The sequence below is a fragment of the Bacteroides sp. AM23-12 genome, from assembly GCF_003434395.1.
GTDB classification, from domain to species: domain Bacteria; phylum Bacteroidota; class Bacteroidia; order Bacteroidales; family Bacteroidaceae; genus Bacteroides; species Bacteroides thetaiotaomicron.
The window spans coordinates 1-115,343 of record NZ_QTLF01000016.1 but is presented as its reverse complement, the minus strand read 5'-3'; the positions used below and the strand labels follow the sequence as shown (position 1 = coordinate 115,343).

General features: G+C 43.9%; 67 protein-coding genes and 1 tRNA gene (1 of these 68 running past the window's edge). 41 read left to right on the top strand and 27 right to left on the bottom strand.

Translation table 11 applies throughout. From position 1 onward, the window contains the following. The 12 genes from DW640_RS14310 to DW640_RS14245 form a co-directional block, all read right to left on the bottom strand. A protein-coding gene (locus DW640_RS14310) for a glycosyl hydrolase 115 family protein (RefSeq protein ID WP_117578554.1) crosses the window boundary here: on the bottom strand, window positions 1–843 show its beginning. Its footprint begins 1,509 nt before the window's first position; 843 of the gene's 2,352 nt are visible here — the first part of the coding sequence; the start codon lies at window positions 841–843; the stop codon falls past the left edge of the window. A gap of 5 nt (window positions 844–848) precedes the next feature. Further along, the gene (locus DW640_RS14305) at window positions 849–2,231 is read right to left on the bottom strand and encodes a family 43 glycosylhydrolase (RefSeq protein ID WP_008767248.1); all 1,383 of its coding nucleotides are present in this window, start codon (window positions 2,229–2,231) and stop codon (window positions 849–851) included. A 764-nt stretch (window positions 2,232–2,995) separates the two neighbouring features. Beyond that, window positions 2,996–3,853, bottom strand: coding sequence for an SGNH/GDSL hydrolase family protein (locus DW640_RS14295; RefSeq protein ID WP_072067077.1), 858 nt, complete (start codon window positions 3,851–3,853; stop codon window positions 2,996–2,998). Between the two features lie 265 nt (window positions 3,854–4,118). Next, window positions 4,119–7,061 (bottom strand): glycoside hydrolase family 88 protein, encoded by a 2,943-nt coding sequence (locus DW640_RS14285; RefSeq protein ID WP_117578552.1) that lies wholly within the window; start codon window positions 7,059–7,061, stop codon window positions 4,119–4,121. Then, on the bottom strand, window positions 7,058–9,217 hold the full coding sequence (locus tag DW640_RS14280) for a polysaccharide lyase 8 family protein (protein WP_193759379.1): 2,160 nt from the start codon (window positions 9,215–9,217) through the stop codon (window positions 7,058–7,060). The genes DW640_RS14285 and DW640_RS14280 overlap by 4 nt, the downstream gene beginning before the upstream one ends. Window positions 9,218–9,356: 139 nt before the next feature. Further along, window positions 9,357–10,028: a DUF4998 domain-containing protein gene (locus DW640_RS14275; protein ID WP_008767252.1), complete on the bottom strand. Its 672-nt coding sequence runs from the start codon at window positions 10,026–10,028 to the stop codon at window positions 9,357–9,359. A 23-nt stretch (window positions 10,029–10,051) separates the two neighbouring features. Continuing rightward, window positions 10,052–11,299, bottom strand: coding sequence for a DUF5126 domain-containing protein (locus DW640_RS14270; protein ID WP_008767253.1), 1,248 nt, complete (start codon window positions 11,297–11,299; stop codon window positions 10,052–10,054). A 23-nt stretch (window positions 11,300–11,322) separates the two neighbouring features. Further along, window positions 11,323–13,269, bottom strand: a complete 1,947-nt coding sequence (locus DW640_RS14265; RefSeq protein WP_008767254.1) for a RagB/SusD family nutrient uptake outer membrane protein — start codon at window positions 13,267–13,269, stop codon at window positions 11,323–11,325. An 11-nt stretch (window positions 13,270–13,280) separates the two neighbouring features. Continuing rightward, the gene (locus tag DW640_RS14260) at window positions 13,281–16,439 is read right to left on the bottom strand and encodes a TonB-dependent receptor (protein WP_061472924.1); all 3,159 of its coding nucleotides are present in this window, start codon (window positions 16,437–16,439) and stop codon (window positions 13,281–13,283) included. Window positions 16,440–16,565: 126 nt separating this feature from the next. Next, window positions 16,566–18,674 (bottom strand): glycoside hydrolase family 2 protein, encoded by a 2,109-nt coding sequence (locus DW640_RS14255; RefSeq protein ID WP_008767256.1) that lies wholly within the window; start codon window positions 18,672–18,674, stop codon window positions 16,566–16,568. Window positions 18,675–18,693: 19 nt separating this feature from the next. After that, window positions 18,694–20,124 (bottom strand): alpha-L-fucosidase, encoded by a 1,431-nt coding sequence (locus DW640_RS14250; RefSeq protein ID WP_032841307.1) that lies wholly within the window; start codon window positions 20,122–20,124, stop codon window positions 18,694–18,696. Between the two features lie 370 nt (window positions 20,125–20,494). Further along, window positions 20,495–24,493, bottom strand: a complete 3,999-nt coding sequence (locus DW640_RS14245; protein ID WP_199610383.1) for an ATP-binding protein — start codon at window positions 24,491–24,493, stop codon at window positions 20,495–20,497. Window positions 24,494–24,962: 469 nt separating this feature from the next. Here DW640_RS14245 and DW640_RS14240 point away from each other — a divergent pair, with 469 nt between their 5' ends. From DW640_RS14240 to DW640_RS14230, 3 genes are all read left to right on the top strand, one after another. Then, window positions 24,963–25,736 (top strand): class I SAM-dependent methyltransferase, encoded by a 774-nt coding sequence (locus tag DW640_RS14240; RefSeq protein WP_016269040.1) that lies wholly within the window; start codon window positions 24,963–24,965, stop codon window positions 25,734–25,736. 72 nt (window positions 25,737–25,808) lie between these two features. Next, window positions 25,809–26,159, top strand: coding sequence for a helix-turn-helix domain-containing protein (locus DW640_RS14235; RefSeq protein ID WP_008761814.1), 351 nt, complete (start codon window positions 25,809–25,811; stop codon window positions 26,157–26,159). A 14-nt stretch (window positions 26,160–26,173) separates the two neighbouring features. Continuing rightward, a complete protein-coding gene (locus tag DW640_RS14230) occupies window positions 26,174–26,392 on the top strand; it encodes a hypothetical protein (RefSeq protein WP_008767260.1) in 219 nt (72 codons plus the stop codon). Here the strand turns inward: DW640_RS14230 and DW640_RS14225 are convergent. Next, window positions 26,376–27,080 (bottom strand): NAD-dependent deacylase, encoded by a 705-nt coding sequence (locus tag DW640_RS14225; protein ID WP_008761812.1) that lies wholly within the window; start codon window positions 27,078–27,080, stop codon window positions 26,376–26,378. The two genes, DW640_RS14230 and DW640_RS14225, sit on opposite strands and share 17 nt — an antisense overlap. Window positions 27,081–27,551: 471 nt before the next feature. Here DW640_RS14225 and DW640_RS14220 point away from each other — a divergent pair, with 471 nt between their 5' ends. The 10 genes from DW640_RS14220 to DW640_RS14175 all read left to right on the top strand — a co-directional run bounded on the left by DW640_RS14220 (window position 27,552) and on the right by DW640_RS14175 (window position 40,685). After that, window positions 27,552–28,136, top strand: coding sequence for an FKBP-type peptidyl-prolyl cis-trans isomerase (locus tag DW640_RS14220; RefSeq protein WP_008761811.1), 585 nt, complete (start codon window positions 27,552–27,554; stop codon window positions 28,134–28,136). Window positions 28,137–28,156: 20 nt separating this feature from the next. Then, window positions 28,157–29,032: an FKBP-type peptidyl-prolyl cis-trans isomerase gene (locus DW640_RS14215; protein WP_008761810.1), complete on the top strand. Its 876-nt coding sequence runs from the start codon at window positions 28,157–28,159 to the stop codon at window positions 29,030–29,032. A 160-nt stretch (window positions 29,033–29,192) separates the two neighbouring features. Beyond that, complete coding sequence (locus DW640_RS14210) at window positions 29,193–29,657, top strand: Lrp/AsnC family transcriptional regulator (protein WP_005928359.1); 465 nt, start codon at window positions 29,193–29,195, stop codon at window positions 29,655–29,657. Window positions 29,658–29,661: 4 nt separating this feature from the next. After that, a complete protein-coding gene (locus DW640_RS14205; protein WP_008761809.1) occupies window positions 29,662–29,973 on the top strand; it encodes a DUF4491 family protein in 312 nt (103 codons plus the stop codon). Between the two features lie 93 nt (window positions 29,974–30,066). Further along, window positions 30,067–30,140 (top strand) — tRNA-Ile (locus DW640_RS14200). Window positions 30,141–31,077: 937 nt separating this feature from the next. Then, window positions 31,078–32,433 carry an SWIM zinc finger family protein gene (locus tag DW640_RS14195; protein ID WP_072067070.1) on the top strand — a complete coding sequence of 452 codons (1,356 nt, stop codon included), beginning with the start codon at window positions 31,078–31,080 and terminating at the stop codon, window positions 32,431–32,433. Beyond that, window positions 32,421–35,267: a DUF6493 family protein gene (locus tag DW640_RS14190; RefSeq protein WP_117578547.1), complete on the top strand. Its 2,847-nt coding sequence runs from the start codon at window positions 32,421–32,423 to the stop codon at window positions 35,265–35,267. Before DW640_RS14195 ends, DW640_RS14190 begins: the two co-directional genes overlap by 13 nt. Window positions 35,268–35,414: 147 nt before the next feature. Further along, a complete protein-coding gene (locus tag DW640_RS14185) occupies window positions 35,415–38,318 on the top strand; it encodes a DUF6493 family protein (protein WP_117578545.1) in 2,904 nt (967 codons plus the stop codon). A 261-nt stretch (window positions 38,319–38,579) separates the two neighbouring features. Continuing rightward, window positions 38,580–39,458 (top strand): M15 family metallopeptidase, encoded by an 879-nt coding sequence (locus DW640_RS14180; protein WP_061473477.1) that lies wholly within the window; start codon window positions 38,580–38,582, stop codon window positions 39,456–39,458. Window positions 39,459–39,494: 36 nt separating this feature from the next. After that, window positions 39,495–40,685 (top strand): SAM-dependent methyltransferase, encoded by a 1,191-nt coding sequence (locus tag DW640_RS14175; RefSeq protein WP_182014920.1) that lies wholly within the window; start codon window positions 39,495–39,497, stop codon window positions 40,683–40,685. A 296-nt stretch (window positions 40,686–40,981) separates the two neighbouring features. Here the strand turns inward: DW640_RS14175 and xyl3A are convergent, their stop codons facing one another. After that, entirely contained in the window at window positions 40,982–43,573 is a 2,592-nt protein-coding gene (gene xyl3A, locus DW640_RS14170; RefSeq protein WP_117578543.1) for a xylan 1,4-beta-xylosidase, read from the bottom strand. 463 nt (window positions 43,574–44,036) lie between these two features. Continuing rightward, window positions 44,037–44,612 carry an RNA polymerase sigma-70 factor gene (locus DW640_RS14165; RefSeq protein ID WP_032814138.1) on the bottom strand — a complete coding sequence of 192 codons (576 nt, stop codon included), beginning with the start codon at window positions 44,610–44,612 and terminating at the stop codon, window positions 44,037–44,039. Between the two features lie 194 nt (window positions 44,613–44,806). Between DW640_RS14165 and DW640_RS14160 the strand changes: the two genes are divergently transcribed. The 7 genes from DW640_RS14160 to DW640_RS14130 all read left to right on the top strand — a co-directional run bounded on the left by DW640_RS14160 (window position 44,807) and on the right by DW640_RS14130 (window position 59,049). Continuing rightward, complete coding sequence (locus DW640_RS14160) at window positions 44,807–45,715, top strand: FecR family protein (protein WP_054960460.1); 909 nt, start codon at window positions 44,807–44,809, stop codon at window positions 45,713–45,715. A gap of 58 nt (window positions 45,716–45,773) precedes the next feature. Continuing rightward, window positions 45,774–49,151, top strand: coding sequence for a TonB-dependent receptor (locus DW640_RS14155; protein ID WP_117578541.1), 3,378 nt, complete (start codon window positions 45,774–45,776; stop codon window positions 49,149–49,151). A 12-nt stretch (window positions 49,152–49,163) separates the two neighbouring features. Continuing rightward, a complete protein-coding gene (locus DW640_RS14150) occupies window positions 49,164–51,098 on the top strand; it encodes a RagB/SusD family nutrient uptake outer membrane protein (RefSeq protein WP_117578539.1) in 1,935 nt (644 codons plus the stop codon). A 37-nt stretch (window positions 51,099–51,135) separates the two neighbouring features. Continuing rightward, complete coding sequence (locus DW640_RS14145) at window positions 51,136–52,032, top strand: DUF4959 domain-containing protein (RefSeq protein ID WP_008761774.1); 897 nt, start codon at window positions 51,136–51,138, stop codon at window positions 52,030–52,032. A gap of 7 nt (window positions 52,033–52,039) precedes the next feature. Continuing rightward, window positions 52,040–54,946, top strand: coding sequence for a M60 family metallopeptidase (locus DW640_RS14140; RefSeq protein ID WP_117578537.1), 2,907 nt, complete (start codon window positions 52,040–52,042; stop codon window positions 54,944–54,946). A gap of 186 nt (window positions 54,947–55,132) precedes the next feature. Next, on the top strand, window positions 55,133–57,949 hold the full coding sequence (locus DW640_RS14135; RefSeq protein ID WP_055229163.1) for a TonB-dependent receptor: 2,817 nt from the start codon (window positions 55,133–55,135) through the stop codon (window positions 57,947–57,949). A 167-nt stretch (window positions 57,950–58,116) separates the two neighbouring features. Continuing rightward, window positions 58,117–59,049 carry a metallophosphoesterase gene (locus DW640_RS14130; RefSeq protein WP_048694486.1) on the top strand — a complete coding sequence of 311 codons (933 nt, stop codon included), beginning with the start codon at window positions 58,117–58,119 and terminating at the stop codon, window positions 59,047–59,049. Window positions 59,050–59,527: 478 nt separating this feature from the next. On the opposite strand, the gene DW640_RS14125 is transcribed toward DW640_RS14130, so the two are convergent. Both DW640_RS14125 and DW640_RS14120 read right to left on the bottom strand, forming a co-directional pair. Further along, a complete protein-coding gene (locus DW640_RS14125; RefSeq protein WP_048694488.1) occupies window positions 59,528–60,694 on the bottom strand; it encodes a 6-bladed beta-propeller in 1,167 nt (388 codons plus the stop codon). 199 nt (window positions 60,695–60,893) lie between these two features. Then, window positions 60,894–62,744, bottom strand: a complete 1,851-nt coding sequence (locus DW640_RS14120; RefSeq protein ID WP_048694515.1) for a mechanosensitive ion channel family protein — start codon at window positions 62,742–62,744, stop codon at window positions 60,894–60,896. 125 nt (window positions 62,745–62,869) lie between these two features. On the opposite strand from DW640_RS14120, the gene DW640_RS14115 reads away from it, so the two are divergent. Next, window positions 62,870–63,856, top strand: a complete 987-nt coding sequence (locus DW640_RS14115) for a calcium/sodium antiporter (protein ID WP_048694491.1) — start codon at window positions 62,870–62,872, stop codon at window positions 63,854–63,856. A gap of 81 nt (window positions 63,857–63,937) precedes the next feature. Here DW640_RS14115 and DW640_RS14110 read toward each other — a convergent pair whose 3' ends face one another. After that, the gene (locus DW640_RS14110; RefSeq protein ID WP_008767298.1) at window positions 63,938–65,506 is read right to left on the bottom strand and encodes a DUF4832 domain-containing protein; all 1,569 of its coding nucleotides are present in this window, start codon (window positions 65,504–65,506) and stop codon (window positions 63,938–63,940) included. A 222-nt stretch (window positions 65,507–65,728) separates the two neighbouring features. Here DW640_RS14110 and DW640_RS14105 point away from each other — a divergent pair, with 222 nt between their 5' ends. The 16 genes from DW640_RS14105 to DW640_RS14025 all read left to right on the top strand — a co-directional run bounded on the left by DW640_RS14105 (window position 65,729) and on the right by DW640_RS14025 (window position 92,548). Next, window positions 65,729–66,976: a DUF2264 domain-containing protein gene (locus tag DW640_RS14105; RefSeq protein WP_008767299.1), complete on the top strand. Its 1,248-nt coding sequence runs from the start codon at window positions 65,729–65,731 to the stop codon at window positions 66,974–66,976. Between the two features lie 654 nt (window positions 66,977–67,630). Further along, window positions 67,631–68,548 carry an alkaline phosphatase gene (locus DW640_RS14095; protein ID WP_008767300.1) on the top strand — a complete coding sequence of 306 codons (918 nt, stop codon included), beginning with the start codon at window positions 67,631–67,633 and terminating at the stop codon, window positions 68,546–68,548. 519 nt (window positions 68,549–69,067) lie between these two features. Beyond that, window positions 69,068–72,133 (top strand): TonB-dependent receptor, encoded by a 3,066-nt coding sequence (locus tag DW640_RS14090; protein ID WP_117578535.1) that lies wholly within the window; start codon window positions 69,068–69,070, stop codon window positions 72,131–72,133. Between the two features lie 39 nt (window positions 72,134–72,172). Beyond that, window positions 72,173–73,798: a RagB/SusD family nutrient uptake outer membrane protein gene (locus DW640_RS14085; protein ID WP_008767302.1), complete on the top strand. Its 1,626-nt coding sequence runs from the start codon at window positions 72,173–72,175 to the stop codon at window positions 73,796–73,798. Between the two features lie 35 nt (window positions 73,799–73,833). Continuing rightward, entirely contained in the window at window positions 73,834–75,396 is a 1,563-nt protein-coding gene (locus DW640_RS14080) for a glycoside hydrolase (RefSeq protein WP_016269077.1), read from the top strand. A 25-nt stretch (window positions 75,397–75,421) separates the two neighbouring features. Then, a complete protein-coding gene (locus DW640_RS14075) occupies window positions 75,422–76,600 on the top strand; it encodes a hypothetical protein (RefSeq protein ID WP_016269078.1) in 1,179 nt (392 codons plus the stop codon). A gap of 189 nt (window positions 76,601–76,789) precedes the next feature. Further along, entirely contained in the window at window positions 76,790–77,980 is a 1,191-nt protein-coding gene (locus DW640_RS14070; RefSeq protein ID WP_016269079.1) for a glycoside hydrolase family 130 protein, read from the top strand. Window positions 77,981–78,230: 250 nt separating this feature from the next. Beyond that, window positions 78,231–80,108, top strand: coding sequence for a sodium:solute symporter family protein (locus DW640_RS14065; protein WP_008761755.1), 1,878 nt, complete (start codon window positions 78,231–78,233; stop codon window positions 80,106–80,108). A 129-nt stretch (window positions 80,109–80,237) separates the two neighbouring features. Beyond that, window positions 80,238–82,724, top strand: coding sequence for a PQQ-binding-like beta-propeller repeat protein (locus DW640_RS14060; protein ID WP_117578533.1), 2,487 nt, complete (start codon window positions 80,238–80,240; stop codon window positions 82,722–82,724). A 92-nt stretch (window positions 82,725–82,816) separates the two neighbouring features. Then, the gene (locus DW640_RS14055) at window positions 82,817–83,953 is read left to right on the top strand and encodes a GNAT family N-acetyltransferase (RefSeq protein WP_008761753.1); all 1,137 of its coding nucleotides are present in this window, start codon (window positions 82,817–82,819) and stop codon (window positions 83,951–83,953) included. A 5-nt stretch (window positions 83,954–83,958) separates the two neighbouring features. Then, window positions 83,959–85,836, top strand: coding sequence for a DNA topoisomerase IV subunit B (locus DW640_RS14050; protein WP_008761752.1), 1,878 nt, complete (start codon window positions 83,959–83,961; stop codon window positions 85,834–85,836). Beyond that, window positions 85,833–86,288 (top strand): pantetheine-phosphate adenylyltransferase, encoded by a 456-nt coding sequence (coaD, locus tag DW640_RS14045; protein WP_008761751.1) that lies wholly within the window; start codon window positions 85,833–85,835, stop codon window positions 86,286–86,288. The genes DW640_RS14050 and coaD overlap by 4 nt, the downstream gene beginning before the upstream one ends. Before the next feature lie 111 nt (window positions 86,289–86,399). Continuing rightward, window positions 86,400–87,983 carry a S41 family peptidase gene (locus DW640_RS14040; protein WP_178845312.1) on the top strand — a complete coding sequence of 528 codons (1,584 nt, stop codon included), beginning with the start codon at window positions 86,400–86,402 and terminating at the stop codon, window positions 87,981–87,983. An 80-nt stretch (window positions 87,984–88,063) separates the two neighbouring features. Then, window positions 88,064–90,646, top strand: a complete 2,583-nt coding sequence (locus tag DW640_RS14035) for an outer membrane beta-barrel family protein (protein ID WP_117578529.1) — start codon at window positions 88,064–88,066, stop codon at window positions 90,644–90,646. 242 nt (window positions 90,647–90,888) lie between these two features. Next, window positions 90,889–91,398, top strand: coding sequence for an RNA polymerase sigma-70 factor (locus DW640_RS14030; protein WP_008761748.1), 510 nt, complete (start codon window positions 90,889–90,891; stop codon window positions 91,396–91,398). A 16-nt stretch (window positions 91,399–91,414) separates the two neighbouring features. Beyond that, window positions 91,415–92,548 (top strand): FecR family protein, encoded by a 1,134-nt coding sequence (locus tag DW640_RS14025; RefSeq protein WP_117578528.1) that lies wholly within the window; start codon window positions 91,415–91,417, stop codon window positions 92,546–92,548. Window positions 92,549–92,645: 97 nt separating this feature from the next. Here the strand turns inward: DW640_RS14025 and DW640_RS14020 are convergent, their stop codons facing one another. Further along, window positions 92,646–93,101 carry a hypothetical protein gene (locus DW640_RS14020; RefSeq protein ID WP_008767310.1) on the bottom strand — a complete coding sequence of 152 codons (456 nt, stop codon included), beginning with the start codon at window positions 93,099–93,101 and terminating at the stop codon, window positions 92,646–92,648. 826 nt (window positions 93,102–93,927) lie between these two features. On the opposite strand from DW640_RS14020, the gene DW640_RS14015 reads away from it, so the two are divergent. Further along, window positions 93,928–94,935: a virulence RhuM family protein gene (locus DW640_RS14015; RefSeq protein WP_117578526.1), complete on the top strand. Its 1,008-nt coding sequence runs from the start codon at window positions 93,928–93,930 to the stop codon at window positions 94,933–94,935. 18 nt (window positions 94,936–94,953) lie between these two features. After that, the gene (locus DW640_RS14010; RefSeq protein WP_117578524.1) at window positions 94,954–95,592 is read left to right on the top strand and encodes an HU family DNA-binding protein; all 639 of its coding nucleotides are present in this window, start codon (window positions 94,954–94,956) and stop codon (window positions 95,590–95,592) included. Window positions 95,593–95,822: 230 nt separating this feature from the next. On the opposite strand, the gene rhuM is transcribed toward DW640_RS14010, so the two are convergent. The 7 genes from rhuM to DW640_RS13970 form a co-directional block, all read right to left on the bottom strand. Then, window positions 95,823–96,803: a RhuM family protein gene (rhuM, locus tag DW640_RS14000; protein ID WP_117578522.1), complete on the bottom strand. Its 981-nt coding sequence runs from the start codon at window positions 96,801–96,803 to the stop codon at window positions 95,823–95,825. Between the two features lie 143 nt (window positions 96,804–96,946). Beyond that, window positions 96,947–98,533 (bottom strand): glycoside hydrolase family 30 protein, encoded by a 1,587-nt coding sequence (locus DW640_RS13995; protein ID WP_117578520.1) that lies wholly within the window; start codon window positions 98,531–98,533, stop codon window positions 96,947–96,949. A gap of 251 nt (window positions 98,534–98,784) precedes the next feature. After that, window positions 98,785–99,672, bottom strand: coding sequence for a BT_3044 domain-containing protein (locus DW640_RS13990; RefSeq protein ID WP_008761742.1), 888 nt, complete (start codon window positions 99,670–99,672; stop codon window positions 98,785–98,787). A gap of 48 nt (window positions 99,673–99,720) precedes the next feature. Continuing rightward, window positions 99,721–101,703, bottom strand: a complete 1,983-nt coding sequence (locus DW640_RS13985) for a RagB/SusD family nutrient uptake outer membrane protein (RefSeq protein WP_090613067.1) — start codon at window positions 101,701–101,703, stop codon at window positions 99,721–99,723. A 39-nt stretch (window positions 101,704–101,742) separates the two neighbouring features. Then, window positions 101,743–104,838, bottom strand: a complete 3,096-nt coding sequence (locus DW640_RS13980) for a TonB-dependent receptor (RefSeq protein WP_117578518.1) — start codon at window positions 104,836–104,838, stop codon at window positions 101,743–101,745. A 22-nt stretch (window positions 104,839–104,860) separates the two neighbouring features. Next, the gene (locus DW640_RS13975) at window positions 104,861–106,162 is read right to left on the bottom strand and encodes an IPT/TIG domain-containing protein (RefSeq protein ID WP_008767319.1); all 1,302 of its coding nucleotides are present in this window, start codon (window positions 106,160–106,162) and stop codon (window positions 104,861–104,863) included. A gap of 354 nt (window positions 106,163–106,516) precedes the next feature. After that, window positions 106,517–109,204: a hypothetical protein gene (locus tag DW640_RS13970; protein WP_117578516.1), complete on the bottom strand. Its 2,688-nt coding sequence runs from the start codon at window positions 109,202–109,204 to the stop codon at window positions 106,517–106,519. Window positions 109,205–109,388: 184 nt separating this feature from the next. Here DW640_RS13970 and DW640_RS13965 point away from each other — a divergent pair, with 184 nt between their 5' ends. Beyond that, on the top strand, window positions 109,389–113,519 hold the full coding sequence (locus DW640_RS13965) for a hybrid sensor histidine kinase/response regulator transcription factor (protein WP_117578514.1): 4,131 nt from the start codon (window positions 109,389–109,391) through the stop codon (window positions 113,517–113,519). Here the strand turns inward: DW640_RS13965 and DW640_RS13960 are convergent. After that, window positions 113,488–114,453 (bottom strand): glycoside hydrolase family 18 protein, encoded by a 966-nt coding sequence (locus DW640_RS13960; RefSeq protein WP_008767322.1) that lies wholly within the window; start codon window positions 114,451–114,453, stop codon window positions 113,488–113,490. The two genes, DW640_RS13965 and DW640_RS13960, sit on opposite strands and share 32 nt — an antisense overlap. 324 nt (window positions 114,454–114,777) lie before the next feature. Here DW640_RS13960 and DW640_RS13955 point away from each other — a divergent pair. Continuing rightward, a partial coding sequence (locus DW640_RS13955; RefSeq protein WP_147326388.1) for a sulfatase-like hydrolase/transferase occupies window positions 114,778–115,343 on the top strand: 566 nt, incomplete at its 3' end.

Below are 115,343 nucleotides of genomic sequence, written 5' to 3'. Positions count from 1 at the left end.
AAACTGATAAACGGCCGGACTGTTATTCACGTAATCGTATGCTCCTTTTCCACGTATTTTCCATTCTCCGGCAGCATTGCACGCCATTGGTTCGCAGTGGGAAGCTCCCATAAAGATGCCATACTTTTTCGCTGCTTCCCGATTGCCCTTCGTCAGAAAGAAAGGCAAGGTACACTCATGCATAGCAGGCCAGTAGGTATTGGCCCGCAAACGAAGCAGCAACTCAAAAATACGTTCGTTGGTACGCGGCCCGATTTCTCCTTTCACATCCGACGGTTCGTAAGTCTTGTTACTCCAAGGCATCAGTCCCCAATCTTCATCATTAATAAAGATGCCCCGATACTCCACAGAAGGAGACTGCAACTCTCTAAACTTGCCCGAAAGACGAAATGTCTCTTTCTTCTCCGGAGTCACATCTGCCCACCATTCCCAAGGGGAAACGCCCAGCAGACGGGATATTTCAAGTATGCCGTAGGCTGTACCGTGACTGTCGCTGCCGGCTACTACTAGCTTTCCATCTTCTGAGACGGCGAGCATGAAAGCCTGCTTTTTGTTTTTTAATGCGGAAATATCGATGCCTGCCTGCTCAATCAGCTTGCTCTGTCCGATCGTTCCTACTATGATGTTTCCGGTGTTTGTGTCTATATGGGCAGTTGCCGACAATACAGTCTGAAGGTCACGGGACAACAAGTCCAGAGAAGTACGCACCACCGGTGCTTCCGAACCGCTGCAAGCTATCGCAACCGGCTGACCGGACTGCAAAACAAAATCTTTTTGTTTACCCTGAACGGACACGATCACTGCTACCCAAGCAAGGAAAGAAAATAAAATTCTATTTCTCATAAATATTACAGTTTTACAATATCAGTAATGGTCACAAAGCAATCGTCGCTGCCATAGATTCTCTTCGTTTTATCAGTCCATGTGGGGCTGATGCCCGTAACTTCAATCACCAGCGTATATTCCCCTTCAGCCAATTGGGGAGTCTTAAAACGCGTTGCATGATCATTCGCCTTACTATAGAAATCGACCAGTGAAGAATATATTTTCTCCCCTTTCTTATCAAGGATATTCATACGCGCATATCCGCTATGACAGTTCGTTTCGCCCATAACAGCCACACAAGAGCCAGTGAAAGGAATGCTCAGCGTACTTCCTTTTACATTGGAAGATATTCTTCCTTCCTCCACTTTCCAGTCAGCTTCTTTACTGAACGTTATCTTCTTTAAATCGACGGTTTTTCCTTTGCGCAGAGGATTTACGGGTTTCAACTTATCAACGTCCCAGGAAGGCCAGTATTCCGGAATAGAAAGCTTTGTTCCATCCACCTGCATAGGCATCCACACATAGGTGGCAGCCGAAGCCTGATGCGGATAAGACCAGCGATCGCCCATAAACATAGGAATCGTATCTTCGCCACACTTTAAAGGAAACACAAAAGTGGTCTGTGAATTATAGGTCAGGCTTCCTTCGGGAGCAAACAAACCTTGTCTGGTCCACGGGCCTTTGACGGAAGGGGCAGTAAAGTAGAAATTATCATTCTTCTCCCAACTGGTCAGATTGGAGAACAAGAAGAAATACGTGCCGTCCTTTTTAAACATTGCCGGAGACTCTCCGTGAGAACCACCTACTCCCGATACCACTTTTTCCTCTGCCGTACGGTAGTCCTTACTCAAACGATAGACAATTCCTCCGTGCAACAGCAGATATCCGGTACCGTCCGTGTCCTGATAAGTTCCCATATCCCAGCGGCGAATAGGCTTACCTTCATACAACAGAGGTCCGTGAAGTTTATATTCACCTGCTATAGTGCTACAGGTAGCATAACCGATATGGGGATCTTTATAGTTCATATCGTCTGCATGCATATACATCACATACTCGCCGGTAGAAGGGCATTTCATGACTTTCACACGCTCGCCTACACGATCAGGGCCAAGAATTCCGCTTGACTGCATCGGCAGTACAACACGTTCGAACTTCCAGTTCACCAAATCATCAGATGAATAACAACTGAAACCCGGAAAAGCATTGCTCTTGTCCGACTTATATTCCCCGAAAAGATAATATCTGCCATTCTCTTCCACAATGCAGGCACCGTGGGCATTGACTATCTCTCCCCTGTCGTCAAACCAGGGAATTCCGTTATTTACTACTTTTTCCGTTTTCCGGGCCATGCCCGTTCCGTAAGATACCCACAAAAGGGCAAACAATAACATCCAGTATTTCATGATATTCTTCTATAAATGCTTATAAAAAGTATAAGGCACAATTAAATTACAAATTTACGATTAACTATCTATATTCCTATGGAGAATAGTACAACAAGCATGGAATATTGTACTATTTTTCTTCAAAACAACATCCCGCAGAACAGCCACGCACTTTCCATCTCCGTCGTGCATATCATGCAGCATCTTTCATCATTGATAAAAATAAGAATATTTAATGCACAAAAATAGGGAGAAGAACGCAATGAGACGGGAGGTAAATCGGGCAGATATAGGGGGTAAATCGGGCAATAAAGTAAAAGATTGTCATGTTACGATAATTCGCAGTCTGCTAAGTCAAATAAAAGAGAACTCTCTACGGGTTCTTCTGACATATAGAAAACTTTTTACCATCAATACTAAAATCGCAGTTGAGTTTATAATAAATAGTTGCATCGTTTATTATAAACGGTCTCCCCATTTATTATAAACTCCAATACACCTTTTAAGCACGTATTTCTTGATTTTATGCAACAAAAAAGGCTGCAAACCGTATAAAAAGTTGCAGCCTCAAGCTTATCACCGGTTCACATAGATGCTGATTTGCATATGATCCCCTTTGTGTTTTGTTATAATGTTACACTATTTTTTTCGGTTCGGTTAAGATGATTGATAAGGTGCATTTCGTTTCATTTTTTAATGGGTTGTTACTTTATTGCCTGTATGACTCCTGCAAATATACAACAAAAAAATGCCTTTGTCAAGTCCTGCGGATATTTGAATAATTAAAAAGCGACAGGCAGTGCAAGTAACTGATACATCAAAGTGCGTGCCATACGCTCCTGCCCTTTGGTGTCGGGATGCAAACGGTCATAGCCGGCATCATAGAAATAAATAAGCTGTTCTTCAACCATCGGATTCATACCTGTCACTGCATTAAAGTCTATGACAGGTATTCCCCATATATTTCCTGCCTCCTTAATAGCCTGCACATAAGCATCTATATATTCTCCGCAACCATTCTGATAGCTTTCATCCGGCTGGACATTCTTATCGCCGAAGTTAGCCAACGAACGATGCAAAGGAGTCAGCAGAACGATCTGCTTATCCGGGAAAAGTTTCTTCAGTTGAGTGATTCCTATATTAATACGACCTCTATAAGTGTCTTGAGTCATGACAGGCGTACGCTTTTTCCGCGTCACCATCTTCTTCATCTCACCGTGAGCAGACAGCACTTGCTCTTCTTGTTCCGTAAACCACTCACCGATAGGCACACTACTATTATAATCGTTTGTCCCCATAAAAACCAGGATAGCATCGACTTCTCCGCCATGTTCTTTCTTCAGCTTTTCCGCCTGACGGGGTACATCATCCCACTGCCTTCCACTAATGCCGTAAACAAAAGGAGTGATCCCCAGCCATTCTTTCAGAAAGTCCCAGTACTTCTTTATATTATCACCGTAGCAATTCGGGTCTGTGATGGAATCTCCGATGTATCCTACTTTCTTGCCTTGCCAGGGATGCTGAATACAACCTTGTTTATTTTCAGAAAAGTCTTTTGTTACAGATGCTTGCTCTTGTCCATACGCCAAACAAGAGGAGAGAAACAAAACTGTGCATATGATCAGAAACCTGTTTTTCATTGTTTTATTCTATTAATAATGAGGTACTCGTATTCAAGTATGGAAATGCAGCCTCAAAAATAGACAGTTTAAGCGAAAGTAGCAAGAATAAAAACAAGAAGATAAAGATAGTATCTTCTTCCCCCGTTTGCAGGGCAACTATAATCTGATTGCAGGACATATATAGCCAATGTGCAGGGTAACTATCTCCTGCACGTTGGACATATATGTCCTGCACGCTGGGCATATATGCCCTATAAATACTTCATATATCTAATACACAGACTTATTTTGTGTACATCTTCAATCGGATATATCCTTCCTTCGACTGATTTTTCAATGCAATCCCGATACGTGTATATGCCGGAGAGTTCACTTCAATCGTTTCGGAAGTAAACGCCACTTTACCGGATGCCTCAATAGCTACAATCATCTGTTCGGAATCAGTAGCCAGCAGAAGATGTGTATCGTCCAGGATTTTCCAGTCGGCTCGTGTCGTTATGGCTGTTTCGAATCGGATCGGTGTTTTCGCTGTAAATTCATCGCCAACTGTAAAGTTGCCTTCACCCTGGCGGTCGTAAACGAAAGTACGAATGAGCTTATCCAAATTGGGGGTGGAATAGGCAGAGGTATAGTCAATACTGAATACATCTTTTTCGTTCGTAAATTCTTTCTGTAGCACAACGCCTTTCGCTTTGCCACCCGAGGACTGTGTTCGTCCGTCTACTACAGGAACCGGATGACCGAATGATCCTTTTATCTTATATTTCTGAGGAGCGTCTCCGTTAAAGTAATCACCGGGATAGGAGTTCGGACCACCCTGATCGCCAACCATCGTTTCACTTCCCAAAGCTACGGCATAAGAACCGACATCATTGTGGTTATGATTCTCCGCATTGGTTCCGCCCTTGGCTGATATGGCCAGACGACAGGAAGTTCCACCGGCAGGACGAGCAATCAAAATACCTGCCTGCTCATAATAAGCGCGCAAAGCATCCGACTCTTCCTGCAATACCTGACGGATTCCGTCTGTCATTCCAACCTTTGCAACCTGACTTGTGAAAAGTTCGAGAAGGTGAAGGGACAAGTTGTTTCCTTTGGGTAAAACAGGCTGTTCTTCTGCAGAAGTAATACCCAGCGCCCGGTCGCAGTAACTGAGAATAAACTTGTCCGGCGACAACCCGATGCGACAATCCGAATAGGCGGGGCACACTCCTTCATTCATCTGTATCTTCTTCCCATACCGGGCGATACGGACAAACTTGGGAGTCTGAAAGAAGTCGATCTTTCCCTGCGTTGCCCGGTATACTTCTTCACGCAACAGAATGTAGGCACAGAAACCATAATTATAATAACCTACACCTTCACTACAGTAGCCGTCGTCAGCGTACCCCTTCATTCCATACACGTTATACTTTTCGGCTGCCGCAACAAAGTAAGCACGTTCCTCCTTATCGGGCAACAAGGCAAGAGCCGCACCGGTAACACCCGCCAGACACACAGAGTTCCAGTTATTGGTAGCGGTGAACCACCAAAATGGTTTTGTCTCTTCCAGACAACGGTAGACCGGACGGAAAACCTTCTCACGGAAAGCACACTGCACCCGTGCCCTTACCTCCGGCGACAGACGATCGTCCAGCATGGTAACACACTGAGCAATACCGTTTCCGGCAGTAGCAACCACCAAGTCTACATAATAATCCGTTCCTTTATAATTCTTCAGACCGCGGTCGTGGGCAGGAATAGACCAAGGCTTCTGACTGCAAAGAGCCACCAGAGCTTTTTCGATGGCAGGGACATAACGCCTCTTATTTTCAAGGCATTCAGCCAAAGTCAGCCTGTACAGATATTGATAACGGGCATTCATCATATTCTCTCCGGGCAAACGAACATTCGTCTTATTCAGATGCAAGTACAATGAATCGACAAAAGGGGGCATCCCCTGCTTTAACAAAGCAGGAGCTTCCTTTTCCAGAAGTTGTTTAGCGTCGTCACTCTCTTTTATCTTATTCCAGAAAGTTCGGTCTTTATAAGACCTTCCTATCCCCTGCGGTCGATCGGGAAGCATAGCTGCAATTTCCTGAATACGGTTCTGCGGGATAGTAGCATTCTGTTTCGGAGCGTCTTCTGCCATACGATACATTTCCGTTCCGGCAAGCAGGAAAGCACCCGGTCCGTATACTTCTGTCATATTGCGGGTCACTTTCTTTGGGTCGGCACCGATAGGTTGTACATATCCTAGTTTACCGTCTTCTTCTACCGCAGAAAGCAGTGCTTTCCATCCTTTCTCTACTACAGGCAGGAACTTTTCCTTTGGTAAAAGTCCCTCGTTCAGTCCATAGGCAAGGGCATATACGAAGAAACCGCTACAGCTTGTTTCGGGTGATGGATAAGCGTCCGGATCGAGCAGACTTGCACGCCAGAACCCGTCGCTGCTCTGTAAATTAGCGATGCGGTAACAGAGTTTCTGAAACAGTTCCTGATAGAACGGACGATATTTGCTCTTGGCAGGCAGTTCACGTAGCATTTCTACCAGTCCGCCAAGCACCCAGCCATTGCCCCGTCCCCAAAAGACTTTGGCACCATTACTCTCTTTCATATCAAAATAACGGTGGTCACGGTAGAAGAGATTTTCTTCTTTATCGAACAGGAACTCGTAAGTCGCTTTGTACTCTTTATCCATAAAGCGAATGAATTTCTTATCACCAGTGATATTATAGAGTTTCAGATAAACGGGGGGTGCCATGAAAAGAGCATCACACCAAGTCCAGTGTTCTAATGTCGTGGCATCTCCGTAAGTCAACTGAAACGAACCCGAAGGAGGATTGGCGACCACCCACTCCGTACGCGCCAGAGTAGGAACAATCATGTCCTTTTGCTTGTACTTTTCGTACAGATACAGATAGGTTTGAGCAATACAAATATCATCTGCATGATACATCCGTTTATCTACCTGCCAATAGTTACGACTTCCCAGGCGGGTCAGCCATTTATAATAGAAGTCATCCTGATCGTCCTTCTCGGCGATCTCTGCCCAATAAGCAAGTCCCAGGAAAAAGGTGGCATTCACCCAGTTGAGATCACCATAAACAGCTCTGTTGTAATGACCGATCTGCCAATCGGCTACCCTACGCATCGATTGCTTCACTTCGAGTTTAGTAAACGATTGTGCATGTGTCGTGCATAAATAAGCTATGCTTAGAAAAAGAATCAAAAGTAATTTCTTCATAATATATTTTTTAATTTATATGCTTTGGATGCACCGGCATAGATACCGGTATTTCTAAAATCACATAAAACAGTCTTTCGCTCGCTGGATATTTCAGGAATCAGCAATTCAACTTTAATACAAGATTGTGTCTGCCCAGGATCAGCAATATGCAGTTCGGCATTGCCACTGTGTCCATCCTTAATCATCAATGCACAGGCTTTATCCACACTTACAGAAAGCTCTCCGTTACGGAATGTACTCTCTTTATAAAATACCATTTGCCATATTCCTAATTTCGTATGCCTCACTATCTGCATAGAATCCGTATTCGCCAGAATTTCGACGGGACTCTTCCTGTAGTTATTCATCTTGCGGGCAGAATGAATCCCAGGCACCACGATATAGGCATAGGTAGCATTCCGGGGATTACAACCATGATTAAATCCCAAAGTAAAGACCTCTTGCTGCTGCTCATTTTTAGATTCAGTATGATTAATGCTGTACCACGATCCCGTCTGTATCTTCTTGCTCAAAAAGAGATTTCCGCCGGCGGGAAAGACATAACCAATTCCATTGTGCAATACCCATTCGGGAGAATCATAGACGAAATCTCCTTCTTTCACCATCGACTGCTTCTTACTTTGTGACAATATGACCTCCTTTTTCGAAAGCAAACATTGATTGATAGTAGTACATACCGGTACACCGGCTGTCGAATTAACCCCCGCTCCCAAACAAATGATTTCATCATCGAAAAAGAACCAGGACTTTTTAGCTGCGGTATTTATATCAGCATAGGTATCAAAATATGAATAAACAGATACGCCATAAAGACTATCAGAGACTCCTCCTGCAAATACGGAAGTTCCCTTCGTTTGCCAATCAATTACAGTTCGTGGAATGGTATCCAGTTGAGGAGCAGTCACTCCAGGAATACGATTCCAGTTCCATACCGGAAAGATGCGGGCGTACTCGTCCCCTTCGGTCACGATGTTTGTACATCCGTCGGACATAAAATAGGTTTTCAGATTTTCACCATTCCCATATTCGCATCGCATGGTACGATTGGAAACCATACGAACGTCAAATGTATAGTGGGGACGGACATGAAGAGCATAGTCTCCTCTGAAATAATGAGTGTGTAACGGCTTTATTCCATAGTTGGCGGACTTCTTGCCTTCCAATCTGGCTATAATCGCATTGTATTCATCAATATGTGCCGGGTCGAGCTCCAGCATTCGTTTGGCAAACAAGGCGGCATGACTCTTTTGGGTAGCATTATTACGGCTCACTCCTCTTCCCAATACATCGAAAAGCATGTATTGTCCACGTATAACCTGATAATAAGTGCCGCACATAAAATGCCTCAGAAATTGTATTCTCTCATCATCCAATGCATATTTCGTTCCTTTAGTATATAGAGCTACCTGTGTTACTCCTTTCAGTATTTCGTCTCCATAACCACCGATATAAAGCTGCACGCCATGCTGAAAATAGCTGTTGTCATGCTGAAATCCTTCTTTCACAGTATATGATAGAGGACTATAAACATTCTCAACAGCCGTTTTCAAGTCAACATCATTCTTCTGAAGGCAAGCTCTATAAATCCAATGTAAAGCAATATCCGTCCGGTTGGCTCCAGTCCATCTGGCAGGATGTCCGCCGTCCTTCCGCATACGTTGCAAGACCTTTGTCTCCAATACTTCCGGAATCTGCCTTTTACCAACACGCATCTGAATAAGCAGAATACCGAGTTTCTGCGGCTCAGCAATCTGATTATACCACCAGTTATTACAATGTGGATTACGATGCTGCCAATACTCCAAGCCCTTTACTATCTTATGATACAAATCTTCATTCTGATAATAGGAATTCTTTGGATGAGTATAAGCAAATACAAAGTCATACAACCGATCCACATGAATAAGTGGCATCCAGTTAGTACGATCCCGGCGGGCATAATCTATATCTATAAAACATCCTTGGACGTCATCATACAGCTCCAGAGCTTTATCAATATTCGGATTTTCTGCAACCCCATCCCGAATCTTCTTCATTAGAATATCAAAATCATCATTCTGCAAGCCAGACGTACAAATAGAGGGGCAAGGTAAAACCAAATCCCAAGGACTCCATGCCAGCAATAATAGAATTATGATTTTATAATGTATCATTTTCATATATGCATGTTTATCATTTGGAGAATAAGGGGGTATGTCAAAAGTAACTAAATTCCCTTCTTGAAGGAGGAGAGCTTAGTTACTTTTGACACACCTTCTCATCCTTAAAATACAATCAGGCCGACCACTCAGGCTACTTCGTATATTTAACAGGTTTCGACCAGATTTTATCCAATACGTTTTCCTGCGGAGCATACAAGGTTTCCATTATAAAAGAATCGCCTGTAAAATCTTCTAAAACGTCCTGTCCTTCCTTATTATAATAAGAAATTTTTGTTGTTTCTTCTCCTCCCTTGTTCCAAGTTAGCCTGGATGCCACTAATGTGCTGTCCAGCAACATGGAATATTTGATGACCAGATTACCACTCTGCATACTCTTAGAAACAATGGAACGATTTAACAGATAGCTCTGGTACTGTGTCCCATAAATGGTTCCTGTAAAGTCTGTAGCCAATGATTTATTCAACTCATCATCTTCCAGCCAGGCGGAAAAAATGATAGACCCCTCCCGCATATTCTCTAAAAGAATATCCGTCCTCTTATTTTTGGCCAACTCATATCTGACAGTATCACTTTGATTCAATGCAAGAGCAATCTTTGTAGATCTCCCGTCTTTCACTATCGGAAATGAAATCAACACTCTTTCCCACCCATTACGCACGGTTATTGAATCTTTCGATAATCGTGTAAGATACATGATTGGACCATCCTTAACAAAGTCCTTATAAGTCGCATCCATTGACTCGCAAGATATAATGGAACAAAATATCAAGATGCTGACTGATATAAATATAAATTTCTTCATAATATTTGTCTTTTATATAGCAATTACTGTATTATTTTATCCTCCGGTGTTCCAAAGAAAGTAAGTTCTGCCACATTGATACGAGATGTTCCTACATTATAATTCTTGATACAAACAAACGTCACATATCTATATGCATCCAGATCTACGGAAAATTCGAGTTCATTGCCGTCTCTTGCCAGTTCCTTATCAGCATCAGTTAACGGGACAATAGCCGCCGGAATAACAGAACCGTCGGCTCTGGGCAATACTCCTTGATATAACCGTACCCATCCTTCATCATTTTCCGGATCAAACTTGGTTACATTATTATCATTTCGTCCCCAAATTTCTATTTCTTTCGGATACAGACCGTCAAATATAGATGAATAATCAGTTCCATTCCTTCTTCCATAGACAATCATACGGCTGAGCTTAAACTTCTTCCCTAAGTCCAGTGTCACCGAACTCGGCTTGGTAAAATCATATCCCGCTGTTGTGAGGGTCATGAAAGTATTATTGCTTCCAATAATTCCGTCATACAGATTCTTTGGGGTATTAGCATTCGGTGCCAGATAACCTTTGTATTCGCCAATAGCCAAGTATCCCATTTTTTTCTTATCTACTTCCTCTTCATAATATGGAGTCAGAGATATCTCCTTACTTTCAGAAAGATGTCCCCACCTATCCTTCACCACCACACTAAATTCTGAAGGAACGGCTTCCATACCACGTATGGGCTCATTAATCTCTTGCTTTTTGGTATATAAAGCTCCAGCTTCCGTCCATTTTCCTGTAGCATCCTTCCGGTACACATAAAAAGTAAGAGTCTCATTGCTGGTGTTGGATGTCTTTATCCGGATACCGGCAAAATCCGGTTTTATTTCCATCTCCTTATAAGCAGTGATATAAGGTGGCTCTTCCGGATTTATTTTTACTTCCAGAGGTTCAGAATAGGCTTCACCCGGACTTACAGAATACAACTTCACATTATATTCACCAGCTTTTTCAAATCCTTCCACCACTACAGAGTCGGCAAAATACGAAGCATTGGTCGAACGTTCTCCTATCTCTGTCATATATACAGCCTTCATATAAAGAAAATTCTTATCACTGGGCTGTGTAAAATAGATTATAGACTTTCCCGGCAGATTTTTGACACCATTCAATACTACCTGTTCAGGCGGAGTCGTACTTCCATGGGGAGAATTCATATCACTATCGTTATCGCAAGCACTAGGCAGCAATGTGATGGCTAGTACTAAAAGGCTACTGTATATTATCTTTTTCATAAATCAAATGTCACTTTAATTACTTACCAACCATAATTTTGAACTAAGTTAGGATCTTTTCTCAACTCACCGATATCAATAGGCCAGAAATACATTTTGGGAGTAAAATCCCGGACAAGCACTAAGTTCTCACTATAATAATCTACATCAGTTTCTCCATAACGGACTTTCCAACCGGTCAATGGCTGTGTCAATTCTGTTGTCGCAGTTTTCCACCGACGGACATCCCAAAAATAATGTCCTTCAAATGCTAACTCAATACGACGCTCCTGCATGATGATTTGTCGTAGACCAGTCTGAGTAGCATACTTGCTGTTTCCTACATATTGGTCCCAACTTTCTTTTACGCCTTGAAGTCCCGAACGTTCTCTCACCATATCGATCCATGGCAATACCGTAGCATAATCCTCTCCTTTTTCATTTAAAGCTTCGGCATACATCAAATACAAATCAGCCATACGGATAACAGGGAACGGATAAGTGACCGATGTAAATCCGGAAGCCGCATCGGACATGACCGTCTTGTAGTTAACCACTTTCTTAGGCCAAATACCAGTCAGGTTCTGAGAGTGATCTGCCGGAATGGGAGACACATTTCCTCCTTTACGCGCATTCACCGAATACAAGCCCGAAAGTCCCGTCTTTCCTTGTCCGAACCAAATACCGCCGTCAAAGCCTAAGCTGGCATAATATCTGTGTTCACGTTCCAGATTCAATTTGACTGTTCCCGTTTTATAATTCAGCATAATAGTATTCTCATATCCGGGCTCAGCTTCCACCGGCGTGGGAGCCTGCACTTCAAATCTATTAGCATAATCCCATGTCTTATCTTCTTCTATAGGAACCCCATGTTTAGTATAAAATGAGTTAGTCAGTCCAAGAGAAACACCCAGATTGGTTCTGTTCGTAGCATTCTTAGCATTTCTGCCGGGAACCAAGTCACGCGGCATTGCCTGTATCTGATAGTTGTCATAAGAACCCGAACCGACCCATGACTGAGAGTTTGCCCATACCACTTCTTTGTTCCACTTCTCAGTGACAGCACCTCGCAGATTCATCATCAGCTTGTCGGACTCTGTCATGACCACAGTGGGATCATCAAAATAATATAAACCGAATCCCAAATCTTCGAGATAAGTAATGGCTTCTTTACACGCTTCGGCAGCCTTTACCCATTTCTGCTTCTTCTCCTCTTCCGTTTTTACCGGATTAAAGATTTTCACACCTCTATTATCTGCAATTACCTCATAATCCATATTTCCATTGAACAATGGACTTGCAGCGGTTACCAGAACTTTCGCTTTCAATGCTTTAGCCATACCTACGGTCACTCGTCCCAGTTCTTCAGCTTCATTCTCTATTTTAGCCGGAACATCCGGATTAGCAATCACCTTGTCCAAAGTTTCTGTCACATAATTGAAACAACTGTCCAATGTCTCCCGATAAGGATGCATTTCCTCCGTACTACTACTTACCGGAACATATCGGTCCATAATAGGAATCGGTCCATACATCCTGATCAGATAGAAATGATAATAAGCTTTCAAAAATTCCACTTCACCGATCCATCTGTTTTTCTCGCTATCATCCATATCCGGTGTAGTATGTATATTCTCAATCAGAATATTACAATAAGCAATTCCCTCATATAAATGCCCCCATTGAGCACAATATGGTGAATCGGACTTTTGCAATCCTTGGGCTATATACCAGGCGCTGGTTCCCAAATAGCTCCGGAAAACATCGGAAATACAAAAATCACCGGCACCAAGCAAAGCTACATTATTTTTGAGACTTCCGTCACTAGGCATATACCTGTAGCAAGTGAACAAGACTTTTTCCGCTTCTTTTCTCAAGGCGAAAGCATGGTCTTCAATGGTCGGTATGTTATCCGGGACGATATTCAGTTCACATGATGTCAATATAAACACCGACAAACATGACAATATACATATTTTGATTTTTTTCATAACCATTCTTTTTAGAAACTTACATTTACACCAATATTGAATACACGTTGTAACGGATAATTAAGACCATTACCTGCCAATTCCACATCCCAATCCTTGAACTTACTCAAAACAAAAAGATTGGTAGAAGACATATAGAGCCTCAGATTGGACATACCCCACTTGCTCACAATTTTTTGAGGTACTGTATATCCCAGTTCAACCAATTTCAGTCGTAAGAAGGAACCGTCTCTCATGAACCATGTACTCAGCTCTTTATTGTTAGCAACAGAAGTGGTTGACAATCTGGGCCATGTTGCATAACGATTTCGGTTACTTTCCGACCAATAGCTATTTGCAATAAATTTCACTAGTTGATTATTAGTTTTCTGCTTCATATCCGGATCTTTAAAGAATGGAGACATCTTATCATAATCAATCCAGAAAGAAGACTGCGCCGAGCCGTGGAACTGGAAATTGATGTCAAAACCTTTATAGCTAAATGTTGATCCAAAGCCATAGTTGATTTCCGGACTAGTCGGATGTCCAATAGGAACTTGATCCAATGAATTAATTACTCCATCTCCATTCATATCCCGGTATTTGATATCTCCGGCTTTATAATCACCAAACTGTACAGGAGAGTTGGCCACTTCCGCATCGTCTATAAATAGCCCTTCCGCAATGTATCCCCACTTCTGGTTGGGCGAGTAGCCTATTTTGTATTTCCACCATTCCTTATCATACGTGTTATCTTCATATTTCAGATATTCACTATGCGCATAGGTTAAGTTTCCGCGTACTATCAAAAAAGCGTTTTTGTTAAGGTTCTTTTGATACTTTAAATCAAGATCCACACCGTGTCCTTTGGTCTCGCCAATGTTAGCATATACGTCTGCCTGATATCCCATTACGCTTGGAATACTGGCTCTTTTCTGTAATATGTCAGTACGATGTTCTGTGAAATATTCAGCTATCAGGTCAAATCCGTAGAAAGAAGCTTCCAATGCGAAATTAGCTTTACGGGATTTTTCCCATCCAATGGCAGGATTAGCATAACGTGAAACATTTACGCCCGGTCTGCTATATTTGTTTTCATACCCGAAAGATGCTCCACCTGCATTCATATTCACATTAGACAGATATAAGAAACGTTCATCGACTCTGCCAATCTTATCATTTCCCACCAAACCGTATGAGGCTCTTAGTTTCAATTTCGTAATTTTTGAACTGAGCGGTTGGAAGAATGGTTCGTTCGAAATCATCCAGCCACCACCGACGGACGGAAAGAATCCCCATCTGTGTTTCTTATCAAAGCGTTCGGAAGCATTGTATCCAAAATTGAACTCCGTGAAATAGCGGTCACTATAGGCATAAGTAAAACGTCCCGACACACCCATATTTCTTGAAGGCAAGCTCTCCTGCAAAGTTTTGTAGTTTGGATTCTTACTGTCAATATACTGAGTAACGATAAGACCACCTACGGAATGATCACCGAAAGTCTGATTATAACTGGTTCTCGTTTCGATTGTCATTACATTGTTGACAGTCTTGTCACCGGGACTAAAATCAAGGTATTCCGTTCCGGAGTCAGGATTGATGTTTTCGATAGAATATTTCTCTGTCATGAAATCATAAGAACTTAAAGCATAGTAATATGGCTTATATTGTCTGGTCTGACCGTAATATGATTTACGAGAAACGTTGAAGAAACCTTCAAATTTCAAACCTTTAGTGATAAAGTTCAAGTCCTGCGTAACACCTAATGTAGCAAGAAGAGTCGTATTCTCATATTCCTTATATCCTTTTACCATTTCAGCATACGGGTTAAGATAACTTCCGTCATCGCTGTTTCCAAAAAGAATGTGTTTGATATATTTATGTTGTTCATCGGTAGGATATACAGCGGGAAAAAGTACAGGATTAGACTTCATTACCATCTTATAAATATCCGATCCCGAATAAATAGGACCTTCATAAGTGTCAAAGATTCCACTTAAGTTTACTCTTACCTGGGTCGTTTTTGTCACATTGATGTTGACATTAGCCCTCATCTGATAAGTCTGAAGATTGATATTGTTGTTGAAGTTGTTCTTGCCGTCTACGTTGAGCAAACCCTGGTCTTTGGTATATCGCAGAGACACGTAATACGTAGCCGAATTTCCTCCGCCACTGATGCTCATGTTGGCTCTTCCATTCCAGGTCGAGTTCTTCATTAGTTGCCTTCTCCAGTCATTTGTAGGATAAATGATAGAACCAGATCCCGGAACGGTTCTGTCTATTTTATCATCACTATACATGACAGGGGCGGAAGGATCACGTGTTAAGATGGCTTCATTATGCAATTTCATGTAAGTGACAGGGTCTGCCAACTCAATATTACTGGTCGGACGAGAATTACTTCCCTCTATTCTTACATCAAACTTAGTTTTTCCTCTCTCTCCCTCTTTTGTCTTTACTAGAACGACGCCATTAGCTCCTCTCGAACCGTAAAGGGCCGTTGCCATGGCATCTTTCATGATTGAAAAACTTTCGATATCATCGGGATTCAAACGCCCTAAGTCCGTACTTGTAGATTCAATGTTATCAATCAGAATCAAAGGACTGGTGTTAAATCCGAAAGATGCGATACCACGTACAAAAAAGCTAGCATCGTCCGCACCCGGCTCTCCTGATGTCTGATAAGAAATAATACCGGCTACCTGACCTGCCAATGCAGTTGTCATATTACTGCTCGGCACTCTCAGGCTCTTTGGCGAAAGTGTAGTGATAGAACCAATCACACTCTCCTTCTTTTGTGTTCCGAATGCCACAATTTCCACCGCATCCAGTTCATTTACGTTTTGTGAGAGTTGGATGGTAACGTTTGTTTTCCCTTTCAGTGGAAATTCTTGTGTGTTATATCCAATAAAGCTGACTACCAGCACATCCTTTTGAGGAGAAGCCATCAAAATAAACTTACCATCCAGATCTGTGACAGTTCCACTGGTGGGATTACTTTTAAGAGTAACATTCGCTCCAGGTATTCCTTCACCGCTCTCATCAAAGACCTGCCCGGTAATCTTAACTTTTGCATCACTTTGCTGCTGACTCTTTTCATCACCAGTCATTTTCTGTTGCCCATCTTGCGAATATGCTCCTATCGCGACAAAGCAAGCTAGCAGAAACAAATAAAACTTTTCAATTTTCATAAATTATTAGATTAGTTAATGATAAATACTTGTTTTCCATTTAAAAGAGATTCTTTCTCATTTCATTCATAGGCTTTTATATTTTAGATTCAACATTTTTCAGATTACATACAGAAACGTCTCCGATTACCAACCTGCGTGCTCTTCTTTGTTTTCACTCCAATCGGCACTTCGCTTCTTTTCGCCGGTATAGTTCCATTCAATCTCGTCAGTGTATTCTTTTCCATTATATGTTGCAACGGTTTTAATTGTATTCTTACCTTGTTCCAAGGTTACATCAGCCAAGACATAGTGCACATCCGTGTAGCCTTGGCGTATACCCGTCAGTTCTTTTCCATTAAGATACACTTGCGGTGTACCTATGTTAGAATAAACAGTGACAGAAGTATGTTTTCGTTCGCGGTCGATGTTGCGACGCTGGGTCAGGTAGAGTACGGGATCTTTGCTCCAGTTAGCTTTATACCAGTAATAGGAGTCCTTTTTGATTTTCCGGTCAAAAGTGATCAACCCCTTCAAGTTACGGGCAGGTACACCGCCACGGCTCCACATCGGTACACCAAAGTCAAACATATTCCAAAGATAAGAAGCGATGATATAGGGATGCTTTGCAATGACACTCCATTGGTATTCATGCGTCTTGGTCTGAAAAGTTTCCGGATAGAAAGACTTTCCCCAGTTCAGAGCATCACCCAGATATTCTGTCTGATGGTCCAGATTTGCATCAGCACCATATTCCGTCAACATCAGTTTCTGCCACGGGTATTTCTCCTCCAGCCCTTTTACCCAAGGCTCGATATCCTGCAACTTTTTCTCATACCATCCGAAGTAGCGGTTCATTCCCTGAATATCCGCATTTTGATTGACCGGATGCTCTGCATGGCCATAACCATTTACAGATACAGTGTAGCGGTCAGGATCCTCTGTCTTGGCCAGATTATGCAGAGTCTGTGTCAGTCCTGCCGTATATTCGTGGGGCTGGTATACTTCATTGTGCAATCCCCATACATAAATGGAAGGGTGATTGAAACTTTGACGAATCAGTTCACGAAGCTGAGACTGTGCATTTTCGGCTTCATATCCTGTCACCCGATTCACAAAAGGAATCTCTGCCCAGATGACCAATCCCAAAGAATCGCAACGGGAATACAGGTAATCCGACTGTTGATAGTGGGCGAAACGGACAGTAGTCGCTCCGATATCCATAATCTGAGCCAAGTCGAAATCATGTTCTTTGTTGGTAAGCGCACTACCCAATCCCCACCAATCCTGATGACGGGTTACCCCATACATCGGGTATTTCTCACCATTCAAGTAGAAACCTTTGCCTGGCACAATCTCATATCTACGAACACCCAATGGCTGTACCACCTCATCAATTACTTTTCCGTCCGCCAGTAAGCGGGAAATAACCTTATATAAATAAGGGTCCTTACGTCCCTGCCACAGATGCGGTTTATTCAGTTTGAAGGTAGAAATGTAAGTCTGTGTTCCCTGCGGAGTGAGTACCAAAGGAAGGCGATGGGAAGTGACCTTCTTGCCATTCTGCGTATAAATGGTATTTTCGAGTACCAAGTCAGCAGGAGTAAGACTTCCATTGTCCAGCTTCACTTTCACTGTGATATCGGCAGAGCGTTTCGATACATTCCTTTGAGTAATATATACACCCGGAGAGGCACAATCGGTAACTGTAATGTTATTCTGTTCAGTAATAATCAGCCATACCGGACGATAGATACCTCCGTAAACCCCAAAAAGATTGTGATTTACCGGAATCACATCAGAACGTGAAGCATTATCCGCCTTTACCATTATCTCATTCTCAGCTCCCAGTTTCAATGCGGTTCCAATTTCAAAAGCAAAGGCGCTGTATGCTCCCCGGTGCATTCCGACAAGTTTACCGTTGACATACACTTCTGTGTTGGCGCCCACACCTTCAAAGCGAAGAAATACACGCTTCCCTTTCAACTCATTGCCAAAGAATTGTGTTTTCCTGTAATAACCAACTCCTTCATAGAAAGCATCAGCTTTTACCTGCATATCTTTAGCGTTCCAGGTATGAGGCAAGTTTACAGTTTCCCAGTCCGCATTCCATTGAGCAGCGACCTTCACCGGGTCCTGTGAAAAAGGCCCGCGTTTGAATAGCCATCCTTCATTGAAAGAGGTCACTTCCCGGGCAGAGAGTGAAAGAATCTGCCCGATAAGCGCTGATAAAATGAGTATATATTTAAACTTCATAGAATCGTTTCTTTATCATTTATGTTAAAGCATCTCGATAAATACTTTTTGTTCCTTTAGCTGCACGAACTTTAAGCTGAATTACATAAGGTTCACCCGGATTCTTTTTAGGAACAGATACGTTATATTCATTGCGGGTTGTCTCAACAACAGTGATATCTTCACCGGTAGTCAGCAAAGTGGCTTTTTCTACTGTAATGCCTTTCGGAGTCTTTACAATCAACCGTTCACTATAAGGCTGATTGAATACTACCATATAAACTTCATCGTTTTTACCACGTGTATAATATCCCCAGTCTTGTTTTTCAAATCCGGCATAATCGCAAGCATAAACAGCTTTTCCGTAACGATTCATCCACTTACCAATCGCTGTAGCCATTGCTTTCTCTTCGGGACGGAAATCACCATCTGCCTGAGGCCCGAAGTTGACAACCATGTTTCCACCCATGGAAACAGCGTGTACAATGCGGTCAATGACTTCAATCGGAGTTTTCACATAGCTCAATGACCAGTCTTTGTGATATCCCCATTGATTTTCGGGTATAGTCATGCAGGCTTCCCAGTCCCACTGTGTAACTTTGAGATCTTTCACCGGATCGGGCAAGCGGCGTTCGTAGCCGGATTCGTAGTCACCCATCAGACGACCATTGCTATCAAAATGTCGCTTTCCTTTGTCATCAGCACGTAAGCGGCTATTGATGGCAACACCCGGAACGAGTTCCTTCAACATTTGTTCTGCATGAGCTGTCCACCAACCATTCTTTTTAACGCTGGCATCCCACGTACCATCAAACCAGAAGTCCTTAACGGTCGGGTAACGTGTTGCCAGTTCTTTCAGTTGATTGTCGGTAAATTCAAGGAAACGGCTGAAGGCGATGCTATCTTCTTTGGATTTTATATCATAACGATAATCCGGATTACTCCAGTCCATCACTGAGAAATAGAAGTGTACATCAATTCCTTCGTCATTATAGGCTTTCACCAACTCGCCCAATATATCACGCTTATATGGGGTATTTGCTACGGTATATTTAGTATACTTACTAGGCCACAGACAGAAGCCTTCATGATGTTTCGTTGTAATCTTGACATACTTAGTACCCATTTCTTTGGCCATCTTTGCCCATTTCTTCGCATCAAATTTCGTAGGGTTCCATTGATCCATCAGTTTCAGCCATTCATCAGCAGGTACTTTTGCCCAGCTTTTCAGCCATTCGGCAGCTCCGCCATATACTTTTCCATTCCACTCTCCCCCGGGGATAGCATACAGTCCCCAGTGGATGAAGGCACCCAAACGATTGTCACGGAACTTCTGCATGGCAGGGTCTTGCCGTTTACCTTCATTCGTAGCTCCATATTTCAAAGGAATTTCCTTCTTTGCTTCTTGAGCAAACGTTACAGAACTGACAGTAATCAATAATAAGAGTAATGTTATTAATCTGCTTTTCATGCGATAAATTATTGTGTTTTTCATACTTATTTTATTGTCTTTGATTCTATGTATTAAAACAGAATGAAAGCATTGCAAAAATAGGAGACCTATATGACATCCATAAACACAAATTTTGCAAAAAGAACATTTCTGCATCCACATGGAAGATTTGGTCACCTATAATGGAAGATTTGGATACATCGCCCTTCTTTTTCTGCACAAATGATGTTATCCAACGTATAGCAACCTATAGGCAGACATTGGGGGGATTAATACCTGGTTTGTCAGGTATTAACAGCTGATATATCAGGTATTAACAACTGAATTGTCGGATATTAATAGCTGATATGCCGGATATTAATACTTGAGAAGTCAGGTAATGAAACAACTACTCCTTCCTACTCCTGACTCCTTGCGGAGCAATCCCGAAGAAGGCTTTAAAGGATTTGCTGAAATAACGGGGAGAAGAAAAGCCGAGCCGAACGGAAATCTCTGTTATATTTAGTTCCGGATGCTCTGTCAGCAAAGACATAGCTTCATCCAGCTTCACTTTCAAGATGAACTCATTCGGAGTCAACCCGGTCATTTGTTTAAACTGCATATATAATTTGCTACGTCCCATACATAATTCTGAAGCAAGCGCAGTAACATCAAAATCAGGGTTCTCAAAATTCTCTCTGACAATATTTACACATTTCGTCAGCAGTTCTTTATCTTTCTCATTAATAGCTTCCGCTACAGGAGATTCCGTAATGACCTTACCCGCATAATGTGCAATCAGACGTTTCTTGTTTTTTATCAAGTTATTGCAACGGGCCACCAATACCTTTATATTAAACGGCTTCGTTATATAATCATCCGCTCCGAACATCAAACCTTCTACAACATATTCCACAGAAGTCTGTGCTGTCAACAGAACGACAGAAATATGAGAAAGTTCTACATTGGTCTTGATTTTATAGCACAAGTCCTTACCTGACATCTCAGGCATAATCACATCACTTACTATCAGATCCGGTTGTATTTGTTGCGCCATCTCCAGTCCTTCGCGTCCATTACACGCAGTATATACATTATACATCGGTAAGAATATATCTTCCAGCATGGACAATAGTTCGGTATTATCATCTACCAAAAGAATCGTAGGCTTATCTTCTTCATCCATATTTTTCTGCGATTCAGGTTCTTTTATCTCTTCCGCCATCAACTGTCCATAAGAAGATACAGAAGCTTCCGGAATAATCAGTGACTCCCGACCTTCCGTCACAGCCATCTCTTCATCACTGAAATGTCGGTTTCCTAAAGGTAGAGACAAGATAAACTTAGTACCCTCACCAACAGTACTTTCTACCTCAATCTTTCCATGATGCATATTCATAATTCCTTTTGCCAACGCCAATCCGATGCCTGTCCCCAAAGTAAAAGAAGAGGAAGAAGAGGCATTATCCGTCTGATAGAACCGGTCGAATATCTTCGAAATATGTTCAACCGGAATCCCAATACCCGTATCACACACTGAAACTACGGCCTGTGAAGCAACTTTCCTTACTTCTACAGTTATATTTCCCTTATTGGATGTATACTTAAAAGCATTCGACAATAAATTAAAAATCACTTTCTGTAACTGTATTGGATCAAACCAGACAGAAATCGTTTCCTCTACAGAATCAAAGCGATATGTGATCTCCTTTTTTTGTGCATATTCATAAAAACACATATAAATCTGACGAGTAAAAGTAACCAAATTCTGTTCTTCAACTCTGAGTTTCAAATAACCCTGCTCCTGTTTGCGAAAATCGAGCAACTCGGAGATCAAATTCCGCATATGCCAGGCGTTTTTATATATACGCTGAATACGATTATAAACGGTTGTGCCCAAATCCATTTGCATCAATACTTCAATTTGCCCCAGAATAAGCGTTAATGGAGTACGAAATTCATGAGAAATATTAGTAAAGAAGCGCAATTTTACTTGATTGAGTTCTTCAATCCTCTCTTTTTCTTTTCGCTCAAACTCCAATGAAGACCTCAGAGCCGCCTGCCGTGTTTTAAAACGAACAAATGCGACCATCAATGCAGTCAGACAAAGGACATAAAACAGATATGCCCATATGGTAGCATAAAAAGGAGCGGAAACATGTATATTCAAGCAGATTGCATCTTTCAAACTCTCCTTATTTTCCATCGAACGAACTTTGAGCGTATAATCTCCGGGAGGCAGATTGGTGTAAGTAACCGTAGTGCCGGAAGTCTGGGTCCACACTTTATCGAAGCCATCCAGATAATATTCAAACAAACGATTACGGTCACTATTATAATTAAAAGTAGCAAATTCCACTGTTACGTTATTCTGCTGATAGCTTAAAAAGATATCCGATGTTTTCGCCAATATCTCAGTCAGGATGCCGGACTCATCACCAGGAACTATTTCTTCATTGAAAATAAACAATTTATCAAAATTCAAGAAGCTTTTGACCTGAGATTCATAAAAGGACCGCTCTTGAAACATAGCCAATCCATTGGTACCACTTATATAAATAATCCCATTTTTGCTTCGATATAAAGCGGACCCCAAATTATAAGTCTGACGAAACAAGTGATAAGTCTCTTCTGTAACCTCTTTTTCACGATCAAAGATAGAAAGCCCTTTCCCATGCAAAACAAGCAGACAATTATCCCTGGCAGACTCGCAGATATAATAACAATAATTACTCGGAAGTACTCCATTGGCAGTTCCGTAAGACTTGAAAGCATCCTGTTTCTCTTGATACTTGAATATCCCCGCGCCAATTGTACTAAAATAAATATCTCCTTTATTATCTTCAAAAATATGCACGGTTTTGTATCTTCCTACCGTCAACGTGTCTTTCTCGCTATCCGCCAAATATTGAGTCACTTTTGAAGAAGATAAATTGACGCACACTATCCCTCCGCCACCAACAGCAAGCCACATACGCTGCCGGCTATCGATCAGAAACGTTTCAAAAGCATATTCCCGACTGATCAATTTCTGGACAGACGGATCATCCGTAAGCGGTGAGAATTTCTCGGTCACCGGATCAAAAAACACCGGACCACCTTGTGTCAACATCGCAATGCCATCCTTATACTCCTGAATATCGTTCACAATCTCATGAGGCAACGAGGCAGGGTCACCGGTAACATGATGGAGAGTGTGTCCCTTGTTCGATTTTAAATCCAGAACGAACAATCCTCCTAAATGAGTCCCCGCATACAATCGATTGTTCTCCTTTCTATAAAAAACCGACTTGACATTATTACTCCCTAATGTACTCTGATCTCCTTTTTGATACATATATCGGGAGAAAACGCCAGTATCCCCATGATAACAATTCAGCCCTCCACCTTCAGTACAGATCCACACATTTCCTGCACTATCTTCAGTCATTTTACCGACTACCGGAAAGCTGAGACAGTCTTCACGTAAAGGTTCGGCACAATAAAAGCTATGATTATTCTTATCAGGATTGAATACATTCACTCCTCCATAATAAGTCCCGACCCAAATATTACCTTGCATATCTTTATGAAGAGAGAGAATAGAAGTATGGCTTAAAGAATTCGAAGAACTTCCATAACGCGTATAATGACTCCACGTATCAGTAATCGGATCGTAACAATCGATTCCCTTGAACGTACCTACCCAAATATGCTTAAAATCATCTTCCAGCACGCATCGGACCTGATTATCGGATAATTCCCCCATTCCCGAATGACTAACATAAGCGGTTGTCTCCCGATCGGGAGAAACACGGTATAATCCGTTCCAGGCTCCCACCCATATATTTCCGGAACTATCACCCAAAATACAATTACCCTTATCAAGGGTAAGTAAAATCTCTTGCCGAAGAGGGTCTTCACGTGATATTGCGACCAAGTATTTTCTGGTAACCACCCATACAGTCTCTCTGTCTACATAGAGTGCTCTTCCCACAAAACCTTTCTGCACACGAGCAAAGAACGTCAGCTCTGTACCCTGTCCCGTATAATAATAAATGCCGTCTGCACAACTCACCCAAAGTGTATCTTTCTTACAAAACAGTCCATACACACCTTTCTGTCGCAGACAAGTGAATTGCTCCGTATAAATATCCAGTTTAATCAGATCGTTTCCCGAACGAATATACATTCTTCCGTTCTTATCTCCACATAATTCGTTAATCTCATTATTAGTCAGTCCATGATTACTTTCCGAAGGCTGGAATACTCTTACATCCTTACCGTTGTATCTATTCAGTCCCTCAGTAGTTCCCAGCCAGACTGCCCCTAACTCATCCTGATAAATTGATGGGATACACACCTGAGATAATCCATCAGATACTCCCAAATGCTTAAAATAATGATTAGTGGCTTCCGCCATTACCATAGATAAAAGACTTAAGAGAAAGGTTATTGTTCTTCGCCACATTTTACACATAATTATATTGCGGGTAGCAAAAATACAAAAAAAACATAATTATTGGTTAAGAATCTCTTTAATTTATACCCTTCCAGCCGAAATGCAGTTTATTCATTTGACGATTCTTGCTAAAATACAGTCCCACAGTATTTTTTCAAGGAAAAATCAATGGTGTTTTTAGGTTAAAACCATATCTTTGCCACAAACTAAAAAGAATAATTGGATGTTAATCACATTTACATTCCGCAAGGATCTCGTTCTGTAAATAATCTGTAAGTCTTCCTCTCATTACAGATTATCCCTTACATTTTCTCCGGCATATTCATGTCAGAGTTGATTTCTATTTTCTAAAAAAATAACAACTATTGTAGGTTCAAATGGTTTTATGCATCCCCCGTATGCCTCCATTTGACGTACACCTAAAACATTAAAAACAATGAGTAACAATAATACATCTATACATGATTTCGATTTCTCTTTCATATGTAACTACTTCAAGCTGCTGAAACGTCAAGGTCCCGGAAGTCCGGAAGCCACACGCAAAGCTGTAAGTTTCATCAACGAACTGACCGATGATGCAAAGATTGCCGATATCGGCTGCGGCACAGGAGGTCAGACACTGTTTCTGGCTGACTACGTGAAAGGACAGATTACGGGCATAGACCTCTTTCCCGATTTTATCGAAATATTCAATGAGAATGCGGTGAAAGCCAATTGCGCCGACAGAGTAAAAGGAATCACCGGATCAATGGATAATCTCCCGTTTCAGAACGAGGAACTCGATCTGATCTGGTCCGAAGGAGCAATCTACAATATAGGATTCGAACGTGGGATGAACGAATGGAACAAATACCTGAAAAAAGGCGGTTTCATCGCAGTGAGCGAAGCATCCTGGTTCACTTCGGAACGCCCTGCGGAAATAGAAGACTTCTGGATGGACGCCTATCCGGAAATCAGCGTGATCCCGACATGTATTGACAAGATGGAAAGGGCCGGATATACTCCAACAGCCCATTTCATCCTACCGGAGAACTGCTGGACAGAACATTATTTTGCCCCACAAGATGAAGTACGGGAGACATTCATGAAAGAACACGCGGGAAATAAAACTGCGATGGATTTCATGAAAGGTCAGCAGTACGAACGAAGTCTGTATAGTAAATATAAAGATTACTATGGCTACGTATTCTATATAGGACAAAAAAGATAATCATTATCTGCCGGAGAAGTTGGCAAGATAGGACAACTCTCCGGCTCTTATTATTCTTTATTTTGCATTAAAATGGAAACGAAAGAAATAAATAGGCAGGAATATAAATTACGGATCGACAAAGTGACCGAATATATTCATCAAAACATAGACCAACCTCTATCATTGCATAAGATGGCAGGAATCGCGTGCTTTTCTCCTTTCCACTTTCATCGCGTTTTCACGTTTCTGACGGGCGAAACACCAACGGAATACATCAAACGCACCCGGATTGAAAAAGCAGCGCTGCTACTACAGAATGACAGGCAACTGTCTGCGACCGAAATTGCCGGTCGTTGTGGTTTCAGCAGTTTATCACTCCTCAGCCGCAACTTTAAACAACATTTCAATATCACTATCCGTGAATTTCGTTCACAGGAATAAACACCTAAAAAGACATGGAAAATCAGATTCTAATTTTTCGGACCTCCATCACGAAGAGACGCGACATCAAGCTCATCGGAAGTCTCCTGGCAAAGTTCCCGCAAATCACTCGATGGAATGTAGATTTCGAGGACTGGGAGAAGGTATTAAGAATCGAGTGCAGCAATATCACCGCACTCGAGATTTCGGAAACACTCCGGAATAGTCATATCTTTGCTACGGAGCTGGAATAAGCAGTTGTTTCAGTTCCTCCACCCCTTCAGAAGCTCCTTTCCGAAGGACATGTATCGAACGGGAAGTATGTGTATCCACCGGCTTCGGGTCTATCAGATACACCTCTGCTCCTCTCGGTACATAATGCAGCAAACCTGCCGCAGGATATACATTGAGCGATGTGCCGATGATAACGAATATATCCGCCTTTTCTACATATCGGACAGCTGTCTCAATCTCCGGCACCGCCTCTCCGAACCAGACAATAAAAGGACGCAACTGAGTTCCGTCACCAGCCTTATCCCCCATTTTCACTTCATACTCTTCCGGCTTCAGTTCCTTTATATAATGAGGGTTATACGGGTCTCTGCTGGAACAGACCTTTGTCAACTCACCATGCAAGTGAATGATATGGCTGCTTCCTGCCCGTTCGTGCAGATTATCTACATTCTGTGTGATAACCGTCACATTGAAATTCTTTTCCAGCTCCGCCAGCAGTTCATGTCCGCGATTCGGCTTCACTTCCAGCAATTGTTTCCTTCGTGCATTATAGAAGTTAATCACCAATGCAGGATCACGCTGGTATCCTTCGGGAGTAGCTACCTGCTCCACAGGATATTTATCCCACAAACCGCCCGCATCACGAAATGTGCTGATTCCACTTTCGGCACTCATGCCCGCACCTGTCAATACTACCAGATTCTTCATAACCGCTCCTCCTTATTATTAAAAGATATACAAATGTAATCAGAATCATTGAATAAAGGAAAACTTCCGCCCGCATAATCTAATCAGACAGATACAAGAATTTAATGCTGCCCATACAAAGGCTTACTGCCGGTCATGCAAAAAACTATTCGTCTGACAGATGTGTTTCTTTCGTCTGACAGTTGTCAGACGAAAAATCAACAGTTGTCAGACGCAAGTTCAACAGCTGTCAGACGAATAAATTCCAGCATAAACGAACTTAAACAGTAAGAACACAAAGATTAAATCTTAGGAATGAAGGAATTAATTCCTTAAAGAAAAGAGACTAACTTTCACGGATATAAGAATTTTTAAATACTAAATGCTAAATCATTCAAATAAAACGTGTACTTTTGCGATTCATAAATTTGCAATTGATTGAAAGCTAAAACCATGAAGGTGATATGCTTCAATCTTCAACAAAAACATTATATGGATAAATTCAGTTACGCTATTGGCCTCGGAATCGGTCAAAACTTATTAAGCATGGGTGCAAAAGGCATCGCCGTAGATGACTTTGCACAAGCAATTAAAGATGTATTGGAAGGTAATCAGACGGCTATCAGCCATCAGGAAGCCCGCGAAATAGTGAACAAGTATTTCGAAGAACTGGAAGCTAAGATGGGCGCTGCCGCCATCGAACAAGGAAAAGCTTTCCTCGAAGAAAATAAGAAAAAGCCGGGCGTGGTTACGCTGCCCAGCGGACTGCAATACGAAGTGATCAACGAAGGCACAGGCAAAAAAGCGAAAGCTACCGATCAGGTAAAATGCCACTACGAAGGCACACTGATCGATGGTACACTGTTCGACAGCTCTATCAAGCGCGGAGAACCGGCTGTATTCGGCGTCAATCAGGTAATCCCGGGATGGGTGGAAGCATTACAACTGATGCCCGAAGGTTCCAAATGGAAACTCTATATTCCGTCCGACCTTGCTTATGGCGCCAGAGGTGCCGGAGAAATGATTCCTCCTCACAGCACATTGGTATTTGAAGTAGAATTACTCGAAGTATTATAAATAAAAAATTTCAAAGCAAAATGAAAAAAGTTAGTATTTTTATGGCAATCGCCGCTGCTGCAAGTCTTGCTTCTTGTACAGCTCAAGCTCCTAAAGCAAATCTGAAAACAGACATCGATTCACTGTCTTACTCTATCGGTATGGCTCAGACTCAAGGTCTGAAAGGCTATCTGACAGGCCGTCTGGACGTTGATACTGCTTACATGGCAGAATTCATCAAAGGTTTGAACGAAGGTGCAAACAAGACTAGCAAGAAAGACATCGCTTATATGGCAGGTCTTCAGATCGGTCAGCAGATCAGCAACCAGATGATGAAAGGTATCAACCAGGAACTGTTCGCTGGTGACTCTACCAAAACGATCAGCAAAGACAACTTCATGGCTGGTTTCATCGCAGGTACACTGGAAAAAGGTGGCGTGATGACTATGGAAGCTGCTCAGGAATATACTCGCACAGCTATGGAAACTATCAAAGCGAAAGCTATGGAAGAAAAATACGCTGACAATAAAGCTGCCGGTGAAAAATTCCTTGCTGAAAACAAAACTAAAGAAGGTGTGAAAACTACTGAAAGCGGATTGCAGTACAAAGTAATCACTGAAGGTAAAGGTGAAATCCCTGCTGACACTTGCAAAGTGAAAGTGAACTATAAAGGTACTTTGATCGACGGTACAGAATTCGACAGCTCTTACAAACGTAACGAGCCTGCTACTTTCCGTGCCAACCAAGTAATCAAAGGCTGGACAGAAGCTCTGACTATGATGCCTGTAGGTTCTAAATGGGAACTTTACATCCCGCAAGAACTCGCTTACGGTTCAAGAGAATCAGGACAGATCAAACCGTTCTCTACTCTGATTTTCGAAGTTGAGTTGGTAGGTATCGAAAAAGATAAGAAATAAGAAAGTATCTTTCTAAATAGAAAAAGGAAAGGGGTGCAAAGTCTTTGCACTCCTTTTTTTTGCTTTTTCCTATTTTTTTTCCCGTAAAAGAAGAATAATTAAAATAAATCTCTATATTTGCTTACTATTTGATAACAACAGGAAATTATAATTTATTATTATGGAAAAAATAGACAACCTCGACAGGCAGATTCTAGAGATTATTTCACAGAATGCCCGCATCCCTTTCAAAGACGTAGCAGCCGAATGCGGAGTGTCACGTGCAGCTATCCATCAACGCGTACAAAGACTGATTGACTTGGGCGTCATCGTAGGCTCAGGCTATCACGTAAACCCGAAGTCACTAGGTTACAGAACTTGTACATACGTGGGAATCAAACTGGAAAAAGGTTCTATGTACAAATCAGTGGTGGCCGAGTTGCAAAAGATTCCGGAAATTGTGGAATGTCATTTCACTACCGGTCCTTATACCATGCTGACCAAACTCTACGCATGCGACAACGAACATCTGATGGACTTGCTGAATAACAAAATGCAAGAAATACCGGGTGTGGTTGCTACAGAAACACTGATTTCTCTGGAACAGAGTATCAAAAAAGAAATTCCTATCCGCGTAGAAAAATAACAGAATGGAATTCCTGAATGAATATCACCTTGCCGGGTTATTTATCGGAATTTGTACCTTTTTGATTATCGGCCTTTTTCACCCTGTCGTGGTAAAGGCCGAATATTATTGGGGTACCAAATGCTGGTGGATATTCCTGATACTAGGCATGGCAGGCGTCGCGGCATCACTGAGCGTCGACAATGTCATTCTGTCTTCTCTGTTAGGGGTATTTGCCTTCTCCTCGTTTTGGACCATCAAAGAGGTCTTTGAGCAGGAAGACCGGGTGAAAAAAGGCTGGTTCCCCAAGAACCCGAAACGCAAATATAAGTTCTGAGAAGAGAAAGTATTGTAGTTTTTTATTGTTAGGACTTGCATATTTCAATAGAAAATACTACTTTTGTCACCGCATCCAGTAAACGGATACACCGGACTTGTAGCTCAGTTGGTTAGAGCAACAGACTCATAATCTGGAGGTCCCTGGTTCAAGCCCAGGCTGGTCCACAAAAAAAATGGTTGTAACACAAGTTGTTACAACCATTTTTTATATCCGGCATCGGGGACCGAATCTATTACTTCCTCTAATTTTTGCCTCCTTTCAGAGAATTTATTCCATGCCCAAAGTATATGAGAATATACTAGTTCCCACAAGATTATGATTTTAAAGATACGGAAGAGGTAAATAAAACGGGCATCATTAAAGAAACCCTAGATAGGGACTAACTAAAAAGGCAATAGTATCTCCAATTCCCCTCCTTCGGGAAAGAGGGGTGGCTGAAAGCCGGGGTGGTAGGTAAACAAGGTTATCTCTAATTTACTATAAATAAAAGAATTGCGTATTCACCTACCACCTCCCCCTACGGGTACTCCTCCTTCCCGAAGGAGGAGAGTTAAGATACTACCGACTTTTTAGTCAGCCAAAAAAAATCCCATTTTGAAAACCACTCTTGGCACCAAAATGGGATAACACAAACAAAACAAACAATATTGGAGCGATTTTCACAAACAGCTTCCTTTTCTTAATCTATATTTCATAACACTTATTAGTTCTCTCTAATGTGAAAGTAATATTTCACCGCAAAAATATTATTTCTCCATTACATATAAAAAATCTATATAATTGTAGTTATAAAAAATAATTTATTTAGATATAAAGATCTATCTAAAACTATTAAGAATAATTTTTAATAATCAAATAACTCTTTATTTATCAGCAACATACAATAAACAATCATTTATACTGAAACAAAAAACAATCCATAAAAACGAACATTGACTTTCGCATTCAAAACGCAAAAGCGAAGCAAACAACCTAAAATATTTCACTTTATAAAATCACAATCCCAGCATCACAAACAGAGTAAACTACTCAACAAGTTTCCATTCTGAGATTTAATTTCTATATTTGGGAAATGTCCAACAAGCACTTATATATTTATCTATGACCGATACTATTTCATATCAATACGCTGCTCCGTCTGTGTTACAACGTTCGTCTGATCAAGACGAATTATTTCTGGCAAAATACAGTGAAATAGAAAAGAAAGAAGCTCCCTGTTTCTTTTGGGGGAAGTTGACACAACCTTATATGACGGCACGCTGCCTCATTGCGTTGTCCAACGTAGTACAATCCAGTTTTAATCTGACTCCTGCCCAGCTTTCCATGCTGAAAGACCCGATTGTAACGGCAGGAAATGAACGTTTACGCTTCGAAGGATTTTCGAATTGTGCAGGCGTATATGCCAGAGTCGACGTACTGCCCGATGGACACGACGGAGAGTTTCTGGAGAACGGAACAACGAATGTTGACTTCAATGCCGGTATGATTTCTGCATTGGGAAGCATCAGCAAACAAGAAAAAGTAGTGATGTCAGTCGGACCTAAGGAGGTAGGGCTTTACAATAAAGGTGAAAAAGTAATAGAACGCAAAGTACCGCTGCCCGTAAAATGGATAAAGGGGCTGACCACGGTACAGATTTACCAGTCTGTTGCCGAACGGATGTATTCTTTCAATCGCATACAGACTTTGCAACTCTTTCAGACACTCCCCAAAGGAACCGTGAAATGTGACTATTATTTGGTGATGCGCGGACAAAAACCGGCCTTTTCACCGGTGAAAAGTCTGAATGCCGTTTGTATCGGAGGAGTACATCGTCTGCGCCTGCTCGAACCCCTGTTGCCATTTGCCGACGAGCTGAGAGTCTTTGTTCATCCGACAATGCAATCGACCATCTGGCAACTCTATTTCGGTCCGGTTCGTTTCAGCCTTTCCCTGTCGAGGGAATGTTGGCGCGGATTCTCAGGAGAAGGTGCGGCATTGGACGCTCTGCTTGAAGACGTACCGGAGAAATGGATAGAAGCGATGGATAAATACAGTTACGCCAACCAGCAGTTCAACCCCACTCTTTTCGCTATTGAGGAGCACATTGATCTCGATAAGGTGGATTCTCTGTCCGCACGACTGGCAGCTATGGGGTTACTGGGATTCGACTTGGATGAGAATAGTTTCTTTTATCGTCGCCTGCCTTTTAAGACAGAGCGCATCCTGAGTCTCAATCCGCGTATGATGGCTGCCGAGAAGCTATTGGAAGAAGAGAAAGTGGAAATTATATCAAATGACGGAAACCAGACAGAAGCACGTGTCGCTGGGAGCGGAGGAGTAAGACATACGGTTATTCTGGACAGGGAAGGTGAGAAAGAACGCTGCACCTGTACCTGGTTTAGCGGCAATCAGGGAGAACGGGGAGCCTGCAAACATATTTTGGCAGTAAAGAAACTTGTACAATGGAAGAACTGAAACGCGAGTTGGAGAAATTATCCAAAACTTATGTGGATACTCCGGAGAAAGAAGAAAAGATATTGATACCTTTTATCAAAAGGTTGTTAGAACTTTCAGTGAAAGAACGGAGAAAACTCCTGCCCACTATCCGGGAACTGCAATGGATAAAAGGCAAGTTTAGTGAAACTTTTTGCGATCATCACCGGGCACGCTTTCTGGGTGCCGTACAGTTCGTATGTGGCAACAAACGAGAAATGGACCTGGGATACCACATAGACTTCAACTTACTTTGCAAATTGCTTTCTCTTTATACTCCCAGTTGGCTGGCAGAGTATATAAATGATGCGGAAAGTTACTTGAATTTCAATATATCCTACGAACAGCTCATGCAGCTGATAGATATGGGCTATATGCAGGAACTCTCTCCAAAACGTATCGCACAAATATTGCCCGGTTATATCTGTATCAGATCTTCCATTCCTAAAGGGAAAGACACTTTTAACAGCGATTTACTATTAAAAAGAGAAATCACCCTGAAAGAACACATTTGGTATCTTTTCGAACTGGAATCATCCATTGGTTATCATAATGACCGCGCCCAAACAGCCTATAAAGAAGGGACCACCTCACGGGATGAAAGCTTTAGCGCCGCCTTCTATCGCTTTTCTCTCGACGGACATCTGGACAGAAACCGGCTTCTGCGAGCAACACTTTCCACCTTCAACCGAAGTTTTAAAAAAGACATGGTAAATTGGTTTGCCGGACTCTTTGAAGAATTGCAGCCAAGGGTTGAAGAACTCATATCCCTGCAAGAGGAAATTATGCAAGTGTTCACCTCTCCATACACCAAACCGGTGAATGTGATGTTACAGCAATTAAAAAAGATTGCTTCCGAAGGCGAATTCCGCTATCAGGAGTTTATCGAGCGTGCGACTACTCTTTTCTTTTCCAGCCCCAAAAACTCACTGCTTACTATTTATTCCATTTTTGAGCAGATCGTTGCCGGGCACCCCGAAATGAAAGAAGCGTGTTGCATCCCACTCTGCCAACTATTCCTGAAGAAAGATGAAAGCCTGCAAAAGAAAGCTGCCAGCTTTATATCAAAGTACGGAGACGCATCCTCTTCTACATTGCAAGAGGCATTGCTATCTTACCAACCCGAGATGTTCCAGAGCGTACAGGATATACTTGTTTCTTTCATGAAGCAGCCTGCGGAAGAAGCCGGCCTTCCCGAAACAACCTTCCAAGAAAAGGTTCGTATTTGTTGGGAAGACAACCGCATCCCGTTTCCTGCCAATAAAGAAGATTTTCTGTTCCAGCTCAGCCGCCTGTTCGACATGAATGAAAGTTGGGAAACAGACACAGCGATTGCCGCCCTCATCGCCTTCCATCCTCAGTTGGATGAAGAAGATTTCAGCCGGATGGAGCCTGTATTCCAACGGGCAGCCAACATCATTATCAATAGTTGGGCGGTATACGAGAACTTTCTTGCCACTTTCCTGCTGGAATATCAACGTTTATGGACACAAAAAGACACTGCCAACCAAGGATTCCTAAGTAAGCTCTTCACCCGCCTGGAAGAAAGACTCAAAGGAATAGACGCAAACAGAGGTGCCTACGACGAACGTGCTTTCAAACGTCTTGCAGACTGGCAACCAGCCTACAGCAATAGAACTTGTTTTGAACCTATCAAACAATTGTGGCTGGAAGTAATCCGTAAAATCCAAAAAGGCGACTCATTACCTTTACTCTCTACTCCGACACATAGCCCGGCATACATCCAGGCCACCGAACTTGTACGACGGCTCGCCGTTTATCAGGAAGCGAATGCAAAGCCTTGTTCATGGGATTTTCAGCTGGCCATAGCACGCTGCGCTTTAGAAGACAAGGAAGAAGCCATTGCTGTCGCCCGACAATTATTAAATAATGAATATCTGCATCTTTGTCTCTTTTTATTAGATAAAGGGACGCAGCCCGAACCACCGTACAATCATCCATCTGCCTGGCTTGCAGCCGGACTGGTGAAAGAGCCGGATACTGAATTCGAAGCATTCAAAAACTTCTCCTGCAATACGCTGCCCCACAATTACCTGACAGGAAATTATGGCTGGAAAGAACCGGCACAGAAAGAAAATCAATATGCAGCAGATGTACGTCTGCTCCAGCTCGATTTCTACAAGTGGCATGAGTATGCAGAACACAACAGCCACCAGCTTTGGCAAGAACATCTGGTCATCAACAGCAGATACAATATAGGCGATTCCGACTATATGGAACGTCTGTTCAGCTTCTTCCCCAACCAGCCGGAACCACTGGTTGCACAAATCATCAACTGCTACATGGACTTCAGTTCACCGCAGGAAGAGAGCAAACGCAGTGTAGCCAATGCTTTACGTATGTTATTGTCTTTTCACTGTCCGCTCCGGGAGATGAGTTTACTGTTGCTGGGCGGAGGCCTGCTTTTTGTTGACAAAACCGTCCGTTCATACGCTGCGGAGCTATGGGTGGAAGGCATCGCTAACAACAGAATAGACAATCACCGGTTAGGAGAAATAGTAGCACGAATTATCAATATGGGCATTGTTCCGCTAAAACGCTTCACCACAGAAGTGTATGAAAGCATATACAAACGAAGCGCCTTTCACAATCAACAACTGGAAGAGTTACTCACTGTATTGATCGGCGGATTGCCCGACAATCCGGTCACCGGACAAAAACAGTTACTCGAACTCTACGCGGAAGTGCTTCGCATGAACGGCCATTGCGTAACGGACGACAAAGTCCGCAAACGCCTGGAAATGTGGAAAAAGAATGCTAATCTGAAAAAAGTAGTTACTGCATTAGAAAGGTGATAAGTAATAGGTAACAGGTAATAAGTAATAGGTAATATTGCTTGGTATCAGTTTTTTATCATTTCAGGTGATCTTAATTGATTTAAAGTAGACTAATTTATAAACACGGATATTGTTATCATATATCCTTCAATCAAAATTATAACCATGACTGCACTAGAAACACAGCTTACCGAGATAGTAGAAAAAGAGCAAGGGCAGAAGATCATTCCTTTTCTGCAGAAACTGACACAGGAGGAGCGGAAGAGCCTCATCCCTTGCCTCAGCCGGTTGGAAGAATACTATAATAAGTTTGTCCAGCTGGAAGAAAGGACATATGGTACGCGTGCCACGTCGGGCCAGCATCACATTATTGATCTTGCCGCCCTTGTGATATTTCCCCTCAAGGAATTTCGCAAACACGAATGGGGGATAAACACAGCGCATCTGAACGAGATAGCCGCATGGCATATTCCCACGTGGCTGGACAGTTATTTCGTTGAAGGTGAAGGTAAGGAGTTCGGAGGCTTCTACAATATGGACTATGAGATATTGATGGACTGGATAGAAAGGGGAATTCTCACCGTTTCCCCCTCTCCGCAGACGATAGCAGGTTATCTGGTTAACTATATCCACACTACCCCCGTATTAGAAAAGCGGGATATTACAATCAACGAGCACATCTGGTATTTGTTTGAATACGACTGCGGACAAAACTGGCACGCCAATCCGGCCAAAGGATATCCTTATTATACATTCCAGCACTTCACCGAGAACGGAAAGTTAGACCGTATGCGTGTACTGAAAGAGTCTTTGCTGGCAATCAACCGGAACTTCAACAAGAACCTGTGCAGCTGGTTTGCCGGTATGTTTACGGCACTCAATCCCAGCGTTCAAGAACAACTGACATTGCAGCCGGAAATGTTTGCCGCACTATCTTCTCCCCATAGCCGTCCAATCAATATCATTCTCGGTCTTCTGAAGAATCTGTGCAGCCATCCACGGTTCCTGACAGATGATTTTCTGGATCAGACCACTGTCCTCTTCGCTTCGGACGTAAAAGCTGTCCATCAAAACACGCTGGGAGTTCTCAGCAAACTGGCGAAAGAGAAAAAAGAATATCATGATGCCATCTGTTGCGCTGCCACACAAGGGTTGATGAGTCGCGACGAATCTACTCAGAACAAGATAGTGAAACTGATTCAAACATTTGGAGAAACAGAGTCGCCCACATTGAAAGAAGCACTCTCTGCTTATGCAGAAACAATGCTGACCAGCACTAAAAAAGAGTTGGCAGCTTATCTGAAAGACAATGTTTCAGATGCTTTATCTACCGATAAAGTCTTGCTGACTACTCTTGACGAGCAGGCAAATGTCGCCTCCTTCGACTATGAACCGATGCCACCCATCCTTCGGGAAGACAACCGGATACAGGAAATTACTTCCATCGAAGACCTGCTATTTCTGGCCAGCCAAATACTAGATTCCAATGAGCTATACCACTTCGACCTTTTCCTGAATGCGTTGGTAGAATGGAATGAGCAACTGGAAGCGAAACATATCACCCAATGGACACCTGTTCTTCAACGTGCTTATAAGTTACTTATCAATGGCGGAAGTTCACGCAACGGAATATCGGATTCTATGATGGCAACGTTCCTTATCGACTATGCAAAACTATTAATCAAGCGTTTCCCCATAGAAGCAAAAGAACTGAGCACCCTACACGAGAAAATGGTGCAGAAAGACGAACTTCAGAAAGGTCAGTGGAGATATCGCAATCTGCAGAAAATAACCATCCGCCAGAAGAGTAATAAAAGAATGGAATTTCCTATTCACAAACAATTACTGTGCCGGACATTAGACCTTTTGGAAAGCAACGAGAACCGACTTCCCATGCTATCCACTCCTACGCATATGCCTGCATTTATTGACCCCATAGTTCTGATAAAAAGACTCGGACAATATCAGCAGGCCAATGCCGAGCCGGACGATATGGATATGCAGATAGCCCTGTCGAGGATGGCATTGAATGATTATCCCTCGCAAGACCTTCCGACTGTCCTTCAGGAATTGGAAGGGGAATACCAAAATTTGTTTTCCTTCTTGATGGGAGCAAAAGATGCAGTTCCACAAGCTCCCTTCGCCCACCCTTCATGGTGGATGACAGCAGGATTGATCAAATCACCGGAGACGGTTTATACTGAATTCAAAGATTTCTCTTATAGCAAAAGCTCACGCGAATTTCTGACGGGAAACTTCTCATGGTGGACTTTCCAAACGCCTCATTCATATACTGATTATCACAACAAAGTGGTCAACTGGACATCTTCAACCCTTAGTTTCAATGTTCCGGAAGGAGAGAACATCCACATCGTCAACAAAGGAAAGTATGATGAGAGAGTGAATTATCACTCGTATGACCCGCATCCGCTACTGGTGGAAATGTATTCACAGATAGAACGTTATGACGATATACAAAACGATCTGCCCCGCCTTGTATGGCTAGCTCCCAATACACCGGAACCATTGTTTGTATGGTGCATCCGCTGTGCCATTTATGATCCGATGCTAAATGAAGTGAGAGAAGTTGGTATCACCCAAGCCACTATAGAGGCACTTCACCAATTAAGGCACGAATGGCATGAGACCTCTTATCTGCTGGAAGCGAGTTGTATGCTGGTAGCCGACAAGACTTCCCGTTCTTATGCCGCCGGAATATGGACGGACCGTGTCAACACAGGATGTATAGACAGTGCACGTATCGGCAGGATACTGGGTTCGCACCAACGTACCGGATGGGGACCTCTGAAAAGACTTACCGACTTGATACAACAGCAAATGATAAACGTCAGCCCACTACACAACCGGGAACTGGAGCTGCTACTTACATCACTGATTGCCGAACTTCCGGAACAGCCTGTCAAGGAACTGAAGAAGCTGCTGGAAATATATTCGGAACTGCTGTCTGTCAATAACAGCAGAGTAACGGATGAACGTATTCTGCAACTACTCGAAATATGGAAGAATACGGCCAATCTAAAAAAAGTAATAGTCAGTATCAACCGCTGAAAATCCGGATAAATCACAGAAGAAGGTGTGCCGGTATTCAGACTATATTTGCATATAGGGTATAGTTACCGTTCATGCAGGGTATAGTAACCTAACATGCAGGATATATATGTCCAACGTACAGGGGATATATATCCAACACGCAGGGCATATATGTCCAACGCGCAGGATATATAGATCCAACAAACAGCGTAAAAAAGGCTTTTTATTGGTGCTAAATTCAAAAAGAAGTATCTTTGGCACACAAAACCCAAAGGAGTAATGATGATGCTGAAATATAGTTTATCTGTCTTTTGCTTTCTGCTGGCAGGGTATTCCTGTGTACCGGGGCATAAGGAGACGAAGACATCTGCAAAGGTCGAAACAACGTGCACAGACTCTATATGCGCAGGACCCGGAGATATAAGCCCCGAAGGTACAGCATCCGACTGTATATCCTTTGCTCATGCGGACTCCATTGATGCAGATTCTATTTATACATCCCCCTCGCAGAAAAATGAATCCGCCAGCACACTGGTTCCAAAACATCAGAAAAGCCCGATGGCTCTTTACATGGATTCTCTGGGACTAATAAATATAGCGGAGCTGGACAACAGCATCGCCATCAGCCTAATGTACACAAAAGCGGATAACTTCACCGGAGAAATTCTTTATGACAACCTGTCCGAAGCCTATCTGCATCCTCATGCGGCGTATGCCCTCTTAAAAGCACAAGAAGCACTGAAGGCACTGCATCCATCTTACAGTCTCATTATTTACGACGCTGCACGTCCGATGTCCGTACAGAGAAAAATGTGGGATGTGGTCAAAGGAACTTCCAAATACAGATATGTCTCCAACCCCAACCGTGGAGGCGGACTTCATAATTACGGCCTGGCGGTAGACATCAGCATTCAGGACTCGCTGGGGCGACCGTTGCCTATGGGCACAAAGGTCGATCATCTTGGAGTAGAAGCGCACATCACCGAAGAAGGCGAACTGATACGCAACGGAAAAATCACCAAAACAGAACGTCAGAACCGGATATTATTGAGGAAAGTAATGAAAGCCGCCGGATTCCGTGCATTGCCCAGCGAATGGTGGCATTTCAACTTCTGCAGCCGAGAAGAAGCCCGGAAGAAATACAACGTAATACCATAAACAAGTCCACCATATAACGCCGAATATAAACAACCTATGATGCAAATCTCCCCCGAAACCCAGCTCTTTATCCGCGAACATCAGACGGATGATGTACGTGCTCTGGCCCTGCAAGCCCGAAAATACCCGAATGTAGATATGCCGACCGCCATCACACAGATAGCAGGAAGGCAGGTTGCCGCCGAAAAGATTCCATCATGGAGCGACATGGATGATATATGGTACCCGAAGCACCTATCACTGGAGCAATGCTCGTCAGAAGTCACCGCCCGCTACAAAGCAACCCTTTTAAAAGGTAACTCCCTGACGGACCTGACCGGAGGATTCGGAATAGACTGTGCTTTCCTTGCTGCCAAATTCAAATCCGCCATTTACGTAGAACGCCAGCAGGAACTCTGCGAGATAGCAGCACACAACTTTCCCATCCTGAACCTAAACCATATCAACGTAAAGAACGAGGACGGAGTGAGTTATCTGCAAGCTATGTCTCCGGTAGACTGCATCTTCCTCGATCCTGCCCGCCGCAACGAGCACGGAGGAAAGACGGTTGCCATCTCAGACTGTGAACCCGATGTAGCCGAACTGGAAGAACTCTTACTGAACAAAGCGGGACAGGTCATGGTCAAACTCTCGCCCATGCTGGACTTGTCATTGGCACTGAAAGAGTTACAACACGTACAGGAAGTCCACATCATATCTGCCAATAATGAATGCAAAGAATTACTACTGATACTCGGACAAGCATCGGTAGAAGAAATATCCATCCATTGCGTAAATCTCCCTACCAAGGGGATACAGGAAGAACAGCATTTCGTATTCACCCGCGAACAGGAGCAGTGCAGCGAATGCAACTATACCAACGCACTGGAAAATTATCTCTATGAGCCGAACGCTTCACTCCTGAAAGCCGGAGCTTTCCGCAGCATCGCCTCCGCATTTCCTGTTAAAAAACTGCATCCTAACAGTCATCTTTATACTTCTGATGTGTTGGTCGAGAGCTTTCCCGGCAGGGCTTTCCACATCATTAGTCAATGCAGCCTTAATAAAAAAGAACTAAAAGAAAGTCTCGGAGACTTGAAAAAAGCAAATATCACAGTACGTAACTTTCCGGCTACGGTTGCCGAACTCCGTAAACGAATCAAATTGTCGGAAGGTGGAGACACTTATCTGTTTGCCAGCACCTTAAACAACGGGCAAAAAGTACTGATCCGCTGTGAGAAAGCCTGAGTCTGTAATAGCATTACAACACAGCCCCTTCCTGCACCATTACATCAGTATATGAAATAGGAACGATAAAAAAGGATAAGGATCACTCAGCTGTCCTTAAAATCCCAGACTGAATTTCCCGAAAAATAAATGAGAGTGTCAAAAGTCAATAGTAACGAAACTGGGGCTGACAAAAAAGTCGGCAGTATCTTAAATCTCCTCCTTCGGGAAGGAGGAGTACCCGCAGGGGGAGGTGGTAGGTGAATACACAAGCTATTGCTACTGACTTTTGACACCCCCATTAATGAGTAATATTATTACCGAAGTGTTACACTCAATTTATTCCCCGAAGGTATATCCGAACTATTGCCATACATGATTTCATATTTTCCGGGCATAATACGCATAGTATTTGTAGTCGGATCAAAGAACTCAAATGTAGTTGGCAAAAGATCAATAGATACAACACAAGTCTCTCCCGCCTTCAGCGGTACCCGACGGAAAGCGCGCAAACTCTTTATCGGCCCTTCCGCATCATCTACTTTGCGGACATACACCTGAATAACTTCAGCTCCATCATACTTCCCTGTATTCTTCACATTGACTTTAAAATTCAAATCCTGTCCGGCAGATATAGTTTTCTTATTCAAACGTCCTTTGGAAATATCGAAAGTAGTATAACTCAATCCGTATCCAAAGGGAAACAAAGGAACTTCCGTCATATATCTATAGGTACGGTTCTTCATACTGTAATCTTCAAAATCCGGCAACTGGTCCGTATTCTTATAAAAAGTAACGGGCAGTTTTCCACTCGGATTAAAATCTCCGAACAGAACGTCCGCCACAGCCAATCCGCCAGACTGCCCGGGATACCATGCCTGCAAGATAGCATCACAAGACTCCATCTCAGGAACCAATGCGACTGCCGATCCGGAACAGTTGACAAACACCACCTTCTTCCCTGCTTTCTTCAATGCTTTCAGGATATCACGCTGCACTTGCGGTAGTTCAATTGAAGTACGGTCGCCGCCAGCAAATCCGGGACTGTTAACGGAATACATCTCTTCGCCTTCCAAACTCGGCGAAATGCCACCTGCGAAAATAACAATATCCGCTTCTTTGACTCTATCGACAACCATCTCAGGTGAAATATGACGATAAATACCCAAATCAAATCTAAGCAATGCCTCCGCACCTGCCTGCATATATTCTATTCTGATCTTATAATCTGTTCCCGCAGTCGCTTTCAGTGTATAGTCTCTTTTAGCACTGGCATGTTCTCCCCAATAGTCAATCACCTTTTCACCGTTCACATATACCCGATAGCCATCATCTCCTTCAATCAGCAACTCATAAGCTCCACTCTCTTTCGGACGAAAACTTCCTTCATAAACAGCAGTAAAATTATATAAGCCCACACCTGTGGCAAAGGCCGTATTCCCACCATTACTCAGATTAATCGGAGAAGTAATCTGACTTGTAGCCGCTACATCACCACTCAAATTCATATTATTCCAGTAGGTAGCTGTCAGACCGGGACGCCCATTGTTGGAGATCTCATTAAAATAAGATTCAAAAATCCGATTATCCAGCAACTCACATCCTTTCTCAAAAGGTACATCGCCTATCTTGCAGCGAATCCCTTCCAAAATAGTATATGTATGTGAGGGTACACCTTCATAGTTTCCCCATTGCATCACCGAATCAACCGCATTCGGTCCCATCACTGCGATACGTGCCCCTGTTTTTGCCAACGGAAGCACGCCATTATTGCAAAGCAATACCATAGATTTACGTGCCAGATCCAACGCCATCTGTTTGTGCAAATCACAATCCACAGTATCTATACTAATTCTGCTCCAGGGAACAATAGAATCCGGATCCATCTCGCCCAAAGCAAAACGGGCTTTCAACAAACGATGCAAACTTGTGTCTATACGTTCTTCTGTGATTAATCCCTGCTTTACTGCTTCCTCCAAATGCGAATATATCGAACCACATTCAAGATCAGTTCCATTGATCACAGCAGAAGCACTGGCATCGGCAGCATCTTTATGTGTCTCATGGCGGCCTTTCACAAAAAAATCATCAATAGCACCGCAATCACTTACAACCAAATGTTTATATCCCCATTCATCCCTCAATATTTGCGTTAACAACCGGTTGCTACCACAACAGGGCTCTCCTTCCAGGCGTTGATAAGCGCACATCACTTCCTTCACGTCTGCCTCTTGCACCAAAGCCTTGAAAGCCGGAAGGTAAGTCTCCCATAGATCACGGGGAGAGAGGTCTTCTACATCAAAAGAGTGACGTTTCGCCTCAGGACCACTATGCACTGCATAATGCTTGACACACGCATGAGCCTTGTCATATTCGGCATCTGCCGGCCCCTGCATTCCCTTTACTACAGCTACTCCCATACGGGTAGTCAGATAAGGGTCTTCGCCGAAAGTCTCCTGTCCCCTTCCCCAACGCGGATCACGGAAAATATTCACATTCGGATTCCAAAAAGTAAGCCCTTCGTTTCCATATCCATAGCGATTACGGCGATGGGCATCGTGGAATTTAGCACGTCCTTCATCACTAACGGCAACATACACTCTTTCAATTGCTTCATCATCAAAGGTAGATGCCATACCCATAGTTATCGGAAACACTGTAGCCAGTCCATTACGGGCAACACCATGCAAAGCCTCACTCCACCAATTATAGGGAGCTACTCCTAACCGTTCTACCGCAAAAGAAGAATTTTTCATTAATCCTATTTTCTCTTTCAAAGTTAATCTCCCTAATAAGTCTTCCGCACGCTCTTCGGGAGTAAGTTTCGGATTCTTATAAGGTTCATTCTGCGCGAAGCTGCCCATCGACGCAACGATACTCAAACTTAAAGTTAACAGTACTTTTTTCATTTTGTCCAAATTAATTAAAGCTTTATTTATTATGTTACCTTGCAATTTCACATCGGAAAACTACATTCTAATCATTGCTTTCAAATACAATAACTATGATCGGGGAATGCTGTCTGATTTATCTGTTCAAATGGAAACGCCTAACTTGAAACAGCGATGAATGATAAATGTAGTGCAAAAAAAGCTGCTATACCAAACTTTTTTCCAACTATTTTTATTACTAAATAATTTTTGCGAATCAAAGCTTATTACTATCAGCCTCCAAACTTGATTATAGCCAAAAGTACATGAGTTTCTATTACATCATTAATAATCTGACTACTTCAGAAAGTCTATCTGAAAAGAAAAGAGGCTATTGAAAATACAGATAAAGTAACAGCCTGCTAAGAACAGCAAGAAAGAAGATAAGTATATTCCGACACTATATAAATAATGAGAAAGAAGGAATGTCTTATTTTTATAACTAAAATGAAAGAAGCGACAATAGAATCTCCCAACCTCGCTTCACCTTATCTTTCAAGAATTTCAAGGCCTTACCCATATGTATTTCTACAGTCTTCTGACTAATACCAAGCCTCTCGGCTATCTCCTTGTAACTCAGGTTTTCTTCACGGCTCAACAAGAAACACTTTCTTTGTTGTTCAGGAAGTGAATTGATTAACCGATCAATGAATATTTTTAGTTGAGAAGCGCAATAATCTTCCTCCACAGTAGTGGAGTTATAATAACCTTCGTTTCCATAGGCTACCAAAACAGAGGTTTTGAAAAGATTCTCATTTACTCTCTTCTTATTTTTATTAAATACGATGTTTCGGGTAACAATAAAGAGAAAACCTTTGATATTTTCATCTTCCTTCAGTAAATGCCTTGATTCCCACAACTTCACAAACACATCCTGAACAATTTCCTCTGCATCAGCAATTGTAGCGATGTACAATCGGCTAAAGTCATAAACCTGACTCCAATACTCGTTATACAAATCTATAAACGCTTGATGATCACCGCCCTTAATAGCCAATACTCTTTCTCTTTCGTTCATATTTGTGCAAATATTAGTGACAACAAAGCTATACATTATTTGAAAGATACAAAAATAAAACACATTTTTTTTATATCCGATAGGGGTAAATGTAATATGGGGAGTATTTAGTATGTAACCGAAGTCAATAACGATCATTATCACTAATATACAAAGACGTGAATTCAATAGAACTCATTAATATTATAAAAAAGATGTTAGCCGACAGACTGACAACTTCCGAAAGGGAACAGCTTCTCAATGAGAAGCCTATGGTTAACTTTCAGTCTCAACAATGGGATAAAGCTCCTAAAGCTCATATACAAGATCATGTTCCCCCGCACACCATACTCAATAAGATTATGGTCAGATGCCGGAACGAAAAACAGCCTTTAGAGAGAAACAAGAAATACTATCGTATCGGATATTCCATCGCTGCCACTGTTGCCATCTTCATTATCGGCTTTTGGATTGCCAACAATATTTCATCATCCGACATTAATATCAGTGCTCCAATGAATGATAAGCTGGCAGTCATGTTACCGGACAGTTCGGAAGTATGGCTCAACGCAGCTTCCCAAATTCGCTATCACAAGTCATTCCTGAACAACAGAGAAATCTTCCTGGAAAAAGGAGAAGCTTTCTTTAAAGTGAAAAAAGCTCAGGGAGCACCCTTCAGGGTTTATTTCCGGGAATCGCATATTGAAGTGACCGGAACGGAATTCAACATCAAAGCCGGACACATGGAATCAGAAATTACCCTGTTCACCGGCTCCATCAAATTCCAGGCAGAAGAAGGACAGCAAGAACTGCCGATGAAACCGAACGAACGAATCGTATACAATACCCAAGCCAAATCAATTGTACGTACGCATATAGATATCAACGAGTATGACTGGCGCTCAAGTAAATATCGCTTTACCAACAAGCCATTACAGGAATTCATCAATTTTATCAACCGTTCATACCATGTAAACATCATAATTAAAGAAGAAAAGCTCAAAAAGCTGAAGTTCAACGGAACCATACATAAAGACGAGCCGCTTACCAATATCATCGAAAAGATATGTATCAGCCTCGATTTAAAAGAGAAACAAGAAAATAACGACATCATATTATATTAATACATTAAAAACAAATTATCTATATATTCACTATTAACCTTTTAGAAACATGAAAAACATGCATTTTAGTAACAGCATACTCAGATATGCCGTTCTATTGATTTGCTTCCTTCCAATGGCTCTCTACGCTCATGGCGCACAAGGAAAGAGAATCATTCTCAAGGGTCAGTCCATCACCATGCAACAGGCTATTCAGCTGATCGAAGAAAATAGCCAGTACACATTCTTCTTCAAGTCCGGCGTTGTCGCCAATGACGAGAAAAAGGACTACGATTGCGAAGGAGACATTAATGAAGTTTTAAGAAAAGTATTCAGTAACAGCGGAATTGACTATGTCATCAAGAATAATGAAATTATCTTGAAAAGCGCGAAAGCAGAGACTGTTCAGCAAAAAAGTCAGGGACCGAAAAAGTCGGAAATCGTAGGTGTGGTAGTCGACGCCAATACAGGTGAATCCATTATCGGTGCTTCCGTACAAATCAAAGGGGCTGCTACAGGAGTAATCACCAACATTGACGGAAAGTTCACGATCATGGCTGCTCCTTCGGATGTTATTCTCATTTCTTATGTAGGATACACACCCAAAGAAATCAAGATCGGTTCACGCAAAGTGTTATCCATCGATTTGAATGAAGATGCCAAGCAATTGGAAGAAGTAGTCATCACAGCTTATGGTACAGGACAAAAGAAAGCCAGTATGGTAGGCTCTGTTGAATCTATTAAACCAACTGAATTAAAGGTACCTTCTACCAATCTGTCTACTGCATTTGCCGGACGTCTGGCTGGTGTTATTGCCGTCCAGAAAAGTGGTCAGCCGGGAGCTGATGGCGCCAACTTTTGGATTCGCGGTGTTTCGACCATGAACGGAGTCACCGATCCACTAATCATTCTGGATGGTGTGCAGGTAAGTTCAAGTGACCTGAATAATCTTGATCCCGAGATTATCGATAGTTTCTCTATCCTGAAAGATGCTACCGCAACAGCGATGTACGGTACCCGTGGTGCCAACGGTGTGATGATTGTAACCACCAAATCGGGTATGAATCTGGATAAGCCGATTATCAACTTCCGTATGGAAGCACAAATGTCTCAACCGACCAGTACCCCTAAATTCGTAGACGGTGCCACTTACATGGAACTTTTCAACGAGGCCGTAAACAATGACAATAGCGGTGACGTGCTTTACAGCCAAGATAGAATTGACGGAACACGTGCCGGATTGAATCCTTATATCTATCCGAACGTAAATTGGTATGACGAATTGTTTAAAGACGCTTCTTATAGCGAAAAGTTCAACTTTAACATCCGTGGCGGTGGTAAACGTGTAGACTACTTCTCCAGCATCTCTGTCAACCACGAATCCGGTATGTTGAAGAATCGTTCAAAGGATTTCTTCTCCTATAATAACAATATTGAAATCATGCGCTATAACTTCCAGAATAACATCAACGCCAAATTGAGCAATTCTTCTAAGTTGTCCTTGCGCCTGAACGTACAGTTGCGTGACATGACTACTCCTAACCAGGGAGTAGGAGCCATCTTTACCAATGCCATGAATACATCACCTGTTGAATTCCCGGTATATTTTCCGGATGACGGTGAAACACCTTATATTAAATGGGGAGCTACAGAACGTGTCAACGCCGACTATCAGACCAACCCGGTGGCTCAGGCTGCTACAGGCTACAACAAAGGATTCCAAAGCACAGTCATTGCAGCACTGGAATTTAACCAGAAGTTGGATTTCATCACCGAAGGTCTGAGTTTCAAAGCACTGGCTTCATTCAAGAACTGGTCGAGTTCCGAGAACAAACGTGAAGGGAAGTGGAACAAATTCGCACTGACCGGATACGAAGACGATGGCAATGGTGGCTACACCTACACAACAAGCCGTATTGGAGACGAATATACGACAAACCTGACCGCAAAGAATACAAATTCCGGTGACCGCCGTTTCTATTTGGAAGGAATGGTCAATTACAGCCGTACATTCGGTGAACATGACGTCAATGCGATGCTAATCTATAGCCAGGACGAACTTGTAAACAACACACCGGGCGATGGGAACTTTATCGGTTCATTGCCTCAACGCAAACAAGGTCTTGCAGCACGCGCCTCCTACGCTTATGCCGGAAAGTATATGGCTGAAGTGAACGTAGGATACAATGGGTCGGAAAACTTTGCCAAAGGACACCGTTTCGGTCTGTTCCCTTCCATTGCCGCAGGTTATAACATCAGCGAAGAATCTTTCTTCAAACCTTTGAAAAATGTTGTTTCTAAATTGAAGCTACGTGGTTCGTGGGGTCTGGTAGGTAATGACCAGATTAACGGCAGCCGTTTTATCTACATGTCACAAATTGACCTGGGCGGCAAAGGATTTACAACAGGTGTCAATCAGAATGTGACCTACAATGGTCCCGTTTATCAACGTTATGCCAATGAAGATATTACATGGGAGGTAGGAGAGAAAATTAACTTTGGAGTCGATTTACAATTGTTCCACTCTCTGGACCTGACTTTTGATATCTTCCGCGAAAATCGTCGCGACATCTTCCAGGAGAAAGGGACCACTCCGACATATATGGGTACAGCTACCACTAAAGTATACGGCAACCTGGCAGCTATGCGCAATCAGGGATTTGAATTAGCAGCCAGCTATAACAAGCAGTTCAACAAAAACTGGTTCGTCAGCTTCAAAGGAACTTTCACATATGCGCATAATGAAATCACCCAATATGATGAATCACCGAAATATCCATGGCAGTCAAAAATCGGAGTCAGTGCCAATAAGAATGCCATTTATATTTCTGACGGACTCTTCATTGATGCAGCAGATATTGCCAACCACCAACAACAATTGGGAGCGGCAGTGATTCCGGGAGATATCAAATATATCAATATTTCAAGAGACTGGTACGGATATGATGATAACCTGACAGATACAGACGACTGGGTATGGGCAAAACATCCCGGCGTACCGGAGATTGTATATGGCTTCGGTCCCTCTATTAAATGGAAGAATCTGGATTTCTCCTTCTTCTTTCAGGGAGTAGCCAAAACCTCCTTCATGGTAAAAGATTTCCATCCCTTCGGTGACAGTATGCTACGCAACGTACTTTCATGGGTGGCAGACGAACGCTGGAGTCCCGACAATCAAAACACCAATGCGACTTACCCGCGCTTGTCACGCAAAACCAATAACAATAACAACAAGTTGTCCAGCTATTGGGAGCGTAACGGTGCCTTCCTGAAATTAAAGAATGCTGAGATCGGATATACCTATAAGAATATGCGTTTATACATCAGCGGTTCTAATCTGATGACCTTTGCTCCGTTCGATCTGTGGGATCCTGAACAGGGTGGTGGCAGTGGTCTTTCATATCCGACCCAGCGCGTATTCAACATTGGATTCCAAATGACTATTAACAACAAATAATACCTTAAAGATATGAAAAAGAATACACTATATCTATTTATCCTCTTATTGATTACAGGGCTGAATACTTCCTGTAACTATCTGGATATCGTTCCCGACGAAACAGCCACGGAAAAGGATGCCTTTGCCAATCCCCGTGCTGCACTGCGATATTTATATTCCTGCTACGGATATCTGCCTCAGTCAAACATGGTTCAGTCATGTATGGACTTTACCGGTGACGAAACGATCAGCCCGTTTGCCGAAAGTTACGTAAAATTCGCTGAAGGTTCTTATGACTCAAGCAATACAATTATCAGTTATTGGAATACACTGTTCCAGGGAATACGTCAATGCTATTTGCTGAAAGAGAACATCAACTCCGTACCTAAAATCAGCCAGAATGAAATCGATCTTTACACGGCAGAAGCCGACTTCCTGATCGCCTATTTCCACCTCCTTCTGATCAAATGCTACGGACCGACCATCTTGGTGAAAGAACTTCCGGCACTCGACACTCCCGCAGATAATATGCTCGGACGTCGTCCGTACGACGAATGTATCGACTGGGTTGCCGACTTACTTGACGATGCAGCCACCAGACTTCCTGCCACACGCAATAGTTCGGATTATGGGCGTGCCACGAGCGTCATTGCCAAAAGCTTAAAAGCACGTATGTTGCTTTATGCCGCTTCACCATTATTCAATGGGAACCCTGATTACACAGACTTTAAGAACCCGGACGGCGAACAGCTCATGTCGACCACTTATTCGGAAGAAAAATACAAACGTGCAGCAGATGCAACATGGGATGCCATTCAGGCTGCATCAGGAGCCGGTCACGAGCTCTATATAGCCAGTACTACAAGTAATGCTTATCCGGAACCGACCAACCTGACAGAACGCACACTTCGTATGACTTTCATGGATAGCGAAAACTACAAAGAAGTCATTTTCCCCGAAACCCGTAAAGCAGGTGCTTATGGTATTCAACGTAAATCCATACCTTTCTTCCCACGTGGCTCGTGGAATGGTATAGCCCCCACTATTACCATGCTCGACCGCTTCTACACAGTCAATGGATTACCGATTGACGAAGACCCCGAATTCAATACAAACAACAAACTGGATATCGTAACCATCCCTGAAGGCACTACCTATGCCGAACCGGGAAAAAGAACATTATACATGAACATGAACCGCGAACCCCGATTCTATGCGTGGGTTGCATTTGAGAACGGTTATTATGAATGTCGTACAGACGATAAAAGATATGCTTATCACAAATTCTGGGGTGCTGAGCGTTCTGAAGGAGACAAGTGGTTGACCGGATTTCTGGCAACAGAAAACTGCGGTGTCAGAGCCGATGACGGAAAGATAGTCACTGCGGCACGCTCTCAGAACTACTCCAAAACAGGATACCTGAACAAAAAAGGTGTACACCCAGGGATACAAGCTACCGTTGGTACCCCCGGACCAACGGTAGAATATCCATGGCCTGTGATACGTCTCGCCGAACTTTACCTGAACTATGCCGAAGCCTGCGTAGGATATGGTAAAGAAGGATATCCCGAAAAAGGAATGGCTTATCTGGACAAAGTACGCGAACGCGCCGGACTAAAACCGGTACTGGAAAGCTGGGCAAATGCCAAAGTTCCTTTGACAAGCTATGACGGCCAATGCGGTCCCGACGGCAGAGTGATGAAAATCGTCAGACAGGAACGTATGATCGAGCTTTATCAGGAGAATCATAATTTCTGGGACATCCGCCGCTGGAAAATGGGAGAAACTTATTTCAATGTCAAGGCACGTGGTCTGAACATTCTTGCCGAGACAATGGAAGACTTCGCCAAGATTGTGGAGATACAGGACAAGCGTACATTCGATGCACCCCGTCAGTATCTGATGCCTATTCCGGCAGGTGAAGTAAGCAAGAACCCGAACATGGTGCAGAATCCGGGCTACTAATCAATGATGAATAACAATTATTAAAAACAATCTGATCATGAAAAAGATACTTATAACGATATGTCTTATCGGAGGATTAGCCATGCTCTGGTCTTGCAGCGATGACAAAGATTCCTATCCGGTACCCAGCGACATCGAAAATCTAAAAGCGACTCCCGCTCCGGGACAGATTACCCTGAGCTGGACCAACCCTGCCGATGAAAACTTATATTATGTACAGATAGAATATACAATCGGAGCCACAGGAAAGTCATACAGAAAACAAGTCAGCCAATACGCCAGCGAATTGGTAATAGACAATCTGCTCCAAAAGTACGGTGAAATAGACTTTACTGTACAAGCCTTCAATCGTGGCAATACGGCAGGGCCCAGCCACCAAATAACGGCTCAGGCAGAAAAAGCCAACCCTACTTTCGGCACTCCCGTAAAGATAGATCTGGACTATAAGAAAATATGGACGAATGCTCCATTTCCTACCCGTCCGATAAAAGACCTGGTAGACGGAAATATAGCAACCTTCTTCCACTCGTGGTGGAGCTCACTAGTGGAAATGCCACATTATCTGGTAGTAGATTTAGGCGAAGAAGTCAGCGCTATTAAATTCCGTTCGACTAATACCAACCGTGCGAACGATAGTTCATGGAAAACGATCAACTTATATACAAGTGATAGTTATAATCCAGCAGAATGGTTTGATGGCGTCGAGAAAATTGATGGCAATACAGTGGATATCTCACAGGCAGGCACCCACAAGGAAACTACCTTAACAGGGCTTCCTAACGGAGTGAGCGAAGTGTATAACTCGGAGATAATTCCGCTGTCAAAACCTTCCCGCTATCTTTGGTTCGAAGTGACAGAGACCACGAAGGGAACCCCTTATTTTGCTTTAGGAGAACTAGAAATCTATCAATGTTCAATGGTCGTACTCGAATAAAAAAAGAATGAAGAAATATATACTGCTTTTCTTTCTATTATCGTTGCTGCCATGCCTGTCTACGGCATGCTCTGACGATGACGGCTCTTCAACCCCCAATTTAACCGTTGGAAAAGAGACAGTTGATTTCAATAGTGAGTCCGGTAGCCAGAATGTAGCTGTTACTACCAATGTGGATATCTGGACCGTCAAATCAGATAAAAATTGGTGCCACCCGTCTGCAGACGGGAAGGCACTGAAAATATCTGTAGACGAAAGTGACGAACGATACGTGCGCAAAGCAACCGTTACCGTTATAGCTGCCGACCAGACAAAGACAATCACAGTACGCCAGTTGGGATACGAAGCAGCCATTTTGGTTGACCAGCCCAGCTTTGAGGTAGGTGTTATCGGTGGAGAAATCCAGTTTAACGTGACGACAAATGTAGAAGTAGCCATCACTTTGCCGGAATGGATTACCGCAAAACCTGCCAGCCGTGCACCGGCCACAGTCACCACCCCCCATAGATATATGGTGAAAGCGACCGGACTTGACAGTCAACGTCATGGCAACATTGAAATAACAGAAGTATTACCGACTATCGATCCCGATACGGAACAGGCAGAACCTGTAAGCGCATTCGTATTTGTTACCCAGAAAGGTCTCAACGAATTTGCCGAAGGCAATGGAGAGGACGTAAAAGGTGATATCAAAATCAAAATAGTGAGCGGGACGGCTTCTTCTTTTCAACCCGGCAGCAACATCGAAAAGTCTTTTGACGGAGATTATTCGACACTTTATCATTCCAGTTGGAGTAATGGTGCAAGCAACTATTTCCCCATCACATTAACCTATAATTTTGAAACAGTCACAGATGTCGATTATTTGATATATCATCCGCGCAACAACGGAAATAATGGTAGACTTAAAGATACAGAAATACAATATTCAGCAGACGGTCACACATTCACAAAACTATTGGATAAAGATTTTCAAGGTTCAGCTACGGCAGGCAAAGTAACATTTGATCAAACGATACAGGCAAAGTCTTTCCGTTTCATCGTAAAAAGCGGTTCCGGCGACGGACAAGGATTTGCTTCATGCGCCGAGATGGAGTTCTTTGCAAAGAATCCCGTGAACTTTGATTATTCGACCCTCTTCACAGATGCAAGTTGCAGTGAACTGAAAACCGGTATTACGGAAGATGACATAGCGCAGTGCGAATACCCGTTCTTTAAAAATATAGCCTACTATATGATTAAAGGCAAGTATCCCGCAGAATTCCGTATCAGCGAGTTCAAGGCATATCCCAATCCGGATATCCAGTCGGAAACCCATAAGACCAACCCTTACAGTCAGTTGGACAATCCGACCGGAATATCGGTCAAGGCAGGTGAAAACCTGATTGTGTTGGTGGGAGACACACACGGATATGACATCGGACTGCGGGTACAGAATCTGGATGCACCAGAGAATGACGGTTTTGGCGGAGTAACCTACTTACTGAATCAGGGAATCAACAAGCTTACTATCAGCGAACAAGGACTGGTGTACGTGATGTACGTCACAAAAACGCTGGACGATCCAGCAGCGGCCCCTGTCAAAATCCATTTTGCATCGGGAAAAGTGAACGGCTACTTCGACTCGCAAAACCCGGAGCATAACGGACGCTGGTCGGAACTGCTCAACAAAGCAACCAACTGGTATTTTGACGTACTGGGGAAATATGCCCACCTCACTTTCGAGACGAGTGACCTCCGGACATACACAGGTTCCAAGGGAGATGAACTGATAGACCTTTATGACAAGATCGTGTACAGCGAGCAGCAGCTGCTGGGATTGGAGAAATACGACAAGATGTTCAGAAACCGGATGTATCTGAATGTCATGTATAAGTCCTATATGTACGCCACAGCCTATCACACAGCCTACAACCGAACAACAATGAATGAAATCTGTAGTCCGGAAAAGCTAAAGACAAGCGCTTGCTGGGGACCGGCACACGAGATAGGACATTGCAATCAGACCCGTCCGGGAGTATTGTGGGGCGGCAACACGGAAGTGACGAACAACATCATGTCCGAGTACATACAGACCACCATTTTCGGCCAGCCCTCCCGCATACAGGTCGAAGACATGGGAATCACCTACCGAAACAGATACTCCAAAGCATGGAGTGGGATTATCGCCACCGGAAGCCCGCACGCCGACTTCCAGAATCTGGGAAAGAATAATGCCAACGATGTATTCTGTAAGCTCGTTCCCTTCTGGCAACTGGAACTCTATTTCGGGAAAGTACTGGGCAGGACTCCATTGCAACAGACGGACAAAGGAGGTTTTTATCCGGAGGTATATGAATACGCCCGTAATAAAGACTACACCGGAATGACTCATGGAGAAATTCAGCTCGACTTTGTGTATGCCTGCTCCAAGATTTCCGGTATGAACTTACTCGACTTCTTCACTAAATGGGGATTCCTGACTCCGGTAGACAAAGAACTGGACGACTACGGGAAAAAGCAGCTGACCGTGACACAAGACATGATAGACGCTCTCAAACAGAAAGTGAACGCACTGGGAGGCACCCGTCCGGATGTCGCTCTAGAATACATCTCAGATAATACGTACGAACTGTATAAAACGAAACCCGCCATCATCAAAGGAGAGAATGCCACTCATGCTCCCAAGACATTTACGGTAGGTTCCGGCGACAATGCGGTGACTTACAACGGTGAGACCATCACGATCAAGAACTGGACCAATGTAGTGACGTACGAAGTGAAAGATGAAACCGACAAATTCATCCTCATCTGCAGCGGCGAAAATGCCCCTTCGTCTGTAGATACATTCACCATTCCGGTTCGCTGGAAAGATGGTTTCCGGTTAAGCGCCGTTTCCGTTACGGGCGAACGTATCGACATTCCAATGAATTGATCGTATCTCAGATACATTCAAGATAACTTTTTATCGGGTTAGGTATCGAAGGGTGTCCGCAGGCGGGCGCCCTTCTTGCGTAACACAATCGTAGCATATTTGTTACGCGTTCTTCAATCAACTGTAAAAAGCAAGAAACGTCAAACCTCTACTTTTGCAGCAAATAATTAACGCACGCTAACATTTATGAAACGATTTCTCAGATTAGTCTCTTTGACTCTTTTAATCATGAGTACAAGCGGAAATACTTTTGCAGAGGAAAAAGTAAACGTAGCCCGACAGGGTACGATCCGCGGACGCATAGTAGACACTTCCAAGCAAATTCTTCCGGGAGCCTCCATCTACATCGAAAAACTACATACCGGAGTGACAAGTGATGTCAACGGTTATTATACATTCGCCAATCTCACACCGGGCACATACACCGTGAAAGTCAGCTACGTAGGCTACTCTCCCGTCGAAATGAAAATCACCATTCCGGCAGGAAAGACACTCGAAAAGGACGTCGTACTCAATGAAGGGCTCGAACTGCAGGAAGTAGTGGTAGGCGGCGCCTTCCAGGGACAACGCCGCGCCATCAACTCACAAAAGAACAACCTCGGAATCACCAATGTCGTTTCAGCCGATCAGGTCGGAAAGTTCCCCGATTCCAATATCGGCGATGCCCTCAAACGTATCAACGGTATTAATGTACAATACGACCAGGGGGAAGCTCGCTTCGGACAAGTCCGCGGTACCTCCGCCGACCTCAGTTCCGTGACCATCAACGGCAACCGCCTCCCTTCTGCCGAAGGCGATACCCGTAATGTCCAGCTCGACCTCATCCCCGCAGACATGGTGCAGACAATCGAAGTGAACAAAGTCGTTACCTCGGATATGGACGGAGATGCCATCGGCGGCTCCATCAATCTGGTGACAAAAAGCACTCCTTACAAACGGATGTTCAGCGCCACAGCAGGAACCGGCTACAACTGGATCAGCCAGAAAGCACAGTTGAACTTAGGATTTACCTACGGCGACCGTTTCTTCAATGACAAACTGGGAATGATGGCCGCCATCTCTTATCAGAACGCTCCGTCAGGATCGGACGATGTGGAGTTTGAATATGACGTCAACAAAAAAGGCGAAGTAGTCATGGTGGAAGCACAGAAACGCCAGTACTACGTAACCCGCGAACGCCAAAGCTACTCACTGGCTTTCGACTACGACATCAACCCGAACCACCGGCTGACGCTGCAAGGTATCTACAACCGTCGCCACGACTGGGAAAACCGCTACCGCGTCACCTATAAGGATTTGGATAAGACAGGACTAGACGACGAAGGAGATATGCAGCAATCCGCCCAGATCGAGACAAAAGGAGGAACACCCGACAACAGAAATGCCCGTCTGGAATTACAACAGACAATGGACCTCAGTCTGAGCGGTGAACATCAGTTCGGAAAGCTGTCCGTCAACTGGGGAGCTTCCTACGCCCGTGCCAGCGAAGACCGTCCGAACGAAAGATACTTCAGCCTGAAACAGGACTTCCTCGGCTTTACCGTCGTAGATGCCGGCGACCGTTTCCCTTACGTGACTACGGACGTCAACTTGCACAACGGAGAAGCGGACGGCGAAAGGGGCAAATGGAAAGTGAAGGAACTGACCGAAAGCAACCAGGAAATCTACGAAAAAGACCTTAAGTTCAAAGTCGACTTCGAACTTCCGCTGACAAACGGTATCTATGGTAACAGCCTGCGGTTCGGAGCAAAGTACGCCTCCAAGACCAAAGACCGCAACACCCTTTGCTATGATTACGCAGATGCGTACAAGGACGCTTTCGACAAGGATTACATGAACAACCTCACCAGCCAGATTCGTGACGGATATATGCCGGGAAATCAATATAAGCCGACCGATTTCGTATCCAAAGAATACCTGGGTTCACTCGACCTCAGCAGTATGGAAGGCGAACAGGTACTCGAAGAATCCTCCGGCAACTACCACGCCCGTGAGAACGTAACTTCCGCCTTCTTCCGCTTCGACCAGAACTTGGGAAAGAAGATAAAAATGATGGCAGGCTTACGCATGGAAGCCACCCACATCAAATACAACGGCTGGAACTGGAACGTAGCCGACGACAAAGACGAGACAGAAACTCTCGAACCTACCGGAAACCATAAGAACAGCTATGTCAACTGGCTCCCCAGCCTCTTGTTCAAATACGATGTGAACGACGACTTAAAGCTCCGCACTTCGTTCACCGAGACACTGAGCCGCCCGAAATACTCTGCATTGATCCCCTGTGTCAACATCAACCGCAGCGACAACGAACTGGTGATGGGTAACTCCGACCTGACCCCGACCATCTCCTACAACCTCGACCTCAGCGCAGACTACTACTTCAAAAGTGTCGGTCTGATCAGCGCAGGTATTTTCTACAAAAAGATCAATGACTTTATCGTCGATCAGGTTATCGGTGACTACACCTATCAGAACAACGAATACAAGAAGTTCACCCAACCCAAAAACGCCGGCGACGCCGACCTGCTGGGCGTAGAACTGGCCTATCAACGCGACTTCGGCTTCATCGCCCCCGCACTGAAATGTATCGGTTTCTATGGTACGTACACCTACACCCACACCCAAGTGAACAACTTCAACTTCGAAGGTCGTGAGAACGAGAAAGACCTGTCCCTGCCAGGATCACCCGAACATACAGCCAATGCTTCCCTTTACTTCGAAAAGAAAGGCTTCAACGTACGCTTCTCCTACAACTACGCTTCGAGCTTCATCGACGAAATGGGAGAAGTGGCAGCCCTCGACCGTTACTATGACGCAGTGAGCTACATGGACCTGAACGCCAGCTACACCTTCGGCAAGAAGATAAAGACCACGTTCTATGCAGACGCCACCAACCTGCTGAACCAGCCTCTTCGTTACTATCAGGGAACCAAAGACCGCACCATGCAGGCGGAGTACTACGGTGTAAAGATTAATGCCGGCGTAAAAGTTAACTTCTGACAATGCGAAAAGCGAAAACCTCCGTTCCTAAGAATGGAACGCCCCGTTGGTTTTAAAGGAACGGGGTCTTGGTTTTAAACCAACGCCTCGTTCCTTTAAAACCAAAAGAACAGAGAATTTCAGTCTTTCAATAACGGCAATTATAAACAACTAATAATCAATATAATATGAAGATAAAAAGCTTATTCATTCTTCTTTTTCTTTCCGTCTTTACATTCGCTCACGCACAGCTCACGGATTATTCCATCTTTGACAAGAAGTTTAACTTCTATGTAGCCAATGATTTAGGTCGCAACGGCTACTATGACCAAAAGCCAATCGCCGAACTGATGGGCACAATGGGCGAAGAGATAGGCCCCGAATTTGTATTAGCCACCGGAGACGTTCACCACTTCGACGGAGTGCGCAGCGTGAACGACCCTTTGTGGATGACCAACTACGAGCTTATCTACTCCCACCCCGAACTGATGATCGACTGGTTCTCCATCTTAGGCAACCACGAATATCGCGGAAACACTCAGGCAGTACTGGACTACACGAACATCAGCCGCCGCTGGTCGATGCCCGACCGTTACTACACCAAGGTATTCGAAGAAAAAGGAGCTACTATCCGCATCGTCTGGATAGACACCACTCCGCTGATTGATAAATACCGCAACGAAAGCGATAAATATCCGGATGCCTACAAGCAGGACATCAGCAAACAGCTGTTATGGCTGGAATCTGTGCTGGCAAGCGCCAAGGAAGACTGGATCATCGTGGCTGGTCACCACCCCATCTATGCCTACACTCCGAAAGAAGAAAGCGAGCGGCTTGACATGCAGAAACGCGTAGACAGCATTCTGCGCAAGCACAACGTAGATATGTACATCTGCGGTCATATCCACAACTTCCAGCATATCCGTGTACCGGGAAGCGATATTGACTATGTGGTCAACTCCGCCGCCTCCCTCGCACGCAAGGTAGAACCCATCGAAGGTACAAAATTCTGCAGTCCCGAACCGGGTTTCTCCGTTTGCTCTATCGACAAGAAGGAGCTTAATCTGCGTATGATAGATAAAAAGGGAAATGTACTTTATACAGTGACCCGAAAGAAATAAGTTCTCTATTAAAGAAAAAAATTCTACTCTCAGAAAAAACACACACGACAAAGGGCGTCTCCTTCGCGATGAAGGGGGCGCCCTGATTTATTATAGTAATCCTTTATTCAGAGATCATTTTGCAATATTTCGAGTTACAGTACATACTCTCGTAGGAAATTACTTTTATAATAGGCAATCAGCTACAACACGGACTTCAAGTCCAGAACTTACAATAGGACACGATGCGGATAATCATTTATTTTAATTTTAGCACCCGTTAATATTGTTTTAAATATTTAACAATGAGTATTATCGCTGGGGTGCGCTACGATAAAAGTCATTGTTTTGTAGTTTGAAGACTTGTTGGCAATTACTAAAATGTTGTATTGATCTTGGTACGACATGTAATATCATCTCTTCATGTGGTCCAGGCTTATCTATAACTCTTTTTACAATTCACCCAATATTGGAAACAAGCCCAAAAGGTATGTTTTTATCAATTAAAATCCGCAAACACAAAAACATTATTACTTTCCTCATTTTCAAGAAGTGAAGCAACCAGTTCTTTGAGTTTACCACTGAGCTTGTTTTTGTAATATGCTTCTTCGAGTTCAGCAAAATCCAGTTCAAAGTGGTATGCATGTTCATAATAATTAAAAAGCCGGGGATTGATATACAACTCTTTTCCTTCAAAATCGGAAAGAGTTATTTTTTGGCGAAACAGTTCTCCTGTTGCTTTGTTGCGCATATAATACTTTGGTGTCGGAGATTTCCCTGTTTCCCGATAAGGGTAAACCGCTATAAACTGATATTTTCCCGCATCCATGCAGATATCCATAACCGTCATTGGGTTTTGACTGCTCAATATTGGTTTTTTGTGCATATATGGAGTTAAATGCTTTTCTTTGCTGTAATGAAAAACGGTGTCGGATTCGGGATTGTATAAAAGTAATCCGTCAGCCGACTTTCTCACACGTCCGTAATTCACCTGACTAGTAAATACACTGTTTTTATAACTCAGATCTATATTTTCGTTTGGTAGTGAGATATAATCCAGCACTGTACCATCCAATTTGGAAATAAGAAAGAAAACTGAATCAATGGTTTGTTCTACTTCTGGGGCATTGCTTTGCATGGTAGATTGCCACAATTTCGTGTTATCATACACCAATATGGACACATCGTCAAACAAAGCCATTTGTCCGTTAACATTCACCTGAGGTAAATTTATTTTCCTTTTGAATTCACCCAATGATGAATAGACCATAATATGATTGCTAAAGTCGGGCGAAACAAACACTTCATCATTTGCCTCATCATACATTAGCGAAGCTGCATCGCTGTATTCTTCCGGTCCCTGTCCCCTACGGTTAAAATGTGATTTGGGATTTCCCTCTTTTGAGAAAAACAGCACGCTGTTCTGAGAGCGGTCTATAACAATAATATTGTTTTCGGTTACATAATCAATGCTGCCTTTATAGAGATAATCATCAGTTTTTGAATTGAGGTGCAGATAAGAGACACCCGCAATATCGGTGAGCTCAATTTTCTTTTCGGGATATTCTTCGGTGACATCAATAAATGCCAGTTTCTCTTGCAGTTCGTTATTAGAGGTGCAACTTGCAATTACAAGTGATAAGACTAAATAGAATACTTTTCTCATATTCGTAATATCTAAAAATTGTGCTAAGTTAGTCTTTTTTCTATTATTACGTTTGAAGCAATCATAAATATTCCAGCATATACACGAAAACATGAAATAAGAGTAGACTAATCAGCAATCAAAAGTAACGGTAGACAGACTTGTATATCCCCAAATATACAGCTGGGAATATTTATTACTTATAGATGATGAGCCTATATTACTCTGATTTATTACTCTGATTAGCAGTATCCGCAGGTTTACTCTTGCTTAGATCATCCTTGGGAATCGTTGTTTCATTCCCATCACGGACAGCCATGTAATGCGGAGACATAATCTCGATTCCCGCTTCATTAAACTTATCCTGAATAGTCTGGTGCAAATCAGAATAAATCTGCGCCATCTTATGCGCCTCTTTGATATAAGCATTAATCTGATACACCGGATACCAGTCACTCAACGAAGTTTCCAGCACAAACGGGCGCGGATCATCCACCACTCCGGGGGTATTCAATGCAGCATCAATCAGTATCTGATTGACCTGACGCCAGGGAACATCATAACCGATGGATACCTCCGAATGGATAATCAAGCCATACTCCCGTGCCGATGTACTATAATTCACCGTATGAGAGGACATAATAAAAGAATTGGGCACCGTCACCACCTCATTTTTCGGAGTGCGGATACGGGTGACAAGCGGCGTCTTCTCTATAATATCGCCGGTGGTATCGTTCAGTTTAATCCGGTCGCCCATCTTGAACGGGCGCATATAAGTAATCACCAGTCCGGCAATAATATTGCCGATAACGGTACTCGATCCGAGCGAAACAATCAATCCGACAAAGACCGAAATGCCCTGAAATACACCCGATTTAGAGCCTGGCAGATAAGGGTAAATCATTGCAATCATAAACGCGTAGAGCAGGAACCGGACGATGTGGAAGGTCGGCATTGCCCAATCCGGATAGAAACCATTGAATTTGAGACGCCCCGCCTCTATCTCACGAGCCAGATAAAGCACCATACGTACCAGATACTTCACCGCATACCAGATAACAACAATTGTAAACAGATTGGGGATATAGTCTATAATATCCACAAAGATATTCCGAATCGGATTCCAGATATAACCTAGTAAGCGATAGGCTAATCCTTCGGTCTGCGGGAAGATGATAAAAATCAGCGGGACAGTGATTACCAACTGTATCCCCATAAGGATATAACGCCCGATGCCGGCAAGGAAGACCAAGAGATTGGCTTGTTTCTGGGCATCCAGCAACTCGTATCCCTGGATAGACACAGGCTTTATCTTCGTATCTTTCAGACGCAGGATGCGTACTTTCAGTTTGCGGAACAGCCAGTTGGTCAGACGGAAAAGGAGATACTGGCCGACAATCACCAGCAGGAAATAAAGGATACGTTTCGCCATCCGCCACACGCTATGTTCCGCTTTCATCTCATGCAGTTTGGTGATCACATTCTGCCGCCTCTCCTTGGCAAGGGAGTCACGGGAGACTCCTTCCCACAAAGCATCCTGGTCTGTAAGAGACAGCAATACCTTGTTGCCATACATCAGGTCGGAAACAATATCCGAATGGTCGATGGAGACGGAATCGGGACGGAGATTAAAACGCTTTCCTATCTCTTCGATAGCGGCACCAGTCATCTGTGCCCGTTGCTGGGGAGCGTATCCGCCGCGTTTTGTAAAAAGATAAAACAGGGTATCACCTTCGGCAATGACGGGTACTCCTTTCGTGAACTGACGCAAAGAGTCGATACGCTGCCGTTGCTGGGATAATTTCACCGAATCGGCTGCCATTGTCTGAAGCCTCATCTGCTCCATCTCCATGCGCATATTGGCTTCATTGAGCCGGGCCTCTTCCAGGGATTTCTGCAAATTTGCCACACGGGCAGAATCTGAATCCCGGCGCAAGGAGGTTGGATGCGTTGCTACTGTATCTCCGGCAAAGATCTTCTTGACTGCCTGCTCCAGTTGCGCCTGTACATTCACCGCAAAGGATGCCATGATCAGCAGTAGCGCAAACCGTTTTATTTTTTTCATATCCATATAGAATGATTCCAGTTTGTGAATGAAATATAAATTCACTTTTCATTAAACATAGCAAACATACGGATTGTTTTTGACATAACAACTTCCAAAATGATTATCTTTGCCACCAAAAGAGAAAAATTATGAATATACTGTTCCTCATCGGAGGATTAATCCTCATTCTTCTAGGAGCTAACGGACTGACAGACGGTGCTGCTTCCGTAGCCAAACGTTTCCGCATACCTTCTATTGTCATCGGACTAACCATTGTTGCCTTCGGCACGTCCGCTCCGGAACTGACGGTGAGTGTCTCTTCTGCTCTGAAAGGAAGCGCAGATATTGCTATAGGTAATGTAGTAGGAAGTAACATTTTCAATACACTGATGATCGTGGGATGTACGGCACTGTTCGCTCCGATTGTCATCACCCGGAATACCTTACGAAAGGAGATTCCGCTCTGTATCCTTTCGTCTTTGGTGTTACTGATATGCGCCAATGACATATTCCTGGACCATGCCACAGAAAATATACTGAACAGAGTAGACGGTTTGCTTTTACTCTGCTTCTTCGCTATCTTCATGGGATATACGTTTGCTATCGCTTCTCCCCAATCTTCTCCTACACCGGAACCGGCAGGACATGAACACACGGCACCGGAAGAAGAGATCAAGCTACTTTCGTGGTGGAAATCCATTCTCTATATCATTGGCGGACTGGCAGCACTCATCTATGGAGGTCAGCTGTTCGTCAACGGAGCTACAGGGATTGCCCGCAGCATGGGAGTCAGCGAATCCATTATCGGATTAACGCTGGTAGCCGGAGGAACTTCCCTGCCGGAGCTTGCCACTTCCATCGTCGCCGCACTGAAAAAGAATCCGGAAATGGCTATCGGAAATGTAATCGGCAGTAATCTCTTCAATATCTTCTTTGTATTGGGGTGCAGCGCCAGTATCACTCCCCTCCATCTTAGCGGAATTACAAACTTCGACCTGTTCACACTGGTAGGTTCCAGCATTCTGCTCTGGCTGTTCGGGCTGTTCTTTGCCAAGCGGACCATTACACGGATAGAAGGAAGCATTATGATACTTTGCTATGTAGCGTATACGGTGGTACTGATTTATAATTCTTAATAAAGTAATCCATACCCAACAATAAAAGGCTACCGGTAATCATACCCGAAGCCTTTCACTTTTATCATAGAAACAAATCATTTATTCCACTTCAACCGCAGTCAATACATTCACGCCATACTTTCCATCCTTAGAAATCCACCAGTCCGTATCCCCATTGGCACAATGGATGGCATAACGAGGATTATATCTGAGTCTGTCCGATCCGTCCGGTATCCACAGACCTAACTTATAAGTTCCGGCAGTCACCGAGGCAGGGAGTTCAAGAGATACATCCACTGTATGCATCAGCGAAGTATAAGCAGAATCCTTTGGTTCGAACGGTTGCCAGTTCTTTGGATTGGCATCGGTCGGAAATTCCGTAACCTCTCCTGCATCATCAATCAATACAAAATAAACAGGATGTTCACCAAATACGGTGGCAAAACCTCTGTTCTTCAAGCTCAGTTTCAAGACGTTCTCCTTTCCACTCACGAATTTGGAGGGAAGCTGAAGTGATTGCAGCTCAATCCGGTAACCCAGATGATCACGTATATAATCGAACATATTGCGTTTTACCTTCGTTCCGTCTTTCTTCCGGAAGTAACTGTCGGACACCGGCATATGATGCTGGAGAAGGGAGTCTTCCGTTATCATCGTTTTCTTCCAGACCACCATGGAATATTCGGGCGGATTATTCTCGTCAAACCGGTTGTTGGGATGTTGCTCCTTATAATTATGTATGATACTTAGCGAAGTATAATGCTGGAGGAATAAACGTCTCGCCGCCTGCATACCGTCAATAATCCATCCGGCAGAAGGACTGTCCGGATCAGCGCCCACGCTCCAGAATCCCCAGGGCAGTTCACCGTCTACTACGAGGTAAGGAGATTCCGCCACTATCTGATCGAACTTCGGTGTCCCTTCGTGCATATCGGCATCCCATCTGTCGGGGCGTATGACAATGAAGTCATCATGGAAAGAAAGTCTCTTATAAAGTTCCGGTTTATCTTTCAGCAGGTTCTTAAATTCCGGGAGTCTGACTTGTACATTTCTCTCCGCAGGAACCACAGAAAGCAGTTTTTCCAATACGGCAGCCTTTGTTTCTTCCGAGTTTTCCAGTCCCTGAACCGAACTGTGCCATTCGCCCCACGCGCCAATCATTCCGGCTTGTACGACCAGAATCAAGTCTTTATTTTTCTCCAGGAAAGGTTTTAATTGATCCAAGTGCGCCAGTATCTGTTCGCCGGTAGGACCGACAGGCGACCGTCCCATAAAGTCGCGTTCGTAGGCAAAGCGCAGTACGGCCTTTTTTCCTTGCTTTTGCAGTTCATCAAAATATGCCTGCATGGTCCGGAAGTTTTCTTCAGACAGCTCTTTACCTATTAAATAAGTCAGATAAAAGTAGCTCTGTGAGAGTGAAACACTATCTGCTACATACTTAGCAGACAATTCATTCAGTTCTTCGGTAGGAGTGTCTTTTTCGTGCAGCACATCCACCGCGGTTTCCAGCCGGAATCCCCTGCCCGGGTTATATAATCCATTTTCTCCCTGCGGGTCATCTACACAGATTCCACGAAACTCCAGCGTCCGTTGACTATGACCGCATCCGCTTGCCAATAAAGCAAAGAGTGCAACTATCATGCTGCTACCTATCCAATTCCTTTTCATAGTAATAATTTTGTTTACCGGACAAATGTATGACAAATCCGGTGACAAGCATTATTTACCGGTCATTTTGTATAAGAAAGTATCAGCATCTGATAAATAACGCAAAAGTATTAGTTAATGCTAAAATTGTATTTGCCCTGCTGTCGGAATAATTCTACCTTTGCCATACGCTTCAGCTATGCCTCCATAGCCGTAGATTTAATCTTAAAAATAAGGCAATACATGAAAAGACTTCATTGGATCTTACTATTAATGATTCTGCTGATCCCGACAGAAAGTATCAGTGCCAAAAAGAAAACAGAGAAAAGTGACAGAGAAATCTGGTGCGACGTAATGTACCGGATGGCTGCTCCTGTATTAAGCAACATGAGCGAAGGTCTGCTGAAACAGAATATGCTCGTAGAATTAAGTCCGACATGGGACGGGCGCAATCAGAACGTCACTTATATGGAATGCTTCGGTCGTCTAATGGCGGGACTGGCACCGTGGCTGTCATTGCCCGACGATGAAACTCCGGAAGGACTCCAACGCAAACAACTGCGGGAATGGGCATTGAAAAGCTATGCTAACGCGGTAGATCCCGCTTCCCCCGATTATCTGTTATGGCGTCAGGAGAATCAGACCTTGGTGGATGCCGCCTTCCTGGCAGAAAGTTTCCTGAGAAGTTATGATGCCTTATGGATGCCATTGGACAGCATCACCAAGCAGCGGTATATCGCCGAATTTACGGATCTCAGACGGGTCGATCCTTCCTATAGCAACTGGCTGTTGTTCAGCGCCACCGTCGAGTCCTTCCTTCGGAAAGCTGGTGCGCCCAGTGACACTTACCGCATCAGTTCCTCTCTGCGCAAGATAGAAGAATGGTATGTAGGTGACGGCTGGTATTCGGACGGACCTCGTTTCGCATTCGATTATTACAATAGCTTCGTCATACATCCTATGTATATAGAAGCACTGGAGATAATCACCGAAGCCGGCAAACGTGAGAAGATAGGAAATATGCCCGGCTGCAACTTCCATGAAGCGATCAGACGTGCCCAACGATTCGGAGTAATCCTCGAACGCCTCATCTCTCCGGAAGGTACGCTACCTGTTTTCGGACGTTCTATCACTTACCGTACCGGCTCTTTGCAGACATTAGCGCTGCTTGCGTGGCGCAACTGGCTTCCCGAAGAATTATCAAACGGACAGGTACGCGCAGCCATGACGGCTGTCATCCAACGTATGTTCGGAGACGGCCGCAACTTCAATACAGCAGGCTTTCTGACACTGGGATTCAACGGTTCCCAGCCCGGTATCTCCGATTATTACACTAATAACGGCAGCTTGTATATGGCATCGCTTGCTTTCCTCCCGCTAGGTCTGTCTGCCGATGATCCCTTTTGGACGGATGCTTCACAATCCTGGACTTCGAAAAAAGCATGGGAAGGAGAAGAGTTTCCGAAAGATCATTCTTATCATAAAGAATAAGTGAGAATCAGCGTCTTATAATAGTTTCCAGTGCGACTGGAAACTATTGTCCATTCACACCGGAAACTGTTTTATCACAGCCAGCTCTTGACTTTTCCTTTTTTATTTTGTATCTTTGAAGGTAGTAAAAAGAAGAAAAGCAATATGAAACGTATAAAATATAAGACATAACAGCAGTCAATAAGGCATCTGTTTCCATCTATAAAGGAATGGAAAAGGGAGAAAATCAGCACTGATTTTCTCCCTTTTTGTTTATATAATTCCAAGGTTACTCAGAAATTTCCCAAAAATAGTTTTTAATAAACTTGGATACCGTTTATAATAAACCCTTCAACTATTTATTAAAAACGCTCAAACGGTTTATTATAAAACTGTAAGGATATTATTGTAGCCAAGCCGAAAGGATATTCATATTTGAGCAGAAGAATCATTAAAACGGTCAATATTATAGACAAATAGTCAACGACAGAATTTGACAGCCAAAGAAACAACGCCAAGCAAAAGACAAAATTTTAAAAGAAATACCATAAAAGTATTAGTATCTGCTAATATTATATTTGTCTCCCCCTTAAAATAGTCTTACCTTTGCTCATCATTAGTTATGGCCTTTGATTCAATAACGAATAAAACATTAACCATATAAATAAAAGTATCATGAATAAACAAACCTTTTTAACACTACTTGCTACATTCGCACTCCTCTTCAGTTTCACTTTCTCCTGCCATGCCAAAGGAAAAGACAAAGCTAAACACGTTGTTTTCATCGGTTTGGACGGCTGGGGAGCCTACAGCCTTCCCAAAGCAGATATGCCAAACGTAAAGAAACTGATGGAGGACGGAGCTTACACACTGAAAAAGCGTTCTGCCCTCCCCTCTTCCAGCGCCATCAACTGGGCATCCATGTTTATGGGAGCCGGACCGGAACTTCACGGATACACCGAATGGGGATCTAAAACACCGGAACTTCCCTCACGCGTATTAAATAAGAATGGTATCTTCCCTACTGTTTTTCAATTACTGCGCGATGCCCGCCCGGAAGCGGAAATCGGTTGCCTGTATGAATGGGAAGGAATTAAATATTTAGTAGATACGCTGTCTTTAAGTTATCACTATCATGTTGCCGACTGCAACAAGACTCCGAAAGAACTGGGCAATATGGCTTCTTCTTATATAAAGGAGAAACACCCCGCTCTTGTAGCCATCTGCTACGACGGTCCGGACCACACCGGACACACTGCCGGACACGACACACCGGAATATTACGAGAAACTTAAAGAACTGGATATGTATGTCGGCCAAATCGTTCAGGCGGTAAAAGACGCAGGAATGCTGGATGATACCATTTTCATATTAACTTCCGATCACGGAGGTATCGATAAAGGTCATGGCGGAAAAACCATGCAAGAAATGGAAACTGCTTTCATCATATCCGGCAAGAATATTAAGAAAGGACTCCGGTTTGACGATGTAAGCATGATGCAATACGATGTGGCGTCCACCATCGCCCGCATCTTTCATTTAGAACAACCACAAGTTTGGATAGGTAGACCCATGGAGATTGTTTTCAAATAATCATTTAGGATGATTAACAGGAAGGGAAAAGGAGAAGCTAAAATAACTGGCTTCTCCTTTTTTATTTATCTATCCACGCTCATAAGATAGGAGATTATAAATACTATTTCTTATAAGTAACAAAATGAGCAGTCATAATAGTTTTATTTCCTATAAGTAATAGAAATCACACCTCCACAGCTGTTAATTACCGAATAATACTTGCATCAACATACATATCCTTATACCTTTGTCCCCCGGTAACACAACATAATATAACTTCAATCATAAAATGTACTCTTTTGACATTCTTAATAAGCAATCCAACTGATTAAAGCAGCATTCAAACACTCTGATAGGACATCTTATCTTTTGTTTATTCAAATTAAAATACAATACGATAGAATTGTATTAGTAAATGATAAAATACTACTTGTCTGACGGAGCATTATCGCCTACTTTTGCATCATCAGTTATTGGTTGAAGTTTCCATGGATCAATCAACAATTGAATAGAGTTTATAATCTAATACAATAAATTATGAGAAGAAAAATTTATTTTCTACTATTCTTTTTTCTTTGCCTGACTAGCATTCCACTGGCAGCCCAGGATATTGAAATAAAAGGAATGGTAACAGAAGCTACAACAAATGAACCCTTACCAGGAGTCACAGTCAGAGTGAAAGGTAAAGACACCGGCACAGTAACAGACATGGATGGTAAATACTCCATCAAAGCGAATAAAGGGAATATACTGATATTCTCAACAATAGGTATGAAACAAATAGAAAAAGCTGTCACGTCCGGAACTCCAATCAATGTATCTATGGAAGAAGATAATATCGCTCTGGAACAAGTAGTAGTGATTGGTTATGGTACAGTGAAGAAGAGTCATCTTTCGGGGGCTGTAGGTTCGGTTAGTGCAAAAGAACTTAACGGTCAGGTTGCTTCTAACGCAGCCACAGCCTTACAAGGGAAAATACCCGGAGTATCAGTAGCCAGTTCCAGTGGTGATCCCAATGGAAGTATGACGATCAATGTTCGTGGTATCAGCTCTTTATCCAACAACAATCCACTTTATGTAGTAGACGGAGCATTTGGAGATATCAGTATGGTCGATCCTAACGATATTTCCTCTATCGAAGTTTTAAAAGATGCTGCTGCGGCAGCAATCTACGGTTCACGTGCAGCAGGTGGTGTTGTACTGATTACCACTAAAAGCGGTCGTAAAGACATGCCGACTAAATTAGATGTCAATTTCTTCACAGGAATCAGCCAGACTCCCAAAACACTGAAAGTTTTTAATGGAGAAGAATACAGCCGCTTCACACGCTACTACAAATTAGCAGGCGACGGTTATGGTGCAGAAAACGGAGCTACCCCTTTCATTGGTGAAGGAACAGACTGGCAAGACGTGATGTTGCGCACAGCCATGACTTATAAAGCCAATGCTACCATCAGCGGCGGTTCCAAAAGCGGTTCTTACAGTTCATCTGTCAGCTACCTTAATAAAGAAGGTATACTGCGCAACACTGATCATGAATCTTACAATATCCGTTTGAAAAGCGATTATTCTTTCTTCGACAATCGCTTGACAATAGGTGAATCTATGATTGTAAATCTGACAAAAGGTAGTGGATACATTCATCAGGATACCATGTTCGATATCTTTCAGTTCCCGTCAGTAGTACCGGTATACGATCCTACAAACGCAGGGGGCTGGGGTACTTCCAATGACATCAATTTACCGAATCCATTGGCTGAAATGACAGTCAACGACGAACGGACAGAAACAACCAAGATTTTCCTCAATGCCTATTTACAGGCTGAAATCATCAAAGGACTAAAGTACAAACTCAATGTAGGTATCAGAAAAGAGCATACTAAGTGGCGTTATTACAAGGATGTATACGATTTAGGAACATTCGGTAAAAACGACAAGCCCGACCTTGAAGAAAAATCGTCAACATGGGAATCATGGGTATTAGAAAACACCCTGAATTATGACCGTACATTCGGCAAACACAATTTGTCACTCCTTGCCGGATACTCTGCCCAGAAAGACAAAAGTTACAGCCTTTATGGTAAAAATGGAGATATGCCCCAGTTCATTGAAACAATGCCGGGCAATGTAGATCCTTCCAACCTGAAAGCATCCAGTTCGCTGAATGAACTTGCATTGGTATCTCTGTTCGGACGTGTCATGTATTCCTTTGACGACCGTTATTTATTCTCGGCATCTATTCGCCGTGACGGTTCTTCACGTTTCAGAAGTGGACATCAATATGGTGCATTCCCTTCTGCTTCTATTGGATGGAACATCAACCGCGAAAAATTCTTTAAACCTTTAGAGAATGTATTCGATCAGTTGAAGCTGCGTTTTAGTTATGGTAAACTCGGTAATCAGGAGATGACCAGCTACTATCCGACACAAAGTGTAGTATCGGACGGCATGAACTATGTGATGAATAATTCGCCTTGGTTTGGTTCTATGCCATATGTGCAGGCAATCTCACCCGCCAATTTAACATGGGAAAATACGGAGACCTATAACATCGGTTTAGATGTCAGTCTGCTAAACGGACGATTGACGCTTACTGCTGATGCTTACGTTAAGAATACAAATGATGTGCTATTACCTATTCCTTCTACCGCATCTACCGGTATCAGCGGAAACTCTATTCAGAATGCGGGACAAGTACGGAACAAAGGATTCGAACTTGCGGTCAACTATCGCGGTGCCATCAAGGAAAAGTTCAACTATTACATCGGTGCCAATATCGCAGCCGACAAGAATGAAGTGACCAAAATAACATTAGGCGGACAAAACCTGATGATCTCCGGATACAGCGCACACGGTGCCGGTGGTCGCGGTATCAATATGTTTGCAGAAGGGCACCCGATGTCATATTTCAACCTGATCGAAACAGACGGATTATTCCGCTCGGCAGAAGAGATCGCTAATTATAAAAACAAAGACGGTGAACTCATCCAGCCCGCTGCACAAGTTGGTGATGTCCGCTACAAAGACTGGAACGGTGACGGCAAAATAAACACAGATGACCAGCATGACGTAGGAAGTCCGTTCCCCGATTTCACTTTTGGCATAAGACTCGGCGGCGAATGGAACAACTTCGACTTTAACCTTTTCTTTGACGGAATGGTAGGCAACAAGATATATAATTATCCCCGTTATCGCCTGGAATCAGGAAACTTCAACGGAAACATGAGTACCGTATTGGCCAATTCATGGAGACCGGACAATCAGAACACTGATATTCCTCGTTTCTCTAAGACTGACGGTGCAGACAACAAATGGGCATACACCGACAGATGGCTGGAAGACGGCTCGTACATACGTTTGAAAACATTGGACATTGGCTATACATTACCCAAAGTTCTGACAAAGAAAATCAAACTTGAAAACGTAAGAATATACACTTCAATGGAGAACCTGTTCACATTGACCAAATATTCCGGCTATACCCCCGACCTGGGTGAAAGTTCTGTCGCAGGTGTTGCTTACAATGTATTCTCAAGAGGTATCGACCAGGGACGCTATCCATTGCCCCGTACTATTTCTTTCGGAATACAAGTCAACCTGTAATACCTTAAATTAATATTAAACATTAAACAGTTTATGAACATGAAAAGAAATTGGTTATCATATATGTGCATGGCAGCTCTTTTTTCCGGAGCGCTGACATCGTGCAACGAATCCAGCTTTTTGAATCTGTCGGACCCCAATTACTTCACGGAAAGCAACTTCTGGAAAGATAAAGCAGATGCAGAAAGTGCTTTGGCAGCCGCCTATTCTCCGATAAAAGGAGCCATGTACGGATACTTCGGCGCATTTGACGGCTGGCTAAACTTAAACGGTCGTGGTGACGATATCTACACAATCAAAGGAGAAGAAGTTCCGATGTGGAATATTGCAAACTTCCTGAACTCGCCCTCTACCGGAAATGATCCTTACGGAGCGCTTTATTCAGGCATCCAGCGTGCCAACATCGTACTGCGGTATATTGATCAGATACCTGCATCAGGTATTACTGAAGAAGACCGCTCGATGATCAAAGGCGAAGCACTCTTTCTGCGTGGCTATCAATACTTCCTGTTAGTCAACAATTACAAAGAAGTGCCTTTGAGACTGATTCCATCCAACGAAGATGAAACCAATAAAGCCGCTGCTACAGAAGCTGCATTATGGGCACAAGTAGAAGAAGATCTGGATAACGCCATCAAATGCAACCTGCCAGTAGAACGCTCTACTGCCAAAGAACGCATAACTAAAGGTGCAGCTATTGCAATGCTGGGCAAAGTATATGCCACCCAACACAAATATCCGGAAGCCAAACAGCTATTAGGTACATTACTGAAAGCTCCTTATTCTTACGAATTGATGGACAACTTCGAAAAGAATTTCACAAATGAAGAAGAGTTCAATAAAGAATCCGTATTTGAACTGGCATACAGTCCGGACGGAGACTACTCCTGGAGCAATGAAAGCGGTATCTGTTTAGGTTGCTACATTCCTCAGTTTATCGGCCCGGTAAAATCCGGCGGATGGGCTAAATTAATGCCGAACTCCCTGATCGTAGGAGAGTTTACAAAAGAAACACGTCCGAGTGATGCAGATACCAAGTTTGACAAACGTATGTATGCCAGCCTCTTTTTTGATGCTGCCAACTATGGAGATAAAGTTCCTAACGAGAAATGGTATGGAAATAATTACTCCATGGATGATCTTTGGGAAGGCAATGAAGGAAAAATGGCAGGCGGAGCACCAAGTTTCAACGTCAATGGAACAGCAGGTAAATTCCTGATAAAGAAAAATACCGCATATTATGTGGATGACAAGGCACCGGACAACATGGGCAACAAAGAAGGAAGGTCCAGCAATTTGCGCGTAATGCGCTTTGCCGAGGTACTGTTGCTTTATGCTGAAGCATGCGCCAAAACCAATGATCCGGATGGTGCCAACTATGCTTTAAAGCAAATCCGCCAAAGAGCAGGACTTACGGAAAAGACTTTTGCACAAGCTGAATTAATGAATGAAATAGAACACCAATGCTTATTGGAGTTCTTTGCGGAAGGACATCGTTTTGACGATTTGAAACGTTGGTATTCGCCCAGCGAAATTCAGTTGATCTTCAAGGCGAATGGAAAACAAGGTGCGGAAAACTTCCAGGAAAAACACCTTTATTATCCTATACCGACAAGTGAACTAAACAATAATACTGCCATGGAACAAACCAGTTTATGGAAATAAAAAACCTAGCAAGATTAACTTAATAAAGAAACAACATGAAAAAGATATATTCATTATTATTCGTATCCCTCTTTCTATTCATTGGATACTCTTGTGACGATGGAAGTCTGAGTCACAGTGACGTCTACATTCCGGACCCGGTAGAAGAAACAGACGAGGATGACGGATTCTCAGCCGAACCCACCACAGAAGCTGTCATCAAAGTACAGTTCGGAGAAGGGCACGAACATCAGATAATCGATGGCTTCGGATGTGCCTTTGCAGAGTGGTCACATCGTATATGGAACAACATGATGCGCGAAGATGTAGTCAATGATCTTTTCGGAGAAAATGGCTTGAAGCTGAATATTTTCAGAGGTGAGGTATTTCCACACTATCAGAACCCTACCACAAACGTCATTGACTTCGGAATGAACCGTACCTTCAATCTTGCAGCCAACGATCCCTCTATGATCAATGATTACTGGAGAGACTTTAACGGTTCCGGATGTGGCGAACAAGTACAATTAGGTCAAATGTGGCTGGTAGATATCCTGCAGAAAAAATATAAAGATGTGAAATTTATATTCTCTACCTGGAGTCCTCCCGGAACTATGAAATCTAACGGAAAGCCCTCAGGCGGTAGTCTGGCATCCGGTTCGGAAGACGCATATGCTAACTATCTGATTGACTTCATCAAAGCATACACTGAAAAGTTCGGCATTGAGATATATGCAATATCACCATCTAATGAGCCTAACAGCAGTGGAACGGGATGGAACGGTTGTAGCTGGAGTTATACCAATCTGGCTAACTTCTGCCAGAAGAATCTTCGCCCAGCTTTAGATAAAGCAGGTTATCAAGACATGAAGATTATCTTTGGAGAGCACTCGTGGTGGAAAGCAGGAGTCACTTTTCTTGAAAATGGCTTGAAAGCCTGTCCCGATCTGGTTAACTCCAACATTATTGCAGCAGCTCACGGATACACATTAATTGGCAACACTGAGTTTGTACAATCACCACTCTGCGCTGAAAATAATATTCATTTATGGAATACGGAAACCAGTTCTACAGACACATACGATCCATCCTGGAAAAACGCGATGCAATGGGCTACTACTTTCCATAATTATCTGGCAGTTTCCAACCTGAACGCATTTATCTGGTGGGCAGGTGCACGTCCTTGTACGAATAATGAAGCGTTGATCAGACTGGAAGAAGCACTTCCCGGAACCAATTATGAAAGAGCGTCCCGCTACTACAGTTACGGACAATTTACTAAGTTTATCCCGGAAGGAAGCCGACGTGTGGATATCAAGACTGTTGCTCCCGAAGGTGACGAAGAAGCATTCCCGAAAGAACTGTTGATGACAGCTTACATCAAGGACGACAATTATACGATCGTACTGGTAAACAATTCTACAAGCAAGGCCTTCGAAACCAAACTGGAAATTGAAGGAAAAGAGTTTCAGACCATGATCTCGTATACATCAGATGAAGGAGTTAAGTGGCAACGCAAAAAAGTAAATCCATCTCTCAGCGGATTGCGCTCCATTACAGTCCCTAAGTTTAGTGTAGTAACCATCACTGGTAAAATGAAAGATATTGAAGCTGAATAAATAGTCTAAATAAACAATGAATATCATGAAAAGAAATCTATTATATTTAGCAGGATTCCTGCTTGCAGCCGCTACTGTTTTCTCCGGCTGTAATGACGATGATCCATCCTATCACGACTTAGTGCCGAATACGCAGGAGTTGATCATTAATCTGGATGAGACCCCGGAAGGAATCATTCAAATAGTTCAAGGCAACGGCAATTATAAAATTACAAGTTCCAATGAAGATGTAGCAACCGCCATTGCCGAAGGTAACAAAATTAAAGTAACAGCTCTGAAGGCCGGTAGTACCGACTTATCTATTACCGACTGGGCTAAAATGAGTACCAATGTCAAAGTCATCGTCGATCAGTTAAGTGAACTGGTTTTGTCCAATTCGGCTACAACAATGTATCCGGGTGAAAACAAGACAGTCAATGTTTATACAGGAAACAGAGGCTACAAAGTAACAGTTGACAAAGAATCTGTCGTGAAAGCTACAGTAGATGAAGAAGGACATATACAGATAGAATCTCTGGCACCAGGCAATGCAACAGTTACAGTGACCGACAGACTGAACAAGAGTGCAGAATTTTCAGTAAAAGTAATAAAGAAACTTGTAGTTGACAATAGTGAAGAAATTGCTTATTTGACAGTCGGTGAACCTTTGACAATCAAGATTCTGGACGGTAACGGAGGCTATACCTGCACAAATAATGGTTCTGCCACTTATCTGAAATGCACGATAGCGGAAAATGGAACAGATGTTATCATCGAAGGTCTTAAAAGATATCGTTTCAACAAGACGGTAACAATCAAAGACCAGGAAGGAGAGTCAATCAGCATCAATATAGTCTATATCGACGACCTATATCTGGAGAATCCATCATATCGTTACTTAATAGCAGGTTCATCTTCTTATCAGTCTGTCTCTACCTCGGCAGTGGGTTCCATTACTCATTCGGAAGAGTTCAATATGTCCGAAATTGTTATAAAAGGAACAGGAACTTATGCCAGCGGTTTTGCAGTTCAGTTTACAGGTGATTTGACGAAAGGCAACAAAGGTGATGCGGTACTGTATAAAGTAACAAGAAATGCAGTGGACAAAAAAGTGAAATATCCGATAGAAGATTGCCGGATCGATAAAGTGGAAGATGGTTGGTACTGGGTCAGCTTCTTAGAACCCAATTGCACCATCCGCTCTTATATGATTACCAAACAATAGTTTATAGACTTGACACATGTATTTTTTGAAAGTACCCCCATACTTTCAAAATGACAAAAGTACAAAGAGACTGTCCCTACAACACCGTATATCTCAGGTATGTCTGGCTTGTAAACAGTCTCTTTTGTCCTGTCAAGTAATACAAAAAGGATCGCAAGCCGATGCTTTACTCTAATTTTATGAATTGATATGAATAGATATGATAACAGACTACATATTCTCACTAAAGAATATGATGAGCTCATCTCACGTGAAAATGAAAAGATACTGCCCGGCAATGGTGTTTTTGAACGATACAAATACCCCATTCTGACAGCAGACCACCCCCCGCTGGAGTGGAGATACGACTTCAATCCGGAAACAAATCCCTATCTGATGGAACGTTTCGGCATTAACGCCGTATTCAATGCAGGCGCTATCAAATTCAACGGGAAATATCTTATTATGGCACGAGTAGAAGGGCATGACCGCAAATCATTCTTTGCCATCGCAGAAAGTCCCAATGGTATCGACAACTTCCGCTTCTGGGAATATCCGGTACAACTGCCGGACCTATATCCGGAAGAAACGAACGTCTACGATATGCGTCTGACAAAACACGAGGACGGATGGATATACGGTATCTTCTGCTCGGAAAGCAAAGATCCGGACGCACCCGCAGGAGACCTCACATCGGCCATTGCAGCAGCAGGAATCATACGCAGCAGGGACCTTAAAAACTGGGAACGCCTGCCCAACCTCGTCTCCCAAAGCCAGCAACGGAATGTGGTACTGCACCCCGAATTCGTAGACGGCAAATATGCATTGTACACCCGTCCGCAGGACGGATTCATCGATGCAGGCAGCGGAGGCGGTATTTCATGGGCATTGATAGACGATATCACTCATGCAGTGGTCAAGAAGGAAATCGTTATAGAACAGCGCCATTATCACACGATCAAAGAAGTGAAAAACGGTGAAGGGCCTCATCCCATCAAGACTCCCGAAGGATGGCTACATCTGGCACACGGAGTCCGTGCCTGTGCAGCCGGGCTCAGATATGTCCTATATCTGTATATGACGTCTTTAGATGACCCCAGTAAAGTGATAGCCCAGCCGGGAGGTTACTTCATGGCACCCGTGGGAGAAGAAAGAACCGGAGATGTATCCAACGTGTTATTCTCCAACGGATGGATCGCAGATGAAGACGGAACGGTATACATCTACTATGCTTCCTCCGACACACGGATGCACGTAGCGACTTCTACGATCGAACGGCTAATCGATTACTGCCGGCATACACCGGAAGACAGACTCCGTTCCACGACTTCCGTGAAAAGCATATACGATATCATAGAAGCCAATAAGCTCGTGATGTCGGAAAATGCCGTTATATTATAGTTCCGGAAGCAGTATTATCATCTGTCTTTCAAGATGTTCCATTCTGCATGATGGATATTAACAACTGAGTTGCAGGGTATTAACATCTGACACGTCAAGTCTTAACACCTGACGTGTCAGCTATTAAAGCCTGAGAAGTCAGATAAATAGTATCAGTATGAGTTAAAATAATATTTGTTTCTTCCCCACATTCGACCTACTTTTGTACCTGATAGATTATTAATGTACAAAACCTAATCAAAATAGCAACATGAAATTACACACATCCGATCTTCTGATCATCTGCGCCTACCTCATTGCCATGATTGTCATCGGACTCATACTGAAAAAACGGGCCGCACAAAATATGGACTCCTATTTCCTGGGAGGCAAATCACTGCCCTTCTATATGCTTGGCCTGTCCAATGCATCCGGGATGTTCGACATCACTGGTACGATGCTAATGGTTTACTGGGCATTTGCCTACGGATTCAAAAGTCTCTGGATTCCCTGGCTGTGGCCGGTATTCAATCAGATATTCCTCATGGTTTATCTGTCGGTGTGGTTGCGGCGTTCCAATGTGCTCACCGGAGCCGAATGGATCAAAACCCGCTTCGGTAAAGGCAAGGGAGCGACACTCTCTCATACCATCGTTGTCGTATTTGCGTTATTAAGCGTACTCGGATTTCTAAGTTACGGATTCATAGGAATAGGCAAATTCATGGAAATCTTTATTCCCTGGGAAGTCATCTCACCCTACATTCCTTTCACTGTTTCACCGGAGTATGTTCCGCATGTATACGGTATCTTCTTCACAGCTATCGCTACCTTCTACGTCATGTTGGGAGGAATGCTGAGCATCGTATGGACGGATGTCGTACAGTTCCTTATCATGACGGTGGCAGGCATCGTTATCGTAGTGATCGGTATGCAGATGGTGGCGCCGGATATGATACACTCCTTTGTACCTGCCGGATGGGATTCCCCTTTCTTCGGATGGACGCTCGATATTGACTGGAGCAGCCGGATGAGTTTGCTGACCGAACGAATGGCGAACGAACCTTACAGTCTGATAGGCATCTTTGTCATGATGGCGTTGCTCAAAGGCATCTTCATGAGTATGGCAGGGCCTGCGCCCAACTATGATATGCAGAAAATTCTGTCCTGCAAGTCTCCCAAAGAAGCAGCGATGATGAGCGGTTCCGTATCCGTCGTGCTATTGATTCCCCGTTATCTGATGATTATGGGATTTGCATTACTTGCCATCTATTTCTTCAAGGAAGACGGCGGACTGACACAGATGGAAGTGACCCGCACAGACTTTGAGACGATTCTTCCCCATCTGATCACACGATATGTTCCGGCAGGACTTGCAGGATTATTATTGGCAGGTCTACTGGCAGCTTTCATGTCGACCTTTGCCTCTACCGTCAATGCAGCCCCCGCATATATCGTAAATGATATTTATCTGAAATACATCAATCCGAAAGCAAGCGTGAAAACTCAGATACGCAGCAGTTATGTCATCTCTGTGGCAGTAGTGGTGGTGAGCACTGTCATCGGATTCTTCCTGAAAGATATCAATGAAATCTTCCAGTGGATTGTAGGTGCACTGTTCGGAGGATACATCGCAGCCAACGTACTGAAATGGCATTGGTGGCGTTTCAACGGTGAAGGTTACTTTTGGGGAATGACTGCCGGAGTAGTGGCAGCTATTGTGATGAAATTTACCGTTCCGGATGCATGGGTACTTTATTTCTTCCCCGTACTGTTCGGCGTCTCTCTGATCGGATGTATCATCGGGACTTACAGCGCTCCGGCTACAGATGAAGAGACTCTGATCAACTTCTATGTCAATGTACGCCCGTGGGGATGGTGGAAACCGATTCAGGAGAAAGCAATCGCCCGCTACCCGCATATTCAGGCGAATAAAAACTTCAAAAGAGATGCCTTCAATGTGGCGATAGGAATCATCTGGCAATGTACGCTTACCATCATCCCAATGTACCTCGTTGTCCGCGAACAGTTAGGACTCTGGAGTTCTATCGCCTTGCTTCTGATTACCACGCTGATATTAAGAAAGACCTGGTACAAGCCTTTGTGTAAGGAGGAAGCGAGATACAACGAAGAGATGAAACAAATACGATAAGTATCAGCATAATTAATTTATATCATAAATTTAGGCACGGATGACACGGATTTCACGGATTTAAAAGATCGGTCAATTAAAAACCACGTTAACCCGTGTCATCGTGCCTAATAAAACAGAGAACCGACTATGAAAAGACTATCCGTAATACTCTTGTCATTTTTACTATATCTTCCGCTGTGCGCACAATTTAAAGGAACCGTCTATGTCGACACCAATCAATCGGGCACATTCGACAAAGGAGACAAACCGCTGGCAGGAGTGATGGTAACAGACGGAATGAACGTAGTAAAAACAGATAAAAAAGGCCGGTTCTCACTATCGGGATTCAAGAAAACCCGATTTATCAGCATTACTACACCTGCCGGATTCGAGACACAACAATTCTACCTCCCTGTCAAGGAGGACAGAAAAAGCTATGATTTTATAGTGACCGAAAGCGAACGGACCAAGACCAGAGAACACTCCTTTATCCATATCACCGACACGGAAGTGACCGGAGGAGTGGGGCGTTGGGTCACCGACTTACAACAATACATAAAGAACGAACAACCGGCTTTTCTGATTCATACCGGAGACATCTGCTACGAACCGGGACTCACAGTGCACAATCAAATTGTGAATGCACAAACAATGGACTGCCCTGTCTATTACTGCATAGGCAACCACGACCTGGTGAAAGGCAACTACGGCGAAGAACTTTATGAATCGATTTATGGCCCGACATGGTATTCGTTCGATGTCGGCAACGTGCATTATGTCGTTACTCCCATCGACCGCGGAGACAACCCGACCGATTACACGCAAAGGGATGTATACAACTGGCTGAAGAATGACCTCGCCCTGATGAAGAAAGATCAGGCGCTTGTTCTTTTTAACCACGACCTGTTTACTCCCGACGATAACTTCGTATTCAAGGCAGACGAAAAGGATATCCTCGACCTCCGTACGTTCAACACGAAAGCACAAATCTACGGACATATGCACTACAACTACGTCCGCAATCAGAAAGGCATTTATACCATCTGCACCGGCACACTGGACAAAGGAGGCATCGATCACTCCCCTTCTTCATTCAGAGACATAAAGATAGATGCCAACGATCACCTCACCTCACAACTGCGTTATACTTTCATCGAACCGCAAATCGCTATTGTTTCTCCGATGAAGAATCAAGCAGCCCCCATACATCCGGAAACCGGCTATCAGCTTCCGGTCTCGGTCAACACCTATAACTCACAGGCAAAAACATCGTCTGTTTCTTATCTGCTGAGCAATCCGGAAGACAACCGGGAAATAGCCAAAGGTAACCTGTCGCCCCTCACCGACTGGAACTGGAGCGGAAATATTCAAATACCTGCTAACGAAAACGGAAAGAAACTGAACCTGACAGTGACTTCATCCTTCAACGACGGAAAGGAAGCGACTGCCACCAGCCAGTTCCTTTATCAGAAAGATTTCAAATCGACTGCTATCACAGGGAAGGACTGGAATACCCTACTTCAGAACGCAAGTCACTCCGGCGGAATAAATGATTCCCAAATCAAACTCCCCCTGCAACTACAATGGACAGCGAACACAGGAAGTAACATCTTCATGACCTCCCCCCTCATCGTCGGACAAAAAGTATTCATTGCCACTACCGATGATAACACGTCGCTCAACACCTATATTTGTGCATTCGACTTCCATTCCGGCAAACAGCTATGGAAGTTCCGCACGGAAAACTCGGTAAAGAATACGATTGCCTGCGAAAATGAAATCGTTGTAGCCCAGGATGCCTCCTGCAATCTGTACGCCCTCGACGCAGCATCCGGAAAACCACTGTGGCAACAATACATCAACTTAAAGAACTATCCCTATCTGAGCGAAGGACTGACAGTTGACAAAGGAATCGTTTATGCCGGAATCGGCGCCGGACTTTCAGCCTACGACCTGAAAACAGGAAAAGTGATATGGACCAACACGGACTGGAAACAACGGGAAGGCTCGACCACCACGTTAACCATCGCCGGAGACGTACTAATCAGTGGCACCCAATGGGGAGGACTGTATGGCAACGACATCCGCACTGGCAAACAACTCTGGAAACTCTCGGACAACGGACTCGGCAACCGAGGTGCCTCTCCGGTCTACAGAGACGGAAAATTATGGATCATCTCCTCCAAAAGCTTTTTCCTAATAGAACCTCAAACCGGTAAAGTACTCCAGCAAAAGGAACTGTCCGCCAATCTGGACGTGACATCTACCCCGCTTGTCACCGAACATGAGATTATCTTCGGCAGCGCAGACCGTGGAATCTTCGCTCTCGACAAACCGACTCTTTTCATCAAATGGAGAGCCGAGACTTTACCTTCTCTTGTATACACTGCTCCTTATTCTTCTACGCCACAGGCAGCAGTAGAAACAAGCCCTGTATCTTCACAAGGAATGGTCTATATCGGAGCTTCCGACGGATATTTATACGCCATCGACCAGTCAACAGGGATTATCAAAGACAAGTTGTACTTCGGAGCACCTGTTTTCTCCACAGTAGCCGTATCGGGAAACAGGATGATTGTTTGCGACTTTGCGGGTAATGTTTATTGCCTGTCGTCAAAAGCGGCAGAAGAATAAAGTACATCCCGCCTCACGCAGTTTTCTCCACCCGCAGCGTTGTAATTTAAAGATTATCACGTATCTTTGCCCCTCAATCATAAATACGAGATATGGCTATTACAATCAAGAAAGTCTCTACAAAGAGAGAACTTAAGAAGTTTATTCGCTTTAATTACAGAATGTATAAGGGCAATCCATATTCCGTGCCCGACCTTTACGACGATATGCTCAACACATTCAACAAAAAGAAGAATGCGGCATTCGAGTTCTGTGAAGCAGATTACTTCCTGGCATACCGGGACGACAAAATCGTAGGTCGTGTGGCCGCTATCATCAATAACCGTGCCAACGAAAAGTGGGAATGCAAGAACGTCCGTTTCGGATGGATAGATTTCATTGATGACCCCGAAGTATCATCCGCACTCATCAAGACCGTCGAAGACTGGGGAAAAGAGCGCGGCATGACTCACATCACAGGCCCTCTGGGATTCACCGATTTCGATGCGGAAGGAATGCTGATCGAAGGATTCGACCAGCTCAGCACAATGGCTACTATCTACAACCACCCGTATTACCCCGTACACATGGAGAGACTCGGTTTCGAGAAAGACGCCGACTGGGTGGAATACAAAATCTACATCCCCGATGCCATCCCCGACAAGCACAAGCGTATCTCCGAACTGATTCAACGAAAATACAACCTGAAGATAAAGAAATACACCTCCGGAAGAAAAATAGCCAAAGACTACGGACAGGAAATCTTCGAACTGATGAACGAAGCATACAGCCCGCTCTACGGCTACTCCCCGCTGACGCAACGGCAAATCAACCAGTACGTAAAGATGTATCTCCCGATTCTCGACTTACGGATGGTTACCCTCATTACCGACGCCGACGACAAGCTGGTATGCGTAGGCATCTCCATGCCGTCTCTTGCCGAGGCCCTGCAAAAGTCACACGGCCGTCTGCTCCCTCTAGGATGGTTCTATCTGCTGAAAGCACTGTTCATGAAACGCCGTGCCAAAATGCTTGACCTGCTGCTTGTAGCAGTCAAACCGGAGTACCAGAATAAAGGTGTTAACGCTTTGTTATTTTCCGATTTAATTCCGGTTTATCAAAAATTAGGTTTTATCTTTGCGGAAAGCAACCCCGAACTGGAACTGAACGGAAAAGTCCAGGCACAATGGGATTACTTTGAGACTAAGCAACATAAGCGCCGCCGTGCGTTCACCAAAGAGATTAAATAACAGCTATGGAAGAGAACGAATTGATATCTGTAGACAACAACAATGCAGTAGAGTACACTGACGACAACATCCGCCACCTGAGCGACATGGAACATGTGCGCACACGCCCCGGTATGTACATCGGTAGGCTGGGCGATGGCGCGCACGCCGAAGACGGAATCTATGTCCTCCTCAAAGAAGTCATTGACAACAGTATCGACGAGTTCAAAATGCAAGCCGGTAAGAAAATCGAAATTACCGTTGAAGAGAACCTCCGCGTCAGCGTACGCGACTACGGACGAGGCATCCCGCAGGGAAAGCTGGTAGAAGCCGTAAGCGTACTGAACACGGGTGGTAAATACGACAGCAAGGCATTTAAGAAAAGCGTCGGACTGAACGGTGTCGGTGTGAAAGCCGTCAACGCATTGAGCTCTCGTTTTGAAGTACGCAGTTACCGTGACGGTAAAGTGCGTATCGCCACATTCTCCAAAGGAAACCTGCAGACCGACGTGACGCAGGACACCGAAGAGGACAACGGAACCTTTATCTTCTTCGAACCGGACAATACGCTGTTCGTCAACTACTGCTTCAAGCCCGAATTTATCGAGACCATGTTGCGTAACTATACGTACCTCAACACGGGACTCGCCATCATTTACAACGGTCACCGCATCCTGTCGCGCAACGGTCTGGTAGACCTGCTGAACGACAACATGACGGCAACCGGCCTCTATCCCATCGTCCACCTGAAAGGAGAAGACATCGAAATCGCCTTCACTCACACCGGACAGTACGGAGAAGAGTATTACTCCTTCGTCAACGGTCAGCACACCACACAGGGGGGTACCCATCAGAGTGCTTTCAAAGAACATATCGCCCGTACCATCAAAGAGTTCTTCAACAAGAACATGGACTATACCGACATCCGTAACGGACTGGTTGCCGCCATCGCCGTCAATGTGGAAGAGCCGATCTTCGAAAGCCAGACCAAAACGAAACTGGGATCTACCAACATGACTCCCGGCGGCGTGACAGTCAACAAATACGTAGGCGACTTCATCAAACTGGAAGTGGACAACTTCCTGCACAAAAACGCGGACGTAGCGGAAGTAATGCAGCAAAAAATACAGGAATCGGAAAAGGAACGGAAAGCCATCGCAGGCGTCACGAAGCTGGCACGCGAACGTGCCAAGAAGGCCAACCTGCACAACCGCAAGTTGCGCGACTGCCGCATCCACCTCAACGACCCGAAAGGGAAAGGAATGGAAGAAGACTCCTGCATCTTCATCACCGAGGGAGACTCGGCGAGCGGTTCCATCACCAAAAGCCGTGACGTAAACACTCAGGCAGTATTCAGCCTTCGCGGTAAACCGCTGAACTCGTTCGGACTGACGAAAAAGGTAGTCTACGAAAACGAAGAATTCAACCTGCTGCAAGCTGCGTTAAATATAGAAGACGGCATAGAAGGACTCCGTTACAACAAAGTGATCGTTGCCACCGATGCCGATGTGGACGGTATGCACATCCGCCTGCTGCTCATCACGTTCTTCCTGCAATTCTTCCCCGACCTCATCAAGAAAGGTCACGTATATATTCTGCAAACGCCGTTATTCCGCGTACGCAACAAGAAGAAAACGGTGTACTGCTACAGCGAGGACGAACGGGTGAACGCCATCAACGAACTAAGCCCCAACCCGGAAATCACCCGATTCAAGGGACTGGGAGAAATATCACCGGACGAATTCAAGCACTTTATCGGCAAGGATATGCGCCTGGAACAAGTGACATTGCGTAAGACAGATGCCGTAAAAGAACTGCTGGAGTTCTACATGGGCAAGAATACAATGGAACGACAGAACTTTATTATAGACAATCTGGTTATAGAAGAAGACTTGGCATCATGAGAAAAGCAATATTTCCGGGTACATTCGACCCCTTCACCATCGGTCATTATTCGGTAGTGGAACGTGCACTCACCTTTATGGACGAGATAATCATCGGGATCGGTATCAACGAAAACAAGAATACCTATTTCCCCATCGAGAAAAGAGAAGAAATGATCCGGAATCTCTACAAGGACAATCCCCGCATCAAAGTGATGTCTTACGACTGTCTGACGATAGACTTTGCCCAACAGGTAGAAGCACAATTCATCGTTCGCGGCATCCGCACGGTCAAGGATTTCGAGTACGAGGAAACGATTGCCGACATTAACCGCAAACTGGCGGGCATCGAAACCATCCTGCTCTTCACAGAACCGGAACTGACCTGCGTCAGCTCAACGATTGTACGCGAGCTGCTGACTTACAACAAAGATATCAGCCAGTTTATCCCCGAAGGAATGGAAATAAATTGAAAGTCGGTAGTATCTCTATTGAGGCTGACTTTAAAGTCAGCCTCAGGGGAATGAAGATAGTTTGGATAACGCAAAGGTAACTTGCGAAACTTGAAATAATAATTAATGATGATGAAGAAGATTAAAGTATACGCCCTCCTGGTTTGTCTGTTGGCAGCGTCTACTGCACAGGCCCAAAGTTTCGGCTCTGCCGCCATGCGCAAACTCCAAATGGCGGAATTCGCGATTTCCAACTTCTACGTAGACAAAGTAGATGAAGACAAACTGGTAGAAGAAGCTATCATCAAGATGCTGGCACAGCTCGACCCGCACTCCACTTACTCGGATGCTGAAGAAGTGAAGAAGATGAACGAACCGCTTCAAGGCAACTTCGAAGGCATCGGCGTACAGTTCCAGATGATCGAGGACACCCTACTCGTCGTACAACCCGTCAGCAACGGCCCCTCCGAGAAAGTGGGCATCCTTGCCGGCGACCGCATCATTGCCGTCAACGACTCCGCCATCGCAGGAGTAAAAATGAGCACGGAAGATATCATGAAGCGCCTGCGTGGCCCGAAAGGTTCGAAAGTCAACCTGACCATCGTCCGCCGTGGAGTACAAGACCCGCTCGTGTTCACCGTGAAAAGAGATAAGATACCTATCCTGAGTCTCGACGCTTCCTACATGATTCAGCCAAAGATCGGATACATCCGCATCAACCGCTTTGGCGCAACCACCGCCGAAGAATTTAAGAAAGCAATGAAAGACCTGCAAAAGCAAGGCATGAAAGACCTCATCCTCGACCTGCAAGGCAACGGCGGAGGATATCTGAACGCCGCCATCGACCTTGCCAACGAATTCCTCGGACAGAAGGAACTGATTGTTTACACCGAAGGCCGGACCGCACAGCGCAGCGAGTTCTTCGCCAAAGGAAACGGAGAGTTCCGTGACGGCCGCCTCATCGTACTGGTAGACGAATACACCGCTTCCGCCAGCGAAATCGTGAGCGGCGCAGTGCAGGACTGGGACAGAGGTATCATCGTAGGCCGACGTTCTTTCGGCAAAGGACTGGTGCAACGTCCTATCGACCTGCCGGACGGCTCCATGATCCGACTGACCATTGCACGGTACTACACCCCTGCCGGTCGTTGCATCCAAAAGCCTTATGACAGCTCGACCGATTACAATAAAGACCTGATAGACCGCTTCAACCACGGAGAACTGATGAATGCCGACAGCATCCACTTCCCCGACTCATTGAAAGTGCAGACCAAGAAACTGAAACGTACCGTCTACGGCGGAGGTGGCATCATGCCGGACTACTTCGTTCCGATTGATACGACACTCTACACGGACTATCACCGGAAACTGGTCGGCAAAGGAGTCATCATCAAATTCACAATGAAATTCATCGAAGATCACCGCAAGGAACTGGCCGATAAATATAAGAAGTTCGACAGCTTCAACGAAAAGTTTGTTATCGACGACGATATGCTCGCCACCCTCCGCGAAATGGGCGAGAAAGAAGGGGTGAAATTTAACGAAGAGCAGTATCAGAAGGCACTTCCGCTGATCAAGACACAGCTCAAAGCACTGATAGCCCGTGACCTCTGGGATATGAACGAATATTTCCGCGTCATGAATACAACGAACGAAAGCGTGCAGAAAGCATTGGAAATCCTCCGTTCGGGAGAGTATCAGAAGAAGTTGAAATAAACATCGAAAAATAAAACGGATCAACCGTACCCGATCAGACACCTTGATTGTAGTATAAGTAAAATCATTAAAACAGAAGTATGATACGACAGTTTGGTTTTACTTGGACAGCAATCAGCTGGTTACTGATGGGATACGGTTTATTTTTTGCCCTTTCCCCTTTGCAGGCGCAGACCGCCATCAAGAAATTCTCACTAGAGCTAAAGAACGAAAGCCTGCCCGAAGCACTGAAGCAGTTGGAAAAGGCAGGAGGAAAAAACATCCTCTTCACCTACAACGGAACAGAAAGTTATCGGGTGACCGTCAGCATCCGCGAAAAGACGGAACGCGAAGCCATCGACCTTGTACTGGCCGGCAAACCCTTCCTTTGCATCGAACGGGAAGAGTATTTCGTCGTGCAGCGGAAGAAGTCGGACAAAGCCATCGCCATAGAAGGCAAAGTATATGACGAAAAAGGAGTCCCCCTGCCCTTTGTCAACATTCTCGCCCTTGCCGCCGATTCCAGTTTCCTTGCCGGAAGCGTGACCGAAGAAGACGGCTCCTTCCATCTGCCCCCGGTAGCGGGAGAAGACTGTCTGCTGAAAGCGACCTACATAGGATATCGCCCGCAAATCATCCCCTGCCGGCAACAAAACACCATCCGCCTGCAACCCGACACAGAGCTACTGAAAGAAGTAGTCATCACCGCCTCCCGCCCGCTGATAGAACGCAAAGACGGAACACTGACAGCCAACATAGCCGGAACGCCCCTTTCACTGATGGGATCGGCCAAAGAAATGATCTCCCACCTCCCTTTTGTCACCGGCTCGGACGGAGAATTTACCGTACTGGGCAGAGGAACTCCTGAAATCTATATCAACGGCCGCAAGGTTAGAGACAAGACCGAACTGGACCGTCTGCAAGCCAATGAAATACTATCGGCAGAAATCATCACCACACCGGGCGTACAATATGGCTCTTCGGTAGGCGCTGTCATCCGTCTGCGCACCATCCGCAAACGCGGACAGGGAATAAGCGGCAGTTTCTACACCGACTACTCGCAAGGACGCGAACCGATCGGCAACGAAGGCATATCCCTGAACTACCGTACCGGCGGACTGGATATTTTCGTAAAAGGCGACTTTGCGGAAATCAACAATTACAGAACGGGCACCTCCAGCCAGGACATTTATGCTTCATCCAACTGGAACCAATCGACAGAAGACAAAAGCAAACAAACCTATCGCACCTTCAACGGCGAACTGGGATTCAACTACGAAATAGACGAAGACCAATCATTCGGCATGCGCTACATGCCCGGCACGAACATAGGCAATGCACATACTACCAATGAAGGGACAACCCTCATCCTACAAGACGGCAAAGAAGTAGACCACCTGCACGCTCTCCGCCAAACAGATGCCCACACCGGCTGGTGGCAGGCAGCCAACGGATACTACAACGGCACTTTCGGCAAATGGAACATCGACTTCAACGCCGACTACCTGTACGGCCGGGACCGCATCCGTCAATATGCCGAAAACAACGGAATCGAAGACGCCACTTCGAGCAACCGCGTACGCAACCACCTCTATGCCGCCAAACTGCTGCTCACCGCCCCACTCTGGAAAGGCAAACTCAGTTTCGGCACAGAAGAGACATTCACCAACCGCCACGATGTATTTCTCCAAAGCGGCTTCTCCGCCGATGCCGACGACCGCATCAAACAAACGATGCTCTCCGGATTCATCGACTACATCCTGTCGCTGGGAAAATTCAACATCCTGGCCGGACTGCGCTATGAATTTCAACAAACAGATTACTACGAGAAAGGGATTCACCAAGACGACCAAAGCCCCACCTATCGCGACTGGATACCGGTAGTCAGCATCAGATACACTTCCGGCAACTGGTTCTTCGCCCTTTCTCACCGTACGCTGAAATACAGTCCCAGCTATGATATGCTCACCAGCGCCATCACCTATCAGAACAAATACTCCTACCGGAGCGGAGATCCGTTTCTCGTCCCCCAGATACATCGTGCGACTTTCTTTGATGCCGGATGGAAATGGGTCAACTTCAGCCTCAGCTACGACCATTGCTGGAATATGTACACCAGCTACACCCGCCCGTATGACGACATCAATCACCCCGGTGTATTGCTGTTCAGCATGGCAAGCATTCCGCATACCAACCGATACGGAGGCAGCATCGTCCTTTCGCCAAAGATCGGCATCTGGCAACCTCAGTTCACCACCGGTATTGACTGGTTCAACTCTCACGCAACCTCCATAGGCATCACCCAAAACTGGAATGAACCACGATTCTATTTCATTTTTGACAATAGTTTCAGCTTCCCTAAAGGTTGGTTCTTCAACATCAAAGGAGTACTTTCGCCCGGTGCCAAACAAAGTTACGCCATCTGGAAAACCGAAGGAAGAGTAGATGCCCAACTGACCAAATCGTTCCTGAAAGACCAGGCGCTGAAAGTATCGCTAACCGCGAAAGACCTCTTTCACACCGCCCACAGATACTTCACCATCTATGGCGACCGTACCTTCAGTTCCAGTCGTGAATATACCGATCAGCAGCGCTTCGGTATCCGGCTGAGCTATCAGTTCAACGCCACAAAGAGCAAATATAAAGGAACCGGAGCCGGAGCAAGCGAAAAGTCACGTTTGTAATTCCCGGTTTCACAAAGATGACCAACAAGTCGGTTCCATCACAAGAGAGGCTGACTAAAAAGTCAATAGTATTCCCAATCTCCTCCTTCGGGAAGGAGGAGTACCCGTAGGGGGAGGTGGTAGGTGAACACATTAAAGTTACTACCGACTTTTTAATCAGCCCCCTACTTAGGTTACTACTGATTTTTTAGTCGAACTCGGGGAAAAGTAGTATTTTTGCAGCTTCAGAATCCAGATAAAGAATGTTCCTGTTCCATAAAAACCAGACAAAACGAGAGGCCTTCGGGCAAATGTTTACGGAAATGTACCCGCGAATGGTCCGTTATGCCTCCCAGTTGATGGGCGACGGAGAGGAAGCACGGGACATCGTAAGCGAAGTGATGGAACAGGCCTGGAAACACTTCGACCAATTGGACGAGGCCGACCGCGGAGGCTGGATTTATACAGCAGTCCGCAACACCTGCCTCAACCGGATGAAGCACCTGCAAGTGGAACGTGACAATGCGAAAGCCCTTTACGAAGCAACGCTGGCCGATGTAAAAAGTAACTATCGGGAACACGAAGCACTGTTGCAGAAAGCGGAAACGATAGCCCGAAGCCTGCCGGAACCGACTTGCACCATCCTGCGGCTATGCTATTACGAACATCTCACCTATCGGGAAGTCGCCCAACAACTCGGCATCAGTCCCGACACGGTAAAAAAACATATATCCAAAGCATTGCGTACACTACGCGAAGCCATGAAAGAATAAAGAAGGAGGACACGCTATGGAAGAAAAAGAAAAACGTACCAGCAAAGAAGAAGATTCCGGCTACGGACTGACAGCAGACAACGACAGTTGCAGGCTGGCAGACAGCGATAGTTCTGAACCGACAGACAGCAACAGTTGCGAACCGGCAGACAGCAACAGTTGCGAACCGACAGACAGCAACAGTTGTGGACTGGCAACGGACAACCAAACCCCGTTCTCCGAAAACGCGGAAATACGCCGTCTGCAAAATGCCTTTGGTGAAGCGTTGGGTGATCTGCCTCTGCCGGACGAAGTCCGGGAAGAATGGACCACATTCCTGCAACGGCAGGCACAGCAGAAACGCAAACTTTATCTCCGCATCTGTCTATCCGGTGGTGTGGCAGCAGCCATCGCCCTGTTATTGTTACTTTGGTCCCCTTGGCACATCACGGACAAGGACAGCATCCTGCAGAACATCGAAATCTTCACCGCCCTCCATGCACCGGAACAAATTACCACTATCGAAGAGAACGGCAGAATCATCGTATCTACCCCGCCCGCCACAACCACCCGCCTCACATTGGAGGACGGAAGTCACGTCCTTTTAAGTGCAAACAGCCGTCTGGAATACCCCAAAGAGTTTTCCTCTCAGGGAAGCCGCACCGTAAACCTCACCGGAGAAGCACGCTTCGAAGTAACCAAAGACGCCCACCGCCCCTTCATCGTCTCTGCCGACAAAATGCAGACACAAGTGCTGGGCACCGTATTCGACGTAAATGCCTATCCCGGCAATGCCCCCGCCGTCACCCTGTTTCAAGGACGAGTAAAGGTCGGCAAAGCAGCCTCTCCTATTGAGAAAGAAATAGTACCCGGACAATGTGCCACACTGACCACAAGCGGCGACATTCGTCTGGCGAAAGCCACACTGACAGAAAAAAAAGGATGGACCAAAGATGAGTTTTATTATGACAACACCGAAATGATAACCGTACTGCAAAATATAGGGACCTGGTATAATATCAGCGTCATCTGCCATTCTGCAGACCTTTTACACAAACGAGTCCATTTCCGTTTCAGCCGGAATGTTCCGATAAAGACTCTACTGAATGTACTGAATGATTTAGGCATCGCACACTTCCAGTATAAAGATAAACAAATAGTAGTAGAATAAACACAATCACTTCCTGGCGAAAAAACGAGCTTTCATCTGTCATCTTTCACCATTGGTCGTCAAACTCCTTATTCATCGGAGCTTCCGATGAGGCTGACTAAAAGTCGGTAGTATCTCTATTCTCCTCCTTCCTGAAGGAGGAGAATAGAGATAGCATACGCAATATGGCACCATAAAAAACAGAAATCCCTCTTCTCCGGATATTGTTCTTCCTGCTCAATCCGTTCTTCTTCTCCCTTGTACAAAAGCCCTTCACCAACTTCGAACGTATTTCTTCTGTCTCGCATAGCTCACACCTATTCTGCACATAGGTACGTGTCAATACCAAACGAATGATTTCCCGATTCGGACAGAAGCATTCATCTTTAGCCAAAGCAGCCAGCACCACATCCAGCAGGCAAAGGGTACATCGTAATTCTGTTTCCGATAATCGGTCGATACTCTCAATCTGTCCAAAGCTGGGCCAGTTGTCTTTCAAAAAGGCAAGTTTATTGGTGGAGCTTTGTAAATCAAGCTTCATCAGGCAGGGACGGGGACAAGTAGAATCATTCATCACTACTATTTTTTATTTGTTTGTGTATTTGCGTATCTCCAAAAAGAAGGCGCAGAAACTATTACTATACTATCTCATGAGAGGCTCTGGCAAGCCCGCACTAGAATAATAAGCAATAGCTCCACGCCCATTGAGATATATAACAAATATATATACAATGTGGACGTGGAGACTGACCGCCTATTACCTGCTAGTGCTAAATGTGCCAGATTTCTCATCACAGATAATAAAAACGTTATCTCCAAATCAATAAAACATATCTTTTTTAGAAGATACGCCACAAATATAGGCATATTTTCCTAATAAGAATACCATTAAGGAAGTAAAATGAGTAAATAGAAGGGAGATGAACAAAATCGTCTACAGCCAACAGACTATGTTCCTTCATCGCACGAGATACAAGAATGATTTCCCCTTCTTATTGCCTCTGCACAAAGAACAAGCTGCACGAATACCCAAAAGAAGCAGGGATACTTTGTTTATCTCCCTATTATAGTTTATCTTTGCTACTGATATAGCTAGTTGTTCACGACCGTGATCAGCTCTTACCACGGCCGTAATCAACGCTCTTCACGGCCGTGAGCAACATTTACCACGGCCGTGAACAACTAATGATGCAAGCACCTTCATCCAACAATGCAGGCATCATAAACCAAAGATAAAGGCAGGATAACTTATGTATGAACGCTTGACAGCAAGCAGGCAATCACTATATAACCCGAGTTCTGTCCAAGTCCGGAAACTAATGATTAGTTTTGCGGATCAAAGGTAGCTATATCTTTATAACAAACAAGAAACGACGAATATGTTATAACGATGTAAAGCAATGGACGAAATAGAGAAAAACAACGGTGAGATCATCATATACCGGACAGAAGACGGAAGGACACAACTTGAAGTCCGTTTGGAGGATGAGAACGTTTGGCTGTCACAACAACAAATAGCCAATCTGTTTGGTGTACAAAGACCGGCTATCACAAAGCATTTGAGAAATATCTTTGAAAGTGGAGAATTAGAAGAAAATTCAGTTAGTTCCATTTTGGAACATACTGCGAGCGATGGAAAAAATTATAAGACACAGTTTTATAATTTAGATGCCATCATATCAGTCGGATATAGAGTCAACTCCCTACAAGCCACCCACTTCCGCCGCTGGGCCACCGAACGTCTGAAAGAATATCTGATCAAAGGTTTCGCCATGGACGACAAACGTCTGAAAGAAATGGGCGGCGGCGGTTACTGGTACGAACTACTCAACCGTATACGCGACATCCGTTCATCTGAAAAAGTACTCTACCGTCAGGTTCTTGACTTGTATGCCACCAGTGTAGACTATGACCCAAAGGCAGACGAATCCATCCGGTTTTTCAAAATCGTGCAGAATAAGTTACACTATGCCGCCCACGGCCACACAGCAGCAGAAGTGATCTTCGAACGAGCCGATGCAGAAAAGCCATTTATGGGACTGACCACATTTCCCGGCGAACAACCCCGGAAAGAAGATGTACTGATAGCTAAAAACTATCTCAATGAAAAGGAACTGAAGATACTGAACAACCTGGTTTCCGGATACTTCGACTTCGCAGAAATACAAGCCATCAAACGTTCGCCCATGTATATGTCGGACTATATACATCACCTGGACCTCATCTTATCGACCACCGGAGAGCAAGTTTTGCAGAACACAGGCACGATCTCTCACGAACAAGCCAAACAAAAAGCGCTGGGCGAATACCAAAAATATCATGTCAAAACCCTGTCGCCTGTAGAAAAAGCATATTTTGACAGTATCAAGAAACTGACAGCCGAAACAAAGAAGAAGAAAAAGAAATAAAATACAATAAACAGTATTATGGCAATACAATTTGAACTCTACAAGTCTCCCAACCCCAAGGACGAAGAAGACAAGGAACTCTACCACGCACGGGTAGTCAACTTTCAGCATATCGACACCGACTATCTCGCCAAAGAAATACAACAAGCGACTTCGCTGACCGAAGGGGATGTAAAAGCCGTCCTCGAATCGCTGAGCCACTTTATGGGATCACGCCTCCGGGAAGGGGAACGTGTTCACCTCGACGGCATCGGCTACTTTCAAGTAAAGCTGAACAGTCTGGAACCGATCACCTCGCCCAAGCTGAAAGCAAACCAAATGAAACTCAAAGTAAACATCGGCTTCAAGGCGGATAAAAAACTGAGAAGTTCGGTAAGCGTCGTCAAGGTGGAACGCAGTAAACTGAAGTTACACTCAGTGCCACGCTCCAACGAAGAGATAGACAGACTGCTGACCGCGTATTTCAGTAATAACCAAATACTGACCCGCTCGGACTTTCAAGGACTTTGCAAACTTACGCTTACCACTGCCGCCCGACATATCAAACGACTGAAAGAAGAAAAGAAGTTGCAGAATATCAATACTCGTCAGAGTCCGGTTTATGTTCCGATGCCGGGGTATTATGGTAAGCCGGAAGTAGAAGATAACGTAAAATAAGGGAAAGACAGAAAGAATATGGCTTCAATAAGGGTGAGAGATGCTGCACCAGAACAAGAAAAGCAATGAGAGATGCCCCCTTTTTGACGAGAAAAGGGTGAGAGATACCTGTTTCAAAAGTATCTCTCATTATTTATTCAGTTGATTATGTGAACCTTAGTACAAAAGAGTGAGACCGTGAGACTAAAAAAGTCTTTTCTTTTCTAGTGGGCGCTGAGTCGAACCGTAAATCAATTATTCGTATTAATTAAATTGATGACCACTTTTACCATCATGTCTTTTTCTTCTGTCCGGCTCTCGGCAATCATAAGCGTGAGTGCCACAAGCGTATTGTTGCCTATCAGCTTCGAGCCGTCGGATTTATATAAGATACCATTCTTTTCGAGAAACCAAAGGAAAAGAAAAGCGGCAATACGCTTGTTTCCGTCACTGAACGAATGGTTCTTCACGACGAGGTAGAAAAGCATGGATGCTTTCTCTTCGATACTCGGATAAAGATCTTCTCCACCAAAGGTCTGATAAATGGTATTGATAGAACTTTTGAACGATTGGTCTTTTTCATTTCCAAACAAGTCACTGCTTCCAAACTTTTCCTGTAATAAATGAATAGCGCCCATCGCTTCTTCGTAGGTGGCACGAAACTCCCGGCTGGGAGTAGTGGAGACTACTTCCAGTTGCTGGAAATCGTATTTATCAAGTGTGTCCAGACCATAAGTGTAGTCGGTGATGACACGCAACAGTCCGTTAGCCTCATCCAATGTTAGTTGCTTGTGCTCGATGACGTTGGAAAGGAGGCGAACAGTATTCTTCAAGTCTTCCAATTGCTCTATCTTTACTTGCTGGTTGATGGCATAACCTTTAATCAGGTATTCTTTCAAAACTTTGTTTGCCCAAACACGGAATTGAGTGCCGCGTTGCGACTTTACACGATAGCCGACGGAGATAATCACATCCAAATTATAAACAGCCGTCTCATATTGTTGGTCACTATAACTACCCATATGTGCAAATTTTGCACATGTGATATCACGTTCAAGTTCACCTTCCCTATAGACATTATTAATATGCCTGCCTATAACAGTACGATCCTTCTGAAACAATTCTGCCATTTGAGCCTGAGTCAGCCACACTGTTTCATCCTCCAACTTCACATCAATTGAAGTCTTCCCATCTTTTGTCTGATAAATGACAATATTTCCTCTATCGTTCATAAAATGCCTCCTTTTTTATGCATTGCGCCCGTCCATTGCCTTGGTTAGCAATGGACGGGCGTACAAATGTAATACTTTAAAAAAGAAAAAGGCGACATACCGGCCTTTTATTCGACCGGACAAACCCATAATTGACTCTTATATTAAAGCGATTGATTCAATAAAGTTATAATCGAACGTGCCGGAATCCGAACTGTTCTTCCACTCTTCACTTTCTCAACGGGTAGCAGATCTTCTCCTTCTACATCCGAAGTGCGATACACCTGCCATCGAGTTTTCTTGCCATTTATCTTATTGATTGAAAACTCTTTGTCTTCCTGCGCATAGTTAATGAGAACAACAGCGTATGAGCCGTCCGCATTTTGATAAGCAGAACACATCAGTCCTTTTTGGTCCGTATCGCCTCCGGGGATTAAATTCCCCGCTTGATCGAAAGCAGAAACCGACAGGCGGACAGCTCCCGGACGGATGAAACGACTATAATTACCCAAAGCCCACATGAGTTTGGAGTCTTCTACCCGACCATCCTTCAAGTCATCATTCGTGTATTCCCGAATCAGCCCGTCTTTATAATCACCGCCGACGGCACGCCACCACTGCCAGCTCTTCGCTCCCGCATACACGATGTCATGATGGATGATACGGGCAACGTAAAGTGCCGTCTTCATCGTACGGTCGAAGCCGTGACCGCCGCCTATCTCTTCGTCATTCCCCATGATACAGGTTTCTGACTGCCAGAAGCCGACGTTGTATTTATCCAAAGCTTCACGCAGTTGGCAGCGCATGGCACGCAGTTCACTCAGAGGAGTCGTTGTCCAGTAGCTATGACCAAGCATCAGTCGGGGCACATTGGGCGTATCACCCAAATACGTATCCACACTGTCCGGGCAGAAGAAAGCCTGAATCTGATAGCCACGCTGCCAGTCCGTCTGATGGGTACGGAGCATACAGCGATAGTCCGAAGATTCGTTCACCATAATCTGCGTATCCATTTTCCGGTTCACAAACTCCCGGCTCAGCAAACGGACGGTCCGGGCTACTTCCCGATTGGTTGCCGGAGAGCCTTCCTGCTTCGGTCCTACCCAGTTCCAATGCCCGTCCGGTTCGTTGAAAGGACAGATATAGTTGAACTTTATTCCGTCGTGCTTCTCTACTCCTTCTACTACATCGGCCAGGAAACGGGCATATTTCTCGTAACATTCCGGCTTCAGATTGGCGGTTCCTCCACGACCGGTATTGGTAGCCAGACCGTTCTGAGTATAATATACGGGAGGGGAATTCAGAAATGCGAGGAATTTAGTGACGCCCCGTTCTTTTGCCAGTTTCAGAAAGTTGCGTTGCCCCTGTTGCTTGTTCCAGTCGTAGGTTCCGTCGGCTTGCAGAAAACATTCGGTACGCATCCACGAAGAACCGATCTGACTGGCTTCCCCTTGTTCCGTACTGCCCGCCCCGACGTTGAAACGCCAAAGAGACAAGCCGATTCCCTTCGGTTTTCCATTCGCATCGTTCTCTGTGCTGAAAAGCCAGTCGGCTATCTGGTTCTGTTTCTCCTGCGGCCACAAGCCAAGGATGTGCATACTCCAGGCATCGGAAGCGCCGAAGTGTTCCATTGTCTGCAGAGGTTTGTCCACTTCAATCTGATAACGCAGGTCGGGGGCGGGTTGGGAACATCCGCCTACCATACCTATATATAAGAAAGCTAAGGCGACTGACAGTAATTTATAGTTCATCGTGAAATTTGTTTTTTATAATTTTTAAAGTGATAGTACAAAAATACGTGATTACGGCTAACTTTGGGGAATACAAAACGACCAAAAACTACCACAAATCTTGCAATGTCACAAATTATAAGGCTGAATAAAAACAAACTGGCAGGTTTAAGAATTCCTTGAACCTGCCAGTTATTATTTCATCGACTTAAAGCAACACCTTTTTCTACCTTGCTGATAACCTAATTCAGTTACTAGATTTATAAGCTCATTTAGTTGCTACCTGCATCTTCATCCTGATAGGTAAACGTACCCACCATCTGATAAGTCTTGCCATCCGCAGTATACTTATAATCTACATTAAAGACTTTCGAGTTCTGATTATAAGTACATGTACCATCAATCAAGTCAAAGTCCTCCCATGCCGAGATACTGACATTGTTACCAGCATCAACTTTCAGTACAACAGCATGTTTCTTGATATTGGCAGTTGTTTCCGCCTGTTGCTCGTTATAGAAACGTACTGCATTTTCTTCTGTAGCTTTCAATGTTCTGACTATAGTAATAGAAGTGGATGCAACTATTTCATCATTACTATCCAGTTCGTGCCGAAGAGCCTTGAAGATGTAATTACCTGAGTATTTATTTACCAGATTGAAGGATACAATAAGTGCCGAGTCCTTCTGGTTGATCTCATAACCGGCAGAAGAAGAAGCAATCTTGAAAGTTATCGCATAAAGCGAATCGCACTCCAGACCTTCTGTTTTAACTTTAAAGGGAACTCTCGCATAAGTTTCGCCGGCTTTCAATGTAGTAGTATAGGAAGGTACCTCAAAAGCACTGGCAGCAAGTCCCTGATATTTGATATCGGTGGCAAGGAACTTGAACTTTTTATTATACCAGTCAATTACACTGTTATGGCTTTCCAGAGTCACATCCACATTCCCGTCAATCAAAAGAGAGCCACTTACACCCACTGTAATGAATCCTTCCTGCACTTCACTGCTATAAGCAAGCTCTTTAGTCACAAGATTGCTGGAAGCGCCGATCAGATAGAGCGTCTTCTTATATTGCTCCTTATCAAGCGGGCTTTCATAATCACAGCTACTTAAAACGACCAATAACAAAAGTATCGGATATAGTATTTTATTGATATTCATAACAAACGTTTTTTACTTAATTATTAATTCTGTACTTCGTGTGCAAAATTACCATCCCGGATTCTGAACCAGTTTCGGGTTCTTATCCATCGTTGTACGAGGGATAGGCAGGAAGTAATCTTTATAAGAGAATACACGATGCGAACGAGTATTATTGATCACTGTTTCCGTATGGAATGCTTTACGGTCTGTGCTACGTGCAGCAATGTTCATACCTGTTACAGGCTCATTGTATGCATCGATCGCATCTCCCCATCTACGCAAATCGTGATAACGTCTGCCTTCACAGAAAAACTCCACACGTCTTTCACGCTTAATCAAATCCCGCATCGTAGTCACATCCCTTGCATCATCCGCTGTAATCCCCGGCAAACCGGCTCTATAGCGAACCATATTAAAGTATTTCACCATCTCGTCCACATCACGGCTCACTGTAATCCCATTCTCTTCATCGGTATATGTATTACTTCCCAACTCATTCAATGCTTCCACATAGTTGAGCAGCACCTCTGCATAACGCATGATCGGGAAAGTTTTCGACTTCATCATACCTTTCAGCTGATCCTCTACATAATGAATGTACTTCTTGCAGGTAAAACCAGTGTGGTTATAATCTTCAGGATGATCGGACGACGGTGCAGCAGTACCATTAGCATAGTAAGTAACTGTCTGCTTAGTTTGATTACCTTCGGTTCCGATGTAAGAAAGTCCGCTCCAGTAGCAATGGTTAAAACCTACGCTGGCATAGAAACGCATTTCCATCTTATCAAACATCTTAGCAGCATCGGACGGAAGTGTATAGTCAGAGAAAGACTGTGAACTACCACCAATGGCTTCCCAGTAATTTGTGGGATAAAGTGGTGAGTTATTGATGTCGCTACCGTCTTCCATACGGAAAGCTTTCACAGTCGCATAAGTAATATTCAACCCATTACCACCACCCAGGCTCGTAGGAGTAGCAATCCATGCCGGAGAGTCGCCAGCTGTACTAGAGTAGCCGCACATATAAATAAACTCGTCATTATTATAAGCCGGAGTTTCACCATTGAACATAAAAGCATAAGAACGAAGCGCATCTATACCTCCCGCTCCATTAGGATAGTTTTCGTCAGGCACATTCTCCGGTAGCGGTTTTGTGTCTAGTTTTCTCTCAACAGTGTGCAGCTTATATTTAAAGCTACCAGCTTCCGAACCCTTAATCAAACGTTTGGCAAGAAGAGCGGCTGTTCCCCATTTGGATTCGTCTTTGACTTGAGGCATAAAGTTGGTACCGTCCGAACGCTTCCAATCAGCATAAAACTCATTTCCGTTGTACCAAGGACTTGCTTCGATCAGTCTTACTCTTCCCATCAATGCCAATGCCGCTCCCGAAGTAGGCAGATTGACTAGGGTAGACGTACGGCTGGAAGGAAGATATTCGTATGCTTTCTCGAAATTCTCGCAGATATAGTTAATACAATTCTCGTATGTCTCTCTTTCCAATGACATGCTTTCCGCACTGGCATCCACATCATAAGCCGTTTCAGGTACAATGGGCACAGGTCCGTAAGCCTCTACCAGTTTATAATAGAAATAAGCTCTCAAGAAATAACAACGTCCCATAAAGTCACGCAAATCGCTCGTAGTAATATCCTCACATTCATTGATTCTTTCCAAGACGAGGTTGGCTTTACGAATACCTTTATACCAAGTACCATAGTTATTATAGAAATCACTCTGTGGAGTCACTTCGTCCACCATCAGCTGGATAGCTTTATGACGGGAGTCATTCCATGATGTAAAGTTCTCGTCCGAAGCTCCCTGATAAGGCGACCAAGCATTGGTCCACAAGTCTCCTTCATTAGGTAATAACTTTCCGGCACCATTGATATATTCTTCCAGATATTCCTTACGTTTAAATACAGAGTCTAGCTCAAAAATCTCATCGAAGTATGAGTCTACATCCAGGTAGTCGTCACAGGAGGTAAACATACTTCCTGTGCAACACATCAGTGCCATAGCGGCTATGCAATATATTTTTCTGAAATTCATAATTATACGATTTATGATAATGTTACAATTGAAACGGGATTAAAACGTCACATTAAGCTGAAGGGTGAATTTCCGTTGCAGAGGATACACCGCACCGTTTGACGATGCTTGCTCCGGGTCCCAAAGTTTCACCTTATCCCATACATGCAGGTTTTCGCCTACAAGACTCAGGGTAGCGTTCTGTACACTAATCTTATCTCGCAACCATGCGCTGGTGAATCTATAAGACAACTCGATATTTTTCAATCTGAAATAGCGGCCATCCGCCAACCAGAAAGTAGATTCACGGTTATTGTTCTTATTCTCACCATAAGTCAGACGCGGGAAACGCGCGTTCGGATTTTCCGTACTGGCGTCACCGGAATATTCTCTCGGTGTCCAGCGATTCTTTTGATCAGCCACAATGTTAAGTACATTGCCTCGCGTTTCCCAAGCAAACGGATAGTACCCTGATCCCCCATAGAAATATTGTACTTTACCTACACCTTCAAAGAAAATGCTGGCAGTAAACTGTTTGTATCTGAATTCAGCAGCAAAACCATACTGAAGAGTTGGAGTATTCGAATAGGATAACGGTACAATATCATCATCATTGATAACACCGTCACCATTGACATCTTTATACTTAATGTCACCTGGACGCACATCAGAAGAATAGGTTTGAACAGGACTACTTTCAATATCTGCCTGATCTTTGAACAAACCTAAAGATATCAAACCGCGTTTCACTCCATAAGGAACGTCTACAAAAGACTGATAAGGATATACCACGCCTGATTGCTCCCAATAGGTTACGTTATTGCGGGCGAATGTCCAGTTACCACGAACTGTCATTCCAAAATCTTTGGTGAAATTATGGTTGAACGTTATATTTCCATCAAATCCCCATGATTCCATTCCACCGATGTTGGTATACGGATTGGTTACAAAACCTGCTTCTTCAGGAATGTTGGCACGTTGCTGGAAGATACCTTTGTTTTTATCCTTAAAGATGTCGGCAGTCAGTTCCACTTTGTCATTAAACATTTTCAGGTCTACACCAATATCCATTTTGGTTGTCTCTTCCCAGTTCAAGTCATTGGCACCTACGCGGCTCTCGCCAACGGTGCTACCAGGCCATGTTACTGAGCTATAATCGGTAGACACAGTAGAAAGGTACGGGAAGCGGATTTTCTTGATACGGTCATTACCTACTTTACCCAAAGAAGCTCTGAGTTTGAAGAAATCGAGGAACGGAAGTTTTTCACGCGTCCATTCATACTGAGTAGGCACCCATCCCAAAGCTACTGCCGGGAACCACCCGTAGCGGTTGCCTTTCTTGAATTGCTCGGAACCGGTATATCCTACATTGAATTCAAACATATAAGTATCCTTATAAGAATAAGTAGCACGAGCAGAAATAGCCTGATAACGTTTAGGAATGGAACGAATTCTTTCATCCAATGTGGTGTCGTCATCATCATTATTCAGATAAGAGTCTTTATTTTCCTGACGGTAGGCATTAAGTAATCCGGTCACACGATGGTCTTCGCCAAAGATTCTTTCGTAATTGATATTTCCTTCAAAATAATACTGACGGGCAATGCGGCGATAATCGCTGTAAGTCATATCAGTAGCACTCGATGTACGTTTAGAGATCAATGCTCCATTCTGCTTTCTTCCTGTGGCGTAATATAAGTCCGGAGTCTTGGTACGATACTGGTCAAAGTAGCCGGTATAGTTAAACGAGAATACGCCTCTTGCAGACAGTCCTTTTGTGATGAAATCCAACTTCTGATTCAGACTGGCATTCATACGGGTGGCCTGTGTTTCACTGATCTTATACCCTGTATAGTTCAACTGTACATAAGGAGAAACCTCATCCGAGTTTCTACCAAATGATGGAAGAGTACCATTGGAGTATTTCACCGGAACGATTGTTGCCGGAAGATTAGCTTGCGCCGACCATAATGCATTGTTATTATCACCATATCCCGGAGAATTACGTTTAGTGATAATCGTTTCCATATTCAAAGAGAGTAGAGTTGTTTTAGTCATATTGGCGTCTACGTTCGCTCTGAAATTATATTGATGGTAATCCACATTAGTATTATGTTTACTTACCGACTTATCTTGTTTGAAAACAGCTCCTTGGTTCATGATACCCATACTTACATAATAACGTGCATTGGTACCACCACCAGAAAGACTCAGGTGATGTTGATTGTCAATCACATAGTCATTCAGAATCACATCTCTCCAATTCACATTCGGATAAAGATCCGGATCGAGACCGGAACGGAACAGTTGGATTTCAGAATTAGTATAAATCGGATTCTTACCTCTGACAACACGTGCTTCATTAGCAAGGTTTGCATAGCCCACTGCATCTACATACTCCGGCATGCGGGGAGAATAGGAATATGTGGCATTTGTCTTGAAGTTAACAGTTAACTTACCGGCTTTACCTCTCTTGGTAGTTACAATTACTACGCCATTGGCACCACGCACACCATATACGGCAGTTGCCGAAGCATCTTTCAAAACTGAGAAACTTTCAATATCTGCAGGGTCGAGTGTATTCAAGTCACCTTCTACACCATCAATCAAGATCAGCGCCGAAGCATTTGCCCCAAACGTACTGATACCACGTACCCAAAATTCAGAGAAGTTATTGCCCGGCTCACCACTACGAGTCACACCAATGATGCCCGGCACACGACCTTGAAGCATATTGGATACAGAAGTGGCGGGAACCTGCAACTGTGCCGGATCAACAGAAGTAATAGCTCCTACAACAGAAACTTTACGCTGAGAACCACGACCTACTACCACTACTTCATCCAAACTACTGATACTTTGTTTCAAGACAATAGTCTCACGCTCTTTAGACTCTGTTATTTTAACTTCTTTATTCTCAAAACCTACATAAGAGAAAACAATGGTAGACTTGGGAGGAATATTGTTTAAACGGAACTTTCCATCCAGATCAGTAATTACACCAATGGAGGTTCCTTTTACAGCAACACTCACGCCTATAAGTTCAAATCCATCTTCACCGATGACAGTACCGGAATATGTCAACCCTCCCTGAGCGTATGCCATAGAAGAAAAGAGACTGCATATTATAAATAAGATGCTTATTATTTTTTTCATGATTAAATTCTGATTAATGTGTTTATTCTATTGAATACTTTCTTAATGCCGGCTCGTAGCGCATAGCAATCCAGTAACCACCATTCCCGTCATAGCTAATATCTTGAGGTCCATTAAATAAAGCAATATCAGGTGAACCATCATCGGTTCCATGTACAGTGGATGTACCCAATACAGTAGTTACATATCTTTTCTCCATATTCTCATCATAAGCGATTTTACGTATTACGTGACTATTATCCCCCTGACAAACGAAAATATTACCATCTTCATCTATTGTAAGACCACGTAAATACTGGAATTTTGCTTCATCAGCCAAAAAACCGTCTGTAGTTCCTGTATTATTCTGGTTAATCTGCTCGTAAGCATGTGTACCATCTTCTTTTACCCAAACTTTCAGAATCTTATTTTTATCAGTAGTTACATAGAAACAATCTTCAAAAGCACTATAAGCAATGTAAGCAAAAGGACCACCACTAAAATCATTATGTTCAAACAAAATCTCATTATGAGTCGGATTATCTACTTCAATACGTCCCAAACGACCATTAGCCGTTACATAATACAACCATTGATTATCACCATTCAAAGCCACAGCCCAAACATCGGTACCTGAACTGATATCACTTAGTCGAGAAGGAACCCATGCCTGCGATTTCTTATAAACATAAACGGTATTAGCACCATTAATAGTAGCACCATAAGCCAATGTTTTATCATTAGATACCGCCACTTTCCCAACCACAGGACCGCTTTGGATAGTAATTACAGCATCTTCGTCTATAGAAATATAACGCACACTATTATTATTCCATGCCTGACCTACAATACCCGACTGTTCATCAATGCAAGCTACACCAAACATCTGCCCAAAAGTTGCCTCAGCCAGACTTCCATCTTTACCGGCACCATCAGCTTGTACAAAATCACCGGCAATAGTAGATACATTCTCAGAAACAGAATACTTAAAAGTCTCATCAGCCACCACAGTCTGATCATTCACCTTAACCGTAATCTTATTGAAACCTTCTGCCTGACGTGGCGCCATACAATAAATCGTAGTATTATCTACTCCCACTACGGCAGCCTTGTTCTCCTTTTCCATATTATCTGTGAATAATACGGTTACCGCAGATTTGTCATTTCCAAAGTTATTACCTATAATAATCACTTTCTCTGCTACCCGACCGGTATCCGGCGTAAAATAGTCAATAGTGACAGGTTTGTTCGGGTCATAGGAATCCGTACCTGATTCCTTGTTGTCATTACAGCACATCAGCACCAACGACAAAAACCCTAATAAGGGAAGAAATAGTCTTTTCATAACGTTTTTCTTTTTACATATTAAATTATTGGTTCACTAAAAATTCTTTATTGGCATATCAGCGTTATAAACGCAGGAAAATAAAACAGCACATATAATCAGGAAAAAGACATCGATTGACGAATGACTTTAGTTTTTTAAAGATTATATTAGTTTTCATTTTCATAATATTAGTTTATTTCGTTGTTATCTACAGCAAAGATACGAATGAGTGTAGATTTTACATTATAAAAATCATTCAAAAAACGTAGAGAATCATTCATAAACGATTTACACACGTTGGCTGCAAGAAACACAACTCCTTTCTTCCTCTTTAACAGGACTTTATATAAATATGAATAATATAGATCGAGTTTAATAATCTATAGAGTAGATATTCAATGATGACGGACTACCTTTATACAACGTCTCTACATTTATTATTAACGGTGCCGAATTATCGGAGTTATAACATCGAATGACTGCTTCACCCTTTTCATTCGTTTTCACATTCGGATTCCAGTATAGTGTGCGGCGAGAATCTTCCGTATAGAGAGGAGCGCCATTAGGATAAGCTGGTGAATAAAATTCCAAGGGCTCATTATATCCTTGTATATAGGTATGACGAATCCCGCGCCGGGCTTTATAAGTTTTGTTCGGGTCCCAGTCATCAATCGTAGTGATGGAGCAAACTACTACTGACGATTTCTGCAACGGACCTTTCTTCATAGTCTTTCTATCTTTCTCACCCCAAAGTGCATCTGGTCCGGAATCCGCACCTATAGCATCCTGCAAAGACAAATCACTCAAATCTCCATCCTGCCAGCGACCACTCCAAAAATTATTTGCTGTAAATTTCGTCACTCTATTACTCTGCTTGTTCATCACAAAAACAGATTCCCCCCCTGCCTGATCATAATAAAGCATGATAGATTTAATAGCATCCACATCTTTGTCCAACACATAATCCGTTTTACCATAAGATAAAACCCCGCCGTTGACTATAAATAAAACTCTTGAGTTATTATAGTGCAGGCTCAGCGAATCACTCAATCTGAAATTAGGATTTAATTCCTTCAACAGCATAGGCAGATTGTACACCGCTTCTCCTTTATCACGCATTTTATCTACCACCTGCGTTATATTATAATAACCCAGAATCTCTTTTTCAAAGCGTTCAGTTTGCTTCAATAACAAGTTCAGACGCTTGGCGTTCACCACCACTTCATCCAGCAAATGATGATCCGGTCCGAATACAGAATCTTTATAAGCAATATCCAAGGTGTCCAACAACTGTTTCAAATCACCCGCCTCTTTCCATTCCGGATTCAGCTCATAATAATCAAGTTTCCGTAAGGAAGGCTCAAAATTACGGAACAACTTCACGACTGCCTGCTTGTTCCACTTCTTTCCCTCGTTCCGTGTCTGTATGAGAGCATCCATAGAACCGCTAAAACCATCTACCGGCGCACTAAAATACCCCAATGAATCCGTTTTTGTCATACCTGCAATAGAGACCGAATCCCTGCGCGCAAGAATACTCACCCCGACATTCCGTAACGCCTTACCGAAATAAGATTCGACCTGTCCATACAGGGTCAGCGAGGTCTCCGGAAGATACCGAGGCAAGAAAGGACGTTTACCTATCAGTCGGGAAAGGTCATACTTCCGCCAGCCACGTACCAATAGGAGGACATCCAACATTTTGAAACGTTCGGCAGACTGGTTCTCAAAATAAAAACCGGGTTGATGAATATAGCCTTTCAGATCGGAGACAAGCAACAAATCCGTATAAATGGAATGATCATATTCCCGAAAATCAGACTCCACACCGTTGCGGATAGATACAGAAAGATTGGCCTGTACCGGACGATTCAGATGATCTCTCACTTTAATCCGGCAAGTCACCGGCTCAAAAGGGCGATATAGGGCGTGATCCGTTTTACAGGCAAGGAGCATGGAAGAACGCGGCATCACATAACAAAAACGCTCGCATAACGTTTCCCCTTTCAGATTGACCAGAGATATCTGTTGCACTCCGGGCGGTAGTTCTTTAGTCGAAATCCGAAATTGACAGTTCAATTCATCTTCAAAGTCCAGTGTCATACATTTGTAAGGTCGCCCCTGAGAAGATACAAAAACAGCCAGTGTGTCTTTCATTGCCTGTGAACTGCGGGCTACAGTGATATCCAACATTTCCCGCCGGTTATCGATTCGGAGTACATATCCTTGTGGAAGAGCTTCCGGAAGGTCAAACTGATAAGTGGAGCCTTCATAATCAATTTTTGCCACACCCGCCTTTTCTTCGGGCTTATACTCAAAGTAACCCATCCCGTCATGCAATGAACGGATATGCGCCAGTTCTTCACCACTCGGCAAAACCACTGTTCCCTCTACATCAGCAGCTCCTTTGTCACGGCTGGTGGCTTCAAAAGCTACAATCGAAGATATGCCTTTCACCAATTGTCCACCCTCCGGAAAAAAGCGGACTGTAAACTTCTTCTCTTTATCCTTCGGCCGCTGTTTCATCGAAGCGTCCATACGATAGGTAGCTATACTCCGAGGAGTCTCTTCATCGCTCAGCCGTTTCCGATAGACGGGTAATACACGGGAAAAACAGGAAGGGTTATCAAAAGCAAGCATCCACTTTGTATAGGCACGCATTTCATAATAACCGGTAAAGAAGGTATTGTTCAAAATGATTTGTCCCGTTCCCTCCCCATCCGTAAGCTGAATAATTTGCCGCTCTACGACATTTCCCAACTGGTCCAGTAATTCTACATACAAAGGTTTGCTGATCGTCGTCGGTAAGTTTTGTTCAGCCGTCACTACATACGCTTTGAACCAAATCGTATCACCAAGGTAATAACTTGCATTATCCAAATGAAGACTCACTTTCTCGCGAGGGTACGAATCTGCGAAGTTCTGCGCATAACGGAAATATCGGGAAAAGATTGTATCGGATGACTGCGCATAAGCGTTCACTGTACACAAGATGAACAGAGTGGTAATAAAAAATGCCTTCCAGCTTTTATCATGTTCGTGTAAAGAATCAGATTCCATTTTCTGCAAGTATTAGATTCGGTTATTTGATTGATTGCAAAATTACAGTTGTTTTATTTTATTCGCTGTAAAAATCATGCAGAAAGGGTAGAAAATCATGCAATGAATCATTTGTCTATACTAAATACAAGATTTATTTGTACTTTTGAGAGTGAATATCAAGGAATACATAATATCTGAAACGATGAAAACATACATTGCGGCTTTCTTCCTCCTGCTATCCGCCACATTTGTGGCAGCCCACCCTTACCTCATCCAAAGATTGGGAATAGAACAAGGCTTATCCAACAATTATGTATTGAGTATCACGCAGGACAAGCAGGGATTTCTGTGGTTCGCCACCGAAGAAGGGCTGAATAAGTTTGACGGAACCCGCTTTATCACCTACTATAAAGAGGAGCAATCTTCTTCTGTTCAAAGCATTACCGGCAACGAACTCAATGAAGTGTACGCCGATCCCGTGCAGCCTGTTATCTGGATAGCCACCCAGCGGGCAGGACTCAACGCTTATAATTACGAGACACAAAGTTTCAGCGTCTACCAATATAATCCGGAAGACCCGCAAAGTCTGATAACGAACGATGTCACTCACATTACCTCATCCGTACAAGCCGGCAAAGGGTTATGGGTATGTACTTATTATAGAGGTATAGAGTATCTGGACATCGCTACCGGGAAATTCACTCATTATAACAAAAGTACAGTACCCGCCCTTCCCTCTGAGCAGACCTGGACAGCCACGGAGGCTGAGGATGGCAAACTATATATCGGACACGTAGAAGGCGGGTTAAGCATCCTCTCCCTGAATGACAAATCCGTGAAACACTTCGTCCATGATCCTCAAAACCCGAACAGCCTTCCGGGGAACGATGTGCGTTGTATCTATAAAGATACCAACGGAAATATATGGATCGGAACCAGCAAAGGTCTGGCTCTGTTCAATGCCAATACAGATACATTTACCAACTTTCATAACAATCCGGGGAATAATCACGGAGCATTGTCAAGCTATATCTTCTCCATCAAGCAGCTCAAAGACAACAAACTCTGGATTGCAACAGAACTGAACGGGATCATGATACTGGACTTACAGCAAAATCAGTTTCTGCTGCCCGAACAAATACGCTTTGAGTTTATCCGCGAAGGGGACAATAACTACAGTTTGTCCAACGCCAGCGCACGGTATATCTTTCAAGACTCTTTTAATAATATCTGGATAGGGACTTGGGGAGGAGGAATCAACTTTATCAGCAATGCTCCTCCCGCATTCCATACATGGAGCTATTCACCCACCCAAATGAATGAAAGTTCGCTGAGCAACAAAGTCGTTAGCAGCGTCTGCGATGACGGACAAGGAAAATTGTGGATAGGAACTGACGGAGGAGGTATTAACGTATTCGAAAACGGAAAACGGGTGGCCATTTACAATAAAGAAAACAGAGAACTCCTGTCCAACTCAGTGCTTTGTTCGCTGAAAGACTCGGAAGGCAACCTATGGTTCGGCACCTATCTGGGCAACATCAGCTATTACAATACAAGACTGAAGAAGTTTCAGATCATCGAACTGGAAAAGAATCAGCTTCTCGACGTACGCGTCTTCTATGAAGACAAGAATAAAAAGATATGGATAGGAACTCACGCAGGGGTGTTCGTTGTAGACCTTGCCAGCAAGAAGGTGATTCATCATTATGACACCTCCAACAGCCAGTTGCTGGAAAACTTTGTACGCAGCATTGCCCAAGACAGTGAAGGACGTTTCTGGATAGGAACTTTCGGAGGAGGAGTCGGGATATATACGCCGGATATGCAACTGGTCAGGAAGTTCAACCAATACGAAGGTTTTTGTTCCAATACGATTAATCAGATATACCGGAGCAGCAAAGGTCAGATGTGGCTTGCCACCGGTGAGGGGCTGGTATGTTTTCCTTCGGCCCGCAATTTTGACTATCAGGTTTTTCAAAGAAAAGAAGGACTGCCCAATACACATATAAGAGCTATCAGTGAAGATAAGAACGGCAACATCTGGGCAAGTACCAATACCGGCATCAGTTGCTATATCACCTCTAAAAAATGTTTCTATACCTACGATCACTCCAACAACATCCCACAAGGAAGTTTCATCAGCGGATGCGTTACCAAAGATCATAACGGGCTCATCTATTTCGGCTCTATCAACGGATTGTGTTTCTTCAACCCCGATATTGCCATAAACAGTCCGCAGATTCCTCCTGTGGTTATCACTAAAGTGAGAATTCCCGGACGACTCACAAGTCGGGAGAAGAACGAAACCGCTATTCCCATTTCCGAAGGAGAGATAGAATTGACTCATGAACAAAATAGTTTTAATCTTACTTTCAACGTACAGGACTATTCACTGGCCAACCAGGTGGAATATGCCTATATGCTGAAAGGACTTGAAAACTCATGGTATACGATCAACGAGCAAAACAGCGTCACCTTCCGTAATATTCCTCCCGGCAAGTATGAGTTTCTGGTAAAAGCCCGCCTGCACAATCAGGACTGGTCGGAGGACATGACCTCTCTCAGGATACATATCACCCCTCCTCTCTGGCTGACATGGTGGGCAAAACTTATCTATATTCTGATCACTATCAGCATTATTTATACTATTATCCATGCCTATAAGAAGAAAATAGACCTCGAAAGCCTCTATACGCTGGAAAAGAAAAACCACGAACAAGAACAAGAATTGAATCAGGAACGCTTGCGATTCTATACTAACATCACTCATGAGCTGCGCACACCACTGACCCTGATCCTCGGTCCGCTGGAAGATATGCAGAAAGACACGTCACTGCCGACCAGACAGGCGCAGAAACTTTCTGTCATCCACCAGAGTGCCCTCCGGCTGCTCAACCTGATCAATCAGATTCTTGAGTTCCGGAAAACGGAAACGCAGAACAAAAAGCTATGTGTTTGCAAAAGCAACATCGCGCCCCTCGTTCATGAAATCGGACTCAAATACAAAGAACTCAATCAAAAGAAAGCAATCGACTTTCAGATTCAAATAGAAAAAGAAGAGATGCTTCTGTTCTTTGACAAAGAAATCATCACCATTATCCTCGATAATCTGATTTCCAATGCCATCAAATATACGGAACAGGGAAAAATAACCTTGAGCTTGTATCCCACCACACGAAACGGAGTCACTTATACGGAGATTAAAGTCAGTGATACGGGATACGGAATCTCTGCGGAAGCCTTGCCTCATGTTTTCGACCGTTACTATCAGGAAAGCGGCAAGCATCAGGCATCCGGCACAGGTATCGGACTGGCTTTAGTCCGAAATCTTGTAGAACTGCACGAAGGCGAAATCCGGGTGGAAAGCATACAGAACGAAGGAAGTACTTTCTATATCAGCTTATTAACAGACAATATCTACCCCAACGCTTTGCATGGAGACTCTACGAAGCAAACAGAGGAGGAAATGATATCAGAAGCTGTTCCGGAAGATTCTCAAAATACGGAACCGGAAACGAGCAAACCTATCCTGCTGATTGTAGAAGACAATGAAGATATACAGAAATACATCGCCGAATCTTTCTCCGACTCTTTCGAAGTAATCACAGGCAGCAACGGTGAGGAAGGGAAACAGCAGGCTCTCAACCGTATTCCCGATATTATAGTAAGCGATATCATGATGCCGGTAATGGATGGCATCACGCTATGCCGTCAACTAAAAGAGGATGTGCGTACCAGCCACATCCCTGTCATCCTGCTAACGGCCAAAGATTCATTGCAGGATAAAGAAGAAGGATACGAAGTGGGAGCGGATTCTTATCTGACCAAGCCTTTCAGTGCTTCACTGCTGCGAAGCCGCATCAACAATCTGCTTGATTCGAGAAAGAAACTGATTGCTCAATTCCAGCAGACCGGAACGAGTCATAACCCCAATTCTCATTTGGATGAAAAGCGTTCCATAATCACCGAGGCGCTCAGCAAACTGGATAACGAATTCATTGAGAAAATCACGCAATTGGTTGAGGACAACCTTTCTTCGGAGAAGATCGACATCACTTATCTGTCCGACAAGATGTGTATGAGCGGCTCTACGCTCTACCGGAAGATGAAAGCGCTGACCGGACTTTCTACGAACGAATACATCCGGAAAGTAAAAATGCAGAATGCGGAACGGTTACTCCTCGAAGGAAAATATAATATCTCGGAAATAGCCTATAAAATAGGAATGAACAGTACAGGCTACTTCCGTCAATGTTTTAAGGATGAGTTTGGTGTCTCTCCTTCAGATTATCTGAAGCAGTTCACCTCCCCAACTCCTCCACCATCGTCTTAAACAACGATCTGCTGTCATTCAGCGGCATATCCGTAGCCAAGTCCCAGCTCATCATTCCTTTGAGCTGCTGGTCCATCGCATAACGTGTCTTGGCACGGATATTATTTTGCCCGTCAAAGACATACACGTCTCCCTTATAGGTTACTTCGTTTTGTGCCGGCCCCGTAATCAGCCCGTCCTGCACAAAACTGAAGTAAGCCTCAGTCTTCTTTGAGCCATCTTTTGTCACGCCATAGAAAGGAACGCCTGCCACCAGCTTTTCCTTTGGAATGCCATAAGCCAACGCCATCTGTATATCCGAACAGTATTTCTCCATCGGGAAGCGAACCGGCGAAGGACCGTAACACTGATAAGAAATGAAATCGACCGCAGCAATCGCCTCTTTACTAATCTTATAACACACAGGATGCAGGGATACGCTGAACACATATTTATCTCCCAATACCTCTCTCATCTTCAGAATAGCCAGACTGTAATCTTCATACTCTTTTTCAGTCTCCGCCCATTCAAAATCCAGATCGATGCCATCGAGCTTATTCTTTTCCAGTATCTTCTTTATGTTTTTGGCAAATGCAACACGGGCCGCCTCATCTGCAACCATCGCTTTCCACTCGCCACTGGCAGCGCCCAGACGAAGTTTTGTCTTTGTTCCTTTCACATCCGCACGGACAGACTTTATCAATTCCTCCCAACTAGTCACTCCTTTCCCATTCTCAAAGATACGGGGATTCTCAAACGAAAGCGACCCGTCTTTATTGGGACGGACGTTCAGAAAAATCAGATCATCACTCGCCCTTAAACTCTCGGCAGAAATACGTCCGCGATTGTAGAAATTACCCCGTACATACGAACTAATGAAGCAGTTTTGTTGCGCATACAACGATAATCCGACAAACAAGAGAAGGAAAAATACAATTTTTCTTGGTAGTAGCATAATAATTGATAATTAATGGGTTTTGATCGCAAAAGTAGGTACAGGCAAAGAAAACAAATGTTCAAAAATCACTATAATACTTCCAAAAATCAACATAAAGTTTCTTATTGAGAGATGTAAAACAAAAACATCCTTTTAAAAAGGGAATTAAGTGTTTTACCGGAATCAATTACATTAAATCGCAAAAGTTTTCCGGATTATAATACAAAGTGAATAACAATCACTATCTTTAGGCATAAAATCAGTTCATATGATCATTTATCTACATGAAAGCAACCGTCTAACTTAGACTGACTTTTGAAGAAATGCAACATCTATACGTATATGAATAAACTCGTACTTACCGGTCTGCTGGCAGCCGGAACCATGACGCACCTGCAAGGCGCTCAACCTGCCGGACAACGCCCCAACATCCTTTTTATCCTGAGTGACGACCACACCTCCCAAGCCTGGGGCATCTATGGCGGAGTACTGGCAGAATATGCCCACAACGCCAACATCCGCCGGCTGGCAAAAGAAGGGGTAGTGCTCGACAACTGTTTCTGCACCAACTCTATCTCAGCACCCAGCCGTGCCAGTATCCTCACCGGTCTATACAGTCACCGGAACAGACTGTACACCCTTGCGGACTCACTGGACACCTCCATCCCCACCCTTGCCACCCTGCTACAAGCCAACGGATACCACACCGGACTCGTCGGCAAATGGCATATCCAGTCGCAACCGCAAGGATTCGACTACTACTCCATCTTCTACGATCAAGGCGAATACCGTGACCCGACTTTCATAGAGAGCACCGACCCGTGGCCCGGCAACCACCAGTTCGGCGAACGGGTGCTCGGCTTCTCCACCGACCTCGTCACCGAGAAAGCCATCCGATGGATGAAAGA

Bases quoted from the DNA above. Each gene is read 5' to 3' on its own strand.
- DW640_RS14030 (WP_008761748.1), top strand. From the start codon at position 90,889: ATGTTCCTGTTCCATAAAAACCAGACAAAACGAGAGGCCTTCGGGCAA.
- DW640_RS14020 (WP_008767310.1), bottom strand. From the start codon at position 93,101: ATGAATGATTCTACTTGTCCCCGTCCCTGCCTGATGAAGCTTGATTTA.
- DW640_RS14055 (WP_008761753.1), top strand. From the start codon at position 82,817: ATGGCTATTACAATCAAGAAAGTCTCTACAAAGAGAGAACTTAAGAAG.
- DW640_RS14025 (WP_117578528.1), top strand. From the start codon at position 91,415: ATGGAAGAAAAAGAAAAACGTACCAGCAAAGAAGAAGATTCCGGCTAC.
- DW640_RS14125 (WP_048694488.1), bottom strand. From the start codon at position 60,694: ATGAGAAAAGTATTCTATTTAGTCTTATCACTTGTAATTGCAAGTTGC.
- DW640_RS14260 (WP_061472924.1), bottom strand. From the start codon at position 16,439: ATGAAAATTGAAAAGTTTTATTTGTTTCTGCTAGCTTGCTTTGTCGCG.
- DW640_RS14205 (WP_008761809.1), top strand. From the start codon at position 29,662: ATGGAATTCCTGAATGAATATCACCTTGCCGGGTTATTTATCGGAATT.
- DW640_RS14175 (WP_182014920.1), top strand. From the start codon at position 39,495: ATGATGCAAATCTCCCCCGAAACCCAGCTCTTTATCCGCGAACATCAG.
- DW640_RS14185 (WP_117578545.1), top strand. From the start codon at position 35,415: ATGACTGCACTAGAAACACAGCTTACCGAGATAGTAGAAAAAGAGCAA.
- xyl3A (WP_117578543.1), bottom strand. From the start codon at position 43,573: ATGAAAAAAGTACTGTTAACTTTAAGTTTGAGTATCGTTGCGTCGATG.
- DW640_RS14180 (WP_061473477.1), top strand. From the start codon at position 38,580: ATGATGATGCTGAAATATAGTTTATCTGTCTTTTGCTTTCTGCTGGCA.
- DW640_RS14215 (WP_008761810.1), top strand. From the start codon at position 28,157: ATGAAAAAAGTTAGTATTTTTATGGCAATCGCCGCTGCTGCAAGTCTT.
- DW640_RS13975 (WP_008767319.1), bottom strand. From the start codon at position 106,162: ATGAAAAGACTATTTCTTCCCTTATTAGGGTTTTTGTCGTTGGTGCTG.
- DW640_RS14090 (WP_117578535.1), top strand. From the start codon at position 69,068: ATGAGAAGAAAAATTTATTTTCTACTATTCTTTTTTCTTTGCCTGACT.
- DW640_RS14220 (WP_008761811.1), top strand. From the start codon at position 27,552: ATGGATAAATTCAGTTACGCTATTGGCCTCGGAATCGGTCAAAACTTA.
- DW640_RS13965 (WP_117578514.1), top strand. From the start codon at position 109,389: ATGAAAACATACATTGCGGCTTTCTTCCTCCTGCTATCCGCCACATTT.
- DW640_RS14035 (WP_117578529.1), top strand. From the start codon at position 88,064: ATGATACGACAGTTTGGTTTTACTTGGACAGCAATCAGCTGGTTACTG.
- DW640_RS13990 (WP_008761742.1), bottom strand. From the start codon at position 99,672: ATGAATATCAATAAAATACTATATCCGATACTTTTGTTATTGGTCGTT.
- DW640_RS13985 (WP_090613067.1), bottom strand. From the start codon at position 101,703: ATGAATTTCAGAAAAATATATTGCATAGCCGCTATGGCACTGATGTGT.
- DW640_RS14105 (WP_008767299.1), top strand. From the start codon at position 65,729: ATGAAAAGACTTCATTGGATCTTACTATTAATGATTCTGCTGATCCCG.
- DW640_RS14225 (WP_008761812.1), bottom strand. From the start codon at position 27,080: ATGAAGAATCTGGTAGTATTGACAGGTGCGGGCATGAGTGCCGAAAGT.
- DW640_RS14235 (WP_008761814.1), top strand. From the start codon at position 25,809: ATGGAAACGAAAGAAATAAATAGGCAGGAATATAAATTACGGATCGAC.
- DW640_RS13980 (WP_117578518.1), bottom strand. From the start codon at position 104,838: ATGAAAAAAATAATAAGCATCTTATTTATAATATGCAGTCTCTTTTCT.
- DW640_RS14115 (WP_048694491.1), top strand. From the start codon at position 62,870: ATGAATATACTGTTCCTCATCGGAGGATTAATCCTCATTCTTCTAGGA.
- DW640_RS14060 (WP_117578533.1), top strand. From the start codon at position 80,238: ATGAAAAGACTATCCGTAATACTCTTGTCATTTTTACTATATCTTCCG.
- DW640_RS14190 (WP_117578547.1), top strand. From the start codon at position 32,421: ATGGAAGAACTGAAACGCGAGTTGGAGAAATTATCCAAAACTTATGTG.
- DW640_RS14110 (WP_008767298.1), bottom strand. From the start codon at position 65,506: ATGAAAAGGAATTGGATAGGTAGCAGCATGATAGTTGCACTCTTTGCT.
- DW640_RS13960 (WP_008767322.1), bottom strand. From the start codon at position 114,453: ATGCTACTACCAAGAAAAATTGTATTTTTCCTTCTCTTGTTTGTCGGA.
- DW640_RS14275 (WP_008767252.1), bottom strand. From the start codon at position 10,028: ATGAAGAAATTTATATTTATATCAGTCAGCATCTTGATATTTTGTTCC.
- DW640_RS14040 (WP_178845312.1), top strand. From the start codon at position 86,400: ATGAAGAAGATTAAAGTATACGCCCTCCTGGTTTGTCTGTTGGCAGCG.
- DW640_RS14095 (WP_008767300.1), top strand. From the start codon at position 67,631: ATGAATAAACAAACCTTTTTAACACTACTTGCTACATTCGCACTCCTC.
- DW640_RS14075 (WP_016269078.1), top strand. From the start codon at position 75,422: ATGAAAAGAAATCTATTATATTTAGCAGGATTCCTGCTTGCAGCCGCT.
- DW640_RS14250 (WP_032841307.1), bottom strand. From the start codon at position 20,124: ATGAAAAGCAGATTAATAACATTACTCTTATTATTGATTACTGTCAGT.
- DW640_RS14150 (WP_117578539.1), top strand. From the start codon at position 49,164: ATGAAAAAGAATACACTATATCTATTTATCCTCTTATTGATTACAGGG.
- DW640_RS14295 (WP_072067077.1), bottom strand. From the start codon at position 3,853: ATGAAAAACAGGTTTCTGATCATATGCACAGTTTTGTTTCTCTCCTCT.
- DW640_RS14195 (WP_072067070.1), top strand. From the start codon at position 31,078: ATGACCGATACTATTTCATATCAATACGCTGCTCCGTCTGTGTTACAA.
- DW640_RS14230 (WP_008767260.1), top strand. From the start codon at position 26,174: ATGGAAAATCAGATTCTAATTTTTCGGACCTCCATCACGAAGAGACGC.
- DW640_RS13970 (WP_117578516.1), bottom strand. From the start codon at position 109,204: ATGGAATCTGATTCTTTACACGAACATGATAAAAGCTGGAAGGCATTT.
- coaD (WP_008761751.1), top strand. From the start codon at position 85,833: ATGAGAAAAGCAATATTTCCGGGTACATTCGACCCCTTCACCATCGGT.
- DW640_RS14080 (WP_016269077.1), top strand. From the start codon at position 73,834: ATGAAAAAGATATATTCATTATTATTCGTATCCCTCTTTCTATTCATT.
- DW640_RS14010 (WP_117578524.1), top strand. From the start codon at position 94,954: ATGGCAATACAATTTGAACTCTACAAGTCTCCCAACCCCAAGGACGAA.
- DW640_RS14155 (WP_117578541.1), top strand. From the start codon at position 45,774: ATGCATTTTAGTAACAGCATACTCAGATATGCCGTTCTATTGATTTGC.
- DW640_RS14285 (WP_117578552.1), bottom strand. From the start codon at position 7,061: ATGAAGAAATTACTTTTGATTCTTTTTCTAAGCATAGCTTATTTATGC.
- DW640_RS13995 (WP_117578520.1), bottom strand. From the start codon at position 98,533: ATGAACTATAAATTACTGTCAGTCGCCTTAGCTTTCTTATATATAGGT.
- DW640_RS14160 (WP_054960460.1), top strand. From the start codon at position 44,807: ATGTTAGCCGACAGACTGACAACTTCCGAAAGGGAACAGCTTCTCAAT.
- DW640_RS14120 (WP_048694515.1), bottom strand. From the start codon at position 62,744: ATGGATATGAAAAAAATAAAACGGTTTGCGCTACTGCTGATCATGGCA.
- DW640_RS14210 (WP_005928359.1), top strand. From the start codon at position 29,193: ATGGAAAAAATAGACAACCTCGACAGGCAGATTCTAGAGATTATTTCA.
- DW640_RS14255 (WP_008767256.1), bottom strand. From the start codon at position 18,674: ATGAAGTTTAAATATATACTCATTTTATCAGCGCTTATCGGGCAGATT.
- DW640_RS14145 (WP_008761774.1), top strand. From the start codon at position 51,136: ATGAAAAAGATACTTATAACGATATGTCTTATCGGAGGATTAGCCATG.
- DW640_RS14280 (WP_193759379.1), bottom strand. From the start codon at position 9,217: ATGATACATTATAAAATCATAATTCTATTATTGCTGGCATGGAGTCCT.
- DW640_RS14140 (WP_117578537.1), top strand. From the start codon at position 52,040: ATGAAGAAATATATACTGCTTTTCTTTCTATTATCGTTGCTGCCATGC.
- DW640_RS14305 (WP_008767248.1), bottom strand. From the start codon at position 2,231: ATGAAATACTGGATGTTATTGTTTGCCCTTTTGTGGGTATCTTACGGA.
- DW640_RS14240 (WP_016269040.1), top strand. From the start codon at position 24,963: ATGAGTAACAATAATACATCTATACATGATTTCGATTTCTCTTTCATA.
- DW640_RS14130 (WP_048694486.1), top strand. From the start codon at position 58,117: ATGAAGATAAAAAGCTTATTCATTCTTCTTTTTCTTTCCGTCTTTACA.
- DW640_RS14265 (WP_008767254.1), bottom strand. From the start codon at position 13,269: ATGAAAAAAATCAAAATATGTATATTGTCATGTTTGTCGGTGTTTATA.
- DW640_RS14050 (WP_008761752.1), top strand. From the start codon at position 83,959: ATGGAAGAGAACGAATTGATATCTGTAGACAACAACAATGCAGTAGAG.
- DW640_RS14165 (WP_032814138.1), bottom strand. From the start codon at position 44,612: ATGAACGAAAGAGAAAGAGTATTGGCTATTAAGGGCGGTGATCATCAA.
- DW640_RS14270 (WP_008767253.1), bottom strand. From the start codon at position 11,299: ATGAAAAAGATAATATACAGTAGCCTTTTAGTACTAGCCATCACATTG.
- DW640_RS14135 (WP_055229163.1), top strand. From the start codon at position 55,133: ATGAAACGATTTCTCAGATTAGTCTCTTTGACTCTTTTAATCATGAGT.
- DW640_RS14245 (WP_199610383.1), bottom strand. From the start codon at position 24,493: ATGGTAATGGCGGAAGCCACTAATCATTATTTTAAGCATTTGGGAGTA.
- DW640_RS14065 (WP_008761755.1), top strand. From the start codon at position 78,231: ATGAAATTACACACATCCGATCTTCTGATCATCTGCGCCTACCTCATT.
- DW640_RS14070 (WP_016269079.1), top strand. From the start codon at position 76,790: ATGAATAGATATGATAACAGACTACATATTCTCACTAAAGAATATGAT.
- DW640_RS14085 (WP_008767302.1), top strand. From the start codon at position 72,173: ATGAAAAGAAATTGGTTATCATATATGTGCATGGCAGCTCTTTTTTCC.
- rhuM (WP_117578522.1), bottom strand. From the start codon at position 96,803: ATGAACGATAGAGGAAATATTGTCATTTATCAGACAAAAGATGGGAAG.
- DW640_RS14015 (WP_117578526.1), top strand. From the start codon at position 93,928: ATGGACGAAATAGAGAAAAACAACGGTGAGATCATCATATACCGGACA.